Annotated in this window: 97 protein-coding genes, 1 tRNA gene, 3 pseudogenes and 1 other annotated feature; of the genes and pseudogenes, 71 read left to right on the top strand and 30 right to left on the bottom strand. The window is 41.0% G+C overall.

What is annotated here, in order from left to right:
- A partial coding sequence (locus QR40_RS27670) for a transposase (protein ID WP_044297709.1) occupies positions 1-1164 on the top strand: 1164 nt, incomplete at its 5' end.
- A gap of 291 nt (positions 1165-1455) precedes the next feature.
- On the opposite strand, the pseudogene QR40_RS33410 reads toward QR40_RS27670, so the two are convergent.
- Positions 1456-1587: pseudogene (locus QR40_RS33410) on the bottom strand (DUF6783 domain-containing protein); the annotation flags it as partial.
- On the opposite strand from QR40_RS33410, the pseudogene QR40_RS33405 reads away from it, so the two are divergent.
- Positions 1564-1683, top strand: a pseudogene (locus QR40_RS33405) (DUF6783 domain-containing protein); the annotation flags it as partial. The pseudogenes QR40_RS33410 and QR40_RS33405 overlap by 24 nt on opposite strands.
- Here the strand turns inward: QR40_RS33405 and trhA are convergent.
- Positions 1680-2372, bottom strand: coding sequence for a PAQR family membrane homeostasis protein TrhA (gene trhA / locus QR40_RS27665; protein WP_044297700.1), 693 nt, complete (start codon positions 2370-2372; stop codon positions 1680-1682). The pseudogene QR40_RS33405 and the gene trhA sit on opposite strands and share 4 nt — an antisense overlap.
- A gap of 310 nt (positions 2373-2682) precedes the next feature.
- On the opposite strand from trhA, the gene QR40_RS27660 reads away from it, so the two are divergent.
- The 5 genes from QR40_RS27660 to QR40_RS27640 all read left to right on the top strand — a co-directional run bounded on the left by QR40_RS27660 (position 2683) and on the right by QR40_RS27640 (position 8147).
- Positions 2683-4032 (top strand): 5-bromo-4-chloroindolyl phosphate hydrolysis family protein, encoded by a 1350-nt coding sequence (locus QR40_RS27660; protein WP_044289610.1) that lies wholly within the window; start codon positions 2683-2685, stop codon positions 4030-4032.
- A gap of 109 nt (positions 4033-4141) precedes the next feature.
- Positions 4142-5314, top strand: coding sequence for a toxic anion resistance protein (locus QR40_RS27655; protein ID WP_027295609.1), 1173 nt, complete (start codon positions 4142-4144; stop codon positions 5312-5314).
- Positions 5315-5612: 298 nt separating this feature from the next.
- The gene (locus tag QR40_RS27650) at positions 5613-7208 is read left to right on the top strand and encodes a DEAD/DEAH box helicase (RefSeq protein ID WP_027295610.1); all 1596 of its coding nucleotides are present in this window, start codon (positions 5613-5615) and stop codon (positions 7206-7208) included.
- Positions 7209-7314: 106 nt separating this feature from the next.
- Positions 7315-7914, top strand: a complete 600-nt coding sequence (locus QR40_RS27645; protein WP_044297699.1) for an ECF transporter S component — start codon at positions 7315-7317, stop codon at positions 7912-7914.
- Positions 7914-8147: a hypothetical protein gene (locus tag QR40_RS27640; RefSeq protein ID WP_044297698.1), complete on the top strand. Its 234-nt coding sequence runs from the start codon at positions 7914-7916 to the stop codon at positions 8145-8147. Before QR40_RS27645 ends, QR40_RS27640 begins: the two co-directional genes overlap by 1 nt.
- On the opposite strand, the gene QR40_RS27635 is transcribed toward QR40_RS27640, so the two are convergent.
- Entirely contained in the window at positions 8116-8658 is a 543-nt protein-coding gene (locus QR40_RS27635; RefSeq protein WP_027295613.1) for an NADH peroxidase, read from the bottom strand. The genes QR40_RS27640 and QR40_RS27635 overlap by 32 nt on opposite strands.
- A 601-nt stretch (positions 8659-9259) precedes the next feature.
- Between QR40_RS27635 and QR40_RS27630 the strand changes: the two genes are divergently transcribed.
- Entirely contained in the window at positions 9260-9937 is a 678-nt protein-coding gene (locus QR40_RS27630; protein WP_044297697.1) for a histidine phosphatase family protein, read from the top strand.
- Positions 9938-10059: 122 nt separating this feature from the next.
- Here the strand turns inward: QR40_RS27630 and QR40_RS27625 are convergent, their stop codons facing one another.
- From QR40_RS27625 to QR40_RS27610, 4 genes are all read right to left on the bottom strand, one after another.
- Entirely contained in the window at positions 10060-10602 is a 543-nt protein-coding gene (locus QR40_RS27625) for an NADH peroxidase (protein WP_027295615.1), read from the bottom strand.
- 176 nt (positions 10603-10778) lie between these two features.
- Positions 10779-11135: a hypothetical protein gene (locus QR40_RS27620; protein ID WP_044297696.1), complete on the bottom strand. Its 357-nt coding sequence runs from the start codon at positions 11133-11135 to the stop codon at positions 10779-10781.
- Positions 11136-11373: 238 nt separating this feature from the next.
- Positions 11374-11916: an NADH peroxidase gene (locus QR40_RS27615; protein WP_027295617.1), complete on the bottom strand. Its 543-nt coding sequence runs from the start codon at positions 11914-11916 to the stop codon at positions 11374-11376.
- Between the two features lie 163 nt (positions 11917-12079).
- Entirely contained in the window at positions 12080-12469 is a 390-nt protein-coding gene (locus tag QR40_RS27610) for a Fur family transcriptional regulator (protein WP_027295618.1), read from the bottom strand.
- 299 nt (positions 12470-12768) lie between these two features.
- On the opposite strand from QR40_RS27610, the gene trxB reads away from it, so the two are divergent.
- From trxB to QR40_RS27595, 3 genes are all read left to right on the top strand, one after another.
- Positions 12769-13689, top strand: coding sequence for a thioredoxin-disulfide reductase (gene trxB, locus QR40_RS27605; RefSeq protein ID WP_044297695.1), 921 nt, complete (start codon positions 12769-12771; stop codon positions 13687-13689).
- Between the two features lie 163 nt (positions 13690-13852).
- Positions 13853-15412, top strand: coding sequence for a C40 family peptidase (locus tag QR40_RS30405; protein ID WP_027295620.1), 1560 nt, complete (start codon positions 13853-13855; stop codon positions 15410-15412).
- 611 nt (positions 15413-16023) lie between these two features.
- Positions 16024-16227 carry a hypothetical protein gene (locus QR40_RS27595; protein ID WP_138004082.1) on the top strand — a complete coding sequence of 68 codons (204 nt, stop codon included), beginning with the start codon at positions 16024-16026 and terminating at the stop codon, positions 16225-16227.
- A gap of 114 nt (positions 16228-16341) precedes the next feature.
- Here QR40_RS27595 and QR40_RS27590 read toward each other — a convergent pair whose 3' ends face one another.
- The 10 genes from QR40_RS27590 to QR40_RS27545 form a co-directional block, all read right to left on the bottom strand.
- Entirely contained in the window at positions 16342-18036 is a 1695-nt protein-coding gene (locus tag QR40_RS27590; RefSeq protein ID WP_044297693.1) for an NlpC/P60 family protein, read from the bottom strand.
- 222 nt (positions 18037-18258) lie between these two features.
- Entirely contained in the window at positions 18259-18876 is a 618-nt protein-coding gene (locus QR40_RS27585; protein WP_027295623.1) for a V-type ATP synthase subunit D, read from the bottom strand.
- On the bottom strand, positions 18876-20267 hold the full coding sequence (locus tag QR40_RS27580; RefSeq protein ID WP_027295624.1) for a V-type ATP synthase subunit B: 1392 nt from the start codon (positions 20265-20267) through the stop codon (positions 18876-18878). The genes QR40_RS27585 and QR40_RS27580 overlap by 1 nt, the downstream gene beginning before the upstream one ends.
- Before the next feature lie 12 nt (positions 20268-20279).
- A complete protein-coding gene (locus QR40_RS27575; protein WP_044297692.1) occupies positions 20280-22046 on the bottom strand; it encodes a V-type ATP synthase subunit A in 1767 nt (588 codons plus the stop codon).
- Positions 22039-22635, bottom strand: coding sequence for a V-type ATP synthase subunit E (locus QR40_RS27570; protein WP_052377932.1), 597 nt, complete (start codon positions 22633-22635; stop codon positions 22039-22041). The genes QR40_RS27575 and QR40_RS27570 overlap by 8 nt, the downstream gene beginning before the upstream one ends.
- A gap of 5 nt (positions 22636-22640) precedes the next feature.
- Positions 22641-22949 carry a V-type ATP synthase subunit F gene (locus QR40_RS27565; RefSeq protein WP_027295627.1) on the bottom strand — a complete coding sequence of 103 codons (309 nt, stop codon included), beginning with the start codon at positions 22947-22949 and terminating at the stop codon, positions 22641-22643.
- Between the two features lie 4 nt (positions 22950-22953).
- Positions 22954-23397, bottom strand: a complete 444-nt coding sequence (locus QR40_RS27560; protein WP_027295628.1) for an ATP synthase subunit C — start codon at positions 23395-23397, stop codon at positions 22954-22956.
- An 88-nt stretch (positions 23398-23485) separates the two neighbouring features.
- A complete protein-coding gene (locus QR40_RS27555; protein WP_027295629.1) occupies positions 23486-25423 on the bottom strand; it encodes a V-type ATP synthase subunit I in 1938 nt (645 codons plus the stop codon).
- Positions 25424-25443: 20 nt separating this feature from the next.
- Positions 25444-26478, bottom strand: coding sequence for a V0D/AC39 family V-type ATPase subunit (locus QR40_RS27550; RefSeq protein ID WP_027295630.1), 1035 nt, complete (start codon positions 26476-26478; stop codon positions 25444-25446).
- A gap of 4 nt (positions 26479-26482) precedes the next feature.
- Positions 26483-26794 carry a hypothetical protein gene (locus tag QR40_RS27545; protein ID WP_027295631.1) on the bottom strand — a complete coding sequence of 104 codons (312 nt, stop codon included), beginning with the start codon at positions 26792-26794 and terminating at the stop codon, positions 26483-26485.
- A 267-nt stretch (positions 26795-27061) separates the two neighbouring features.
- Here QR40_RS27545 and trmB point away from each other — a divergent pair, with 267 nt between their 5' ends.
- The gene (gene trmB / locus QR40_RS27540; protein ID WP_044297691.1) at positions 27062-27727 is read left to right on the top strand and encodes a tRNA (guanosine(46)-N7)-methyltransferase TrmB; all 666 of its coding nucleotides are present in this window, start codon (positions 27062-27064) and stop codon (positions 27725-27727) included.
- Between the two features lie 46 nt (positions 27728-27773).
- Complete coding sequence (locus QR40_RS31985; RefSeq protein ID WP_156043000.1) at positions 27774-27917, top strand: hypothetical protein; 144 nt, start codon at positions 27774-27776, stop codon at positions 27915-27917.
- A 27-nt stretch (positions 27918-27944) separates the two neighbouring features.
- On the opposite strand, the gene QR40_RS27535 is transcribed toward QR40_RS31985, so the two are convergent.
- Entirely contained in the window at positions 27945-29378 is a 1434-nt protein-coding gene (locus tag QR40_RS27535; protein ID WP_052377933.1) for an AI-2E family transporter, read from the bottom strand.
- Positions 29379-29608: 230 nt separating this feature from the next.
- Here QR40_RS27535 and QR40_RS27530 point away from each other — a divergent pair.
- Positions 29609-29681: transfer RNA gene (locus tag QR40_RS27530), tRNA-Lys, on the top strand.
- A gap of 162 nt (positions 29682-29843) precedes the next feature.
- Here QR40_RS27530 and QR40_RS33900 read toward each other — a convergent pair.
- The 3 genes from QR40_RS33900 to QR40_RS27520 form a co-directional block, all read right to left on the bottom strand.
- On the bottom strand, positions 29844-30041 hold the full coding sequence (locus QR40_RS33900; protein WP_081999077.1) for a tyrosine-type recombinase/integrase: 198 nt from the start codon (positions 30039-30041) through the stop codon (positions 29844-29846).
- Positions 30042-30125: 84 nt separating this feature from the next.
- Positions 30126-30518: an 8-oxo-dGTP diphosphatase MutT gene (gene mutT, locus QR40_RS27525; RefSeq protein WP_044297690.1), complete on the bottom strand. Its 393-nt coding sequence runs from the start codon at positions 30516-30518 to the stop codon at positions 30126-30128.
- 24 nt (positions 30519-30542) lie between these two features.
- Positions 30543-31541, bottom strand: a complete 999-nt coding sequence (locus QR40_RS27520) for a bile acid:sodium symporter family protein (RefSeq protein ID WP_044297689.1) — start codon at positions 31539-31541, stop codon at positions 30543-30545.
- A gap of 75 nt (positions 31542-31616) precedes the next feature.
- Positions 31617-31859: a binding site (T-box leader), on the bottom strand.
- A gap of 186 nt (positions 31860-32045) precedes the next feature.
- On the opposite strand from QR40_RS27520, the gene QR40_RS27515 reads away from it, so the two are divergent.
- The 5 genes from QR40_RS27515 to QR40_RS30400 all read left to right on the top strand — a co-directional run bounded on the left by QR40_RS27515 (position 32046) and on the right by QR40_RS30400 (position 36366).
- Complete coding sequence (locus tag QR40_RS27515; RefSeq protein ID WP_027295635.1) at positions 32046-32312, top strand: thioredoxin family protein; 267 nt, start codon at positions 32046-32048, stop codon at positions 32310-32312.
- Positions 32309-32953 carry an endonuclease III gene (gene nth, locus QR40_RS27510; RefSeq protein WP_330373911.1) on the top strand — a complete coding sequence of 215 codons (645 nt, stop codon included), beginning with the start codon at positions 32309-32311 and terminating at the stop codon, positions 32951-32953. Before QR40_RS27515 ends, nth begins: the two co-directional genes overlap by 4 nt.
- A gap of 157 nt (positions 32954-33110) precedes the next feature.
- Complete coding sequence (locus QR40_RS27505; RefSeq protein WP_044297687.1) at positions 33111-33353, top strand: RDAC family protein; 243 nt, start codon at positions 33111-33113, stop codon at positions 33351-33353.
- Between the two features lie 83 nt (positions 33354-33436).
- The gene (locus QR40_RS27500) at positions 33437-34714 is read left to right on the top strand and encodes a response regulator (RefSeq protein WP_027295638.1); all 1278 of its coding nucleotides are present in this window, start codon (positions 33437-33439) and stop codon (positions 34712-34714) included.
- 482 nt (positions 34715-35196) lie between these two features.
- A complete protein-coding gene (locus QR40_RS30400) occupies positions 35197-36366 on the top strand; it encodes a GH25 family lysozyme (protein ID WP_052431089.1) in 1170 nt (389 codons plus the stop codon).
- 197 nt (positions 36367-36563) lie between these two features.
- Here QR40_RS30400 and QR40_RS27490 read toward each other — a convergent pair whose 3' ends face one another.
- Positions 36564-37205 carry a GDSL-type esterase/lipase family protein gene (locus QR40_RS27490; protein ID WP_027295639.1) on the bottom strand — a complete coding sequence of 214 codons (642 nt, stop codon included), beginning with the start codon at positions 37203-37205 and terminating at the stop codon, positions 36564-36566.
- 416 nt (positions 37206-37621) lie between these two features.
- Entirely contained in the window at positions 37622-38539 is a 918-nt protein-coding gene (locus QR40_RS27485) for a dihydrodipicolinate synthase family protein (RefSeq protein WP_027295640.1), read from the bottom strand.
- Positions 38540-38770: 231 nt separating this feature from the next.
- Between QR40_RS27485 and QR40_RS27480 the strand changes: the two genes are divergently transcribed.
- The 4 genes from QR40_RS27480 (at position 38771) to QR40_RS27465 (ending at position 42954) form a co-directional block, all read left to right on the top strand.
- Positions 38771-39463, top strand: coding sequence for an N-acetylmannosamine-6-phosphate 2-epimerase (locus tag QR40_RS27480; RefSeq protein ID WP_027295641.1), 693 nt, complete (start codon positions 38771-38773; stop codon positions 39461-39463).
- 61 nt (positions 39464-39524) lie between these two features.
- Entirely contained in the window at positions 39525-40964 is a 1440-nt protein-coding gene (locus tag QR40_RS27475) for an ABC transporter substrate-binding protein (protein ID WP_044297686.1), read from the top strand.
- 255 nt (positions 40965-41219) lie between these two features.
- Positions 41220-42110 carry a carbohydrate ABC transporter permease gene (locus tag QR40_RS27470; RefSeq protein WP_027295643.1) on the top strand — a complete coding sequence of 297 codons (891 nt, stop codon included), beginning with the start codon at positions 41220-41222 and terminating at the stop codon, positions 42108-42110.
- A 16-nt stretch (positions 42111-42126) separates the two neighbouring features.
- Positions 42127-42954, top strand: coding sequence for a carbohydrate ABC transporter permease (locus QR40_RS27465; protein ID WP_027295644.1), 828 nt, complete (start codon positions 42127-42129; stop codon positions 42952-42954).
- A gap of 99 nt (positions 42955-43053) precedes the next feature.
- Here the strand turns inward: QR40_RS27465 and QR40_RS33895 are convergent.
- Positions 43054-43203: pseudogene (locus tag QR40_RS33895) on the bottom strand (DUF6783 domain-containing protein).
- A gap of 54 nt (positions 43204-43257) precedes the next feature.
- Here QR40_RS33895 and QR40_RS27460 point away from each other — a divergent pair.
- The 24 genes from QR40_RS27460 to QR40_RS27345 all read left to right on the top strand — a co-directional run bounded on the left by QR40_RS27460 (position 43258) and on the right by QR40_RS27345 (position 66869).
- Complete coding sequence (locus QR40_RS27460) at positions 43258-43710, top strand: NanQ anomerase/TabA/YiaL family protein (protein WP_044297685.1); 453 nt, start codon at positions 43258-43260, stop codon at positions 43708-43710.
- A 31-nt stretch (positions 43711-43741) separates the two neighbouring features.
- A complete protein-coding gene (locus tag QR40_RS27455) occupies positions 43742-44626 on the top strand; it encodes an ROK family protein (RefSeq protein ID WP_044297684.1) in 885 nt (294 codons plus the stop codon).
- A gap of 25 nt (positions 44627-44651) precedes the next feature.
- Entirely contained in the window at positions 44652-45512 is an 861-nt protein-coding gene (locus QR40_RS27450; RefSeq protein ID WP_027295647.1) for a MurR/RpiR family transcriptional regulator, read from the top strand.
- Positions 45513-45688: 176 nt separating this feature from the next.
- Positions 45689-47074: an MATE family efflux transporter gene (locus tag QR40_RS27445; RefSeq protein ID WP_044297683.1), complete on the top strand. Its 1386-nt coding sequence runs from the start codon at positions 45689-45691 to the stop codon at positions 47072-47074.
- A 106-nt stretch (positions 47075-47180) separates the two neighbouring features.
- The gene (locus QR40_RS27440; RefSeq protein WP_044297682.1) at positions 47181-48059 is read left to right on the top strand and encodes a DUF4282 domain-containing protein; all 879 of its coding nucleotides are present in this window, start codon (positions 47181-47183) and stop codon (positions 48057-48059) included.
- A 269-nt stretch (positions 48060-48328) separates the two neighbouring features.
- On the top strand, positions 48329-48757 hold the full coding sequence (locus tag QR40_RS27435; RefSeq protein WP_027295649.1) for a hypothetical protein: 429 nt from the start codon (positions 48329-48331) through the stop codon (positions 48755-48757).
- A gap of 99 nt (positions 48758-48856) precedes the next feature.
- On the top strand, positions 48857-49216 hold the full coding sequence (locus tag QR40_RS27430; RefSeq protein WP_027295650.1) for a YccF domain-containing protein: 360 nt from the start codon (positions 48857-48859) through the stop codon (positions 49214-49216).
- A 148-nt stretch (positions 49217-49364) separates the two neighbouring features.
- Positions 49365-49880 (top strand): flavodoxin family protein BilS, encoded by a 516-nt coding sequence (bilS, locus tag QR40_RS27425; RefSeq protein ID WP_044297681.1) that lies wholly within the window; start codon positions 49365-49367, stop codon positions 49878-49880.
- A gap of 2 nt (positions 49881-49882) precedes the next feature.
- A complete protein-coding gene (gene yaaA, locus QR40_RS27420; protein WP_044297680.1) occupies positions 49883-50698 on the top strand; it encodes a peroxide stress protein YaaA in 816 nt (271 codons plus the stop codon).
- A complete protein-coding gene (locus tag QR40_RS27415) occupies positions 50692-51459 on the top strand; it encodes an inositol monophosphatase family protein (protein ID WP_044297679.1) in 768 nt (255 codons plus the stop codon). The genes yaaA and QR40_RS27415 overlap by 7 nt, the downstream gene beginning before the upstream one ends.
- Positions 51460-51520: 61 nt before the next feature.
- Positions 51521-52543, top strand: a complete 1023-nt coding sequence (locus QR40_RS27410; RefSeq protein WP_044297678.1) for a DUF2804 domain-containing protein — start codon at positions 51521-51523, stop codon at positions 52541-52543.
- A gap of 90 nt (positions 52544-52633) precedes the next feature.
- Positions 52634-53086: a YaiI/YqxD family protein gene (locus QR40_RS27405; protein WP_044297707.1), complete on the top strand. Its 453-nt coding sequence runs from the start codon at positions 52634-52636 to the stop codon at positions 53084-53086.
- Positions 53087-53368: 282 nt separating this feature from the next.
- Positions 53369-53749, top strand: coding sequence for a CidA/LrgA family protein (locus tag QR40_RS27400; protein WP_044297677.1), 381 nt, complete (start codon positions 53369-53371; stop codon positions 53747-53749).
- Entirely contained in the window at positions 53730-54422 is a 693-nt protein-coding gene (locus QR40_RS27395; RefSeq protein WP_027295657.1) for an LrgB family protein, read from the top strand. The genes QR40_RS27400 and QR40_RS27395 overlap by 20 nt, the downstream gene beginning before the upstream one ends.
- A 52-nt stretch (positions 54423-54474) precedes the next feature.
- Entirely contained in the window at positions 54475-55314 is an 840-nt protein-coding gene (locus QR40_RS30625) for an NUDIX hydrolase (protein WP_063837593.1), read from the top strand.
- Positions 55315-55533: 219 nt separating this feature from the next.
- Positions 55534-57087: a discoidin domain-containing protein gene (locus QR40_RS27385; RefSeq protein WP_044297676.1), complete on the top strand. Its 1554-nt coding sequence runs from the start codon at positions 55534-55536 to the stop codon at positions 57085-57087.
- 105 nt (positions 57088-57192) lie between these two features.
- On the top strand, positions 57193-58566 hold the full coding sequence (locus QR40_RS27380) for an ABC transporter substrate-binding protein (RefSeq protein ID WP_044297675.1): 1374 nt from the start codon (positions 57193-57195) through the stop codon (positions 58564-58566).
- Between the two features lie 37 nt (positions 58567-58603).
- Entirely contained in the window at positions 58604-59509 is a 906-nt protein-coding gene (locus QR40_RS27375; RefSeq protein WP_330373910.1) for a carbohydrate ABC transporter permease, read from the top strand.
- A complete protein-coding gene (locus tag QR40_RS27370) occupies positions 59509-60330 on the top strand; it encodes a carbohydrate ABC transporter permease (protein WP_242858595.1) in 822 nt (273 codons plus the stop codon). Before QR40_RS27375 ends, QR40_RS27370 begins: the two co-directional genes overlap by 1 nt.
- A gap of 125 nt (positions 60331-60455) precedes the next feature.
- Positions 60456-62222: a histidine kinase gene (locus QR40_RS27365; protein ID WP_044297674.1), complete on the top strand. Its 1767-nt coding sequence runs from the start codon at positions 60456-60458 to the stop codon at positions 62220-62222.
- On the top strand, positions 62194-63696 hold the full coding sequence (locus QR40_RS27360; RefSeq protein WP_044297673.1) for a response regulator: 1503 nt from the start codon (positions 62194-62196) through the stop codon (positions 63694-63696). Before QR40_RS27365 ends, QR40_RS27360 begins: the two co-directional genes overlap by 29 nt.
- Positions 63696-65654, top strand: a complete 1959-nt coding sequence (locus tag QR40_RS27355; protein ID WP_044297672.1) for a beta-N-acetylhexosaminidase — start codon at positions 63696-63698, stop codon at positions 65652-65654. Before QR40_RS27360 ends, QR40_RS27355 begins: the two co-directional genes overlap by 1 nt.
- Positions 65655-65895: 241 nt before the next feature.
- Positions 65896-66321, top strand: a complete 426-nt coding sequence (locus QR40_RS27350) for an Hsp20/alpha crystallin family protein (protein WP_027295665.1) — start codon at positions 65896-65898, stop codon at positions 66319-66321.
- A 122-nt stretch (positions 66322-66443) separates the two neighbouring features.
- Positions 66444-66869: an Hsp20/alpha crystallin family protein gene (locus QR40_RS27345; protein ID WP_027295666.1), complete on the top strand. Its 426-nt coding sequence runs from the start codon at positions 66444-66446 to the stop codon at positions 66867-66869.
- A gap of 43 nt (positions 66870-66912) precedes the next feature.
- Here the strand turns inward: QR40_RS27345 and QR40_RS27340 are convergent, their stop codons facing one another.
- Positions 66913-67827 carry a LysR family transcriptional regulator gene (locus QR40_RS27340; protein ID WP_044297671.1) on the bottom strand — a complete coding sequence of 305 codons (915 nt, stop codon included), beginning with the start codon at positions 67825-67827 and terminating at the stop codon, positions 66913-66915.
- Positions 67828-67973: 146 nt separating this feature from the next.
- On the opposite strand from QR40_RS27340, the gene QR40_RS27335 reads away from it, so the two are divergent.
- The 3 genes from QR40_RS27335 (at position 67974) to QR40_RS27325 (ending at position 71999) form a co-directional block, all read left to right on the top strand.
- Positions 67974-69278 (top strand): NCS2 family permease, encoded by a 1305-nt coding sequence (locus QR40_RS27335; RefSeq protein ID WP_044289613.1) that lies wholly within the window; start codon positions 67974-67976, stop codon positions 69276-69278.
- A gap of 9 nt (positions 69279-69287) precedes the next feature.
- Positions 69288-71039, top strand: a complete 1752-nt coding sequence (locus QR40_RS27330) for an adenine deaminase C-terminal domain-containing protein (RefSeq protein WP_044297670.1) — start codon at positions 69288-69290, stop codon at positions 71037-71039.
- Positions 71040-71375: 336 nt separating this feature from the next.
- Positions 71376-71999 carry a manganese efflux pump gene (locus QR40_RS27325; protein ID WP_044297669.1) on the top strand — a complete coding sequence of 208 codons (624 nt, stop codon included), beginning with the start codon at positions 71376-71378 and terminating at the stop codon, positions 71997-71999.
- Here the strand turns inward: QR40_RS27325 and QR40_RS33395 are convergent.
- The 3 genes from QR40_RS33395 to QR40_RS27315 form a co-directional block, all read right to left on the bottom strand.
- Positions 71979-72107: a DUF6783 domain-containing protein gene (locus tag QR40_RS33395; RefSeq protein ID WP_334291806.1), complete on the bottom strand. Its 129-nt coding sequence runs from the start codon at positions 72105-72107 to the stop codon at positions 71979-71981. The genes QR40_RS27325 and QR40_RS33395 overlap by 21 nt on opposite strands.
- A gap of 203 nt (positions 72108-72310) precedes the next feature.
- Positions 72311-73036, bottom strand: a complete 726-nt coding sequence (locus QR40_RS27320) for a glycerophosphodiester phosphodiesterase (RefSeq protein WP_044297668.1) — start codon at positions 73034-73036, stop codon at positions 72311-72313.
- Between the two features lie 89 nt (positions 73037-73125).
- On the bottom strand, positions 73126-74223 hold the full coding sequence (locus tag QR40_RS27315) for a VanZ family protein (RefSeq protein ID WP_052431088.1): 1098 nt from the start codon (positions 74221-74223) through the stop codon (positions 73126-73128).
- Positions 74224-74530: 307 nt separating this feature from the next.
- Here QR40_RS27315 and QR40_RS27310 point away from each other — a divergent pair, with 307 nt between their 5' ends.
- The 8 genes from QR40_RS27310 (at position 74531) to QR40_RS31160 (ending at position 90179) form a co-directional block, all read left to right on the top strand.
- Positions 74531-80116: a PA14 domain-containing protein gene (locus tag QR40_RS27310; RefSeq protein WP_081999075.1), complete on the top strand. Its 5586-nt coding sequence runs from the start codon at positions 74531-74533 to the stop codon at positions 80114-80116.
- 212 nt (positions 80117-80328) lie between these two features.
- On the top strand, positions 80329-81534 hold the full coding sequence (locus tag QR40_RS27305; protein WP_027295673.1) for a response regulator transcription factor: 1206 nt from the start codon (positions 80329-80331) through the stop codon (positions 81532-81534).
- Between the two features lie 169 nt (positions 81535-81703).
- Positions 81704-82801: an ABC transporter substrate-binding protein gene (locus tag QR40_RS27300; RefSeq protein WP_027295674.1), complete on the top strand. Its 1098-nt coding sequence runs from the start codon at positions 81704-81706 to the stop codon at positions 82799-82801.
- Between the two features lie 99 nt (positions 82802-82900).
- Positions 82901-84430 carry a sugar ABC transporter ATP-binding protein gene (locus tag QR40_RS27295; protein WP_027295675.1) on the top strand — a complete coding sequence of 510 codons (1530 nt, stop codon included), beginning with the start codon at positions 82901-82903 and terminating at the stop codon, positions 84428-84430.
- Entirely contained in the window at positions 84414-85445 is a 1032-nt protein-coding gene (locus tag QR40_RS27290; protein ID WP_027295676.1) for an ABC transporter permease, read from the top strand. Before QR40_RS27295 ends, QR40_RS27290 begins: the two co-directional genes overlap by 17 nt.
- Positions 85446-85450: 5 nt before the next feature.
- The gene (gene yjfF, locus QR40_RS27285; RefSeq protein ID WP_027295677.1) at positions 85451-86422 is read left to right on the top strand and encodes a galactofuranose ABC transporter, permease protein YjfF; all 972 of its coding nucleotides are present in this window, start codon (positions 85451-85453) and stop codon (positions 86420-86422) included.
- Positions 86423-86515: 93 nt separating this feature from the next.
- Positions 86516-88321, top strand: a complete 1806-nt coding sequence (locus QR40_RS27280) for a sensor histidine kinase (protein WP_044297666.1) — start codon at positions 86516-86518, stop codon at positions 88319-88321.
- Positions 88311-90179 carry a substrate-binding domain-containing protein gene (locus QR40_RS31160; RefSeq protein ID WP_081999074.1) on the top strand — a complete coding sequence of 623 codons (1869 nt, stop codon included), beginning with the start codon at positions 88311-88313 and terminating at the stop codon, positions 90177-90179. Before QR40_RS27280 ends, QR40_RS31160 begins: the two co-directional genes overlap by 11 nt.
- A gap of 40 nt (positions 90180-90219) precedes the next feature.
- Here the strand turns inward: QR40_RS31160 and QR40_RS27270 are convergent, their stop codons facing one another.
- Positions 90220-91416 carry a GGDEF domain-containing protein gene (locus QR40_RS27270; RefSeq protein ID WP_052431087.1) on the bottom strand — a complete coding sequence of 399 codons (1197 nt, stop codon included), beginning with the start codon at positions 91414-91416 and terminating at the stop codon, positions 90220-90222.
- A 209-nt stretch (positions 91417-91625) separates the two neighbouring features.
- Here QR40_RS27270 and QR40_RS27265 point away from each other — a divergent pair, with 209 nt between their 5' ends.
- Complete coding sequence (locus QR40_RS27265) at positions 91626-92336, top strand: MBL fold metallo-hydrolase (protein ID WP_044297664.1); 711 nt, start codon at positions 91626-91628, stop codon at positions 92334-92336.
- Here the strand turns inward: QR40_RS27265 and QR40_RS27260 are convergent.
- Positions 92331-93191 (bottom strand): AraC family transcriptional regulator, encoded by an 861-nt coding sequence (locus QR40_RS27260; protein WP_044297663.1) that lies wholly within the window; start codon positions 93189-93191, stop codon positions 92331-92333. The two genes, QR40_RS27265 and QR40_RS27260, sit on opposite strands and share 6 nt — an antisense overlap.
- Positions 93192-93393: 202 nt before the next feature.
- On the opposite strand from QR40_RS27260, the gene QR40_RS27255 reads away from it, so the two are divergent.
- From QR40_RS27255 to QR40_RS27195, 12 genes are all read left to right on the top strand, one after another.
- Positions 93394-94665 carry a uroporphyrinogen decarboxylase/cobalamine-independent methonine synthase family protein gene (locus QR40_RS27255; protein WP_044297662.1) on the top strand — a complete coding sequence of 424 codons (1272 nt, stop codon included), beginning with the start codon at positions 93394-93396 and terminating at the stop codon, positions 94663-94665.
- A 285-nt stretch (positions 94666-94950) separates the two neighbouring features.
- A complete protein-coding gene (locus QR40_RS30390) occupies positions 94951-96798 on the top strand; it encodes a cache domain-containing sensor histidine kinase (protein WP_052431086.1) in 1848 nt (615 codons plus the stop codon).
- Positions 96783-98369: a response regulator transcription factor gene (locus tag QR40_RS27245; RefSeq protein ID WP_044297661.1), complete on the top strand. Its 1587-nt coding sequence runs from the start codon at positions 96783-96785 to the stop codon at positions 98367-98369. Before QR40_RS30390 ends, QR40_RS27245 begins: the two co-directional genes overlap by 16 nt.
- A gap of 246 nt (positions 98370-98615) precedes the next feature.
- Entirely contained in the window at positions 98616-100034 is a 1419-nt protein-coding gene (locus QR40_RS27235) for an ABC transporter substrate-binding protein (RefSeq protein ID WP_052431085.1), read from the top strand.
- 140 nt (positions 100035-100174) lie between these two features.
- Positions 100175-101083, top strand: coding sequence for a carbohydrate ABC transporter permease (locus QR40_RS27230; protein WP_044297658.1), 909 nt, complete (start codon positions 100175-100177; stop codon positions 101081-101083).
- A gap of 12 nt (positions 101084-101095) precedes the next feature.
- Entirely contained in the window at positions 101096-101926 is an 831-nt protein-coding gene (locus tag QR40_RS27225) for a carbohydrate ABC transporter permease (protein WP_044297657.1), read from the top strand.
- Between the two features lie 11 nt (positions 101927-101937).
- Positions 101938-103176: a uroporphyrinogen decarboxylase/cobalamine-independent methonine synthase family protein gene (locus QR40_RS27220; protein ID WP_044297656.1), complete on the top strand. Its 1239-nt coding sequence runs from the start codon at positions 101938-101940 to the stop codon at positions 103174-103176.
- Between the two features lie 14 nt (positions 103177-103190).
- Positions 103191-104246, top strand: a complete 1056-nt coding sequence (locus QR40_RS27215; RefSeq protein ID WP_044297655.1) for a hypothetical protein — start codon at positions 103191-103193, stop codon at positions 104244-104246.
- A gap of 525 nt (positions 104247-104771) precedes the next feature.
- Positions 104772-105548 (top strand): hypothetical protein, encoded by a 777-nt coding sequence (locus tag QR40_RS27210; protein ID WP_044297654.1) that lies wholly within the window; start codon positions 104772-104774, stop codon positions 105546-105548.
- A gap of 57 nt (positions 105549-105605) precedes the next feature.
- On the top strand, positions 105606-105803 hold the full coding sequence (locus QR40_RS27205) for a CA_C0660 family putative sactipeptide bacteriocin (protein ID WP_044297653.1): 198 nt from the start codon (positions 105606-105608) through the stop codon (positions 105801-105803).
- A 282-nt stretch (positions 105804-106085) separates the two neighbouring features.
- Positions 106086-106646 carry a hypothetical protein gene (locus QR40_RS30385; protein ID WP_052431084.1) on the top strand — a complete coding sequence of 187 codons (561 nt, stop codon included), beginning with the start codon at positions 106086-106088 and terminating at the stop codon, positions 106644-106646.
- A gap of 188 nt (positions 106647-106834) precedes the next feature.
- A partial coding sequence (locus tag QR40_RS27195) for an IS1182 family transposase (RefSeq protein WP_044297652.1) occupies positions 106835-108062 on the top strand: 1228 nt, incomplete at its 3' end.

Raw genomic sequence — 108062 nt, 5'->3', positions numbered from 1 at the left:
GAGGTTATTAATCCCAGCTCATTGACGAAATTTCGTAAATTGCGATTAAAAGATATGGCACTTTTAGATATGCTGATTGCGAAAACAGTCCAGATTGCATTAGAGCAGGAAATCATAAAATCAAAAACCATTATTGTTGATGCCACACATACAAAATCAAGATACAATCAAATGACTCCGCGGCAGGCACTACAGGAAAGGTCAAAAAAACTACGGCGTACCGTTTATGAAGTGGAAGAAACAATGAAAAACCAGTTTCCTGCTAAAAATACAGAAGATTCTTTGGAAAAAGAACTGGCGTATTGCAATCAGCTTATTTCCACTATAAAAGAGAATAAAACGATATGCAGCTATCCCAAAGTGCAGGAAAAATTGAAATTATTAGAAGAAGCTGTCCGTGATGACCTTGAACAAATGGATACCTCAAAAGATGGGGATGCAAAAATTGGACATAAGACAGCAGACACCTCCTTCTTTGGATATAAAACACATATCGCCATGACGGAAGAAAGAATTATTACAGCTGCCACAATAACCAGCGGAGAGAAAACGGATGGAAAGGAATTGGCAGCCCTGGTACAGAAAAGCAGGGAAGCAGGAATGGAGATTAAAACAGTTATTGGTGACAAGGCATATGCAAGCAAAAAAAATATAGATGCTGCAAGAGAAGAAGATTATGAACTGGTCGCTAGATTATGCAGTAATGTTACACAAGGAAATCGTAAAAAGGAAGATAAATTTGAATTTAACAAAGATGCTTTAATGTATCAATGTAAAGCAGGGCATATGGCAATCCATAAATATCTGAATAAACAAAAAGCTGAGGGCAGGAATGCGCGGATAACCTATACTTTTGATATAAAAAAATGTAAAAAATGCCTTTATAGAGAAGGATGCTACAAAGAGGGAGCGAAAAAAAAGACATATACAGAGACGGTCATCAGTGATACCCATAGCGAACAGGCACAATTTCAGGAAACGGAATATTTTAAAGAAAAAGTAAAAGAGCGTTATAAGATAGAAGCAAAAAACAGCGAGTTAAAACATAGACATGGTTATGACGTTGCGTCATCATCAGGTCTTATTGGCATGGAAATGCAGGGAGCGATGGCAATATTTGCAGTGAACCTCAAACGAATCATGAAAGTGATGGGGGAAAAATAAAGGAATCCCTAGTTCAGAAAAAGGAATCATCCATAGAAAATGCACAAAAATCCACCAGAAAAATTTGAGTCTGGTGGATTTTGTGTTTTATTAATAAGGAAGGATTTAAAAACATATGTTTTTCAGTGCCCTCGGTATTCTCAGCATGATAGGACCCCGGGGTTGTGGCATGCCGGACGCGATTGGCGTAAAGCAACTGATCTTGAGAACGGAATTTGTTTTTCATTCTGTAACCAGAAAAAGGAACAAACTCACATCTTTCTGTACACTACCTATCATTTACAAAGCGTCTTAATCAGCGAAAACCAAATTCAAGAATCCGTTCGCTCTAGAGCGTGTTTGAAAATTCATTCCTGCCATCTGCACGCCCCACTTTGCGGCATATTTGCCCCGAATTCAGGTTACGTAGCCCGCTACGCGCCCTTCATCCGGGACAAATCTCCCACAAACTGTGACGCACAGCTGCCAGAAAGCAATTTTAAAACACGCTCTAGAGCAGCCGGCTGTATAGTCAGTTAAATTGCCATTCCTGCAACGTAAACGTACATGAGAATAAAATGACAGATGCTTCCGCCCATAACAAAGAGGTGGAAGATTTCATGTGATCCGAAGTTTTTGTGTTTCGAATCAAAAATCGGGAGTTTAAGAGCGTATATGATTCCGCCTGCCGTATAGATAATCCCGCCAGCCAGCAGCCATCCAAAGCCTGCGGCCGGAAGCGCTTTAACAATCTGGGTAAATGCCAGAACACATACCCATCCCATACCGATATAGAGTATAGATGAAAACCATTTCGGACAGGTAATCCAGCACATTTTAATGATAATCCCCACAATCGCAATTCCCCATACGATGGTACATAAAAGGTTGCCTGTGGGACCGTTTAAAACTATCATGCAAATTGGTGTATAAGTACCTGCGATTAGTACAAAAATCATACAGTGATCCAGTTTTCGCAGTATGCGGTTAGTACGGGTAGTCAGATCCAGGGAATGATATGTGGCACTGGCTGCATACAGCATAATCATACTGATAATAAATATAGATAATGATACGATATGTGTCCGGTCCGGCTGCATGACCGCAGTCTTAATTAACAGTGGCATAGCAGCAAATATTGCCATTACCATACCAATAAAATGGGTGATAGCACTTCCGGGATCTTTTAACCGGAATTTTCTCTGGGTTATGGTTGCTGTTTGATTCATAATAATACCTCCTCAAGATTATATGCCATCAATATACTATTTTTTGGAAATGATATTACGACATGTAGTAATGAAAACTATGTTGTGTTATCACTATATTATACCCATAAAAAGAAAAAAGCAACCCTGTTTTGGTAAAATTCTTAAAAAATTAAGGATTTTCTAATATATATGTCAAAAATATCTGCTATGCTTCTAAAATCAAGTACTTATAGAGGAAATAGATTGTTTTTTTATGGATTATCATTTATAATTTATCTTAAGCAAATCAGGAAAAATAATGTTTTTATTGATAAGGCAGGAGGATATCATGGGTAACCAGGACTGGTCGAATCTGGGCGACCAAATAAAGAATACAGTGCAGTCTGCGATTGATTCGCAGAATTTTAGGCAATTGAACGATTCAATTAGAAATTCAGTAAACAGTGCGATAGATAATGTGAATCAAAGTCTGAATCAGGCAAATCAGAGGTTCAACCGCGGCAATATGGGAAACATCGGAAATTTTGGACATCCTTATTCAGAGCCGCAAAATCCCTGGGATTCCAGGAAGAACAGGAACCGGGAAAGAAATAAGAATTCATTTCGGGATGTACCGCAAAAAGGAGTTAAAAATGAGTTGATTTCCCGGAACAGCGGGATGAAAGGGGCGGGCTATTCCCTGACTATTGTAGGGTATATTTTTGCCGGAAGCCTTGGACTTGCGACCTTTATTGTGGCTTTGGTAAGTATGCTTACCGGAGGCATAGAAGGCGGGGCAGCAATTGCAATCGGCGTAATTTTTCCATTCCTGATTGCCAGCATTATTATGGCATGGCGGGGGAGTAAGATTCTCGGCAGATTAAAGCGGTTTAAGCTCTATGTGCGCCAGCTGCGGGGCAGAGAATACTGTTCCATTAAAGAACTTGCAGACGCTGTTGGAAAACCATTGAATTACACAGTAAAGGACCTGAGGGAAATGATCCGTAAAAACATGTTCTGCCAGGGACATATTGATGCCCAGGAGAGCTGCCTCATGATTACAGATCAGATCTATAACCAATATTTAGAGGCACAGCATCAGATGGAAATCCGCCAGCGGGAAGAGCGGAGCAGAATTCAGAATGCTGAGACAATCAAAAAAGAACAGAAAGCAAAAATGGAAGATGGTTCTGTACCGGAAGATGTGAAAAAAGTAGTAGAAGAGGGTCAGAGTTATCTGGATAAAATAAAAAAGAGCAATGATGCAATTCCGGGTATAGAGGTATCTGAAAAGATTTCCAGACTGGAAGTAATTACAAGTAAAATATTCGAGCGTGTGGAGCAGCATCCGGAGCATATCCCGGATCTGCGTAAATTCATGGAGTATTATCTGCCGACTACCGTTAAGCTGTTAGATGCGTATGAAGAGTTAGAGAGACAGCCGGTACAGGGCGAAAATATTATGACTTCCAAGCGGGAAATAGAAGATACGCTGGATACAATTAATATGGCATTTGAAAAGCTTTTAGATGGATTCTTCCAGGATACTTCCTGGGACATCTCTTCCGATATATCCGTGCTCCAGACAATGTTTGCACAGGAAGGTCTGACAGGACAGGATTTTAAGAAAGCCATGGAGAGTACCGCAAAGAAAGAACTGGATCCGGAAAAAAATGATGAAATCAAATTAAAATTTTAATACAAGTGAGCTGCCATGCACAAGAACCCGGCAATTCTCCAGGGAGTGTTTGAAGCTTACGCGGATACGAAATCAAATGCTAAATTTTACATGAAAAGAGGATTAAGATATGAGTGATGAATTCAAAGACTTTGCATCGGCACCGGCACCTACTTTAACGCTGGATCCATTTCAATCAGAAAAAAATGATACTCAGCTTCAGGCGGCACAGACAGTAGGAACAGTGGTTGAAGAGCCGAAAAAACCGGAATTTGACGAGAGCATGCTTTCAGCAGATGAGAGAAAGATGGTTAACAGCTTTGCGGAACAGATCAATCTGACAGATTCTAATGCTATTTTGCAGTACGGTGCGGGAGCACAGAAGAAAATGGCTGATTTCTCTGAAGCAGCGCTTGACAATGTTAAGACAAAAGATCTTGGTGAAGTAGGTGAGATGCTTTCCGGAGTTGTAACCGAGTTAAAAAGCTTTGAAGTGGAAGAACAGGAAAAGGGATTTCTTGGATTTTTCAAGAAGAGCAGCAATAAGATTACGGCAATGAAAGCAAAATATGATAAAGCAGAAGTGAATATCAACCGTATCTGTGAGGCACTGGAAAGTCATCAGGTACAGCTGTTAAAAGATATTGCAGTACTGGACAAGATGTATGGACTTAATCAGTCTTATTTTAAAGAATTATCCATGTATATTCTGGCAGGCAAGAAGAAACTGGCCAAGATCCGTGCAGAGGACCTTCCCGCATTGGTACAAAAAGCAAATAATTCCGGACTTCCGGAAGATGCTCAGGCAGCCAAAGATCTGGATTCACTGTGTAACCGTTTTGAGAAGAAACTGCATGATCTGGAATTAACCAGGATGATTTCTCTCCAGACAGCTCCCCAGATCCGTCTTGTACAGGGCAATGATACTCTGATGGTAGAGAAAATACAGTCAACGATCGTAAATACAATACCACTGTGGAAGAGCCAGATGGTACTGGCTTTAGGCGTTGCACATTCAGCAGATGCAGCAAAGGCACAGAGAGAAGTCACAGACATGACCAATGAACTGCTGAAGAAAAATGCACAGACACTCAAGATGGCTACTGTGGAAACGGCGAAAGAGTCAGAACGCGGCATTGTAGATATTGAGACATTGAAGACCACCAATGAGTCTCTGATATCTACTTTGGACGAAGTAATGCGTATCCAGTCAGAAGGACACCAGAAACGTATGGAAGCAGAAGCCGAAATGCAGAGATTAGAAGGGGAACTCAAGGGCAAGCTCTTGCAGCTTCAGGGTTAAATCGTAGAAGAAAACCGCTTTTACACTCCTTATTTGGGCAGTATCTCAACAAATCTTGTGATATACAATGGGATAAATATGGTTCCACCCTTGACAAGGGAACCGAAACTATGGTACGATAAGGTTCGTAATATCGTGTCAGTATAGCAACAATGTAAAATATTGAGGTTAAAGCCCTGTACATAAGAGTCATGTTACAGGGCTTTTTTATGCGATTTCATGGCACGAAGCGACGTGTGGGAAGTGCAGATATAAAGGCAGCCTGAGGAACAGGCAAATAGAAAGGAAACATTAATACATGGAAACAGTTAGATTTGATGAACTTGGTCTTAGTGACCAGATACTAAAGGCAGTAACAGAAATGGGGTTCGAAGCAGCGAGTCCGATCCAGGCAAAAGCAATTCCGGTACTTATGGCAGGAAAAGATGCGATAGGCCAGGCACAGACAGGAACTGGAAAGACAGCAGCATTTGGAATACCACTTCTGGAAAAGATTGACCCGAAGAGCAAGAAACTTCAGGGAATTATCTTATGCCCTACAAGAGAATTGGCAATTCAGGTGGCGGAAGAAATACGTAAATTGTCAAAATTCATGCATGGGATTAAAGTACTTCCGGTTTATGGCGGACAGGATATTGTGAAACAGATACGTTCCCTGAAAAGCGGCGTACAACTGATCATAGGTACTCCTGGGCGAGTAATGGACCATATGAGAAGGAAAACGATTAAATTTGATCAGGTGCATACCATTGTCCTGGATGAAGCAGATGAAATGTTAAATATGGGATTCAGAGAAGATATTGAGACCGTATTAAAAGAAATACCGGATGAAAGACAGACCGTTCTTTTCTCTGCAACAATGCCAAAACCGATTATGGATATCACCAACCAATACCAGAAAAAAGATGCGGAACTGGTTAAGGTAGTAAAAAAAGAACTTACCGTTAAAAATATAGATCAATATTATTATGAAGTAAAACAGAAAAGCAAGGAAGAAGTATTGTCCAGACTTCTGGATATGTATAATCCAAAGCGTTCCCTTGTATTCTGTAATACAAAAAGAAAAGTAGATGAGCTTACAACGGCACTGCAGGGAAGAGGATATTTTGCAGAGGGTCTTCACGGAGATCTGAAACAGTCTCAGCGTGATCGTGTCATGAACGGCTTCCGTAACGGAAAAACAGAGATTCTGATCGCAACAGATGTTGCAGCCAGAGGAATCGATGTAGATGACGTAGAGGCGGTATTTAATTATGATATCCCTCAGGATGATGAATTCTATGTACACCGTATTGGCAGAACAGGCCGTGCAGGAAGAGTCGGAAAAGCTTTCTCATTTGTTGTAGGTAAAGAAGTATATAAGCTGAAAGACATTCAGAGATATTGTAAAACAAAGATCTATGCACAGCCGATTCCGTCACTGGATGACGTAACAGCTATAAAAGTAGAAAAAATACTGGAAAATGTAAATCAGATTATTGCTAATGAAGATTTAAGAGATATGATCGATATGCTGGAAAACCATCTGAATGAAGAAGATTATACAGCAATGGATATTGCAGCTGCATTCCTGAAGATTTCCATGGGAAATGAAGAAGCCATGGAAGAAGAAAAAAGTATGGGTATGGACTTTGGCAATACGGGTGCAGAAGAAGGCATGGTACGTCTTTTCATTAATATCGGTAAAAAACAGGGTGTACGCCCTGGGGATATTCTTGGTGCGATTGCCGGGGAATCAGGTATGCCGGGTAAATTAGTTGGCAGTATCGACATGTACGATAAGTATACTTTTGTAGAAGTACCTACAGACCGTGCAAAAGAGGTATTGAGTGCAATGGATCATGCAAAGATTAAAGGCAAAATGGTAAATGTGGAGCCGGCAAATCAAAAATAAACTGATATGTAAACTGGCATGGATAAAAAATATGAAACTGGCTGTTTTAACATAACCAGTATAGTGCTATGATATTCCCAAATTCAAAATGAGGAGAGGGAATATCATGCAGCATAAAAATCAAACTATTATGAAGCTGGCACAGACAGCGCTGTTAGCGGCACTGTGCTTCGTATCATTTACTTTTTTCCAAATTAAAATACCGATGCCGGGAGGCGATGCAACATCCATTCATATTGGAAATGCTTTCTGTGTACTGGCGGCATTGCTGTTAGGCGGAGGATACGGTGGTCTTGCAGGAGCTGTAGGCATGACGATTGCGGATCTCATGGATCCTATATATATTGTAGGAGCTCCCAAGACATTTGTTTTAAAACTTTGTATTGGGCTGATTGTAGGCCTTGTGGCACACCGTATAGCAAAAATTGGAGAAACCAGTAATAAAAAATATATTTTAAAGTGGAGCACTATCGCTTCCGTATGCGGATTAGGATTTAATGTAATCTTTGACCCGCTGGCCGGATACTTCTACAAACAGATCATACTGGGACAGCCTCAGGAAATGGCATCTGTTTTGGCAAAATGGAGTACGGCGACTACATTTGTAAATGCAGTTGTATCCACTTTATTGGTAGCAGTGTTATATAGCGCTTTACGTCCGGCACTGGGTAAAGCGGGATTGCTAGTTCAACCAGCAAAGGTTTAATGCTTAAAGGTATAATGCTTAAGGGTATAATGCTTAAGGGTATAATGCTTAAGGGTATAATGCTTAAGGGTATAATGCTTAAAGGTATAATACTTAAGGGTATAATACTTAAGGGTATAATGTTTAAAGGCATTATTTTAAAGAATAGAAAAGAAGCAGGTATCCACATCGGGATGCCTGCTTCTTTAGGAGAAGGATTAATTAACCAAAATATCTTTCTAATAAACCTTTGAAAGCTTTACCGTGGCGGGCTTCGTCTTTTGCCATTTCATGTACAGTATCATGAATAGCATCCAAATCCGCAGCTTTTGCACGTTTTGCAAGATCAAACTTACCTGCAGTAGCTCCATTTTCTGCCGCTACTCTCATTTCCAGATTTTTCTTTGTGCTGTCAGTTACAACTTCTCCAAGAAGTTCTGCGAACTTGGAAGCATGTTCAGCTTCTTCATAAGCAGCCTTTTCCCAGTATAATCCAATTTCAGGATAGCCTTCTCTGTGAGCAACCCTGGACATTGCCAGATACATACCAACTTCAGAACATTCTCCTTCAAAGTTTGCTCTTAAATCTGCTAAAATATCTTCAGAAACACCTTTTGCAATTCCAACAACGTGTTCTGCAGCCCAGCTCATATCGCCTTCCTGTTTTGTGAATTTACTTGCCGGCGCTTTACAGATAGGACATATCTCCGGTGCAGAATCTCCTTCATGAACATAACCACAAACATTACATACAAATTTAGCCATTTTTAAAATCTCCTTTTCATCTTTATATTTAGTTTAGGAAATAAAATTCCTTTTGTTATTAATAATAGTAATTATTACTGATATTAATATACTACAAATGATAGAATTTGTCAACAGGTTATTCTATATTTTTAAAATTATTTTCATCCGATAAATCTTATTCGTGATACAAGAGGTTTGAATTCACATTAAATGCGCCATCCAACAAACGGGAATATGTAACAGTGTAACGGTATTTACTAGTGAAATAGGAATCAATAAGTTTAGAGTGTATTTTGGTCAATATTTTTGGTATACTAGAACTACAGCGAACTGTTTATAAACGGATTAATATTCCAAACAATCTTATGAGTCATTACTTAAAATAGAGACTCCCTGCAAGTTTCCCACTCTCTTCTTTCCGAGCTTCCGTTTACTGCCACAAAGCTGGTTGGTTTTCTCATCTCAGCATGGTGAACTTACCAGATCACAGACTTAACTGGATGTAGGCATTATAAACATAAATATACTGTAGTAGAATGAAGAAACCGGCTTCAGTGATAAGATCAAGCAGCTTAATGCTAATAGCGTCATAAAAGAAAGATGAAAGGCTGGTAATATATTGAACGGAAAAGTAATATTTTACGTGACCAGACATGGGCAAACTTTGTTTAACCTTCTTGATAAAGTGCAGGGCTGGTCAGATACTCCACTAACCCAGCAAGGCATTCAAACCGCAAACCTTCTTGGGAATGCTATGAAAAAAATTAAATTTGAGTCTGTCTATACGAGCGATAGCGGACGTGCATGTGAAACAGCCACGCTAATCCTTAACCAGAATGAACATATTCAGCCACAGGTTAATCATGACAAACGTCTAAGGGAGTGGGGATTTGGAAGTTTGGAGGGGGAATCTAATAACTGGTTTATGGATACGATCCTGAATGGGCTGCCGCCTGATATTGGGTTTGAGCACCTTACAGACTACTTACCGCAGATTTCTGAAATTATCGTAAAAACTGACACTATAGGTTTTGCAGAACCATTTGGAACAATTGAAAACAGAATTAGTTCTATTTTTAAAGATATAGCAGAAAAAGTATCTGCTACTGGTGGTGGGCAAGTGTTAATTGTTACACATGCGTTTATAATAAAAACGATAGTATATCTTTACGCAAGACATCGTATTTCTGAAGTAGCCAAAGTAGAAAACGCTAGTATAACAAAAATAATATATCAAGACGGAAATTTTTGTGTAGAGGATATCAATAGTACTAGTTATACAGGCAGTACTACCTAACACTTGGAAGAGCAACAAAAAGCCATTGAAACCTCCTTCAAAGAAAGTTTCAATGGCTTTTATTACTTCACCAATAGGGCATGCCTGCCAGTTGATGCTATTAATCTTAACACAAGGGAATATTAGCCGAAGTATCTCTCTAATAAACCTTTAAATGCTTTACCGTGGCGAGCTTCATCTCTGGCCATTTCATGTACAGTGTCATGGATAGCATCCAGATCAGCTGCTTTTGCACGTTTTGCAAGATCAAATTTACCTGCTGTAGCGCCGTTTTCAGCAGCAACTCTCATTTCCAGGTTTTTCTTTGTACTGTCGGTTAAGACTTCACCAAGTAATTCTGCAAATTTTGCAGCGTGCTCTGCTTCTTCATGAGCAGCTTTTTCCCAGTATAAACCGATTTCAGGATAACCTTCTCTGTGAGCAACTCTGGACATAGCCAGGTACATACCAACTTCTGAACATTCTCCTTCAAAGTTTGCTCTTAAGTCTGCCAAGATGTCTTCAGAAACACCTTTTGCAATACCAACAACATGTTCAGCAGCCCAACTCATGCCTTCTTCCTGTTTTGTGAATTTGCTTGCAGGTGCTTTACAGATTGGACATACCTCCGGTGCAGAATCTCCTTCATGAACATAACCACATACATTACATACAAATTTAGCCATTTTATCAATCTCCTTTTTATTTTATGGGGTTTTCTTATAACCCTTATTTAATATTAGTAATTGTTACTGATATTAATATACTCCTTAACAGGTCATTTGTCAATAGGTATTTGGAAAAAATTTCAAATTATTGTGACTGTGATTATCTTAATAGTGGTTATGGTATTTCGATAGAATTATTTTCTTGGAAAAGTAATTCTGCGGGACCCCGGAATTTTATTCTGCTCCATAGAATCCAGAATTTCATCTATAAAATCTTCGTCGTCGTCCTCATCAAAATCATCATCCTCTTCGTCCTCGTCATCATCCTCGTAAAATGAATCAATTTCGCAATATGTAAATTGAGTCACATCTGCTTTATCGTCCTGATAAAGGGCAGAAATGATTTTTTCAGCCAATGGAAGGGATATTTTTATTCCAAAATCTTCTTCCGGTCCACAAAACTCTAAAATTTCTTCATCCATAAGATATTCTGCTTTGTTAACATCCATGACACTTAATAATTGATCCATATTTTTGTACAGTACTTTCATAGGTTGTTTTCTCCTTTTAAAATAGATATGTTTTAGCGCTTACCAATATTATGCATTATTTTGCGGGAATTGTCATCTGTTATTATAAAAAATTAATGATAATAATGTAAATTTTATGAAACATGAGCTGACTTCAAATATTGTGTGTCAAAAAAGCTCGAAAAATAAAAAAAGTATGTATCCTTAGTAACAAGAATACATACTTTTATATTTAGAGTATAGTGAAATGTTATCGTGATTAACCGAAATATCTTTCTAATAAACCTTTGAAAGCTTTACCGTGACGAGCTTCGTCTTTTGCCATTTCATGAACAGTGTCATGAATTGCATCCAGATCAGCAGCTTTTGCACGTTTTGCAAGATCAAATTTACCTGCTGTAGCGCCGTTTTCAGCAGCAACTCTCATTTCCAGGTTTTTCTTTGTGCTGTCAGTTACAACTTCACCAAGTAATTCAGCGAATTTTGCAGCATGCTCTGCTTCTTCATAAGCAGCTTTTTCCCAGTATAAACCGATTTCAGGATAGCCCTCTCTGTGAGCAACTCTGGACATAGCCAGGTACATACCAACTTCAGAACATTCTCCTTCAAAGTTTGCTCTTAAGTCTGCTAAGATGTCTTCAGAAACGCCCTGTGCGATACCAACAACATGTTCAGCAGCCCAGCTCATGCCTTCTTCCTGTTTTGTAAACTTACTAGCAGGTGCTTTACAGATTGGACAGACTTCCGGTGCAGAATCTCCTTCATGAACATAACCACATACATTACATACAAATTTAGCCATTTTTCAATCTCCTTATCTTATATAAATATTTTTTGTACCGACCCGGCAGTAGAATACCGGATCGATGAATAATTAGTTTGTATTTTGAATTTTAGAAATCAGTAACGATTACTGATATTAATTTATCATAACTCTTACATGAAGTCAAGCTTTTTTTGTGAAATTATGATTTTTTGATGCAATCCGGACAAACTCCCATAAAATGTGTAATATAGCCGTCTATTTTACCGGAAAAATCCTTTTGTGCGACATTGACGATTTCATCAATATTATCCATTTCTAAATCGAGCACACTGTGGCATTTCGTGCAGACAAAATGATTGTGTGGGTTTGTATTATAGTCAAAGCGGTCTGCGCCGTCTCCTGTTACAATTTTTGTGATTTCTCCCAAATCGGATAACAGGGCAAGGTTACGATAAACTGTTCCCAGACTGATCTTTGGAAATTGCTCCCTGATGTTCATATATACAGTGTCGGCAGTGGGGTGGTCTTTTCTGGTTGCTAAGAACTCTATAATAGATTCCCGTTGTTTACTGTATTTTAGAGTAGCCATGATTCACCTCCTTATAATAATGATAACGGTTACTGATTTTATTGTATATGATTATTTAACATTTGTCAAATGTTTTATTGATCAGTTTATATCAAATTATGCCTGATTTGCCTTGTTTTTTACTGATTTGAGTATAAATGAATCAGAAGGAGAGTGAACCGGTATTATTTGATTTTTGTATCAGATAAAAAGAGACCGTTTAAGTGAAAATAAGTAAAGGGTGACATATTTTATAGAACTGCGGTATAATACTAATATTAAGGTAAATACTGTAAATACAAAATAAGGAGTAGCAAACAATGGAAAAAAAATTTGATACAATTATAATCGGCTCCGGACCGGCAGGGCTGGCTGCGGCAATTTATGCAGAAAGAGCAAAATTAGAATGTCTTATTATTGAAAAAAATTATGTAAGCGGCGGTCAGGTAATCAATACTTATGAAGTTGATAATTATCCGGGCCTGCCAGGGATCAATGGCTTTGATATGGCCACAAAGTTCAGAGAGCACGCAGACGCTTTGGGAGCAGAATTTGTTACTGCAGAAGTAAGTGACATTATAATAGAAGAAACGGATCGGAAAGTTGTTACGGATCAGGGTGAATTCATTGGAAAAACGGTCATTTTAGCTGCTGGGGCGAGACACCGTAAATTAGGAGTTCCGGGAGAAGAAGAACTGGCTGGCATGGGGGTATCCTATTGTGCTACCTGTGATGGTGCTTTTTTTAAAAACAAAACAGTTGCCGTTGTAGGCGGCGGTGATGTTGCCGTAGAGGATGCAATTTTTCTGGCAAGAGTATGTGAGAAAGTATTCCTTATTCATAGAAGGGATGAGCTGCGTGCAGCAAAGATTTTGCAGGAGAAGTTGTTTGCATGTGGTAATGTAGAAGTCATTTGGGACTCTGTTGTTAACAGCATTAACGGAGAAGAAAATGTAGAGTCTGTAACAGTAACTAATATTAAAAATGAAAAAGAAGAGAAAGTTGCTGTGGATGGTGTGTTTATAGCAGTAGGAATTCTGCCTAATTCTGAGGTGTTTCAGAATATCGTGGAAACAGATGAGCATGGATATATTGTAGCTAATGAAGATTGTGTTACAAATAAGAAAGGAATTTTTGCAGCAGGAGATATTCGTACAAAAATGTTACGTCAAATTATTACAGCAGCCGCGGATGGTGCAAATGCCGTAACTTCCGTACAAAACTACCTTATATACGCATAAACAGAGCATCTGGCCTTCCATTATATTATTACAGATTTAAAAAATATATTATCGGCATTGACAAATCATGTAATATTTGTTATGATAGCAATGTAATAATTTTAATAATTTCGTAATAAATAATAATTGAAAGATAAGATATATTGGAGGTCGAGGATAAGTAATGAAGAAAAGGATGATGAAGATTGCAGCCTGTCTAATGGCAGCATCTATAACTTTTGGAAGTACTGGGATATTAACAATGGCTGCTGGTGCAGATGTACCTTTAGCAGGATTACAGGCTAAAGTTGAAGAAAATAAAGATGCAGGCCAGTCAACTGAGAATACTACCCCAGCCGAGCCAAGTAAATATGATGGACTTGCTATTGCGCAGGTAAATGATGATGCATATGTTAACATCAGAGATGCAGCGAGTACGGAAGATGGAAAAGTACTTGGTAAACTTTATAATAATTCAGCAGCTGAAATTCTCGGCCAGGAAGGTGACTGGTATTTAATTAAATCAGGCTCTGTAACAGGATATGTAAGCAAAGATTTTTTTGCAACAGGAGCAAAAGCAGAAGAACTTGCCAAAGAGGTAGGGGAAGAAGTTGCTACTGTTAACACAACAACATTAATGGTACGCCAGGATCCAAATACAGATTCTGATGTTGTTACACTTGTTGGTGATGCAGAAAAACTTCAGGTAGAAGAAGATCTGGGTGACTGGGTAAAAGTTTCGGTAGATTCTGATGTTGTAGGATATGTAGCAAAAGACTATGTAGAGTGCGATACAAAATTTGTGGAAGCAGAATCAAAGGAAGAAGAAGAAGCGAGAATAGCAGCAGAAGAAGCGGCTTATCTGGCGGCAGTAGAAGAAGCAAGAAAAGCTGACGAAGCAGCAGCAGCACAGGCAGCAGCTGAACAGGCAGAAAAAGATAAAGCCTGGTTAGAGTACTTAGATTCTCAGGAACAGGCAGCAGCAAATCAGGCAGCGCAGGAAGCAGCAGACGCACAGTCCGCAGCAGATGCATTAGCAGCACAGCAGGCAGCAGCAGAGCAGGAAGCAGCGGATGCAGCAGCGAAAGCTCAGGAAGCAGCTGATCAGGCGGCAGCAGAGCAGGCAGCAGCAAACGCACAGGCACAGGCAGAGGCGGCAGCACAGGCAGCAGCAGATGCACAGGCACAGGCGGATGCACAGGCAAAAGCGGCAGCAGATGCACAGGCAGCAGCGGATGCAGCAGCACAGCAGCAACAGCAGCAGCCTCAGACAGACGGAAGTCAGTCTGGTGGAAATACAGCAGATAATCAGGAACAGCAGTTTGGTGATACAACAGGCGGATCTACAGAGACACCGGATGCAGGACAGTCTTCAAACGCATCTGGGCTTAGACAAAGCGTTGTAAGTTTTGCATTACAGTTCGTTGGAAATCCATATGTATGGGGCGGTACAAGCTTAACAAACGGAGCTGACTGTTCAGGATTTACACAGTCTGTTCTGGCGAACTTCGGTATTAGTATTCCTCGAGTTGCAGCTTCTCAGGCAGGCAGCGGCAGAGCAGTAGATCTTGGAAGTATTCAGCCAGGCGACCTGTTATTCTACAATGGCGATGGTGGAATTGGACATGTATCTATGTACATTGGTAACAATCAGGTAGTTCATGCCAGCAGTTCTACAACAGGAATTATCGTATCTGATATGGGTTACAGACAGCCATGCAGTGCAAGAAGTTACTTAGATTAATTTGAATTAGGACCTTCACTCGAAAGAGTGGAGGTTTTTTTGATATGCGGCTGTTTATTCATGAATTTGTTTTATAAGATAAAACCGGTTTGCCTTGAGCATATTCCTGAGAGCAGACGAGGGGAGAGTGGAATGATTTAATATTTGCTACAATATGGCAAGGGAAAAAATTTAATACAATTCAAAAAATTCCTCACAATTCAAAGGTTATACAAGATGCACAAATTTTGTCGAAACTTGGTGAGAAGTGTAAAATCCGTGTGTATAACTGTGTCGAGTTATCCACATCGAAAATGTCGGAAATAGTGGCAAAATGGAGTTATACACTAAGTTATGCACATTATCCACATAAAAGATCGAATTTTCACAGGTTTACATAGTATTTTTTAGGAACAAATGTTTTGTAAAATGTGATAATTCGTATTTTTATGTGGAAAAAGAGCTGATTGGGTATTGACTTTTTTATCGTCTTAATATGGTTTTGAAAAAATGAAGATGATTGCCATTTTCAGATAATATGGATAATTGTGTATTAATTATTTTGGAGGGCGGGTATCTGGGTAAAGGAGTATATGGGACGGAGTTTAAGAGAGGAAACAAGATGTGTTGAGATGTATAAGAATAGGTTGCTTAGAAAGTGGGGGATTCAGGAAATAGACGATTTAAGAAGTAAAATAGTTAAGCTGGATGAAATGCAGAATGCAGGTAAATACCGCTGGCATATTATGATTTATAACGCTCTGATTGCCTGTTCTAAGGCAATTTATGAGCAAGGCATAAAAGTCATCACCAATACTCAAAATGAGGGCATATGAGGCGATTAAAGTGTAGAGAAATGGAATAGCGTTTCTTTGGATGAAATAAAAGAAGAACCAACTGTTATTAACAGTTGGTTCCGGAATATTTCGTATTTAATGATCTGTCGTTGGCTATGCCCAGTAGCGCATTGCCGAAACCGGTGTTGTATAGTCAAAGTCTGATATTATAATGCCGGTTGTTGCGTTGCTGGCATGAATGATCTGCCCATTACCAATGTAGATTCCTACATGCCCTACCGGGCTGTAATAGAATACCAGATCTCCCGGAAGCAGATGTCTCTTATCCGGTATCACAGATTTTCCTTTGTTATAGATACCACCCCAGGGTGAATAACCATTTGCCTGGTCTTCCGCAACTCTTGGAATGGATATGCCGAAGTGCTTCATTACGCTCATGGTGAATCCGGAACAGTCCGCCCCATTTGTCAGACTGGTGCCGCCCCATACATATGGGTTGCCGCGGAATTTCTTGGCATAAGCTGCGATTTGTTCGCCTTTTGTAGCATCTGCAGGAATATCCGGATCAATATATGCGCCGTCTGCATCGAATGTATAAGCTACACCGTTTACCATAATTGTAGCGGATGCAACCATAGAACCGTCAGTATTGAAATAATATGTATGGGTCCCGATATCCAATAAGCCGGTTTGCATCACTCCGTTTAAGTCAAAATAGAATCTCTTATTGTCAATTGTCTGCCAGCCTTTTACTGCGGCAAAATCACTGCCAAAGTAATAGCGTTTACTATCGACGGTTACCCAGCCTGTCACCTTATTATATTTTTTATCGTTATAATAAGTTTTTCCATTTTCATAAAAGAGACCTTTGGTGCGGGTTTGTCCATCACGGTATCCGCTTGCTGACACATGATACTTACCTACCCATTGACTGGAAGCCATGCTGCCATCACTCTGAAGATAACATTTCTTTCTGGTTGGTCCGTATGTCATCCATTTATTTTTGGCCATAACGCCATTTTTATCAAAGCAATACCACTTGTCGTCTAATTTCTGCCAGCCTGTCACTTTCTTGGCAGTTGAAGGGCTGAAATAATACCGTTCCCCTTTAATGGTTGCCCATCCGGTTACCATAGCGCCCTTTTTACCGGCGTACATTGTTTTTTTACTTAACCAGCGATTCTTTTTTACAATACCGGATTTAGAGGAGTAGTAGCGCTTGCGACCTACTTTATACCATCCCGTTTGCATTTTACCGGTTGATTTATTGAAATAGTATGAAGACCGGCCGATCTTTGTAAATCCGGTTTCCATCGCTCCTGTATCAGGATCCAGGTAATATTTCCCGTTTGGAAGAGTGAGCCAGCCTTTGGCTTTCACACCCTGATCGTTATAATAATACCAGGTCTTTTCGCTCTTGGACTGATACCAGCCATTTTTCTTCTTTTTTGAATAGGAACTTGTACCGGAATCTCCGCTGGAGGATAGTACTTTATTTCCATAGGCGTCAAATTCTACGCCGTTTACTCTGGTATTACGTGCCATAGACCCGTCAGCCGTTACATAAAAATTACCAATCCACGTATTTTTGGCCATTTTACCATTGGCTCTTAAATAGTACCATTGGCGGTCTGTGTAAACCCATCCGGTTTTCATGATACCCTGTTTATCAAAATAGTACCAATTTCCTTTTATCTTCTTAAAGCCAGTTGCATAGCCAAGTGTAGAATTCGTTGTGTACTGTCGTCCCTGATCCGTCACTTTCCAGGCCGCCTGAACATCAGGGGCAGGTATAGACGTAGCTAATATTCCTACCAGGGAAAGCACTACAAGAATTTTTTTCTTCATCCTATACTCCTTTGATATTTTCATTCTCTTTTAAATATTGCGAGTGTGTGTATATACGTTACAAATATATTACACTTCATTTAAAATAGTAGCCCATCTGGAAGGAAATGTCAATATTTATTCATGAAAAAGCAAAAGAAAAGTCCATATCTATGTATGTTGCACAGATATGGACGCCTGATTTTGTATGCTATGACGAAGTAATATTTGTCATATTTAGTATTATTTGGAATGCATACGTTTTATGACTTTCAGTCTTGTGAATTCTTCACGTTCTTTTTCTTCCAATGCATTTTGAATACTCTTTGTGAGTTCGGTGTAAGTAGGGATTGTAATGTTTTTCAAAGCATTGGCACGTTTTTGTGTCTTCTTGATATTGGTTGCAAGCCGGTATGCAGAATTCTCGATCATGGAAAGTCTGATCGTCAGTTCCTTTACTTTCTCGAAGGAAACCTTTGCTTCATCCAGTGACCGTTTCGTCGTATAATAGGCGTATGTTGGTTCATTTACGATGGGATCTGCCTCCACAAGAGGAATTTCAGTTCCCATAACGCTTCGCGTTTTTATACGAATGGAATTCTCAACCGGTACGGAGAAAGAAATCTCCTGTACATAGTTGATACCGTGCTCGATATTAGCTCTTTGGAGAGCAGCATAGGCGGTACGGAATGTTTCATCAATCTGTGATTGAATATCCTGCGCCTGGTCAATCAGCCCCATAATCTCTTTGATCAGGATATTTCTCTTCTTATCCATTAGATCGAAGCCCTGTTTTGCAAGAGCCAGAGAGTTCTTAGCTAATATTAAGTTACCCTTCGTAGGAAATGTATTTGGATTCATTAAATCACCTCTGACTCGGCAGGTTTGTAGTATTTATCAAGAACCTTTGTATCGATACGGTCAAGTTCTTCTCTAGGAAGCATTCCAAGAAGTTCCCAGCCTTTTTCCAGGGTATCGATAATGGAACGGTTTTCGTTTTCGCCCTGTCCAACGAATTCCTGTTCAAAAGATTTACCAAACTTTAAATAAATTTTATCGAGAGGAGACAGTTCGTCTTCACCGATAACGCTTGCCAGAGCTCTGGCATCTCCAACCTTAGCATAGCAGGAGAAGAGCTGGTTGGCTACGTCCTGATGATCCTCCCTTGTATATCCGGCTCCGATACCATCCTTCATCAGACGGGACAGAGAAGGAAGGACGTTGATAGGCGGATAAATTGCCTGGCCATGTAACTCACGGTCCAATACGATCTGTCCTTCGGTAATGTAACCGGTGAGGTCAGGGATCGGATGAGTAATATCATCATTTGGCATGGTCAGAATCGGGATCTGGGTTACAGAACCGCTGATGCCCTGTACAATTCCGGCTCTTTCATAAATCGTTGCCAGCTCACTGTATAAGTAGCCAGGGAAGCCTTTTCTGCTTGGGATTTCACCTTTCGATGAAGAAACCTCACGCATTGCTTCTGCAAAAGAGGTCATATCCGTTAAGATAACCAGGATATGCATGCCTTTTTCAAAAGCCAGATATTCAGCTGCAGTAAGAGCAACCTTCGGTGTGATCAGACGTTCAACGACCGGGTCGTTAGCCAGGTTTAAGTACATAACAACGTGATCGGAAACACCGCTTTCCTCGAAGGTTTTGCGGAAGAATTCTGCTACGTCATATTTAACACCCATAGCGGCAAAAACGATAGCGAATTTTTCATCTGAGTTATCACCGAGAGAAGCCTGTTTTACGATCTGTGCCGCCAGTCTGTCATGGGGAAGACCGTTTCCTGAGAAAATAGGAAGCTTCTGTCCACGGATCAGTGTGGTCAGTCCATCAATTGCAGAAACGCCGGTACGGATATAGTTACGCGGATATTCACGGGTTACCGGGTTTAACGGAAGACCGTTAACATTTAATTTAACTTCGGGTGTAATTTCTCCGAGGTCATCGATCGGCTGACCGATACCATTGAAAGTACGTCCCAGGATATCCGGAGATAGTGCGATCTCCATTGGATGTCCGGTTAATTTTGTATGGGTATTTTTCAGGGACATATTCTCATTTCCCTCAAATACCTGAATGATTGCTTTATCTTCATACAGCTCTACGATACGGCCCAGTTTCTTTTCGGTTCCTTCTACTGTAATCTCAACGATTTCTTCGAAAGAAGCATTCTGGACTCCTTCTAATACAATAAGGGGGCCGTTGATCTGACTAAGTCCTAAATATTCAATTGACATGATTTAACCCTCCTATGCATTTTTAGCTAAAACTTCATTATAAAATTCGTCGATTTCTCTCTTGTAGTCGTCGAATTTCTCCAGATGATCGTTTGGAACATCATATTTAATAGAAACAATTTTGTCAAAAATGTTGCTTTCTTTTAAGATGGACATTGGCATTCCCATAGTAACCAGGGCTTTTGCTTTTTTATTCAGGTAAAGAATAATTCCCATCATTTTGAACTGTTTGGTCATCGGAACGCAGGTATCATCTTTGTGGAAAGCATTCTGCTGTAAGAAACCGAGACGAATTACCCTTGCGATTTCCAATGTAAGCTTCTGGTCATCCGGGAGTACGTCACCACCAATCAGTTTAACGATTTCCATTAAACTGCTTTCCTGGTTTAAGATTGCCATAATCTGATTACGGTTATCTACAAAGTTTGGATCTACGTTGTCTTTGTACCATGGACCAAGGTCTGTCAGATATTCACTGTAGCTGGTCAGCCATTGAATAGCGGGGAAATGTCTTGCATAGGCAAGGGATTTATCAAGTCCCCAGAAACATCTTACGAAACGTTTGGTATTTTGTGTAACTGGTTCGGAGAAATCACCACCCTGAGGAGATACAGCTCCGATGATAGATACGCTTCCTTCTGTTCCATTTAAATTCTGCATAAGTCCGGCTCTTTCATAGAAAGCAGATAATCTGGATGCCAGATATGCCGGGAAACCTTCCTCAGCAGGCATTTCTTCCAGACGTCCTGATAATTCACGAAGAGCTTCTGCCCAACGGGAAGTTGAATCGGCCATGATCGCAACGTCATAACCCATATCACGATAATATTCAGCCAGTGTAATACCGGTGTAGATAGAAGCTTCACGGGCAGCAACAGGCATGTTGGATGTATTTGCAATCAGAGTCGTTCTGTCCATCAAAGGATTGCCGCTTCTGGGGTCAACCAGTTCCGAGAATTCTTCCAGAACCTGTGTCATCTCATTTCCACGTTCACCGCAGCCGATATAGATGATAATGTCGGCATTGGACCATTTTGCGATCTGATGCTGTGTCATGGTCTTACCGGTTCCGAATCCGCCGGGAACAGCAGCCGTACCACCTTTTGCAATCGGAAACATAGAATCAATAATACGTTGTCCGGTAATTAAAGGTTTGCTTGCAGCATAACGTTTTTCGGTTGGTCTTGGAACACGAATCGGCCATTTCTGTGCTAAGGATAATTTTCTTTCCGTACCATCCGGTAACTGAATGGTAACGATTGGATCAGTAATGGTATATTGTCCGTCTTTCACAACATCTAAAATAGTACCCTTCATATTTGGAGGAACCATTGATTTATGTGTGATAGCAGGAGTTTCCGGTACTTCAGCGATAATGGTACCGCCGCTTACGGTGTCGCCCGGTTTTACTGTGATATGTACGTCCCACAGTTTGGAAGTATCCAGAGAATCAACACTTACACCACGGTTAATATATTTACCCGAGTTTTTAGCGATCTCACTAAGAGGACGTTCAATACCATCAAAAATATTATTCAGAATACCAGGTCCCAGTGTTACGGAGATTGCATCGCCGGTGGCGATTACTTCTTCACCCGGTTTCATACCGGTTGTTTCTTCGTAAACCTGCACGGTAGTGGTATCGGTTGTTAAGCTGATGACCTCACCAACTAATTTTTCCTTACCAACATAAACCATCTCAGCCATTTTGAAGCCGGTGTTGCCTTTTAAATAGACAACAGGTCCGTTGATACCATATATAATGCCTGTTCTAGTCATGGGTCATACCTCCGTCAAATGTAAATTCTGCCTTTGCCTCTTCTAATTTTGTTGCAAAGGAATTATCAATTAATATATGCCGGTCGGCAAGAACTGCCCTTGTACCGCCCATAAACGAATATTCAGATAAGGAAACCTGCTCATTCGTTGAGGCGCCCAGACTTAATTGCTTGGAAGAGTCGGCAGGGTCAATATAAATGATAACGCTTCCGTCTCCAGCGAGTTCTTTTATTTCATGAATCTGATTGACTAATAATTTATCATAGGCAGGAGAAGACATATAATCCTCCAGCATTGCCTTGACTTCTACAAAAAGCTTTTCTTTTAATTCATTATGCTTTTTGGTTATTTCTCGTTTTATTTGAAGCTGTTCCTTTGAAAGAGCCATATTGTTTGCTCGTTTTAAGCTTTCTGTCTCAGTTTTTATCTGAAGGGCAGCCTGCCGTTTTTTAGCAGTCACATGCTCAGTTTTGATTTTTTCAAGAGCAGTTTTATGTTCTGATATAATCTGAGTTGCCTGTTCTCTGGCATTTTCTAAGGAAGATTCTTCGAAATGTTTTAACTTTTCTTCGGTTGTCAAAATCTTCACCCTCTTTACAATTTTATTCCAATGGCTTCATTTACGTAAGAAGTGATAAAGTCCGGCTTACGTCCCGTACCATGCCTATCCGGTATTTCAATGATAAGTGGAAGTCTTCGGTTTAGCTTTACATCGTCAATAATTTCCGGGAATTCCCGGCCGAATTTCTCTGTAAGCAGGATGATGCCAATTTCTTTATTGGCAACCGTGCGTTCCAGGGCTTCCCTTACTTCGGGTTTCTCATGAACAACGCATCCTTCCACTCCTGCTAGTCTCATACCGGTATAAGTATCTACATTATCACTGATTAAATACATCTTCATAGAATTATAATTTACCTAAGATCATGAAGGAGATGATCAGACCATAGAGGCAGACACCTTCTGCAAGACCTACGAAGATAAGTGATTTACCAAGAATACTCTGGTCTTCACTGATTGCACCAAGGGCAGCACTAGCAGCACTAGCAACGGCAATACCACCACCGATACAGGATAATCCGGTAACTAATGCAGCAGCAAGATAACCAAGACCTGCGGATAATCCGGGAATAGCTTCACCGGTAGCTTCTGCAGCCATTGCTGTAGATCCGTCGCCGCCAAATGCTATAATAGCACCGAGAACCATAGTTCCAAAGAAGAAGAAGCAATTGATACCTAAAGAAGTTTTATACCTTCCTTTATTTCTCTCGCCGATTAAAAATGCTCCGAAAGGTACGATGATGCTAAGAACCAATGCAATTACTAATACGATTGATGTTAATGTTGTCATTATATTATCCTCCTAAATAAAAAAATGTTTTTATATTCAAAAAAGTGCCTTTGGCAATTTTTGATTTAGATTTGTTTGGCGTCTTATCTTAGGCGGCCTTATCTTTTTTTGAAAATGGTTTGAATTCACGTCCGGTACCTTTGTAGAAACGGCTGAACATTTCATAATATTCAAGACGCAGTACCTGGATACCTACGATCAAACCTTCCATACCACATACGATCAGGTTACCGAGTATGATAACCAGCCAGTTCGGCGATCCGCCGTTTTCTGCACCGGCAAGCATAAGTACAACTTCCATCATAGCTCCGTGGCTGACTGCAAATGCGCCGATACGGACGAAGGAAAGTGTATTTGAGAAGTAGCTTAAAAGCACTTCAAACATTTCAAATATGGTCTGAACAATAAACATACCTTTTTCTTTTGGCAAAAAGTCAGTCTTTTTCTCAACCAGTTTGGAGAGAGGCTCTTTTAAAGCAATCAGAATTAGCGGAATGACAAACATAACGACTAATACGATACCTGCCGGTAAGGTGTTTCCTGTCATGAAAAGCACGATCACTGCAACGATTGCACCGTAGAATACCAGTCCTGCAAGACCGTTTGTATCAAACCAGGTGTTTTCAGCATCTTTTGCTTTAATACCATTAATAATATGAAAGATCATTGTTACAATAATCAGGAACATACCAAATGCAATTGCTACGATAAATACGGTATTTAAATTTCCGATAAATGGTATCGTTGACATATGGTTTACCGGACGGAGCCATATGGGCTCTAAAACATCTTCAAATCCGAATAAACTTCCAAACAGGAACCCGAATACCGTGGAAAAAAATCCGGCACAGCTGATGATCGCTGCCAGATCCAGTTTTTTAAATCGGTACAATAAAAATCCACCGATCAAAAGTAATAATCCCTGACCTACATCGCCGAACATGGCGCCAAAGATAAAGGCATAGGTAAGGCCTACGAATATTGTAGGGTCAATTTCGTTGTAAGCCGGCAGCCCATACATTCGGACGAACATTTCAAATGGCCGGAACAACTTAGGATTCTTTAATTTGGTGGGAGGAGAATTAACAATATTGTTATTGTCATCCTCTACAATACAGTATAGATTTTCATCCTCTGAGATATCCTGCTGGAAGGATCTTGCATCTTCTTCCGACATCCATCCGCATAAAATATAGAATATCTGTTTTGATTCCTTGGTGCAGGCTGCAAGCTTGCGGACATCAAAGTTTGTGGACAGTGCCTGTAACTTAGCCTGAGCCAGAAGCAGCAGTTCTTTGTGCTCTGTAAGGGCCCGGGTAATTTCTTCATTGCATTTCGCAATTTCTTTACTGTAATTATCAATATCTGCCTTAAGGTCATCATATGCCTCTTTTGGCGTTCCGGCATAATCATCAGGAAGATAAATACGTTCGAAATGCATGGAAGAGTAAACCGCATCTATTTTGGATGCCTGGGCGGCAGGTACAAAGTAGACGCCCCATACGTAATCTTCATCCGTATGGCATTTGTAAAATACCGTATCAAAATCGTCGTAGACATATCGTTCTAATTTCGTATAGTAGTCATGGGCAATTTTACCAAATCGGTACTTAATAAATTTGAATTCCAATACGGCATGTATGTTATATTGAAATTCTAAGAATGGCTCGATTTTCTGAATGGAGGCTCTTAAGGACTCCCTTTTGGCATCCAGTTCATTTCGTTTCGTGCGGATATCGCCAATTTTGGTATCCAGTTCATTCACAACATCCAATGCTTTTTCAAGGGTGATATGTTTGGTAGTCGTAAAATGCGGATCTTTCACAAGCTCAGCATATTCATTTGCTTTTATGAGCCATTCACGATATGGATTGATTTCCATAAATGGCCTTAAATGTTCAACCGTTTTTAAATCAGATAAGGCGTTCTCCAAATGAATTTCGTATTTGGACAAGTATTCGTTTACCACACGGTCGATATCAGCCTTGGGTCCCGTAATACTCAAAAATTTCATTTTGACAATCACAAGTTACACCTCCTCTGCTTTTAAAGAATATAGTCTAGTGTCTCGTTTGGATCAATACCATAACGGACACACTCTAAAGCGGTTGTAAGTTTGTCAATTTCATGCTCTTTCTCATAGAGATAGGAGATGATGGTTGCTACTGAATATGGATCTTTTTCAGCGTTTCCCCTCTGAACTTTCATACGTATTTTGTTGTACATCGGTTCAATTGTTCTTACGCCATAGCCTTCATAATGCTTTCCATAATAAGTCTTCTTAAGGGCTGTATCGAATTCATCCATTGTGGGTGCTTCGACAAGATCATGGATATCTGCCTTTTTCAGTTTATACTGAACAGGGATCAGTAATGCATAGATCTGAGGACCTGACATATTATAATATTTCTTAGAACGGAAAATCCATTCTATATTAAGTAAGTCCATCTTGGTGCCATAGGCGGCAGTTACACTTTTCAATGCATCTTTTTTCAGAAGTTTGTCTTTTTCTTTCCAGAACTTCTTAAAATAGAACAAATCCAATGCCATGCCATAATCCCAAAGAGTTGGATTTGAAACATTGGACAGCCTGTTCAGACAATCATAGAACATGCTTCCTTTTAAATTTGAAACCAGCTCTTCCAATGTGGTACAATTTGATAATTTGGTGATGTCAATGTCAGAGTGCTTTTCGAAGAAATCTTTAAAAATCGTTAAATCCAGTTCCATGTCACGGCGGTCAAATACCATTCTCAGACAACTCTTCAATATAGCGACTTCATATCGCTTGAAGTACATATCCAGGAACTTACGCTGATACACGGTGGCAAACCGGTAGATTTTCTGGAAATCCACATATACGGCATTCTGCAGTATTTTTTCAATGTCGTTACGATGCAGAGACGCTTCATCCGCGTGCGCAAACAAATCGTGATAACCGGGATGCTTCTTTATAAAGCTAAGGGCATCGGTGACAGTTGCCATAGAAGCCAGTTCACGGTAATTTTCCTCTGTAAACAGACGACTTCTGATTGCACGTATTTTGGTGGTGGTCCCGCTGTAAGCTAACAGGTTTCCCATATGATTACCCCTCTACTAGTTTTTTTAATACCCCGGCAGCTAATTTTTTGTGGTTTACATTATAATCAGCTTCCAGATTCGTTACCAAACGCTGAGTCTCAGTTTTTAGCTTGGCAAGGTCTTTTTCCATTTCCTTTTGAAGATCTGCTTGCAGCTGCTTGAGCTTTTGTTCGGTATCTGCATCTACTTCGGCATCATATTTTTGTAATTCGTCATGTAGCTCATCGTCCAGTTCTTTTTTCTGAGCGTTTGCTTCATCGATAATCCTGACAGATGCTGCCTCGATTTCAGATAATCGGTTCACAACCATATCCATAATTCATGCCCTCCTATCTATTCAATATTCATTATATAATCATACACCATTTTCAAAAAAAATCTATAATAAATTTACCAAAATTAAAAAAAATATAATTTATTTTTTGTATATTATTAAGTTTTGTGTTACAATCATTCTTGGCTATACAGTAAAAGTGCTTCTTAGAAGGCTTGACAACTGTGAAATGTTTACAAAAGACAATTTTAAAAACATCAGAAAAAAATAATAAAGTAAGGAGAAGCATGAATTTCATGCAGAGAAATTATGAGATTGAGAAATATTCCAAGAGCAGATGAAATTATAGCAGAGAGCAGTTATGTAATCCAAGATGCTAAAACGGTGAGAGGCGCATGGAAACAAGCATTTGGCAACGATCACCCGATTCATATAGAAGTTGGAATGGGGAAAGGCAGATTTATAACCCAGATGGCATTCGATCATCCTGAAATAAATTATGTGGGAATCGAAAGGTATTCCAGTGTTCTTCTCCGGGCGTTGGAAAAAAGAGAAACTATGACTGAACTTCAGAATTTATTTTTCCTGTGTATTGATGCCAGAGAACTGCCTGAAATCTTTGCAGAAAATGAAGTGGAACGCATCTATTTGAATTTTTCTGACCCGTGGCCTAAGGACCGGCATGCTAAAAGGAGACTCCCCTCCAGAGAGTTTTTGAACCGTTATGACAAGATTCTGGTGCCGGACGGGACCGTTGAATTTAAGACGGACAACAGAGGACTTTTTGATTTTGCCTTAGAAGAAGTAGAACCTGCGGGGTGGATCCTCAAAGCATGTACTTTCGATCTTCATCACGATGGGGTTTTGTCAGAGGGGAATGTAATGACAGAATATGAAGAAAAATTCTCGGCCCTTGGCAATCCAATTCATAAAATGATTGTGTGCAGAGAGAAAAATGATCCTGCACAGGATTAAAGAGTAAGAATATACTATAGTAAATGCTTGTTATGGATGTGAAAGCATGATAAAGAATAAAAGCCTGAAACAAAAAGTGGGAATGTTCTTCAATGATAAAACAACAATGGACCGCCAGCTTCTGGCACTTAAGAAATCCGTTGATGAAGTGAACAAAAAATTAAAAGGTGAAGATAAGAAGAAAGGGTAATCTGCCGTTTGGCGGATTACCCTTTTTCTATTCAATATTAAAATTATGACTGTCCTTAAAATTCCTTTTTTCAAGCCGGTACTGTAGAAAACGGTTCAGAAGATATCTTAAAACGGCTATGACAGGAACGCCCAGGAACATACCCAGAACACCGGCAATACTTCCGCCTATGGTAATGGCGAATATAATCCACAGCGGCTTCAAACCGGTTGAATCTCCAAGAATCTTGGGTCCCAGGATTAAACCGTCAAACTGCTGCAGTACCAATATCAGTATTGCAAAGATCAGGGCTTTAATCGGGCTGACCAATAACATGATTAAAACTCCTGGTACCGCACCGATAAATGGACCGAAATAAGGGATCATGTTTGTTACGCCTACGATGGCACTGATCAGTACGGCATATGGAAGTTGGCAAAGGCTCATAATTACAAAGCAGAGCAGCCCGATAATCAGGGAGTCAATCGCTTTTCCGATAATAAAACTGCTGAACAGCTGGTTGCAGGTTTTTAACGTATCAATAGTTGAACTGATATGCTTTACCGGAACAAATGCATAAATAATTCCTTTTATGGAATTCAGCAGCGGTTTCTTGTCAGAAAGCATATAAATCGATACGATAATGGCAATTACTACATTTAAAATCCATTGTAAAATTGAAACGGATACGGTATATAGTGCCGGAACAAGGTTTGTGGCAAAATCTTTTAAATAGGTTATAAAGTTCGGTATGGCATCATTAATTGCTTTTCGGATTACTTCCACATCCAGATTTGGGAAATGTTCCTCCAGGTTATCAAAGAAGTGGTAGACGTTATCCACCGTTGTAGGAACGTAATTTACCAATTCTGTAATACTTTCTACGATCTGCGGTACTACAAAAAGCAGTGTGACAATAATCAGTCCCAGAAGCAGAATGTATGTAGTAGCAATGGATAACCCCAGGCATACGGACTTTTTGTTGATTCTGCAAATTCTGTGATAAAACTCATATACCTTTTTCACTGCCGGATTCAATATGAATGCGATTAATGCACCAATGAAAAATGGCATCAGAATGTTTGTGACATCCTTTAAAAATTTTAATGTACCATCCAGCGAAACAAAAATCTTGACGATAATGGCACCAAAAAAAATAACGGCTATAGCATAAACACATATGGTAAAATAGCGGTTGCTGGCATGAAACTTTCTGTTTGGATATTCCGGATCATAAGGTTCATGTGGAAGGTTATAATTATTTTCATTTTTACTTGAGGTACTATTTTTCATTTCTGATTCATCCTGATTATCACTGTCATTTTTCTGTGATCCATCAGCTATAAAATTATCCAAACCAGAATCTTCCTGATCGGATGAAGCAGCAATATCATCGGTTTTCTTTCTGTGCTTCCTTCTTAATAGTGTATGCTTGTTGTATTCTTGTGAAGCTTCATGCTTTGTTGACTTTTCATTGTCCATATATACCTGTGCACCTCAAATTCCCTTAATAATTTCTATAAAAAAATGTCGCTTTACGCGTATTTTTCCCTAGTCTATATCCATTATAAATGGTTTGTGAAAATCAATCAAGGGAATACAAAAAAATATTTCTTATATTTTTATAAAAAAATACTTGCAATTCTCGAAATTATATAATATAATATCCCTTGCGTTGAGGAATTACCTTAACACAAACAAAATAAAGACAAGCGCTTTTAGCTCAGCTGGTAGAGCACCTGACTCTTAATCAGGGTGTCCAGGGTTCGAGCCCCTGAAGGCGCATGAAACACTAGCTTTTTGGACGTATGGGCCTTGGGGCTGGTGTTTTTTGTTGGTTTAATGTCGAATATAGTAGAATCTAGGACTCTAAGAAATATAAAAAATGTATCCCGTTTTTTTCGCAGCCAGGTGAAGCCGGCTGGAAAAAGTGGGATACATTTTGTTTTAATAGGTAGTTTTGAAAAATACGGAATCTAATTTATAGATATCTGCATTTAGGATCATATACTGGTTAGCAAGATGTAGATAATTACGGGTTACATTATAGTCGTAATGTCCAAGGAGCAACCGCAGCATTTCTAAATTGCCACCGCCCATTATATAAGAAGTTGCAAAGGTATGCCGGAGTAGATGCGGATGCAGGCGCTCACTCTAAAATAAGGGTCTGTAAATGTAATTTTGAAACTTATTACATTTACAGACCCTTATTTGACAGGTATAAAACCATTAAAGAGTAAGCATTACCCTCAGTCCATCAATAACAGGTTTATTAGCCGGCAGCCATTCCACTGTATCCAGATGATCTTTGTCCAGCCATTTTGCACCATTATGCTCCAGCAGTGTAATGGTGCCTTTTTTTATACTGCAAACGTAGCAGTGCATGGTCAGGTGGAAATCAGGATAGTCGTATTCCGTTGACATAAACAGCTGTTCAGGGATTATTTCGACGGCTAGTTCTTCCTGAAGTTCCCGGATGAGAGCTTCCTCGTTGGTTTCTCCGGATTCAATTTTCCCGCCGGGAAATTCCCAAAGATTTATAAACTGCCCGTACCCCCTGCGGGTAGTAAGGATTTTGTGATCTTTCATTATAATTGCAGTTACGATTTCAACCTGTTTCATAAGTACCTCCAAAAAATTATTATTCTATGCAATACGCTCTCCCTCGCCATCTTCTGCTACTGTGTTACTTGGAATTCCCTTTTTTTCATCCAGTTTTGCGAAAAATCCTGCGAGTATCGTACCGGAAATGGAGTGCCATACGCAGGATACAGCGCTGATTAAAGCAGCCTGAGGAAGTGCTGCGAAATGAAGGGTTGCCAGGTTCGTGGCAAGACCGGCATTTTGCATACCTACTTCTATGGAAATAGTCCGCTTTTTAGCCACCGGCATTTTAAACAGGCGTCCAACGCTGTATCCAAGAAGATAACCAATACTGTTATGCAGCAATACGGCTATAAAGATGACAATTCCTGACTGGAAGAAGTTAGATCCCTGAAGAGATACAACACCGCCCACGACAAAGGCAAGTCCGGTGACGGATACACCGGGCATCAGCTCCTGAGCGTCTTTAAATGCTTTTTTCTTCCCGAAGAAATAGTTCAGGGCAAATCCCAGTGCAACCGGTATTAATACGGACTGGCAGATGGACTGAAACATACCAATAGCATCCACATTAATTTCCTGTCCGGCTAACAGAAGAACCAGGATTGGAGTTAAAATAGGTGAAAGTAAGGTGGAGGCGGTGGTCATGCCAACGGAATAAGGAACGTCACCGTGGCAGAGAAATGACATAATATTAGAAGAAACACCTCCGGGGCAGCATCCGACAAGAATAAGGCCGATCGCAATTCCATCCGGAAGACGTAACAGTTTTCCAACGCCAAAAGCCAACAGGGGCATGACAGTGTATTGGGCAAGTGCGCCAATAAATATATCCTGTGGGCGTTTTGCCAGAATTTTAAAATCATTTGCAGTCAGGGTAAGACCCATACCAAACATTATGATTCCGATAATAATCGTCTGGTTAGTGCCCCGGACCCAGGTAAAGAGCTGCGGTACAAAAAATGTGACTACTGCAACTGCGATTATAAATAATGATGTGTTTTTTGATAGAAATTTGCTTGTTTTTTTTAATACGTTCATAAATGTTTCCTCCCTGTTATTGGTTATGTGATAAGAAAGAGTTTCAGGACAATAAAAAAACTTCCTCCCGTATAAAAAAGGGACGAAGTCAATTCCGCGATACCACCCATATTCCATCTGTAAGATACAGACAGCTCTCATAACGTACATATTATACGTTCTCCGATAACGGGGACTAACCGGTACAGCTTACTTGCACAGGCTTTGGGCTGTAATTCTCCAAGATGATTTTCATTTGAATTCTGAACATCAGCTCACACCAGACGCTGACTCTCTGGGAACAGAAAACAATCTACTTTTTCTTTTCATAGAATCTAAACATTTTCTTATCTAAAAAAAGAATAGCGCCATACCATGTAAAAGTCAAGTACTTTTTTGCGTTATTAGTTTAAAGTAATGAAATAATGGAAAATGAAACTTTGGAAGACTTTTTCATCAAGTGATGATGGCGAAAAAAGTCGCTTTATGGTATAGTGAAAGAAAACAGATGAAAAGGAGACTGCCATGCAGAAAGTATTGATGATGATTTTAAAAGACTGCCCGCATTGCCATAAGGCACTGGCACTTATGGAGGAACTGAAAATGGAACATCCGGAGTATGGTAAGGCAGAGGTACGAATCGCAGATGAATCGGTAGAAACAGAGCTTGCAGATTCTCTTGATTACTGGTATGTACCCACTTTTTATGTGGGGGATAAAAAGGTTCATGAAGGTGTACCAACCAAAGAAAAGGTCGAAAATGTATATAGAGAAGCGTTGATGGGATTATGATGAAAAAATTACAGGTAAAGAAAATATTAGATAAACTGGATGAGCTGTATGGAGTGGATAAAGATGGATTTCTCCACAGGGAGCCCTGGCAGCTGCTTTTGGCGATTATGATGAGCGCTCAGAGTACGGATGCCCAGGTAGATCTGGTACTTCCTGCACTTTATGACAAATATCAGAAGGTAGAAGAGATGGCGGAAGCTGACATTGAGGAACTGGAAGGCATGATTAAAACCATCGGACTCTACCACAGTAAGGCAAAAAATATGAAAAAATGCTGTCAGCAGCTGGTAGCTGAGTACAATGGTCAGGTTCCGGACAACCGAGAGGATTTAATGAAACTAGCGGGAGTCGGAAGAAAGACAGCCAATCTTTTTATGTCAGACGCATATGGAGTTCCCGAGATTACGGTAGATACCCATGTTAACCGGATATCTAACAAACTGGGATGGGCGCACCATTCTGATCCTTTGAAAGTGGAATTGGAATTACAGGAGGTGCTTCCTGAGGATCATTGGATACGCATAAACATTCAGCTCATCCGGCATGGGCGAGCGGTTTGTAAAGCCAGAAAACCTATGTGTGGGGATTGCGCTTTGTCAAATTGGTGTGAATTCCAACTGGCGGCGGTAAAAGAAGTATAACAGATCAGGGATAACAGATAGGAATTAACAGATAGGAAATAACAGATAGGAAATAACAGATAAGGACAAGAGATAAGATACAAAAGATAAGATACAAAAGATAAGAGACAAAAGATAAGAGACAAGAGATGAGAGACAATAGATAAGAGGTGCGAACATGAAAATAATATCTTTTCAGGATATCATTGACTGTAACCAAATGCTGAGAGAAAAGGAACTGGCATTTCAACTACATATAAGGGATGCCTGCGGCAAGCAGTCGTTCTGGATAGAACCCGTTGGAAATGATGGTAGTGAAATAAAGTACGAGGATTTGTATCATGTATTGGATGCTTTTTTTGAACAAAGAGGATGCAAGATTTCATTTAGTGAAGATAAGCTTAATTTTTGGGTGGATTGAAAGAATGTTTTTGCATTTTTATGTCATCTTTGGTATTATGGATGAGGTAAATTGTTAGTTGTTATGAGATAGGAGTATAAAAAATGATTAAAATGGCTTTGATAGATGATGAACAATCTGTTCTTGAATGGCTTGAGAAGTCATTTCCCTGGGAGCAGTGTGGCGTCAATATTGTAGGCACAGCAGAAAATGGAAAACAAGGCCTGGATATCATCCAAAAAGAAATACCGGATATCGTGATTACCAGCATAGACATGCCCATTATGGACGGCCTGGAAATGATGGAAAAAGCGGTTGGTATGGGAATAGACACCAAGTTTATTGTTTTAAGCGGATATAATGAATTTGAAAATGCTCAGGAGGCAATACGTTATGGAGTGAAGGAATACCTGCCAAAGCCTGTAACAGAGGAGCAGATATTGGAAGCGGTAAAAAGGGTATCCTGCCGTATAGAAGAGAGTAAACGGCGTATAGAATGGGTAAAGGAAATGCGCCAGGAGCCTCATCAGGATCAGGATATGTTGATTATCAGACTTTTCCAGCAGCTGATTATGCAGATCCCTGTCCAGGATGAAGTAATTCAGGATTACCGCAGACTAACGGGGCACGGAGAGCGAACGAAATACCAGGTAATATTAATACGGGCAGAGGATCAGGAAGTTGTTTCAGATTCCATCGTAAGTATGATTGAGGAGTGTTTTCGGAAATATCATTTCGAAGCAGCTACGGTGAATTATCTGCCAGGTGAAATCATGCTGGTGATCAGCTACCTTGCAGATAATCTGTTGTATATTATATTGAACGAAAATATGAAAAAGGTAACAAAGATGGTTTCGGACCGGATGGAGGAGGAATTTCATTTATCTTGTACCATCGGTATCAGTGAAATACAAAAAGGTCTCGAAAGCGTATATGGTTGTGCAAATCAGGCAAAGAATGCTTTGGTTTTTACAACCTTAGAAGAAAATCACAATATTGTATCCATCAGCAACCTGATGTTTGAGGATGAGGAATACCATTCACCGATAAAAAGGGAGCGACAGCTTCTGAATGCTTTGAAAGCCGGGGATGCAGACGAAGCGGAGAAAGTACTGGATATGATTTATGAGGAGTTTTCGGAACAGAAGAAAAATTCGCTGTCCATAAATAAAAAGATTTGTACCGAATTGATTGTTGTTTGTATTAAGAGCCTGTATCCTATGGGAATGTGTCTTAATGAGCTTTTCCAGACAGAAGATGATCCGATCTATCTGATACATGATCAGAAAAGCATTACAGATGTGAAAAAAATCGTGTACCGGGCGGTTCGCCAGATGGCAGAGTGTATCGGAGAGAAAAAATGTGAAGTTCCTGAAAAGTAATATCGGTAAATTGATATCGTAAAATAACAGCACCATAGAAGAAGCACTGTATCTTTCAAGAAAATAATGAAGATACGGTGTTTTTATTTATGCCTTTATTTTTACTGGGGCTTTTTACACTGTTCTAACCATCAGATTCTACATCGTGAAGTCTTCGGTCAGCAAACGATTTCGCAGCAGGAGATGTAAGAGCTGAACGGGACTGATTGGGATTTAATAACCCGCAAAGATTTTATTATATTTTCAAACGGGTTACAGGGATGCCCCCCGGTGAGTTCTGCTGAGTTTTGTAAAAATTCACTATAGACAGAAAGGTAAATACGCGTTATTATATCCATAACAATAAAAACCTACAACTGTAATATTTCGATGTGTATGAGAGACGGGTGCTAATATACCGCAAACCGGGGCATGCAGATGGCCGGAATGAATTTTCTAACACGCACATGGACTGGACATGCAGTTGTGACAGGAGGATCTTTATGAAAAAAGTGCAGAGATATCTTATGAAATTTCTGTTTGTGTCAGCGATGGCACTTATGCTGCCTTTCACTGCAGAGGCAGCGGTCTCCAATATCAAAGGAATCGATGTATCGTGGTATAATGGGACAATTAACTGGGAAAGTGTGAAGCAGCAGGGATATTCGTTCGCCATGCTGAAGACCGGGGACGGCGCCCAGACAGGAACTTATGAAGAGGATCTGGATGATCAGTTTGAAGCCAACTACTATGGAGCGGGAAATGCAGGAATTAAGCGCGGTGTTTATCATTTTTGCTGTACCACTACTGTGGCGGGAGCGAAAAGAGAAGCAGAGTACTGTCTGAAGATTTTAAAAGGAAGGAAGCTGGAGTATCCGGTAGTCTATGATATTGAACAAAGCGGTACGTTCAAAAAGGGGAAAAAGAATACCACTGCGATCGCAAAGGCATTTTGTGATAAAATTAAAAAGGCAGGTTACACGCCTATGATCTATTCCTCCGACTATCGTTTAACAAATGAATTTGACTGGTCCAAACTTTCGGGAATCAGAATATGGGTAGGAAGCTATGGGATTAAAAAGCCATCTTTTTCCGGGTCCTATGATATGTGGCAGTATACAGACAAAGGAAAGGTACCGGGAGCTAATACAGATAAAGGTTACTGTGATCTGAACTATTCTTTCATGGAAGCGGAGCGGATTAGCCTGAACACTTCTAAGATAACTCTGGGTGCAAAAGAAACCTATTCGCTGAAGACTTCTGTAAAACCCAGCAGATGTACGGATTCCAAAAGGTATACCACATCCAATAAAAGAGTGGCAACGGTGAACTCTTCCGGTAAAATTACGGCAAAGAAGCCCGGTAGAGCAACGATTACGGTAACTACCGGCAGCGGTAAGACAGACACATGTGTTGTTGAAGTAAAAAAAGCACCGGCAAAGGTAAAATTAAGAAGAAAGTCCGTAAAACTGAGAAAAGGGAAAACTTATCAGATTAAACCGATCATATCGTCTAATTCCCAAAGCAATCGGATTACATATATATCTTCTCGCAAAGCGGTGGCAACGGTAGACAGCAGAGGAAAGGTAAAATCAAGAAAAAAAGGTGTTACTTATATAACCGTACGGACTTACAATAAGAAAAGTGTCCAACTTACAGTAAAGGTAATATAATGTCACATTATGAATAAAATATGAATAAAATGTTTTCAGAGTTTTCATAGAACGTTCAATAGTTCATCATTGAAAGTACACATTTAGAAGTTATGATATAAGCATAACAAACAAAGAATTGTTATATAAACTTTTTCATAACTCCTTCCTTTTTAGCCCTGCAGTCGTGAAGCAGGGCTTTTTAATGTCCAAAATTTCTACAGCAGGTCCGGGATCATGGAAGCAAGCTTTTTAGCCAGAAGTATATGGCTGTTCTGATCCAGATGCATATGGTCCTTCGGATGCATACGGATTCCCGGTATGGTTGCTGCATCCAGAAAATATACGTCAAGCCGTTTGGCAATATCCTCATAGTAGGAAGCCAGGGCTCTGGACTTTTCTACACAGCCTTTTCCCATTTCGTCAGCAATAAACGTAGTTTCATAACCAGGTTCAATATAGGCGGGTGCAATGATTAATATATTAGGCTTATTCTTCCAGGCATCGGTAACGGAGAGGGCTTTTTTCGTAAGGCGCTCCATGCCTTTTGCGATATTTTCTGCGTTTGAGCTGAAACGTTCCTTGGTATCATTTGTTCCCAGCATCAGAATCAGAAGATCCACAGGCTCGTGGGTCATGAGACTTTGAAAAATTGATGTTAAACCGTTCAATCCCTCAAACAGAGGATCTTCGAAGACCGTTGTTCTTCCGCTCAGTCCTTCTTCACAAATCAGATAATCATCGCCAAGATATCTGCCCAAAAGGCAGGTCCATCGCTCATCTTCGGAAAAGCGTCCGTTTGTCTCGGTACAATAACCATGTGTGTTGGAATCTCCGAAGCATACAATATGTTTTTTCACTTTATAACCTCCTCTTTAAGTTTGTAAGCAAGGAAAACAGCTTACAGAATTATTCTTTTTTTGAACAGACAGAAGGATAATTCTTAACATCCTTTCCGAAGATTCTTCTTCATAAATGCTGGCTCATCCATTCTCTGTCTATTGGTTAATGAGTTACTTTTATTTCGCTAATAAATGGCTTATGGCTCTTTCCGTACACTACCCACCATTTACAAAGCGTCCCTTTCTTAGCTAAACCCAAATATAAGATGAAATTGTTCGCTCTAGTGTAGCATGGGGTGTTCCCTGTTACAAGAGAATAATCGGGACAAAAGAGCCATAATGCAGAGAAGTTTTACTTCAATGTATATGGCTCTTTTTAATGCGTCACTGCAAATGACCGGGGAGTCTGCTGCTGAAACCCTGTAATGAGAATATTACCAGCCCTTTGTTTCTTCTACGGCTGCGCGGATATCTTCATACAGCTTTCTGATCTCAGGATCCTTTTCGTCTACCGGAAGGAATGGCAGGCGTGGGTCACCTATGTTCACACCATCCATACGGATAATTGTTTTACAAGCTCCATACATGGAGGGGAAGGAGCACAGGCGGTAAATGAACATGGTTACTATGACCTGCAGCTTCTGGGCAGCAGCAATATCGCCGCGGCGGATGAGTTCATCTAATTTTAAATATAATTCCGGCATAGCGCCATAGGTTCCACCGATAGCAGCATCGGCACCCATCAGTCTTCCGGCTAAAAACTGCTCATCCGGTCCGTTAAACACAATAAAGTCCTCACCGCCAGCCTGTTTGAACCTTAAAATGTCGTGGCAGGGGTCAGAGGAACATTTTACACCGGCAACCCGTTCGTTTTCAAGCATACGGTGGAATAAACCCATAGAGAGGTTAAATCCGGTGAGCTGAGGAATGTTATAAATAAAGAAAGGAAGGTCAGCAGCTTCTGTAATTGCGGTCCAATGGCGGTAGACACTTTCTTCACTCACATGGTAATAGACACTTGGTACGGCTGAAGTTCCGGCAGCTCCTGCCTGTTCAGCATGTTGTGCAAGCTCTGCGGAATGCCGGGTATCTGCACAGCCAACATGAACAATAATGGTCATCTCATCTCCGGCTTCCTGGGTTACGGCTTCCACGACTTTTTTTCTTTCGCCGCTGTCTAACAGAAAGCCCTCACCGGTGCTGCCGCATACGTACAGGCTCTTTACACCCTTATTAATATAGTAGCGGGTCAGTTTTTTAGCAGCATCCAGATCAATATCTCCGGAAGCTGTAAAAGGAGTGTTTAAAGCTACAGTTACATTTTTGAAACGTGATACATCGTATTTTGACATGATTTTCCCTTTCTTTGTCGAATATTGTTGAATTATGATAGCAGTTACTTCTTTTATATGGAAATTATATCATTGTTGAACAAAAAAAACAATGAAAAAAGAAAAAATTTTTTTTCTAAAAAAGATATTGAAAAATTTACCCGCATGTGATATAGTCTATTTATCAGACAGAACAACAAAGTTTAGAATTAAGATCTGCTCATTTGAGAGCAGAGGGAAAGGAGGATATGGATGACCAAAAAGGAGATAATGGATCAGATCCATGGAAGGCTAATCGTATCCTGTCAGGCATTAAAGGAAGAACCTCTGTATAGTTCATATATCATGTCTCGCATGGCATATGCGGCTATGCTGGGAGGTGCATCCGGAATCCGGGCAAACACAGTGGAAGACATTACAGAGATTAAGAAGCTGGTGGATCTTCCCGTTATAGGAATTATCAAAAAAGATTATGAAGGGTGTGAAATCTACATAACACCAACCATGCAAGAAGTAGATGCGCTGGTAGCATGCGGGGTGGAGATCATTGCTGCAGATGCCACCGTAAGGCTGCGCCCGGAGGGGGTGACGCTGGATGAATTCTTCAAAGAGGTTCGGTTAAAGTATCCGGAACAGTTATTTATGGCGGATTGCTCCAGCATCGAAGAAGGAATGCATGCGGCAGAAATCGGATTCGATTTCATAGGGACAACAATGAGCGGTTATACACCATATACGGAAGGAACTCAGCTTCCAAATTATGAAATGATGGAAATACTCGCAAGAGAGAGCGGAAAGCCTGTTATCGCAGAGGGAGGAATCTGGTGCCCGGAAGAATTAAAAAGGGCGTTAGAGACCGGAGCATTCGCAGCAGTTGTTGGAACAGCAATCACAAGGCCGATGGATATTACGAAGCGGTATGTGGAAGCAATTAACCAGAAATAATTAACAAGGCCGTTAATTATCATAAACTAAAACCAATCTATTTAAGGAGGAAAAGAAAGATATGAAAAGGAAAGCAATAGCACTTTTACTGGCTTGTACTATGGCACTTTCACTTGCAGCTTGCGGAGGAGGATCAACCAGTTCAGGAACAACGGAACCTAAGACGGAAGCAAAGACAGATGCGGCTACAGAAGCAAAATCAGAAGCGGCATCGACTGAGACAAAGACAGATGAGACACAGGCAGCGGCAGATGCGGAAACAAAAGAAGCTTCCGCCGGCGGTACAACAGAGATTACCTGGTGGGCATTCCCTACATTTACACAGGAAAATGCAGGTGATGCATTTGGATCTTACGAACAGAAAATCATCGATGCTTTTGAGACAGCGAATCCGGATATCAAAGTTAAATTAGAGACAATTGATTTTACATCAGGACCGGAAAAGATTGTTACAGCAATTGAAGGCGGTACAATCTGTGATGTGTTATTTGATGCTCCGGGACGTATCATCGATTATGGTAAGAGCGGCAAGCTTGCAGAATTAAATGATATGTTTACCGATGATTTCGTAAAAGATGTTGGAAATGACCAGCTGCTTCAGGCATGTAAAGCCGGCGACACAGCTTACATGTATCCAATCAGCTCCGCACCTTTCTATATGGCATTTAACAAACAGATGGCAGAAGATGCAGGGGTTGCTGATTTAATCAAAGATGGCTGGACAACCGATGATTTCACAACCGTTATTACTGCATTGCATGATAAAGGATATAATCCGGGATCAGTATTCTGCAGCGGCCAGGGCGGCGATCAGGGTACCCGTGCATTTGTTTCAAACCTCTACAGCAGCGCTATCACAGATGATGCTATTACAAAATATACAATTAACGATGCAAATGGTGTAAAAGCTCTTGAATATATCAAAAAAGCAGTTGATGACGGCACATTAATGAATGGTTCCGCTTACAACGGCGGTGATGATATTCAGAACTTTGCAAATGGACAGACTTCTTTTACTCTGTTATGGTCTCCAGCACAGCCGGAAACACAGAAAGAGTTATTAGAATCCAGTAAGGTTGAGTATATTGAGGCTCCATTCCCATCAGATGATGGAGTTCCTGCATTAGAGTATCTGGTAAATGGTTTCTGCGTATTCAATAACGGTGATGATGCAAAGGTTGAAGCTTCTAAGAAATTTATCCAATTTGTTTGTGATGACAGTGAATGGGGACCAAAAAATGTAATCAGAACAGGTTCTTTCCCGGTTCGCCAGTCCTTTGGAGATTTGTATAATAATGAAAGAATGACAACTCTGGCAGGCTGGACAAAATATTATTCACCATATTATAACACCATCGATGGATTTGCTGAAATGAGAACTTTATGGTTCCCAATGCTTCAGGCAGTAATGAACGGAGATAAAGATCCTCAGGCAGCTGCAGATGAATTTGTGCAGCAGGCTGATGCATCTATTACAAATGCTGCAACAACAGCGAAATAAAAATCAGCAGGGACGCTGCAATGGGATTTTAGCAGTCAACATTGCAGCGCTTTGTCTGTAAAGACAGTTATTTCTATATACACTTATGGGATTTGAAGGGAAAGTGTGAAAGAAAAGCACTTTCACACTACTGATTTGGGAATAGCACAGGCAGGCTTGCGCTATTCATGGTGTCAAGTGTGAAAGAAAATCGCTTTCACACTACTTATTAAGGCAGTATCGCAGACAGGCCTGCGATATGCAGGAGGTATAAACATGAAAAAAGTAAATAAGCTAAGAATGAGAGAAACAATAGTATCTTATTGTTTTCTGGCTCCGGCATTATTATTTTTTATTATATTTGTATTAATACCTATGATAATGGGGGTATTTACCAGTTTCTTTCGTTATACAATGAAGGAATTTACTTTTATCGGATTAAATAACTATATCACAATGTTTCAGGATACAACATTCCAGAAATCACTGGTCAACACACTTATCATTGTAATCGGATCCGTTCCGATTGTTGTAGCTTTTGCATTATTTGTTTCTTCACAGACTTACGAGAGAAAGGCATTTGCAAGATCATTTTTCAGATGTGTATTTTTCCTTCCGGTTGTAACTGGTACGGTTGCCGTAACGGTTGTCTGGAGATGGATATATGATCCGCTTTCCGGTATTTTAAATTACACCTTAAAGGCTGGTCATGTGATAAGTCAGAATATTATGTGGCTGGGAGATAAAAAATATGCCCTTGCGGCAATCATTATCATCTTGTTGACAACTGCGGTTGGACAGCCAATTATTTTATATATTGCTGCAATGGGTAATATTGACAAATCATTGGTGGAAGCAGCTGAGGTTGACGGCGCTAACAAGTTCCAGGTGTTCTGGAAAATTAAATGGCCAAGTCTTCTTCCAACAACACTATACATAGTAGTAATCACAACGATTAACTCTTTCCAGTGCTTCTCGCTTATCCAGTTATTAACTTCCGGCGGGCCAAACTTCGCTACCACAACCATTATGTATTATCTGTATGAAAAAGCATTTAAGCTGTCCGAGTATGGATATGCAAACGCAATGGGTGTATTTTTAACGGTAGTTATCGGTATTATCAGCCTGCTTCAGTTTAAATTCCTGGGCAGCGATGTAGAATATTAGGAGGGAGGACAAAAAGATGAAGAAAAAATCTACACCATTTACAATAGTATCAACTGTCGTTCTAAGCATATTGACCGTCATCTTTGTTTTTCCTTTTTACTGGATTATGACAGGGGCATTCAAGTCCCAGGGAGACGCAGTTAAGATTCCGCCCCAGTGGTGGCCGACCAATCCTACAATTGAGCAGTTCCAGCGTTTACTTGTGCAAAATCCGGCGGCAAGATGGCTGTTAAACAGTGTTTTGATTGCGCTTATTACCATGCTGGCTGTCTGCCTCACCTCTGCACTTGCTGGATATGTTTTGGCTAAAAAACGTTTCTATGGACAGAAGATTTTATTTACGGTTTTTATAGGTGCAATGGCACTTCCTAAGCAGGTTATTCTGGTTCCTCTGGTAAATATGATCAGCTGGATGGGAATTCATGACACCATGGCTGCCGTTATTCTTCCGCTGATTGGATGGCCCTTCGGTGTATTCCTGATGAAGCAGTTTAGTGAAAATATTCCCACAGAGTTACTGGAATCAGCAAAAATTGACGGGTGTAACGAACTTCGTACTTTTAGCAGCATTGCGTTTCCAATTGTAAAACCGGGATTTGCAGCGCTGGCGATATTTACCTTCATTAATACATGGAATGATTATTTTATGCAGTTAGTTATGCTGTCTTCCAGAAAGAATTTGACAATCCCCCTTGGTGTTGCAACCATGCAGGCAGAGCTTTCCACAAACTATGGATTGATTATGGCTGGTGCAGCCCTGGCAGCAATTCCTATCGTTGTAATATTCCTGATCTTCCAGAAATATTTTACACAGGGAATTACCATGGGAGCAGTTAAGGGATAAGGTGCAAAATTTAAGGGAAGCTATCAAAAACACGAATATGATGAAGTATCATAGTGTTGCAGGATGGTTTCCCTTTCCTTGCGTTGAATTGCAGTCTGTTTATATCAAACACGCCTTAGAGTGTGTTTTAAAATTCATTCCTGCCATCTGCACGCCCCACTTTGCGGCATATTTGCCCCGAATTCAGGTTGCGTAGCCCGCTACGCGCCCTTCATCCGGGACAAATCTACCACAAACTGTGACACACATCTGTCAGAAAGCAATTTTCAAACACGCTCTAGAGCAAAAGAAAGGACTTATAAAATGATCTATGATAATTTAGAGAATATACAGCGATACCGCGGGATATCGCAATACCTGGACCGGGCCATTGACTTTATAACGATGAATGATCTTCAATTATTACCCCTTGGAAAGACAGTAATTATGGGGGAGAAAGTATTTGCTAATGTGATGGAAGCCCAGGCCCAGGAGGAATCAAAAGGTAAATTTGAGATTCATAAAAAATATATGGATATTCAGATTGATATAGAAGGAACGGAAATGATTCAGATTGGTTTAGGGGAGTCTGAAATATTGGATTGCTATAATGAAAAAACAGATTTCGGCACAGTTTCCTGCGCCAGGTCTGCTTCTTGCGTTATGGGGCCGGGGCGTTTTATCGTTTGTATGGGCGAGGAGCCGCATAAGCCGGGAATCTTGCAGGATGAAAAGCCATATCTAAAAAAATGTGTAATTAAGGCTGCAGTTAGCTAAATGCATTATATTTGAAAAGTGAGGAATCTGTATGAAAATAGCAGTGCTGGATATAGGGGGGACATCCATAAAATCAGGTGAATTTATGGATGGACGATTATGTAATATAAAGGAAACGGATACCAATGCCCAAAATGGCGGGGCTTATGTAATGGAAAGGGCAGTGGAAATACTCAAGGGATACAAAGGATTTGACAGGATTGGGATCAGTACTGCAGGACAGGTGGATTCTTCCAGAGGCTGTATCCGTTATGCCAATTCTAATATTCCGGGTTATACGGGAATGGAAGTGAAACGGATTATGGAAGAAAATTTCCATGTCCCTGCAGCAGTTGAAAATGATGTAAACGCTGCTGCACTGGGCGAGGCAAATTTTGGAGCCGGACGGGAGTTTGCAGATTTTCTGTGCCTGACTTATGGCACCGGTGTAGGCGGGGCTATTGTTATTGACCACAAGGTTTATAAGGGCAGCAGATTTTCGGCAGGAGAGTTTGGAGGCATGGTGATTCATCCCGGGGACAGGGATATATCAAAGGATATATTCAGCGGCTGTTATGAGCGGTATGCTTCCACAACAGCGCTGGTAAAAAATGCAATGCTGCTGGATGAGAGTCTTAGTAATGGAAAAAGGATATTCGAACGGCGAAAAGAGGAAAGTGTGGCAGAGATTATTGATGCCTGGATAAAAGAAATTGTACTGGGACTGGTTTCACTTACACACATATTTAATCCTTCCTGCATAATTTTAGGCGGAGGGGTAATGAAACAAAAATACATACTGGATAAAATCTGTAACATTCTGTATAATAATGTCATGGAGAGCTATCGTGACGTAAATATTAGACAGGCACAGTTAGGGAATACAGCCGGATTATTAGGGGCTGTACAGATAGCCTTGGATTTAAAGGGAGATTGAGAATAAATACCAAGGAGGTGAATAGGTGGATAACACAAACATCGTTTTAGAGATTCAGTCATCTTATAATCAATTTACAAAAGCGGAGAAAAAGGTGGCGGATTACGTAATTAAGAATCAAAGTAAGGTATTGTATATGTCGATAACAGATCTGGCAGATGCCTGTAAGGTGGGTGATACCAGTGTATATCGGTTCTGCAGAACAATGAAACTGCAGGGATACCAGGAATTCAAAATGCGGTTGTCACTCAGCCAGGGTGCTACTTCCAGCAGCAGTACCAAGACAGTACTGGAAAGCAGGAGGTTTGATGACAGCCTGGGAGAGATGGCAGAAAAGGTTCTGCAATTACATTTAGCTGCAATTAAAGAGACTTATATGCTGCTGAGCAGAGATAATTTTGACAAAATACTGGATATGTTCGAGCAGGCAAAGAGGGTTTTCTTCTTTGGGATAGGAGACAGTCTGCTGACTGCGGAAGAAGCAAGGAATAAATTTTTAAGAATTACCAACAAGGTAATCTGCATTACGGATCCTCATATGCAGGCCATGGCAGCGTCTATGACAACTGAAGAGGATCTGATCGTAATCATATCGTATTCCGGAGCAACAAAGGACAACATTCATGTGGCAAAGGTAGCAAAAGAGGCGGGTGCAAAGATTGCGTGTATCACGCATTTTCAGAAGTCACCGCTGACATCATATTCGGATGCAATCTTATTATGCGGTTCCAGTGAAGGTCCGTTAGAAGGCGGTTCCATGACAGCAAAGCTGAGCCAGCTGTATTTAATAGACTTGTTATATCAGGAGTTTTATGAGAGAAATTATGAAAGCTGCAAGTTCAATAATGAAGGGACCTCCCGGGCAGTGGTAGAAAAATTATTTTAGAAAGCGATTAGCTGTCTGTGAAAGTTTGCTTGCAAAATGATATATTTTATGATATGATTTTTTGAGTTTCAATTAAACAGAATGCTTTCAAAGCTATATGTTTGCCTGTTTCTGAATTAAACAGGAAAATATATAGCTTTTTCTTTGTGATTTATTTGAGGAGGTAAGATGTAATTATGGCAGTTAATCAAGATAAAATGAAAACCCGGGCTATTTTTCCGCTGCTGATGTCTATGGCAGTACCTATGATGCTTTCTATGCTTATGCAGTCACTGTATAATATTGTGGACAGTATCTTTGTGGCGAGGCTTGGACCGGAGGCTCTGACGGCAGTTTCTCTGGTATATCCGCTGCAGAACATTGTAGTTTCCGTGGCGGTGGGTATTGGTGTTGGAATCAGTTCCGCAATATCCATTAGTATAGGAGGCAAAGATTTTGAAAAGGCGAATAAGACAGCTTCCATCGGAATGCTGCTTACTGTGATTCATGCAGTACTGTTTTTAGTGGTCGGAATCGTGGTTACAAAGCCATTTTTAAGTATGTTTACTGAGAATGCTGTCATTTTGCAATATGGATGTGAGTATTCTTATATCGTGCTTTGCCTTGCATTTGGCTGTCTGCTTCAGATTAGTATGGAAAAAATATTTCAGGCAGTGGGAGATATGGTCACTACTATGGCACTCTTGGCCAGCGGATGCATTATTAATATCATATTAGATCCTATTATGATTTTCGGACTCCTGGGTTTTCCGGCACTGGGAGTAAAAGGGGCGGCTATTGCAACGGTAATTGGACAGATCAGTGCATTTCTTCTGTATGTGCTGGTTTACAGAAAGAAAGATATTGGAATTAAGATTTCCCTTAAATATGTAAGCTTTGATAAGGGTATTATAAAACAGATCTATTCGGTGGGGATACCGTCAACAATTATGATGGCGCTGCCGTCGCTGCTGGTCAGTATATTAAATGGGATCTTATCCAGGTTTTCAGATCTGCATGTGGCGGTTCTGGGTATTTATTTTAAACTACAGACCTTCATTTATATGCCTGCGAATGGCGTTGTCCAGGGGATGCGTCCAATCATCGGCTTTAACTATGGTGCAGGCGAGAAGAAGCGTATGAAGCAGACCGTTCATTTAAGCCTCCTGGTGGTCTTTTGCGTTATGTTGATTGGAACAATCGGTGCGCTGGTGTTCCCAAGGCAGATTCTGATGTTGTTTGATGCCACAGATGACATGATGAAGATTGGTACAGAAGCGCTGCGCGTGATAAGTCTGGGATTTCTGGTATCATCTATAGGAATTGTGAATTCCGGGACTTTTGAGGCATTGGGAAGAGGGAAGGAGTCCCTGATCGTATCACTGCTCAGACAATTTGTAGTGACGGTTCCTCTGGGATACCTTTTGTCAAGATCTATGGGAGCTCTTGGAATCTGGATTGCTTTTCCGGTTGCTGAGGTATTGGCGGCTGTCGTAGCGCATATATTATTAAAAAAGATTTATCGGAAAATCTCTTGCAGCAGCGAGGGTAAAAATAAAGATCCGGACTTGATTTGTTTATAATATTTTAACAGAATGTTTAAATTTGCAGGCGGCGTAAAGGTATACAATAAGAAATAAGTGAGCTATAATAGAAGAAATATAGTATTAGATGACAGGAGGATTTGAAATGGATCATTATATGTCGATTTTAAAACAGTTTGGGGTCATTATGACAGTCGCTGGTGTAATTATTGGTATTATTATGTCGTTTGTAGTATTCTTTGCCTTCATGTCAAAGAAAAACGTAAACCGTTTTCATGGTTTCTTTGGCTGGCTTTATGATTATCTGCAATTTAAAAATTTTATTATTGAAGGGCTGTTAAAGTTCTTTTATGTACTTGGGGCGTGCGTCTGCACCACGGTGGGGGTATTTAATATTCTCTGCCTGCAAATGGTACTTGGGTTTGCAGTACTGATATTTGGTAATCTGATACTTCGTATTTTCTATGAATTTGCATTAATGATCGTGGTTATTTGCAGAAATGTAAGTGAAATTAATAAGAAAATGGGCGGCGGTGTCGACCATAGGACTCAGTTTAAAGAGTGTGAAATTCCTCCGATGCCGAAAAAAGAAGATTTTGTTATGAGAGATCCGCAAAAAGATGCTATGCGTGAAACGGCTGCTACCCAGAGCCAGCCAGTATATCAAAATACCGGAATCATGCAGCCGCAGGCGGTTATGAGTACAGCGGCTCCGGCAGCAAACACGGCGGCACCGGCAGTAAATACAGTACCGGCAGCAAACACGGCGGCACCGGCGGTAAATACAGTACCGGCAGCAAACACGGCGGCACCGGCGGTAAACACAGTACCGGCAGCAAACACGGCGGCTCTGGCGCCAAAAGAGGTTCTGTCCACAAGTAGTACCGCTGAAACGGCAGAATCAGAGAAGTTATCCACGGAAAAATCTGATATTGTGGATAACTCTAAGAAATTATGTCCGTCATGTGGAAATGAAGGCGGGGAACTAGATGCGTTTTGCAGCAGGTGCGGCAGAAAGTACTAAATGTCAGAAAAATTTAAGAAGCGTATTCTTGACATAAAAATTACCATATGATATATTGAATTTACATAAAAGGGAGTAGCCTAACCGAAAGGTGATTCGAAATCGTCAATACGATATTTTATATCCGTATCGAATGAAATGTGCAAGACTTTTATTGTAGCGAAGATTGCTGCGATAAGAGTCTTTTTATTTTGCTCTCTGAAACCGGCAGTCTTTGCAGTAACCTGACACCAGTTAAGGCCGCTAAAGGCCGAGAGAGGAGAAAGAGTATGGACAATGCAGAAAGAAATAACAGGGAAATTGAAGAAGCAATAATGGCGGGAAGAGCAGCATTACAAAGTTTGAACCGTGTAGACCAGTCATTAGCCAGTGCTAAAGGATTCGGAATATGGGATATGCTGGGAGGCGGTTTTATCAGCGGAATGCTCAAGCATTCCAAGATTGACAGTGCCAATGAAGAGATGGAAAATACCAAAATGCTTCTGCGAAAATTTCAAAAAGAGTTGCGGGATGTAAGTATGCATCCTGAGGTGCATATTGATATTGGCAGTTTCGCAGTATTTGCTGACTTCTTTTTGGACAATATAGTATCAGACTGGTACGTACAGTCCAAAATCAATCAGAGCAAAGAACAGGTTGAGGAGGCTATAGAGCGTGTAGAAAATGCACTTTATAGCTTGGAAAGAATGAAGCAGTAAAGAATGAAGCGGCAAAGAATGAAGCAGTAAATAATGAAGCAGTAAATAATGAAGCAGTAAAGAAGACAATCGTAAATAAATGACTCAGGAGGATTGGATATGGGATGTTTAGGAAATATTTTATGGTTTATTTTTGGAGGATTTATATCAGGTATCAGCTGGCTTTTGATTGGCTGCCTGTGGTGTATTACCATCGTAGGTATTCCGGTTGGAACCCAGTGTTTTAAATTTGCAGGCTTGTGTTTCTTTCCATTTGGAAAAGAGGTTGTATATGGCGGAGGTGTTGGCTCTTTATTGTTAAATGTATTGTGGCTGATACTATCCGGCATACCCCTTGCAATTGAATCGGCAGTTATCGGTGCAGTTTTATGCATTACCATTGTAGGAATTCCATTTGGATTACAGCAGTTTAAGATTGCAAAACTGGCATTGATGCCATTTGGTGCGAGAGTAGTTTAAAAAGAGATCGGCAGAGCTAATTGACGGGCCTGCCGGTTTTTTTGTGCTGTAAGTTCCTGTCATTCTGTATATTGGGTATAAGATATAGTAGAAAAACGGCTACAAAGAGTTTATAATAGATGTATTGAATAAAAAGGAGGCATTTTAGATGAAAGTTTCAATTTTATATGATTCACAAACTGGTAATACAAAAATGTTAGCAGATACGATATATAATTCGGTCAGAAATCTTGTGGATGTGATGTTCTGTGGAAATGCCGTGGATGCCAAAAGCGATGAGATTACAGATTCGGAGATAATATTCCTTGGATTCTGGACAGATAAAGGACAATGCTCAGATAAATTAAAAGGTGTATTGCCAATGCTGGGCGGAAAAAAGATTGCGCTGTTTGGAACGGCCGGATTTGAAGGGTCAGAGGAATATTTCCAGAAGATCTTATCCGGTGTGAAGGCCGCCCTTCCCCAGGACTGTCAGGTGGAAGGAAATTATATGTGTACGGGCCAGATGCCGGTGTCTGTACGAAAGCGTTATGAAGGAATGCAGGAAAAGGGCATGCCTCAGGCAGATGCTTTGATTCGAAATTTTGATCAGGCTTTGGGACATCCGGATGAAGAGGATCTGATTGGCGTTAAAAAGTTTGCATTAAGTATGATCAGGAGCTGAGTATGAAGATTATAATATCTCCTGCAAAGAAAATGGTGCAGGATGAAAATTCTATAGAATTTACTGATTTTCCGGCTTTTTCAAAACAGGCGGAGACATTACATAGTATATTAAAGAGGCTTTCTTATGAAGAGCTGAAGGGGATATTGAAGTGCAATGATAAAATTGCAGAGTTAAATTTCAGGCGGTACCGGAATATGAAACGGTTAGATGTACGCCGTGGACTTACCGGTATGACACCGGCTCTTTTGACATATGAAGGAATTCAGTATCAATATATGGCACCCCGGGTGTTTTCAGATCGCCAATGGGAATATGTTCAGGAAAATCTGCGTATTCTTTCCGGATTCTATGGGATACTAAAGCCCCTGGATGCAGTATATCCTTACCGGCTGGAGATGCAGGCTGCTTTGGCGGCAGGTGATGGGAAGAATCTTTATCAGTTCTGGGGCAAACGCATTTATCGGGAGCTGGTTAAGGATGATAAGGTAATACTGAACCTGGCATCCAAAGAATACAGCAAAGCAGTAGAACCATTTCTGGAGCCCGATGTTCGGTTTGTTACCTGTGTATTTGGAGAAGCGGTGGAAAGTGATCAGAACCGCAGAATTCGGGTGAAAGGGACCCAGGCAAAAATGGCAAGAGGGGAAATGGTCCGCTGGCTTGCAGAAAAACAGGTGGGGGAAATATCCAAAATCAAAGAATTTAAAGGTTTGGACTATTATTTTTCCCAACAGGATTCCAGCGATAATATATTGGTATTTTTAAAAGACGTAAATAAGGACAGGCAGGAGAAGAAAGAGGAGACAGGATGCTGACAGAAATCAGGGAGATTGTAAAAGAAGCAGGGCAGATACTGAGAAATGCCCATGCCGGAAGCAAAAATATATCTGAAAAAAGTGGTTATGCGAATTTTGTGACTGCATTTGATTGCCAGATACAGGAATTTTTAGTAGAAAGATTAAAAGCGGTTTTTCCGGAAGCCGGTTTTATCGGAGAAGAAAATCATATGCAGGAACCTTTGGGGGAAGGGTATTATTTTATCATTGATCCCATTGACGGAACTACAAATTTTATTCATGATTATCATCACAGTTGTATTTCAGTTGGAGTTGCATATCAGGGGAAGGGTTTTGCCGGAGTTGTATATAATCCTTATCTGGATGAGATGTATTGGGCTAAGAAGGGCGAAGGGGCATATTGCAATGAAGGGCGCCTGACGGTAAAGGATGTCTCTCTTGAGGAGAGTATTGTGGCTTTCGGATGTGCCAGGTATAATTCAGAAGAAACGGACCGTTCCTTTGATTTTGCCAAGAAATTGTATCTGCAGAGCCATGGAATACGTAATGGCGGGTCTTCTACCCTGGACATATGCCGGATTGCTTCCGGGAGGAATGGACTTTATTTTGAAATGCTGTTACAGCCATGGGATTACGCTGCGGCATCTGTTATACTGGAAGAGGCAGGCGGAGTCATTACTACAATGGATGGAACTCCGATTACCTTAGATGCACCCTGCTCCATTCTGGCAGGAAGTCCTGTAGTATGGGAGGAAAGCATGGGTTTATGGAATAAATAGCTGGTAAAAAATTTATTTTCTAACGCTGCCATTTTGTTATGCCAGCGGGAAAGGAGCGCGTATGAGAAATCATGAAGTTACTGCAAGCCAACCACTTCTACAGAAAGATGGCAGTCTTACGGAGCCAGGGTGGTCCAGACATCAGGTTCAGATTTATGACAGAAGCAAAATTAAGGCTCCGAAATTCAGAATTAAGGAATGGGATTATTATTTGGTTCTGAATCAGGATTTCGCTGCGGCATTTACTATTTCGGATGATGGTTATATTGGACTTGAATCGGCGTCGATTCTGGATTTCACCAGACCATGGGAACATACCGAAACGATCTTAAAGCCGTTTACCATGGGAAGAATTCACCTGCCTTCTAATTCTATGGAAGGAAATACCAGTTACCATGACAAAAAGATGCATATGCGTTTCGAGGTACAGAATGGAAAGCGGAGAATCCGATGTAAGTGGCCCCGCTTTTTTGAAGGGAAAGAATTTTCCTGTGATATTATATTGGAGGAGACACAACAGGATTCTATGGTAATTGCCACTCCATGGAAGGAAAAGAAAACAGCTTTTTATTATAATCAGAAAATAAATTGTATGAGAGCAAAAGGCAGGATGCGGCTGGGGGATCGGGAATTTATCTTTTCCCCGGATACGGATTTCGGAACACTGGACTGGGGAAGGGGCGTCTGGACGTATGATAATAACTGGTATTGGGGATCCGGAAATGGTGTTGTTAACGGGAAGCCATTCGGATTTAATATCGGTTATGGATTCGGAGATACCAGTGCGGCATCAGAGAATATCCTTTTTTACAATGGAACCGGGCATAAACTGGATGACGTTGTCTTTCATATTCCATCTGACAGTTATATGAAAAACTGGACGTTTACATCCAGTGACGGGCGGTTTGAAATGGAATTTGAGCCGGTTATAGACCGGGCTGCCAAGATGGATGTAATTGTGGTGGGTACAGATCAGCATCAGGTATTTGGAAAAATGAAAGGGCGGGCTGTCCTGGATGATGGAACAGTGCTTGAGATAAAAGATTTTATGTGTTTCGCTGAATATGTCCACAACCGGTATTAAACGCGTATGAATAATCGTCCGGACAGAGGTATTTTGATACACGTAACAAGGATAATAAAAGGGAGTAAGTGACCATCAATGGGGAAAGATATGAAGATATTAGTGGATGCTGATGCATGCCCGGTAGTGAAAATTGTAGAGAAAGTGGCGCAGGCGAAGGACATTTCCCTGATTTTGATTTGTGATACTTCACATGTAATGAGTTCGGATTATGCGCAGGTAATTATAGTTGACAAAGGGGCAGATTCAGCAGATTTTGCCCTGATTGGAAAGTCTGCCAGAGGGGACATTGTGGTAACACAGGATTACGGCGTTGCGGCAATGGCCCTTGGCAAAGGGGTGTATGTGATGCACCAGAGTGGTAAAGAATATACCAATGAGAATATAGACCAGATGTTGTTTGAACGGCATATGTCTAAGAAGGCCCGGAGGAGTTCATCCAAATTCCATGGGAAAGGCCCAAGGAAGAGGACGGAGGAAGACGATATTCGTTTTGAAGAGGCTTTTCGGAGGCTTGTGGAGAGAGTTATTGCAAAAGAATGAAGCTTTGGCATGGATACTAATGAATGCTGTGAGGGAAAGATCCTTTGTATAGTTGCATAAAATTATCCGGGGTATTAGATAAATTACATACAGCATAACACTTGACAAAGATTGTATACAATTATACAATAATTTGGTATCTGATAATGTAGTCATGTGCGGCGTTTTCTAAGCAGCCATTGGAATTGCTGGCTTTTTAGAAATTGCTGTACCAGCCGGCGTATGAAAGTGCGCAAATCATTGTTTGAAAGAACATGGTATCACGTATGAAAAGGAGAGATTATGCAATTACTGGGTCAATTTGGGATTATTTTGATTGTTACCTTTTTAGGGGAAATGATGCATCACTTTATTCCCCTTCCGATACCGGCGAGTATTTATGGTTTGGTATTGATGCTTTTTTGCCTGTCAACGAAAATAATTAAACTTCACAGGGTGATCAATGCAGCACATTTTCTGCTGGATATTATGCCGCCCATGTTTATTCCAGCCGCGGTAGGCCTGATTGTGGTCTGGGGGGATCTGCAGAAGATTTTACTTCCAATCGTCGTTATTACATTTGTGACAACGATTATTGTTATGGTGGTAACAGGAAAGTCATCTCAGAAGATTATTCAAAAACAGCGAAAGGACAGGGAAAACAGTGAAAGAATTTCTATGTGAATCCGTTTATTTTGGCGTTGCAGTATGTATTTTAGGATATGTATTAGGGATATTGATACGGAAAAAATTTAAGAAGGCAGTTTTTAATCCGTTGCTGATATCGATTATATTTGTTATTTTGGTGATTAAACTCCTGGGTGTGGATTATGACAGTTTTAATGAATCTGCTAAATATCTCAGTTATCTGCTGACTCCTGCGACGGTCTGTCTGGCGATACCGCTATATCAGCAGTTGGAGCTTTTGAAAAAGAATATGGTGGCGGTCACTTTTGGAATCGTGTCCGGGGTACTATCCAGTTTAGTCAGTGTGCTGGCGCTGGCATATTTGTTTGGACTTGAACATCAATATTATGTTACACTATTACCAAAGTCTATCACGACTGCAATTGGAGTGGGAGTGTCGGATGAATTAGGCGGAGTTACGACGATTACGGTGGCAGTTATTATTGTAACCGGCGTACTTGGAAATATTGTTGGGGAGCTGGTGTGCAAGTTATTCCGCATCTACGAACCAATAGCGGTAGGGCTGGCACTGGGCACCTCTTCACACGCAATCGGAACATCAAAAGCGCTGGAACTTGGAGAGGTAGAAGGAGCAATGAGCAGTTTGTCAATTGCGGTTTCCGGTATATTAACCGTAGTGGGAGCCTCGATTTTTGCTAACTTTCTGTAAAGTAAGATTCTCAGCTGATACGCCTTTAATAATACAGGGATAGGGGGCAGTTATGCGTAATTATAATACGATTATTATTTTGAATCCTGAAAAGGACCGGGTACTATTTTGTAAAAGAATGAATGATCCGTATGAGGGTCTGTTTAATTTTGTAGGAGGAAAAATAGAACCGGGAGAAACCTCAGAGGATGCGGCCTACCGTGAGCTGGAGGAAGAGACCGGTATCGGCAGGGAGGATGTAAAGTTGTATTACTTTATGGACTTTTGCTGGCACCTGCAGGATATGAGAATGGAAGTATATGCTGGGGTGTTAAAACATGATGTCACACTCAAGCCGGAAAAGCATCCGCTGCATTGGCTGGGATTTGAAGAGAATTTCTTCAACATGAAAAAGTTTGCCGGGGAAGGCAATATCGGCCATATGCTGGAAATCCTGAAAATGTCTAAGGAGATATTCGGACCGGTGCCTATGACGGTGGAAGAGTTAATAAATAAGGGCTGTATCTGTATGCAGAATATAGATGAGGGATTCCGGGATTATAACTGGGTGTATTTAGAAGGATCCAAAGATGATCTGTATCAGTATCTTCAGGATAAAATCATAGAAAATGGTATGGAGAATTCTTATCTGGACTTTTATTATGGCAGTTTAAAACAGGATGAAAGAGATCGTATTCAGACAGTGTTAAAACCCGAGGAAATAGAATATCTGGAGAAATTGTGCTTAAAGGAGGATCAGATCTATTTTACCATGACACAGGAGTTGTTTGAGCTGGCATTTCGGCTTTCCGAATCTGAGGCGCTCTTTAGCAGTTTTTATTTTGCAAAGGAGCCATGTACTGTCTGGAGTAATTACGGTCACAAATTTGTGGTATTTACAAGTAAGAAATGATATGAGAACATAAGTGCCCTGGCCGCAGTTTTGCGTCAGGGCACTTATGCTGTCTATTGTTCTGTTTTGACAGTATTCAGGTGGAAACGCTGAACACAAGTATTCTGTGAAAAGGGCTTTTTAATTTTGTACATATAAGATTTGAATATTGTACATGTACAATTTTGAAGGATTCCTATAAGGTAATAATTGTAGTAAAAAAAGAATGGGAGGAAAAAGATGAAATCAAAACAATTTATTTATGGTACTTTGACATTTGCAATGGTTTTCTGTTCTGCGGGGTTTTTGGCAATGGCAAAGGAAAACGGGAAAAGCAATGATTACCAGCAGGAAGTGGATGCAGGAGAAATGAGTGTTACGGCAAACAGTGAGCACAGAGGGGCTGAAATTGCAAAAGCATTTGACCGGGACAGGAACACTTTTTGGGACGCCGCATGGGAAGCGGGGGACAAGGGGTTAAACGAAAAGCCCATTGTAGTTGTCGTGGATTTTGCTGTGCCTAAAATGATTTCCAGGCTCGTTTATACACCCAGGCAGGATAACAATCCAAATGGGCAGATTCTGGAATACTCCATATATGGGACATCACAGGATGGAGATACGGTTACCATTGTGGAACAGGGATCATGGGAAAATAATTCCAGGGATAAGGAAGTAGTACTTGGTGGGGAAGCTCCGCTGTCCTCTGTTCAGATTCAGATTAAAAAGGGCAGTTTAGGAAGTGGCGTTTCAGAGACAGCAGCAACCGCAGCGGAGTTTACCTTTTATGAAACCGTTAAAAAGGCTGGTATCAGCCAGCAGACTATGGCGTTGACAGAAGGAGAGAGTAAAACACTTCAGTTAACGGAATATACCGGACAGAGAATTACATGGAAGAGCAGCAATCCCGGGGCAGTAACGGTTGGAGAAGACGGTACGGTAACGGGGATAAAAGAAGGGACCGGAACGATAACTGGTTATATGGAAGCTGGAGAATCAGCATCCTGTGAAGTGAGTGTATCGTCAGCAACAGCACCTGAAATTCTCGGAAAGGTTCTTATATTTGAAGATAACTTCAGTGGTGATGCGTTGGATCTTACAAAATGGAATAACTGGTGTGTAGACTTAAAAGAGTCGGGATTATTCCGTTACGGAAATTCACCGGAGATTGCGGTTCATCCTGATAATGCATATGTAAGGGAAGGAACCTTACGGCTGCTGGGAAGTAAAGAAGATACGTTTTTTGACGGACAGACAAGCCATTATCGTTCTGCGATGGTGCAGACAAGAGATAAATTTGAAGAAAAATATGGATATGTAGAGGCAATGGTTAAAATTCCGGATGTACCGGGAAGCAATCCGGCAGTGTGGACAATGCCTCAGGCAGATGAAGTAAATGGCGGCTGGCTCTGGGGAGATGAAAAGAATTTTGGTGCCGAGATTGATATTCTGGAAAGGCCGCATCCGAAAGGAGCACCGGAATATGCAGGACTTGCTGAAAAATACTGGATTACCATGCATTATGACAACTATACATATGATCCACATGAGAAATACCATACACAGCCAACTATAAAGAATCCATATAAGTGGCATAAGTTTGGGATGGAATGGACACCTGAGTACATTCATTTTATGCTGGACGGAGAGGTAGTGGCAACACAGGAAAATAATGTGCCAAATACTCCGGAAATCTTTATTTTAAGCTATGGACTTGGGGGCTGGATTGGTACTATTGCAGATGAGTTTCTTCCGGCTGAAATGGAAGTGGATTATGTCAGATGGTATAAATAGTAAAAAGTTTAAAAAAAGGACATGCAGCATTTTAAAATATGGCATGTACGAAAACCTAAAATTGTATTATTTTATAAATATAAATCAGAGAGAGGAGTATTATAAATGAAAAAGAAAAAAGCAGCAGCAGTTCTGTTATCGGCAGCAATGGTTCTTTCACTTGCAGCATGCGGTACGGGCAATAATAATTCGGATAAGGCGGCTACATCAGGCAAAGAGGTTACCGAGGCTCAGGCAGATTCAGAAACGAAGGGGGCCGATGAAAGTAAGACGGGTGAAACACAGAAGATCACCGCACTTGTACAGCAGTCCAGGAATTTCCCGGGTCTGCAGAATATGATTAAAAAGTTAGAGAAGGAAGAGAATATTAAAGTGGATGTTCAGGTGGTTCCGGATGATGAGTCACTGAACATGATTAAAATGAAACTGAATTCCGGTGAGTGTCCGGACTTAATCGATTACAATGTGCCTGCTATTTATGACATCGTGGATCCGGCTGCTAATTTTGCAGATATGTCCGGTGAAGAATGGGTAAGCAAATTAAAGATACCGGAAAATGTAACAGCAGATGATGGTAAAATTTATGGATTTCCGTTCCTGTCCGTACCAGGGGTACATGGATTTACTTATAACGAAGATGTATTTCAGAAGTGCGGCGTGACTGTTCCAAATACCTGGGAGGAATTCCTGGATGTATGCCAGAAGATCAAGGACAGCGGAGTAACACCTATTTTTATGCCAAAGGACACTTGGGTTCCCCAGGTTCTTATGACCGATAATTTTGCGAAGACCCTTGGTGATGAGAAAGTGAAAGAGTTCAGCGAAAAGATAATGAAAAATGAAGCAAAATGGACGGATGTTCCTGAGTTTGCAGAAGTAATTGATAAATACTTAAGCCTTTATGAAAAAGGATTTATTAACGATAATTTTGCTTCCGCTACTTATGACGATGCTATTCTTGCGGTTGCCGAAGGCAAAGCAGCCATGCATTTTAACGGTGATTTCTTTGCAGCCTCAGTGCTGGAGGCTAATCCGGAAGCTAAGATAGGAATGTTCGCAATGTCTATGAAAGACGGCGTGGATGTAATGACAGAGAATATGTCATCTGCTGGTTTTGTAGTTTATAAAAATTCTAAGAATATGGATACCGTTAAGAAGGTGCTGAATCTCTGGTCAACTCCTGAATATGCCGATTTGTATTTCGAAGAAAGACCGGCATTCCCGGCTTTCCAGGATGTAAATGGCGGAGAAGTACCGGAATACCTGAAAGCTGTTAATGAAAAATATATTGAAGCCGGAAAGGTTATCCCGGAGTTTAACTACTCAGTGATGGATTTAAATCCGTTGTTTGAAAGTACTTTATATGTATATTACGTGGATGCTCCTGCAAAAGGTAATATGGATGGAAAACAGATCATGGAGAAATTCCAGGGCGACTTTGAACAGTATATGATTGATCAGGGTGCAGAAGGATTCTAAGATACAGAAAATAGAGGAGCTGCAATAGCAGCTCCTTTTGATTGAGAAAGAGGTGGTTGCTATTAATAAGAAACAGTTATCAAAAATTTATCCCATGTGGCTGGGAGCACCGGCCGCACTGGTTTATACCATATTTTTTATTGTACCGATTATTACTGCATTTTTTTACTCCTTTACGGATTGGAACATGGACCGGATGGACAATGCCAAATTTATCGGACTGCGAAACGTGATAAATTTATTCCAGGATGAAGTATTTCTGCGTTCCCTTTGGAATACAATGCTCTTTGCACTGAGCACGACTGTATTTAAAACAGTGGTTGGGCTGCTGCTGGCACTGCTGGTGGTGCAGAAGTTCAAAGGCAACAGTATTTTCAGAACCTTGTTCTATCTGCCTTGCGTTCTCAGCTGTATGATTGTCGGGCTTTTGTTTACGGGAGTACTTAAGCAGGACGGACTGATCAATAACTTTCTGACGGCAATCGGTCAGGCGGATCTTACCAGAGACTGGCTTGGAAGCTATGGTACTGCAATGCTCTGGATTATTATTATTGAAGTCTGGATGTGGGCGGGATTTACCATGTTCCTGTTTATCTCGGGGCTGCAGGCAATTCCGGGTGAGTATTATGAAAGCGCTCAGATAGACGGAGCAACAAAATGGCAGCAGTTTAAAAGGATTACGCTTCCTCTGCTGGCACCGTCTTTTACGGTTGTGGTAACCTTGAACATCACGGGGGGACTGAAAGTATTTGATCTGGTTTACTCCCTTACCGGAGGGGGACCCGGATTCGATACCCAGGTGCTGAGCACCTATACTTTCCGGGCGTTTGGAATGGGATTGCTTGGCAAATCCAGCGCAAGTGCCTTAATCCTTTCATTTTTCATAGTGGGAATTACGTTTGCATTGAATAAATACTTAAGATCCAGGGAGGTGGATACCTAGTGAGAAAGAAAAAGATAGGAAAAATGGTGACAATTCTGATTTTGCTTCTCATTTCCAGCGTGTATATTATACCGATTGTTATGATGGTATTCGGTTCCTTTAAAACACAGGGAGAAGCGCTTCAAATGAATCTCAGCCTGCCAAAACAGCTGCAGTTTGAAAATTATAAGCATGTAATTGAAACCGGAGGGATTTTACGTGGGTATGCCAACAGTCTGATCATTACAGTTACGGCGGTGGCAGTGATTATTATCTTTGGCGCAATGACCGGGATTATTATCTCCAGGCGGGATGATAATAAGGGAAGAGGCCTGTATTACTATTTTGTATTCGGGCTTACCGCTACAATGCAGATGGTTACTACATATGCATTAGTGTTGAAGTTACATTTATATGGAACCTACTTCAGTGTTATTCTGGTTCTGGCTGCAGTGAACCTTCCTTTTGCCGTAATGACATTTTCAAGTTATGTAAAAGGAATTCCAAGAGAAATAGATGAAGCTGCCGTCATGGACGGATGCCATGCTTTTCAACTGATTTTTAAAATACTGCTTCCGATTATGAAACCGATAACCATTACAAACCTGATTATTGCAGCTATTGGAATATGGAATAACTTCCAGGTGCCGCTGTACCTGATGAGCAGTTCAGAACGGACAACCATACCGATGATGATTTTTAATTTCTACGGACTTTATTCCAGAGACTGGAATTATGTATTTGCAGCACTTGTGATAACAGTATTGCCCATTGTTATTTTATATCTCTGTCTGCAGAAATATATTGTGGAAGGCATGACATCGGGAGCCGTCAAAGGATAATAGGTATTTGATGAGGTTGATGACAGATTCTGGTACTTCAAAATTTATTACAGATAAGGTATGATAAAATTGAGTATGCAAAATTACGCGTCAGAGCATGTTTGAATGAATTTTGGGAGAAAAATATGAAAAAGTTAAAATACCAGACTAAATTTTTTCTGTATCATACCGTGATAATGATGTTGATCATATTAGGACTTGTGGGATATTTTTACAGAATGGTTGTAGGCGAGATGAAGGAGAAGGAAGAACAGGACTTCCGGATTATAACAGAAAAGACGGCAACGCAGCTGGACATTTTGTTTTACGATATGGACAGGGCGGCGCTTCAGATTGCGGCAAATCCGGATATTGTCAGGGTCTTTCAATCCTTGCCTGCAAAACCGGACGAGAATTATTTTACAAGCCATCCGATTACCACAGGAGAAGTGAAGAAGCTTCTGGAATCCTATAATTTTAAAAACGACGGGCATTCCAGAATCTGCCTTTATAACCGGTACGATGATTGGGTCTGCACGTCCAACCGGGCGATTACGGAGAGTGGAGTCAGACAGTTTTTTTCCGGAGAAGCATTTGAGGATGTACAGGAATATTTTCAGGAAGCGGACAGGTTTGTATTTTACAGGGAACCGGGGACGGATGTCCTGGCATCAGGAGAGGCACAGCGGACGGATTATCTGGCTGTCGTGAGGGAAATAAAGGATTACTACTCCAACAGTTCCAGATGCGGTTTTGTAGAAGTGCAGGAATCAACAGAGAAACTGGATGAGATTTTGGCAGATTTTGGTCCGGGCATTCAGGCGGAGATTTTGAACCAGGAAGGTCAAAGCATTTACCGGGCAGCAGGGGACATGGATTTGGATGGGAAGGATATCTACAGAATGGAAGTTCCACTGGAAAATGCTCCATACACTGTGAAGCTATATAAAAATCCCATAGAATTTAACAATGCGATGAATCAATTTTACCTGGTTCTGGCTGCAACAGTGGGAATTGTAATGCTGGCAGCCATCATGCTGGAACAGATCTTAGTAAAACATCTGTCGAAACCGCTGGTGAATCTGAATCATTCTCTGAAATCTATTACCATGGACAATCTCCATGTGGCAATTGCGGATGAAGATTCTACAGATATCGTGCTTCGCCTTGAGGATTCTTTTAACTCTATGCTGAAAAAATTAAATGACAGTATGCAGAAACAGATAACAGCCAAGACAAATGAAGTGAAATCCCATTTCTTTGCGCTTCAGTCCCAAATGAATCCGCATTTTTTACATAATATGCTAGCGATTATTTCTATTGAATCCCAGATGGACGGCAATGAAAAAGTACCGGATATCTGCCGCAGGCTGGGAGAAATACTCCGGTATAATACTCAGATGGGGGATGGTTTCAGTACGATAGAGAAGGAATGTGCAATCGCAGAAGATTACATGCTGCTTATGAAAGTGAGATACGAAGAACTGTTTGAGTTCCAGATACAGGCAGAGGAAGATGCAGGATATATCTGTATTCCTAAGCTGATTGTACAGCCCCTTTGTGAAAATTGTTTCCAGCATGGGCTTAAAAATGTGAATCCGGTCTGGAAGATTTCCATACATGCCTGGACAGAAGAGGATAAATGGTATATTACCGTGAAAGATAACGGAAGCGGATTTACCGAAGAGTTCCTGGAAAAGTTCCGAAGGCAGAAAGAAGAACTGGACCGGAGTGATGTAAAATACATATTGGAAAATATAGGTATTGGAGGATTGTGCCTGCCGAATATCTATACCAGGATGAAAATTATCTATGGTGAATCTTTTGTTTTTCAGTTGTATAACAGAGAAAAAGGTGCTGTGGTACTATTGGGGGGAGAAATAAATGATAAAAGTACTTATTGCGGAAGATGAGATTCCTCTTTTAAGGGGAATTAAGAATATGATAGAAAAACTAAATCCTGAATTTTCAGTGGTTATGTGTGCCCACAATGGAAAAGAAGCAATTAAGTATTTAACCGATAATCAGGTGGATGCAATTTTTACAGATATCAATATGCCACTGGCAGACGGTATTGAAGTGATGGATTATGCTAATCAAAAATACCCCGGGGCAGAAAAAGTCGTTATCAGCGGATACAGTGATTTTAGTTATGCACAGCAGGCAATCCGCTGCGGGGTTACGGAATACCTGTTAAAGCCTATCGTAAAAGAAGAATTAGAGAAAACTCTTAGCAATATCTCACAGAGATATTTAAGTATGCTTCAGGAAAAGCAGAAAGCGAGACTGGCTGAGGCGGTTTATACCGGGAAACCCGCGAACCCTGGGGAAAAGCTTCAGATGGTTTACTTTTGTGCGGGTCCCCTGATCCGGGACGGTATGGAGGAGAATATCGCAGAATGTGATTTCTGGCGGGGAATTGATATAGAGTCAGCTGCGGCAGACCTGCTTCCGGAAGCGACCTGTGTATATTCTTTTGAAAAGAACCAGGTTAATGAAAAAATACTGCTGATTGTTCCGGAGAATGAAGCAGATTTAAAAGTATTTTCTAAGAAGCTGCTGGAAGAGATAAAGGGAAGAGGAATCCAGATTACTGCAGCCTTCCATGAGGGTTTGATTGAAACCCATGAAATCTCCATGATCAGCCACCAGCTGCGCAGGAAGCTTCAGGAGAATATTCTTTTTGGCGAAAGTTCAGTGGTTGAGGACGATGCAGACACCACCGGAACGGCATACCCTGCCGGAGATGATACCTTTTATTCCCTGGGTAAAGAGATGTCTGACACCAGAAAGGAAGTATTTCTGAAAGAAGCAGAGGCATTTTTTAATGCAAGGAAAATCCGCCAAAAAGAATGCCAGCAGATAATAAGCAGGATTTTGCAGAGCATGGAGGATCAGACAGTACCGTCATATAGAAGCGAGGAAGACCGGGAAGAAACCATATGGAATCTGATCCTGTATTCGTCGGATGCCAGGCAGTTATTTCTTAATTTAAGGCAGATGCTGGATGAAAAGAAGCTATACAGAAAAGCGGAGTCTTCAGAAAATCTCATGAAAAAAGTAGAGTGCTACATCATAGAAAATATGGCGGAGCCTATAACCGCGGCCGTACTGGCGTCTGAATTCGGGCTTGTGGCACCGTATCTAAGCACTTTATTTAAAGAATACAGCGGTTATACACTGTCTCAGTATATTCAGAAAATACGTCTGGACCGGGCAAAAAATCTGCTGGAGATGGATGAGGAAATTCTGGCAAAGGATGTGGCGGATATGGTGGGATATCCCAATCCGCTGTATTTTTCCAAGGTATTTAAAAAGAAAATAGGTGTTTACCCATCGGAATACCGAAAAAATAAAATGGAGAGTAAGGGAGAAGGCAGCAGGTAATGAAATTTTATTTATCAGGAATTGACGGAAACAGAAAAGAAATGGCAGAAATGTTCTTAACGTATCAGGGGTATGAATGTGTCGAAAAAGATATGGACATTATAATTGAATTTACAGAGGGAGATGTGCTGAAAGCCGAGTTTGACGGAAAGAAGCTGAACTTGTATGGTAAGGAAGATGTACATTTTTACCGTGCTCTGCATCTGTTTCTCCAGAGAATCAAATATGGAAATACAGAGCCATTTGTAAAGGAAGAGAAAATTTGTTTTAAAGAAACTGGTATTATGATCGACTGTTCCAGAAACGGAACAGTAAATAAGCCAATGCTGAAAGAGTTTATACGGCTCTGTGCGGCATCCGGAATGAATCAGCTTTACCTTTATATGGAGGATGTATATGAAGTTCCAGGTGATCCATATTTTGGAGCCTATCGCGGCAAATATACTTATGGGGATCTGAAAGAGCTGGATGAATACGGGAATAAGGCCGGAGTGGAATTGATTCCTGCAATTCAGACTTTGGCACATCTCCATACATACCTTCGCTGGCCGAAGACTAAAAAACTGCGGGACACAGAAGATATCCTTATGGTGGGAACGAAGGATACAGAGGAATTCGTAAGGAAAATGATACAAAGCGCATCTGGACCTTTTACGTCAAAGAAAATACACGTGGGCATGGATGAAGCAGATCTTTTAGGGCTGGGGCAGTACCTGCGCAATAATGGATTTGAGGAACGGTACGAGATTATGACAAAGCATCTTCAGATGGTGTCACAGATCTGCTTGGAAGATGGACTGGAAATGATGCTGTGGAGTGATATGTTTTTCCGCCTGAAGTCCCCGGACGGAGAATATTATGATTTGCCGGAGGATACGGATTTTGATCTTTTGAAGCCGCTGCCAAAGGATCTGACGCTGGTATACTGGGACTATTACCATCATGATAAAGGAATGTATGACAAGAATATCAGGCTTCATCGTAAGCTGACGGATAAGATACGGTTTGCAGGGGGCGGCTGGACCTGGAATGGAATTGCACCAAATTACAGTAAAGCGGAGAAAACACTGCGTGAAGGCCTGGCATCCTGCAGAGATCAGAGCATTGACAAGGTAATGTGTACCTTCTGGTTTGACAATGGTACAGAGACACCTGTACGGACTGCATTCTATTCCGCATTGTATTTTGCAGAGCTTTGTTATAGCGAAGAAATGGATACAGAACAGCTTGACCGCTGGCTTATGCAGCTGACGGGATATACTTCTGATGCCTATCATCTGCTGGATGCCTTCGACAATACCCCTGGCGTAAAGAAAGACAATGAAAATGCAGATAACCCGTCCAAATACCTGCTGTATCAGGATGTGCTTACCGGTTTGTTTGACGGCCAGATTGCAGGTCTGGGAGTGGATATGGGTCAATATTACAAGAAACTGGCTGAACGGCTGGAAGATCTTCTGAATGGAAAAAGCAAAGGTTATATGGATATAGAAAATAAATACTCTATGGATATAGAAAATAAAGTTTCAATGGATGCAGTTTTCCGCTATTATAATACGCTTGCTGAAATTCTGTCACAAAAAGCGATGTCAGGGATAGAAATTCGAAAAGCATACCGCGGCGGTGACAGAGAGACGCTTGTTTTGCTGGCAGACAGGATACAAAGACTCTTGCCGATGGTATCACGCCTAAAAGCGATGAGAGAGGAATTATGGTTTTCGGAATGCAGGCCCTTTGGTTTTGAAGTATTGGATATTCGTATCGGGGGTGTCATGGTGCGCCTGGAAAGTGCAGAAAAAAGGCTGCGTAATTATCTGGAGGGCAAGGCAGACATTCTGGAGGAACTGGAGGAACCTATGATTGTGTATCAGGATGACCCGGCAGATGACAGCCATAAGATGTGTATGGGGGGATTTTGGCAGGGCATGGTTTCCGCGGGGAATATTGCAGGGATTTGAGTGTTTTCAGTAAGGTGTAAGGCCAGCGTAAGGAGTGGAATCCTGACGCTGGCTTTTTTAGTGCGTTATCTGACGCGATTCAGGGGGATAGTAGAAGAATTATAAAAAAATAATAAAATTAGCACTCGGTGGTTGACAGTGCTAATTTTTTATGTTATAACACATATATAACAAATAAAACAGTTACAACAAACCAAATACAACAACCATTTTTAAATAAGAAACCAAGGAGGTATGACTTATGTTACTTAGAAACAGAGCTTATGATTTATTTGATGAGATGTTTAAGGACGCATTTTTTAATCCGTCTTATGGAGACAGCAGAACTACCCAAGTAATGAAGACAGATATCCAGGAGAAGGAAAATCACTATCTGGTGGATATTGAACTGCCGGGCTATGCGAAAGAAGATATTAAAGCAGAATTGAAAGACGGCAATCTGACAATTACGGCGTCCAGGAATGAAAATAAGGAAGAAAAAGACGAGGCGGGAAAATATATCAGAAGAGAACGTTACAGCGGTTCCTGCAAGCGGACCTTCTATGTGGGGGATCAGGTAAGACAGGAAGATATTCAGGCTGGATTCCAGGATGGTATTTTGAGGCTCAGCATTCCAAAGGAGCCGGTTTTAAAAGATGATCAGCCAAAGCTGATTTCAATTCAGTAATCTGTCGGAGGGGATGTTTCCCTCTGTTACAGTTTATCATATAGAAACAAATAGAAACAAATAGAAACAAGTAGTATTGCGGCTGAGGCCGCCAGTCAGTTATTTTCAAGGAGGTATGACTTATGTTACTTTCAAACAGAGCTTTTGATTTATTTGATGAATTGTTCCGTGACCCGTTCTTTAGCAAACCATTTTCAGACAACACGTCCCAGATTATGAAGACTGATGTTCAGGAAAAAGATAATCACTATCTGGTTGATATGGAGCTGCCGGGATATGCGAAAGAAGATGTAAGGGCAGAGCTGAAGGATGGATATCTGACAATTATCGCGAACAAGAATGAAAACAAAGATGAAAAGGATAAGGATGGTAATTATATCCGAAGAGAACGCTTTACGGGAACCTGCAAACGATCCTTTTATGTGGGAGAAAGCGTTCGCCAGGAAGATATTCAGGCAGGATTTCAGGATGGTATTCTGCGTCTGATGATTCCCAAAGAAGCTGCGCAGAAAATTGAGGAGCAGCCGAAACTCATTACGATACAATAAAAAGTAAATACTTAGATGTGATACGGGATGTCCTGCTGAATATTCAGCGGGACATCATTTTTTTAACCATTTTTATAAAATCCAGGGCATAAAGAGGCATATAGGAGCCCTTGCGGTATGCAATGCTAAGAGTGGTACATATCCGAGGTTTACCTACAGAAAAGCAGACTGGAGCAGACTGGAAATGCATATTTTTAATATAGCTCTCCGGTGCAAAACATACGCCCAGATCCTGCAGTACCAGAAGAACTGCCGCCTGGGTATTTCTGGTATGAAGTGAAACGGTGGGGCTGATTTTGTGCTTTCGGAATAGATCAAGAGCAATTCTGCCAGTAGTCTGTTCCGGGAAATGAAGGATGAAATTATCGCTTGCAAAAAGAGCAAGCTCTATATATGGATAGGGACTGTCCGGTCCGTTAACGCCCAGAGAGGCAAACGGGTGACGGGGGGATACCACAAGGACAATTTCTTCCTCGCCAAGGGATTCATAAGTGAGCTTGGGATGGGGAGATGATTCATTAAATATGGCAAAATCGATCTGGTCATCCAGCAGCAGTTTCTCCTGTATAGCGTAAGTTTCTTCCAGGCAATTAATACGGATATGGGGATATTTTTGATAAAAAGCAGGAAGGATTGCAGGAATCATGCAGGAACTGCGCATCAGGGGAAAGGCAATATTCAGTTCGCCTTCATTGCATTGTGTAATATCTTTTAATTCTTTTTCCCAATCCTGATTTAAAGCCATCATTTTTTTTGCATATGCGAGATAGCGCTTTCCCGCATGGGTGGGAATATAGCGGTTATCAACCCTGCCGAAAAGTTTACAGCCTAACTGGCGTTCCAGTTTCTGCAGGTGTTTGCTTAGTGTGGGCTGGGAAATATACAGTTCCAGTGCAGCCTTTGTGATATTCTGGTGTTTTGCAATGCATAATATATAGTCAAATTCTTTGATATTCATGGGATACCTCGTTTTTGAAAGACATAGGCAGTTATTCACTTTTGGAATAATGATTATGGTAAATAGGAATTGGACATGCTTTTATCCTTATCATACAATAGATGTAGAAAAGAAGCAAATAAAAGCACAATAAAGGAGAGAAGAAAATGAAACAGTGGTTGGAGAAACAGTTTCAGTTGTCAAAGTACCACACGAATATGAAAACAGAGTTGATTGCAGGTGTTACAACTTTTGTCACAATGGCGTATGTCTTGGCGACGGTTCCGAATATGTTAAGCTCTGCGGGACTGGATAAGCATGTGATGCTCACTGCAATGGTATTGTTAATTATTTTGACAAGTGTGGCAATGGCAATTTTTACAAACCGTCCGTTTGCCCTGGCACCGGGACTTGGCAGTGTGGGAATTGTTACGGCAATGATCCAGAACGACGGAATTTCCCCGGAGATCACAGCAGGTGTTATTTTTCTGAGCGGTGTATTGTTTATATTAGTTACATTTTTGGGACTTAGAGAAGCAGTTGTGAAAGTAATACCTATGAGTCTTAAACATGCGGTAAGTGCCGGAATAGGTCTGTTTATTGCACTTTTAGGTGCAAAAAGCTGTGGGTTAATCATTGCAAATGAAAGCAAGAAAAGTCTTGCATTTGGGGATCTTGCATCTCCGGAAGTCATTGTAACTGTAATTGGATTTATTATTCTTCTGGTGATGAAGGTACGAAATATTGCAGGAGGAATGATTCTGACCATATTAATTACTACAATTGTGGGAATCCCGTTCGGGGTCACAAAGCTGCCGGGAAGTATCATATCGATGCCTGCAAATATCGGAAGCCAGTTTTTAAACATTGATATTGCCGGAGCATTAAACTTTGCTTATATTCCATTTTTAATTGCACTTTTTGTTCCGGACTTCTTCTCTACTTTTGGAACAGTACTGGGTGTTGGGGCAAAAGCCGGATATCTGGATAAGGATGGAAACCTGCCTGGAATAGACCGTTGTTTTAAAGTGGATGCAATCGCAACCAGTTTTGGAGCACTATTTGGTATGCCAAGCATGACAACCTATCTGGAATCTTCTGCAGGAGTAGAGGCGGGTGGAAAAACCGGACTTACGGTAGTAGCAACTGCAGCCTGTTTCGCCCTTGCACTATTCTTTGCGCCGGTTGCATTAATGATACCGTCAGCAGCAACCGCACCGGTATTAATATATATTGGAATCGGAATGTTAAGTGCTATGAAAAATATTAAATACGAAGAAATTACAGAAAGTATACCTGCATTTGTCTGTGTGACATTTACTATTTTTGCCAATAACATTGCAAATGGTATCTGCGCTGCAATTCCTACGTATTTTATTATGAAAATTGCATCAGGCAAGATCAGGGAAATATCCAAGGTAATGTATATTCTGGTAATTGTCTGCCTTTTATATTTTTATACCATTGTATAGGGGACATATATGGAAAATGTGGATTTAGTAATTCGTAATGCGAAAGTTTTTAACAGTTATCTGAAGTGTTTCCGGAAAGCAGATGTGTATGTTCTGGATGGAAAAATTTATTATGTTGATGTAAAAGATAATGAGAATACCATCCCATTAATTACTGCAAAAGAAGAGCTGGACGCTTCCGGCTATTATATGATTCCAGGATTGATTGACATCCATATGCATATCGAAAGTTCCATGATGACGCCTCAGACGTTTGCCGGATATGCAGGAAAGTGCGGTGTCACTACCGTGGTTTCAGAACCCCATGAAATGGCTAACATAAAGGGGTTATCGGGTATTTATGAAATGATCGCGGATGGGGAAAATGCACCGATTGATATCTTCTATGGAATACCAAGCAGTGTACCATCTACGAATGAGGAGCTGGAGACTACAGGAGGTATAATTGACTGCCGGGCAATGAAAGAATTGTATGAGAAAAAAGAGGTAGTCTGCGTCGGTGAAATTATGAACTACAGGCAGATCATTCGGGAAAATGATCTGGAAATTACAAAATTTTTAAACTACCTTCATGAAGTTGATCCGAATTTTGTTATAGAAGGCCATTGTCCATCACTTACGGGATTAGACCTGGCAAAATTTCTTTATCTTGGCATTGACGGAGATCATACGGAGCATACGCTGGAAGAAATACGCCAGAGATTCGAAAATGGAATGTTTGTGGAATTGCAGGAGAAGATGTTAAGGCCGGAGATTCTGGATTATATCAGGGAAAACAGGCTATATGAACATTGCGGATTTGTAACAGATGATACTATGGCGGACAAGCTGTATGAAGAAGGGCAGCTGAATAAGGTGATTGAGGAAGCAATCCGTATGGGCTTTCCCACAGAAGAAGCAATCTACTGCGGTACATATACCAATGCAAGACGCATGAATCTGAGAGACAGAGGGGTGATAGCACCTGGAAAAACAGCAGATTTTGCCCTGATTACCGGATTTAACAGTTTAGAACCAGATTATGTATATAAAGATGGACAGCTAATTGCATCCAAGGATCAGGAAAATGAAAATCATCCCGGAAAAGAACTGACTTCAGAGAACCGCCATTTTTTCCCGGAGGATTATTATCACAGCGTTCATATACCAGTACTTAGACCGGAAGATTTTTGGATTTGTGCGAAACAGGAATCCGGAAATGTGTCTGTCAGAGTAATTGAAGTTTCAAACGGAAGAACGCAGACCAGTGAAAAAATAGTATCCATGCCTGTCAAAGATTATAAAATCTGTTGGGAAGGAACCGGATGCCTCCTGGCAATGGTAGTGGATCGGTACGGTAAAAATCAAAATATCGGTTATGGCTTTGTTACAGGGGATTGTCTGAAAGAGGGAGCAGCGGCAACAACCTATTTCCATGATCATCATAACTTATTTGTAGTTGGAGAAAATGTTGGGGATATGCAGGCTGCTGTGGAGAGAATCCAGTCGCTGCAGGGAGGGATTCTGACCGTTTATCAGGGAGAAATCAAAGCAGAGCTGCCGCTGCCGGTGGCGGGAATTCTATCGGATCAGCCAATTGAAGAAATCGGACCGGCTCTTAAGAAAGTACGCAACAGCCTGTTTCAGCTGGGTTATCGCCACTATAATCCGGTAATGTCCCTCTGCACATTGGGACTTCCCGTGAGCCCGGCACTGAAACTGACAGACAGAGGGCTGGTGGATGTTATAAAGGGAGAGATTGTCGATCTGGTGTGCAGTTAAAAAACAGGGATCAAAGAGTAGAAAGTGAATAGAGAAGTAAAAAAGTACTCACAGTGAAGGTCTGGTGGATCTTTTCCGTGAGTATTTTTATATGTTCTAAGAGCATGGGAGACTGGGGACAGGACGAGCTGAGCTGGCTAAATATTAATGCGAAATAAAATAACTTTAAATAATTAGTTACATATTAATAATACATAAAAATTGATCTGCTGGAAAATAAAGTTTTGCCAAGAGTATCAAGTATGGAAGAGCATTGAAAACCGGAAGGGGCACGGAATAATAAAAAATGCATATGATTCTATATAACGAATATTATATGGGTGGTGACTTTGTTTTATGCATTTTTTATCTGCATTTTTATTTGCAATTTCCGCTAATCTGGATAATCTGACGATTGGCGTTGCATATGGTATAAAGCGTATTAAGATTGAGCCGGAAAGTAATCTGGTAATAGCGTGTATCACTGCGATTGGTACATTTTTGTCCATGTCTCTGGGATCGCTGTTTACAGAAATAATAAGCACAGAGACAGCGAATCTGATTGGATCATCTATTCTGGTTTTTGTGGGTGGGCTGTTTATTGCTGAATTTATCTGGAAAGAGTTGATTTTGAAACGGGTTAAAGCTGAGGCAGAAGAAAAAAGGGAAAAGGATAAGACGTGGCTGAAAAAGAGCATGGAAGAAGGGGATAAGGACGGATCCGGCAATATTGATATGCGCGAGGCAGTTACATTGGCATTTGCGCTGACAGTAAATAATATAGGGCTTGGAATCGCAGGGAGCATTACCGGACTGTCCGTATTCTGGACGTCAGTGTTTACCCTTTTAATCAGCTATATTTTTATATCTGCAGGGCAGCGTTTTGGCAGGGGATGCTTGTCGAGATTATTTGGTAAATATGCAACGGTTGTCTCTGGTCTGATTATTTTTGGTATGGGTTTATATGAAATGTTTGTCTAGAGCGTGTTTGAAAATTGGTTTCTGGCAGCTGTGCGTGACACTTTGTGGGAATTTGACCCGTATGAAGGACGTGTAGCGGGCTACGTAACCTGAATTTGGGGCAAATATGCCGCAAAGTGGGGCATGCAGATGGGGAAAGTGTACGGAAAGATGGGGAGTGCGGTAAGCCGGCGAAGCCTCAATGCTGTACTAGTACAGCATTGCACAAATAACTGTGAATATAGCATCCGCCTCTTTCCGAACACAACCTCCATCTAAAAAGCGTCCCTTCCCTGACAAAATCTAAACTAATATCCTGCTTTTCATTTTTTCTAAATATCTGAAAGCTCCCGGGCAATGTCCGGTAAATCTGTTATGATCGCTTCAACTCCCAGTTTTATTAATTTTTCCATGTGCTCTTTTGTATTGACTGTCCACACGTGCAGAGGAAGATTGTATTTCTTACAGTCCTGCAGAAAATCAGGATACTGGAGAAGATAGATTGCAGGGTGCAAAGCATTAACCCCTATACTGTTTCCGTAGGCAGGAACATTTATCCAGCCGTCTTCATAGAGAAGTCCGGTTCTTATAGATGAATCCAGTTCTTTTAAATATTTTAAGGTATAGTGATTAAAGGAGGAGTAAATAATCCGCTCTTCCATCTGCATCTCCCGGGCAAGATTTAATGCTTTTTTCTCTATTCCGGGATAAAAACAGATGCTGGTTTTAAGTTCAACATTAACGGTTAGGCCTGTGGGCTGAATCAATTCATAAACTTCTTTTAAGGTGGGAATACATGCATTTGTAAATTCAGGATGAGTCCTGTTAAAACGCAATTGTTTTAATTCCTTAAGGGTATAGTCTTTAATCCAACCAGTTTTACCGGTGACACGATCAATCTTTTCATCATGAGCAACGACGATTTCCCCGTCTTTTGTCAGTTGTATATCCAGTTCAATACCATCTGCATTCTGGTGTATTGCAAGTTCAAATGCTTCCAGTGTATTTTCAGGCGCATAGCCGGAAGCGCCTCGATGCGCCCAAATCTTTGTTTTCATAATACAACCTCACTAATATATTTTAGTTTTCTATACTTCTGTGTATGAATGCTTTGGTTCATTATAGTACTCTTTGGGATGAGATACAATTATATTTTGTGGGCTGTTAATAAATAATGCCTCCTGTACTTCGGCTGAACAGTGTCCCGCCCGATGGTGCTGATGCAGGTAGTCTTGCTTATCTGTTCATATACTAATGTTCTGGGGCGTCCGGTACAGAAGCAGAACAGATGATAACTAGCCCAGATCATTAGAACCGGAACGAAAATCAGGTAAAGTGATCCAAAGCGCAATATGCACTGCTGCAGTGTAAGTGCTTTTTCACCATCGCTGGAAGTAACCCTGATTCGCAGCAGCCATTTTCCCGGAGTGTAACCATTTGTGAGGTAGGTACACACCACAAAGTAAAATACAGGCAGCATGAAGCAGGAAGCAAACTGGATCAGGAATAAGAACGGAGGGATAAATGTTGTCAGGATTACGGTCGGAACACCAATACAAGCCAGGATAACCCAGTCCAGGGTAAATGCAGCAAGCCTTCTGCAAAAAGAGACGTGTAACCCCTTTTCGTATGCAATTTTATCCAAACGTTCTCTGCTTGGCAGTAATTTCATAAAGATAGCTGATGAAATATAACCAAGCATTCCACCGCTGGTGTTCAGCATCAGGTCATCTACATCGAACAGACGGTATCCGCGGGGATATATTCCGTATAATCCGCTTAACTGCGTAAGTTCAAAGAACAGGCTCAGAGAAAAGCTGACCAATAATACTTTTTTCCAGCTGCATCGGAAATAATACCGCAGGTAGGTACCGAGAGGCAAAAACAGCAGGATGTTAAAGATGACCTGCAAGAAGCAGTTTTGTGTCAGTGCACTTATCCAGGTTCCCGGTGAAGAGATTTGAAAAGTTGTTTCTCTTAAGAAGTCTCTTACAAACTGGAATGGAACCAGCTGAGTCTGAGGTCCTGTGTAGCCTGCCACCTCACTAACAGAGGGGAGCGGAAGTATTACAAGGAAATACATGCATAGCAGGTACAAAACAAAGGAATACGTGATAACGGATCGAAATAGCGGTATGGAACCGTATCTGCGGTATTGATAAATCATGTATGGAAATGTAAATATAACAGCCAGCAGCGGAAAAACTGCGATGGCTTCTTTAATTGGGATCAGGTATATATTCATAATATAGCACCACCTTTCATGGCTTAATGATATCAAAATGAATCATTGTCTGCCATAATTGCAGCTTACATTTTAGGAATATAGCTTACAATTTTGTAAGTCAGAGATTTTTTGCCTTTACCATCAGACATTATTAATAGAAAGAATAGGTACTTAAAATAAAGAAATGATAAAAAAGTGAAAAATACAAACAAAATATTGTAAAGAGAAACCGGAGTTTGTATGCTATGATTTTCTATAAATATTAAAATTCCGGAAGGGTCTGGATGCATCTGGGTTCCCTGGGAAAAAAGAACGGAGGATTGTTATGAAGAGGAAGAAGAGGTTTGCCAGAGGAGTTAGTTTTATGCTGTCTATGGCATTGGTGTTAAACACAATTGTGATGCCCGTATCAGCAGCGGGACAAAACGCAGCAGCGCAGGTGACTGCCGGCGGACAGGTGCAGGAGACGAATGATAAGCAGCAGGGATATGGAGAAGCAGACCGAAATGAGCGCAGCGTTGTGATAAGGGCAGAAGAGAAGAAAGAAAACCGTGTAACAGAAGACGGGATAGATCAAAAAGCGGAGACAGCACCAGGATCTGAAACAGATTCGGAAGCAGTGACAGATTCGGAAACAGTGACAGATTCGGAAGCAGTGACAAATTCGAAAGCAGTGACAGATTCGGAAGCGGTGACAGATTCGGATGTAGAGACAGCTTCGGATGCAGAGATAGCTCCAGGATCTGAAATAGATTGGGAAACAGAGATAGATTCAGCTACGGAGATAACTTCAGATACAGAGCCAGAATCAACCGACGGACAGGCAGCCACATCTGAAAGAAAAAAGGATACGGAAGCGGTAATACAATCAGAGGACGGGTCTGCTTTCGTACAGGAGCCTGAATACGTGTCTGATGTAAATACGGTAAAAGCGCTGGAGGACTTGGAACCGGGGCTGTTTGGCGAGATTTTTAATACCGAGGGATACCGTGGGGGTCCAATTGAACTTTTTAATTTTGAAAATAAAACAGGAGAACAGATTTTTCCTACCTTAAACGGACAGAACTTAAGGCCCATTTTTGACAAATATAATGGGAATAAGGGAGATGAGCAATTTGCTACGGCAAGATTCACCGGAAAGCTGAACGTAGAAAAAGCCGGGGATTATAAGTTCTACGGCTGGGGAGATGACGGATTCCGTATATGGATCGACGGAAAACTGGTCATCGATTTCTGGGTACAGGAATGGGAAAAGGAACAGACAAGTAATGCAGTTGCCTTAAGTAGCGGACTGCATGATATCAAGATTGAATACTTACAGGGATGGGGCGGCGCCGTATTGAAGCTTTCATGGGAGTCTGTAAATGCGGGTATAGCCAAGGAAGTGATTCCTGAAAAAGCTTATTATCATGCAAAAGCTCCCGCTGATGCGGGCTTAACAGCCCAGATCTATAAGGTAAGCGGAACACCTTCCAGTATTACGTCCTTTGGATTTGCAGGGGAACCGGTAAATCAGGTTTTACCAAACCTGGATGGGCGGGAAGGTTTAAAAGATGCAATTGAGCTAAGTAATGGAAGCAGTGAATATGCAACGGCTATTATCCACGGATATATTACGCCTCAGGAGAGCGGTGACTATGAATTTGTAATGAGCGGAGATGATGCTTTTCGCTTCTGGATGAAGGATGAAATGATGGTTAATTCCTGGAAACTTCATTCCGACCAGACCAAGGTCAGTCAGCCAGTACATATGGAAAAAGGATTTCTTTACAAAATCCGTATTAATTATGCCCAGGCAGATGGAGATGCCAATTTGAATTTATCCTGGAAAAAGGATGGCGGACAGGCACAGGTTGTTCCGGCTGAGTGTTTTCGGCAGGCTGCAAAGGCGATCCAGGGAGAAACTGCAGCAGAAGACCAGCATGGACTTCTGGCTGAGGTGTATGGTGATATCTTCCTGGAAGAAAAAAAAGGTGAAGTAATTGCACCCGTACTTGACAAGACACTTTCCATTAAAAAAATATTATCCCAGTATAACGGATCGGAAGAATATGGTTCTTTTCGTTTTACCGGACAGGTAAACGCAGAAGAAGCAGGTGATTATACCTTTTATCTGATAGGAGATGATGGTTTCCGCCTTTGGGTAAATGATGAGCTGGCAATTGATTTCTGGGAATCCAAATGGGATAAGCAGCAGGAAAGCCAGCCAATCCATCTAAATGAAGGCAGAAATGATATTCGCATTGAATACTTCCAGGGTTATGGCGGAGCTTATATTATGCTGGAATGGCTGAAACCCGGAGCAGAGGAAAAAGAAGTTATTCCAACGGCAAACCTTTATCCGTCAAGTACAAAAAAAGGATTAATCGGAGAAATCTATCAGGAAAAAGGCGGTAATCAGGAAAAACTGGCTGAGGTAATGGCAAATGAGGTATCATCAGAGCAGTTTTCGGTAAATTCCCTGGTCAGCTATTACGAGGGAAATGAGAACGCGCCGGCAAATGTAGAATTAAACGGTAAAATTAAACCAGATGTATCCGGAACCTATGAATTGGCATTTGGATCTTCCGGTAACTATCAGGTGTATCTGAATGATGAAAAAATTATTTCTCAAAATGCGGGAAATGTGTATAAAGAAACCCAAAGCCAAAAAGTAGAACTGGAAAAGGGAATCTATTATAATCTTACGATTATAGCAGAGAATCTGAATCTTAAGGAAGATATGAATTTATCCTGGACACGGGATGGGGTAAAATCGGTGATTGGAGAAGATCAGTTGTATGCCCCGGAAGCAATGTGGTATGAAAGCGTTATGGCGAGAGAAAAATTATATGTGGGTCTCACAGAGGCAGTGAATCTTCGCAAAAATACGAAGGTAGGATCTGGTGAGGGTCAGATTGCGAAAGAGTATATGGATAAGTTCTCTGCAGTTGTAGATGAAGTAGCAGCAGATGCAAAAGACTTTGATATCATCGCATCTGTTCTGAAAGAAGATTCCAATAAGATCACCGATGCGGTGGCAGAATTTAAATTAAATGTAATTCGTGCACAAAAAGGGGAAGCATTAACCCAGTTCAATAATGCACTCTATCAGGGACAGGATCCATTTATCAGCTATCATGACGGATATTATTACTTTGTTTCGTCCAGTAACGATCCATCCCACAATAAAATGTATGTATCAAAATCAAAATCGCTGCTGGATCAGGGAGAAAAAGTAAGGATTTTTGATTTTAATGATTCAAAATCCAGGATCTTTGCTCCGGAAATGTTCTTCATTGACGGTAAATGGTATATTTATTACTGTGCAGATGCAAAAGAATATAACTGGAGGCATATGGCATGTGTTATGGAATCTGTTACTGATGATCCCCAGGGAGACTGGATTGACAGAGGCGTATTGTATACGGGAATGGAAATAAATAACCCCAATGAGTTTGCACAGGGAAATGATTTTACCGTTTTCCAGTACCGCGGACAGTTATATGCCTGCTGGGGAAGCATGGAAAGCGGCGTAGAGTCACCAGCCATTGCCAGAATGGAATCACCCATTAAGATTACGGAGGAAAGAAGTTTTCTGCCTGGCTTCGGAGGTGAAGGCCCCAGAGCAGTTGTGAATGGGGAGCATCTGTTTATGACTGTTTCCCAGGGAAGCTTTAAGACAGCAGGATATCACATGGGTATGTATGTATTTGATACGACAAAGGAGGATGTGTTAAATCCGGATAACTGGACCTATAAAGAAGGCATATTCGAGGGATCGAAAGATGTCTATGGACCAGCCAGAGCTTCATTCTTTCAGTCAGCTGATGGGACAGAGGACTGGATGGCATTCCATTCAAAAGTGTATCCGTCAAATAATAATGCATGGAGACAGGTCAGTATTAAGAAATTCACATGGAATGAAGATGGATCACCGAACTTTGGCAGGCCGGTATCGCCATATGAATTTACAGCACTGCCATCCGGCGATCCGGGTCTGGGACTTGCATATCAGGCAGAAGACGGAGATTTGTCAGGCGGTGCCCAAAAAGGATATAAAGGGAAAGGATTCCAGGGAACCGGATATGGTAAATTCACAGACACGAATGGAGAAAAAATAACGTTTAAGGTAAACGTACAGGAAGATGGCGACTATTTTATCAGAGCTCGTTATGCGAACGGGGTAAAGGCCCCGATCAGTAGTACGGACAACCGTGGAGAATGGGAAGCAAATATACCGGATATTACACCAAAGGCGGGCACCTTGAATCTCTATGTAAATAATGCAGGTCAAAAAAGTGTCACGGTTCCCTTTGACAAAACAGAAACAGACTGGCAGCACTGGATGACTGTCTGCAGCCGCGTTACCCTGAAAAAAGGTGATAACACCATATCTTACGTAAAAGATGCAGAAAACAGTGGAAATGTATATATTGATTATATAACTGTGCAGGAAGCTCATGAACAGCCGGCACCTCAGACTGTTAAGACAGGGGCTGAGCTGGATGCTTTGATCGCTGATGTGGAGGGGATTTTGGAAGCGGAATATTCTATTGAGACCTGGAGAATCTTTTATGGAGCGCTGTTAAGTGCAAAAGCCGTTAATAAAGATGCAGTGCAGGCTGTTTCAAACCGTTATTTATCATTAGAAGCGGCAGCAAAGGATTTGTCTGCTTATGTTCGTTTTTATGTTGATAAAAACGTAAGCGTAAGCGGAGATGTAAAAGATGATATGTTCCGAATTAGTTCCGAGGTTACGGTACAGGCAATCGATATTCCGGGTGAAACTTTTAGTAATTGGGAAGTATCCGGTCTGGAACTGACGGCTGACCAGAAAGAATCCAGAGAATTTACATTTACGGTTCCAAGAGGCAGGGGAAGTATCGTTCCGGTCTATGAGGAAAATGCGTATTATAAGGTTACAACAGGAGCAAATGTAACAATTGAAAATGCTTCTTCAAACGGTACCTGTCAGGCAGGAACTACGGTTAAGGCAACGGTGGGCATACCTCAGGGCAAAGAGTTCACCGGTTGGGAAGTCAAAGGAATCACGTTAACAGAGGCAGAAAAAAGAGCACTGTCCATTACTTTCGTCATGCCTGAGAATGAAGTTGTATTAAATGCAGGATTTAAAAATATAGTAGTTCCGGAAAAACCGAAATACCAGTTGAAGGCAGGAGCCGGGATTACCATAATAAATGCAGCAAAAGACCAGATGTATCCGGCAGGAACCAGAATTCAGGCATCGGTGTCTGTTCCTTCCGGCAAGGTATTTGCACAGTGGAAGACAGCCGGAATTACACTGACGGCAGAACAGCAAAAGTCACAGACGATTACATTCCTGATGCCGGCACAAAGTGTAAGTCTGGAAGCAATCTTTGATATCCAGAAAAAGAAACAGACGATTACAGCTAAAGATTTTAAGAAAACAAATGGAGATAAGAGCTTCTATATTAAGGCAAAGGCATCCGGAAAAGGTAAGTTATCTTATAAGTCCGATCATACGAAGGTTGTAAAAGTGGACAGTAAGGGTAAAGTGACAATCAAGGGTACCGGTAAGGCACAGATTACCATAACGGCAGCAGGCAATGCCAATTATGATTCTGCAGTCAGAAGAATTACCGTTTCGGTTGCCCCAAAGAAAACTACTGATGTGAAAGCAATATCAAAGAAATCTAAAACTTTGAAACTATCATGGAAGCGTACAAGTGGTGCAAGCGGATACCTGATCACATACTCAGCGGATAAAAAATTCAAAAAGGGAGTCAAAAAGATTGTAATCAGTTCCGGGAAAATAACATCCAGAACCCTTAAGAATCTCAAGGCTAAGAAGGTCTGCTACGTAAAAATCAGGGCATTTAAAACGTCAGGCAAATCAAAGGTCTATGGAAAATACAGCAGGACTGTATCCGTGTTGGTTAAGAAATAAATATTAAGATAAAAACGATAACAATAATGAATATAAAATACCACGCTTTTTTCCGGCGTGGTATTTTTATAAATTAGTGCTAAAATTTTGCATAGTCAAAGGATGATTTTTCCATTATAATGTATTTTATCATCGGGGGATTATCGTCTCATTTGATGAAGAGGGGGAAATGAATTTATAAACACGTTCTAAATTATGGGAGGAAGAAAAAGATGAATTGCAAAGCTATGGTAGCAGATGATGAGTACATAATCCGGAGGGGGATTATCAGTTTTTTACGGAAATATGAAGAAATTGAAGTCGTAGCAGAAGCAGAAGATGGAGAAATGGCATTGGAAATTGCCCAGGAAGAGGACATTGATATTTTCTTTGTAGATATTAACATGCCTTTTTTAAGCGGGCTGCAGTTTATTGAAAAATTAAAGAATTTACAGCCCCAGGCAATCATTGTTGTTATCACAGGATATGATGATTTTGAATTTGCAAGGACGGCTCTCCGGCTCGGAGTCTTTGAGTACATTTTAAAACCATTGATGGAAGAACCTTTTGACAATATGATTCAGGAGGTATTAAAGGAAGTACAGCAGCAAAATAAGGAAGATAAATATCTGAAGTGGGCAAAGATGACTTTACAGCAGAACAAAATACATCTGGTGGATGCCTTTTTAAAGAACTGGCTGGAAGGGAGACTTGCAGAGGAAGAAATCGAGGAACGAATGCAGTATCTGGACATTTGTATTCCAAAACAATATGCAGTTACCATTATTCATCTGGAACAGGCGGTGGATAAAGATCTGGGTGAAAACTGGGATGATGACCTGTTATCCTATGCTGTTCAGAATATTAGTAATGAAATTTTTAATGACCTGAAAAATGTCTCTTCCTGCCAGGTAGAAAATGGTGATCTGGTGGTGATCTCAAAAGATATGGGAGCAGAAGAGCTTAGGCGCAAGCAGTTAAAATGTATGGAAAGCATCGAGGGATGTCTTCCATTAAAAGTAGTTTCGGTTCAGGAGACAGGAGAAGGATATGAGAATCTGGTTGCGGTATACAACCGGGCAGCAGAGCAGATGGAATCAGTAAAGGGCGGATCCAGCGTAATTAAAATTGTGAAACAATACATAGAAGATAATTATAACAGAGAAGAATTGACGCTGCAGGATGTGGCGGATTATACGTATCTTTCGCCTCAGCATTTAAGCAGGATTTTTCGAAAAGAGATGGGAATCACCTTTATTGATTATCTTACAAAAGTGCGTATCCGAAAAGCAATCGACCTGCTTTTTGAAGAAGATCTGAAAATGTATGAAATAGCGGAGAAGGTAGGATATACCACTCAGCATTATTTCAGCAATGTATTTAAAAAGATTACCGGAGTAAGTCCGGCTGAGTACCGTAAGAGTGCACAAAAAAGATAAGGAATGAAAATTACACAGGGATATTTATTTAGCATCCATGAGTTGATTGGCAAATGGATGCTAAAATTTTGCAATTTTATAAAGGAAAATTGCAAAGACCTGAAGACATAAATAGAATATAATAAGTTCATAGCAAGGGAAGAACCCAAAGAAAACGGAGGATATTAAAATGAAAAAAAAGCTTGTTAGTGTATTATTATGTGTCAGTATGGTAGCTGCTATGGCAGCCGGATGTGGTTCCAGCAGTACAGGAACAACAGAAGCAAAGACAACGGAGGCAAAGACAACAGAGGCAGCGAAGACAGAAGCTCCTGCAACAGAAGCACAGGAAACGGTAAAGGGTTCTGAAGTTGCAGGTGATGAAGCAAAAGATGACAGTGCAGGCGGTGATAAACTGGTAGTTGGATTTGCCCAGATCGGACAGGAATCCGGATGGCGTGATGCTGAGACAGCTTCGATTCAATTCTATGCAGGACAAAACGTGGATACAATTGACCTGAAATTTGCAGATGCTCAGCAGAAACAGGAGAACCAGATTAAAGCAATTAAGTCTTTTATTGAAATGGGTGTAGATGTTATCGGACTTGCTCCGGTAGTAGAAACCGGATGGGACGCAGTATTTACAGAGGCTCAGGAAGCTGGAATCCCAATTGTACTGGTGGATAGAAAAGCAGATGTAGATGAAAGCTTATATTCAACTTTCATCGGATCAGATTTCATCGAAGAAGGTAAAAATGCAGCAATTGAAATGGGCAAATTATTAGAAGAAAAAGGAAAAATTGTTGAGTTAGAGGGAACCGTAGGTGCTTCCGCAGCAAATGACCGTAAAACAGGATTTGATGAAGAAATCAAAGCAAATCATCCGGATATTGAAATTCTGGAGTCCCAGACAGGTGACTTCACAAGAGCAAAAGGGAAAGAAGTTATGGAATCTTTCTTAAAGACTTATGGCGAAGAAATCAAAGGTGTATATGCACATAACGATGATATGATGCTTGGCGCAATCGAAGCAATTAAAGAAGCTGGATTTAAACCGGGTGAAGACATTAAGACAGTGTCAGTAGATGGCGTTAAAGGCATTTTTGAAGCTATGGCAGCAGGAGAAGCAAACGTTACTGTAGAATGTAATCCATTACTTGGTGAACAGTTCTTCAATACATGCCAGAAATTAAAAGATGGTGAAACAGTTGAAAAATGGGTTAAATCTGAAGAAGGTATCTATCGTCAGGATACGGCGGCAGCAGATTTACCAAATCGCCAATACTAAAATAGATTTTTATGATCTTATTAAAATCCGCTCCAGTACGACTGAGAGCGGATTTTGGATAAGGGGGCAGATAAACAGCAGGAATGGAGGAAATGTGATATGGGTAAAGAGGATATCTTACTTCAAATGAATCATATATCAAAGAGCTTTGGCAAAGCTGTAATCGCGCTGAGTGATGTGCAGCTGGAATTAAGAAAAGGGGAAGTACTGGCACTTTTGGGAGAAAACGGTGCAGGTAAATCCACATTGATTAAGGTATTGACAGGAGTAGAGGAAAGAGACAGCGGAACGGTTCTGATGGAAGGAAAAGAAATCTATCCGAAATCCCCGTTAGAGGCGCAGGCAGACGGAATCAGTACGGTATACCAGGAGGTAAACCTCTGTCCGAATTTGTCTGTAGCAGAGAATATTTACATAGGCAGGGAAATAAGAAAAGGCGGCAGAATAGACTGGAAAACAATTAACCAGAAGTCTAAGGAATTAATGAAGAGATTCGATCTGGATATTGATGTAACTAAGAATCTGGATAATTATTCTGTGGCAATTCAGCAGATGATTGCAATCGCCCGTGCCTGCGATGTATCAGCAAAAGTACTGATACTGGATGAACCGACTTCCAGTTTGTCTGCAATGGAAGTAGAAAAATTGTTTGAAACAATGAGAAAGCTCCGGAAAGAGGGTATGGGAATAATTTTCGTAACACACTTTCTGGATCAGGTATATGAGATAACAGACCGTATAACGGTTCTAAGAAATGGGGAATACGTAGGAACTTATGAAACAAAGAACCTGCCAAGGGTAGAACTGGTAGGAAAGATGATTGGCAAAGACTATGCAAAATTAAATCAGACAATGGCTATTTATGAAGAAGAAAATAAATCAGATGAATTATTAATAGATATGGCAGATGTCACGGGGGCAGGAACCATCCAGGGATTTAGTCTGAAGATTAATAAAGGCGAGGTATTGGGACTCTCCGGGCTGTTGGGCAGCGGAAGGTCAGAAACAGCCCGTTTAATATTCGGAGTAGATAATCTGGAAAAAGGAACTCTTGAAATTAAAGGAGAAAAGACAAAATTAAAGGGTACACTGGATGCAATCCGGAGAGGCATTGCATTCTGTCCGGAGAACCGTAAAACGGAAGGTATTGTAGGAGAACTTACCATCCGTGAAAATATCTGCCTGGCACTGCAGGCGAAGCGGGGGATGTTTCACTTTATCTCCAGACAGGAGTCAGAGAAGATAGCAGATGAGTATATTAAGAAACTGGAAATCAAGACCCCGTCGTCAGAACAGCTGATTAAGAATTTAAGCGGCGGTAACCAGCAGAAGGTAATTCTGGCAAGATGGCTGGCAACTGAGCCGGAACTTCTCATGCTGGATGAGCCGACAAGGGGAATTGATATTGGAACGAAAGCCGAAATACAAAAAATAGTAGTAGACCTGGCAAAACAGGGAATGGCGGTTATCTTTATTTCTTCGGAAATTGATGAGATGACCAGGTGCTGCGGCAGAATGGTTATTTTAAGGGACATGCGAAAAGTAACAGAACTCCGGGGCAGCCAGATTTCAGAAGAGGCAATCATGCGTTATATAGCTGGAGGTGATAATCATGAAAAAACTAAATAAAATTTCTAAAAATCAGGCATTTTGGCCCTTTGTGATATTACTGGCTATTATCCTGTTTAACGGAATCATATCTGGTGGAAGTTTCTTTCAGATGAAAATAGTTGATGGGCATCTTTATGGAAGAATTATTGATATTATAAGAAATGGCAGTAAGCTGATGATCTTATCCATTGGTATGACAATGGTACTTGCTACAGGGGGAACCGATATCTCGGTTGGTTCTGTTATGGCAATAAGCGGGGCAATTGCCTGCAGTATCGTAAGCGGAAGCATTCTTCCGGGAGTGGGTGGAAATGTGGCAATCGCCATTATACTGGCACTTTTGGCAGGTCTGTTATGCGGGCTTTGGAATGGATTCCTGGTTGCAAAGATTCAGATTCAACCGATTGTAGCAACAATGATCTTAATGGTTGCGGGGCGCGGAATAGCCCAATTAGTAACCGGTGGTAAGATTGTAACAGTTAGCTCAGACGCATATTACTTTATTAATGGTGGATATATTCTTGGAATTCCATTTCCGGTATATCTGGTAGTTATTTTATTAATCATCGTGTTGCTTTTTACCAAAAAAACGGCATTTGGACTTTTTCTGGAATCAACCGGATGTAATTCTGTATCCAGTAAATTTGCCGGAATCAATGTAGATGCGATTAAACTGGTTGTTTATACCTGCTGTGGTATCTTTGCAGCTTTAGCGGGTCTCATTGAAAGTGCCAGCATCAAAGGCGCGGACTGTAACAATGCAGGTCTTATGATTGAAATGGATGCAATTCTTGCAGTTGCCATTGGCGGGACTTCACTAAGCGGGGGACGTTTTTCAATACCGGCAAGTATCGCAGGTGCCCTGATCATTCAGAGTATTACAACAACTGTTTATGCCATAGGAATTGCACCGGAAATTACCCAGGTAGTAAAAGCTATTTTAGTTGTTATCATCTGTCTTTCACAGTCAAAAGAATTTAAAGAGACATTTACAAGAAAATTCTCTAAGAGAAAGGTGGCGAAGCAGGCATGAGAGAGATGGCAAAAAAGAGATTAAAAATTAATAACGTTTCGCTGGTAATCACATTTGTGCTGTTTATTGCACTATTTATATTCGGATCTGTTTCGTATGACCGGTTTTTATCCTTATCTACATTTTTTAATTTATTTAATGATAATGCCTATCTGATTATAGCATCTATTGGTGTTACCTTTGTATTACTGACAGGCGGAATTGATATATCCATAGCGTCCACGATTGCATTTACCTGTGTACTATCCGCATTCTTGCTGCAGAAGGGTGCACCGGCATTTGTAGTGATTCCTTTAGTATTACTGATCGGCGCAGCAATTGGATTTGGGATGGGATACATTATCCACTACTTTAAACTGCAGCCATTTATCGTAACGCTTGCAGGACAGTTTTTGATGAGAGGACTTTGTGCGGTAATCAGTACGGAATCCATTTCTATCTCCAATGATTTTTATAAAAAAATGGCGCTGAGCAAATTGGTAATTGGGAAAGGTAAGATTTATTCTTATGTATTTATTGCCCTGGTAGTAATTCTTGCAGCTTACTACATATTAAAATTTACCAAGTTCGGAAGAAGTATTTATGCTTTAGGTGGGAATGAACAGTCAGCGATTCTGATGGGACTTCCAGTAGCAAGAACAAAGATTGCGGTTTATGCAATCAGCAGCTTCTGTGCAGCACTTGCAGGTGTAGTTTTCAGCTTCTATACATTAGCAGGCTATTCGCTCCAGAATATGGGGCTGGAACTGGATGCCATATCCTCAGCCGTAATCGGCGGCACCCTGCTGACCGGAGGTGTCGGTACTGTAATCGGTACGACCATAGGAGTTCTGATTCAGGGAATTATCCAGACCATTGTAACGTACGAAAATCTGAATACATGGTGGACAAAAGTAACGATTGCAGCGTTGTTATGCGTATTCATTGTTATTCAGAGAATCATATCCATACGGGCAGAAAAATTAAAAGGAAAATAGGATTTTAAATTAGAATAATTAGAATCCGATTGCGAAATTACCCGGTCAAAGCTATAATAAAAAGACAGGAATTGACGAAGAGGGGTGAGCGAAATGAACAAGCTTAAGAACAAATTCATGAATATTACAATCCGTAGTAAAATGGTCTGGTCTTATATTGTCGCTTCGCTGATCCCTTTTTGTGTGTTCGGAATGATTGGGATCAGTGTATTTACCGGACAGGCAAAAAAAAGTGTCTCCCAGCATGCAGATCAGATGATGAGCCAGGTCAAAACATCCATTGACGTATATGTCAACAGCATTGATAAAATTGCAAATTTTATTATCTGTGGGATGGAAAATACCGACTTTGGGTCTATGAAATCCGAAGAGGATGTCTTCTGGAAACAGGCAAAGCTAAATTTAGAAAATATACTGGACAATCTGGCTGTTTCCAATAAAGAAATTGCAGGAATTTTTGTAGCCACGGAGAACGATTTATGTACGAATACCGGGATGATGCGTATCTCCAGAGATTCCTTTAAAAATGAGGACTGGTACCGCCAGGCGGCAGCGCATCCCGATGAAATGCAGATCATCAGCAACATTGCAGGAAGAAATATTGCCACGGATAAGAGTTATAGCATAGATGATGTGTTTTCCATAGCAAAAGCAATTAAAAATGCAAATACCGGTGAAATAATGGGAGTTTTACTCCTGGATATAAAGCATGATATTATTTCCCAGTCCATACAAAATGTAACCATAGGAGATAATGGGTTTGTATTTGTACTGGACAAGGATGACCGCATGGTCTATACCCTTCCGAATAAAGTGACATACCGTATCGACCCTGCATGGCTGACTCCGGAACAGGTTCCGGTGGATGCCAGAATAAACGGGGAAAATTATCAGATACGCTATGAAGAGTCCGAATATACAGGCTGGAAGATTGTAGGTGTATTCTCTCTGGACGAAATTATGGGAAGTACGAATTCCATGTTCTATATTTTAACCGGAGGCCTTGCAATGACCCTTATATTTGTTCTGGTTATTTCTATGAAAATATCCCAGACCATAACAAATCCCATTGTAGAATTAAAGCTGCTTATGCAGGAAGCTGCGTCGGGTAATTTGTCGGTCCGGTTCGACGGGAATTATAAAGATGAGGTAAGTGAACTGGGATATGGGTTTAACCATATGCTTGTCCAGATCGAAAGCCTGGTGGATATGGTCTATTTGGAGCAGAAAAATAAGAGAATGGCGGAACTGAAAGTGCTTCAGGAGCAGATTAAGCCTCATTTTCTCTATAATACGCTGGATACCATCAGCTGGATGGCGAGAGAATATCAGGCGGATGATATTGTCAGGCTGGTAGACGCCCTTACCAATATGTTCCGTATTGGGCTGAGCAAAGGCAGGGACTACATTAAAGTGGAACAGGAGATTAAGTACGTTTCCAATTACCTGTATATACAGAAAATCAGGTATGGACCGAAGCTGAACTATGAGCTTATGGTAGACGACACCCTGAATCAGTGTGTAGTTCCAAAACTGATGCTGCAGCCCCTGGTGGAAAATGCCATTTACCATGGTATAAAAACCAAGCGCGGAGAAGGCCATCTGATTATACGATGTGAAAGTGTTGCGGAGAGCTGGATGGAATTTACGGTAGAAGATGATGGTGCAGGAATGACCCAGGAAAAAGCAGAGCAGATCAATGCATTGCTAAATGAACATTCCCGGCTGGAAGAAAACCAAAGCTTTGGCCTGTTCTATATCAAAGAGCGGTTACGTATCCGATACGGGGATAAATTCTGTGTCAGGGTTACCAGTGAACTGGGTGCAGGATCAAAAGTAACCATCCTGATACCACAGAGTATAGATCTGCTGGAGGGAGGAGACAGGGATGAAAAGTAGGATAATAGCATCTGCATCAATCTGTGGGCTGCTCCTTGTTATGTTCCTGGGGCTGCATTTTTACAATCAGGGTATGGATGGTGGGGAATACCGGGAAATAGAATATGTGATCGGCGTTTCCCAGGCTAATATGCGTGAGTCCTGGAGACTTGCGCTGACCAGTGAAATTGAAGAAGAAGCTAAAAAACATAAGAATATCCGGTTAATTATGACAGATGCCACATCGGATGTTACCAAGCAGGTAAAGGATGTGGAAAAACTTATAGATTTTGGGATTGACCTTTTGATCATCTCCCCCTGTGATACGGAAATTATGACCTCCATTATCAGAGGGGTGTACCATAAGGAAATCCCCGTTATTGTAATGGACAGAGGGGTAGAAGGATTTGATTATTCACTGTTTATCGGACCGGATAATGAGCAGATTGGCAGGAGGGCAGGGGAAGGCGTTCTGAGGCTGCTGGAAGATGAAGAGGGTAAGGTTCTGGAAATCTGCCAAAGTGAAGATTCTTTGCCAAGCCAGAACAGAAGTAAGGGATTTGATTCCATTATATCCAAATATCCGAAAATCGAAAAAAGTGTCTGCAGGATAGAATCAGGATCCAAGGACGATGCGGAAGATACGGTGCTTGCCATGGGTGAGCACCTGAAAGATTATGACGTAATATTTGCCCATAACGATTATATGGCGTTAGGTGCGTATCTGGCAATGGATAAAATAGGAGCAGATGCAAAGATCGTAGGTATTGATGGATTCCTGGGAGAAAATGAAGGGATCGATCTGATCACACAGGGGAAAATTGAAGAAACTATCACCTGTCCCACCGGAGGGAAAGAAGCCATTCAATATGCCCTTGATATATTAAAACAGGTAAGCGGGGTTCCCAAACAGGTGATTTTAAGAAGCCATGTGGTTACAAAAGATAATGTAGAGTCCTATATAGCCGGGCTGAACGAAACTTATAAAAAGCCTGATAAAATTATTGATGTAGGATATGCCCAGGTTGGAATGGAGAGCGCATGGCGGAAAGCAAATACAGAATCCATAAAAGAAGCGGCAAAAGACTTCGGTATGAATCTGATCTTTGAAGATGCGGATCAATCGCAGCAAATGCAGATTGATGCCATAAGGAAATTTATAAAAATGAATGTGGATGTGATTGTGGTATCACCTGTAGTTGACAGCGGCTGGGATGAGATTCTGAAGGAAACAAAGGCTGCGGGTATTCCGGTATTAGCATCTGACCGAAAAATAGCAGTTCAAAATGATGACTGGGTTATGACATACATAGGCTCTGATTTTCTGGAGGAGGGCAGAAGGGCAATGCGCTGGATACGGGATAATGTACCGGCTGTTAAGGATTGCATGAAGATTATGGAACTGCAGGGGAATGAAGGAGCCTCACCAACGGAGGAACGAAAGCAGGGGTTTGAAGAGATTCTGAAAGAAAATGGAAAATATAAAATAGTGTATTCTGAATATGGTGATTTTACCATTGAAGGCGGAAGAGATATTATTAAAAATTATCTGGCATCCCATGAATGGGATATTGATATCATTTATGCCCAGAACGATGATATGGCGATTGGAGCTATCGAAGAGCTTGAGAAAAACGGGATTGCGCCCGGTGTAGATGTAAAAATTGTATCGGTAGATGGAACCAGAGAGGCCTTTGAGGCGATGATAGACGGTAAATTAAATTGTGCAGTGGAATGTAATCCGCTCCTTGGACCGCAGCTTATGAAAGCGATCCAGGATCTTGTAGCAGGTAAGGAATTGCCCCTGCGGATCATCACGGAGGAGAAATGGTATGATCAGAGTATGGCGAAAGAATATTTAAGAAGCAGAAAATACTAACTTCAGTAAGAAACCGCTGTACCTGACCGGTTTTTTACAGTTACAGCATTGGTGGCTGCTGATATTCAAAAACGCAATTACGGCCATGTTTCTTTGCTTCGTAAAGGGCCTGGTCAGCGCGGAAAATAAAATGTTCCATATCGGTCTCCCTCATCGGTGTTTCCTGATAAAGCCCAATACTAATGGTTATAGGTCTTTTTGGAACCACAGGGGTATGGTACATTCCCTGCTCTGCGGCACTTCGGATGACTTCGGCTTTTACGTTTGCATCCCGGGAAGAATCCCCAAAGAGAAAGATCAGGAATTCTTCCCCACCGTATCGGATTAGACAGGCATCTTCATCCTGTATATTCCTGGCAAACAGCTGGGAGATAGCGGCCAGGCAGTTGTCTCCTGCCTGGTGGCCGTATGTATCATTATACTGTTTGAAGAAATCAATATCAATCATCATACAGGCGGCACAATGGTGAGCCTCCTGATTATTACGGAAGATATTTTTTACAGTGTCTTCCAGGTAACGCCGGTTATATAATCCCGTAAGTTTGTCTGTCAGAACTTCCTGGTGAAGCTGGGCATTAATATCGTTGATCAAATTATATTGTTCGTTTATAATGATCTGGTCATATTCCTTCCTGACCCGATTTCGATAGAAAATAGTTGAGATGGCTATTGCCAATACAGTGGTAAACAAACTGTTCATCAGATTATTAAAGGTCTGGTCAGCACCATGGGGATCCGGAAAATAAGGAAGCAGGTAATTTAGTAGAAGAAAGTTTCCCCCCATAATCAGAATGTTATGCCAGGGTTTGGTCAGAGTCAGTACGGCTACCGTGAGCATGACATAGGTAAAGACGGTAAGTCCATTTCCTCCGAGCTGGTCATTTAATGTGACGGCTGTACTCCAAAGACAGAGAAATCCCATATAAAAATAATTTATGCGAAAATAAAAACGATGGTTTGGGGATTGCTTTTTCACGAAATTAATATTTATAACCATAACTATTAAGGTAATCAATGCCAGGATAACATACATGCTGAAGTAAGCTGTTCTCCTGGGCTTATAAAAAGGCCCTCCCGGACGAAGGGAGATAGAGAGCATCATAATGATCTGAAACGCGATGATAAGGCCCTGGAAGGCGATATGTGACCTTTTAATATTTTGTAACAGGCGCTTTTCAATCGGTTCCTCGTAGGACTTTTCCAATGGAAAGCCCAGATATTTTTTCAATTCTATCATATAAATCCTTCCCCTTATAAAAAACTATTTATATTTATTATATATAAAATGGAAAGTGATTACAAGCAGCCCTTGCATATAACTTATTAAGATTTTTTAAACAATTCAACAAAGTATTCGCAAAATATAACATGTATGATATTATGTTGGAAAAGAAATGAATATTTGTACTGCAAATGATGGTAAAAGACAAAATGGAGGAGTCGTAAATGCAGATAAAATGGTTGGGACAGGCAGGATATGAATTAAAAGAGGGGAATTGTACAATTTTAATTGATCCATATTTTTCGGATTTGGTAGAAAAACAGGAAGGATTAAAAAGGCTGGTTCCGGCACCGGCTGCCGGAAGGGATGTAAAAGCAGATGTGTTATTGTATACACATGACCATATTGACCATCTGGATTCTGATTTGGTTAAGGCGATGGAAAAGGGTTCAACAGTTTATGCCGGACCACGTAGCGGTTATGATATTTTAAAAGAATGTGGTGTTCCCGAAAAAAACATTCACTGCATTAACCGTGGGGAACATTTTGAATATGGTGTTTTTGATCTGGAAGCAGTGTTTGCAGAGCATACGCCGGATAGCCAGGGATATGTGCTTCATTATCACGGGCGTGATTATTACTTTACCGGTGACAGCCTATTGACGCCGGAAGTCGGATATTACTATGATAAAAAAGAGCTCATTAAAGCAGATGTTATCTTTGTATGTATCAATGGAAAGCTGGGCAACATGTCTGTGGAGGAAGCCGTTACGCTGACAAAGCGGGTACAGGCTGAAACAGGGGTGCCGAATCATTATGGCATGTTCGCTGAAAATACGGAAGATCCCATGAAGTATGTGAATGGGTTGAAGGACAGCGGCTGCCGCACCGTTGTTATGGAAAAGGGAAGGGCGTATAATCTTGAAAAGTTATAGTTCCCCATCCCGAAACTGTGTGGGCGTCATGCCTTCCTGTTTTTTAAATGTAATACAGAAACTGTTCTCACTTTGGAATCCACAGGCGAAACCGATTTCTTTAATGGACTTTCCAGTGGTGCGCAGATAAAATTTAGCCGAGTTGATTCTCATTGCTGTTAAGTAGCTATGGGGAGTCAGCCCGGTTTCTTTTTTGAATTCCCGGATAAAATAGTAGGGGCTTAAGGAAACCTTTCCGGCGAGTTTATCTACGGAGATTGCTTCCTGATAGTGCTGCCGGATATATGCGGTAGCCAGTTCCACCGGAGATATGCCCGATGCCGGGCGGTGAACTGCCGTCGTAGCTTCTTCAGAGATGAGTATGGAGGTCAGCATATCTGTAATATATTTGGACATCTGGATTTCTTTACAGGCAACCTCACAGGAAAAGCTTTGTAAGATAGCATTAACCGGTAACAGAGTTTCAGAAAATACTTCCTGGGATAGCCGGAAAATATGGGGATACTTATTTTGTATCAAATTAAAATAGTGCCGTGCTGTTATTCCGTCAAAATGAATCCAGTAAAACTCCCAGGAATTTTGGGCACCATATGCATGGGGTTTATAACAGTCAATCATAGTCAGTTCTCCGGCATTCATAACATGGGTCTCACCATCAATTTCCACATAGCCGCTGCCCCGTATCACCAGGATAGCGAGGAAACTGTCGAAACTGTTTCTGCGGATCTGATAGGTGTGGTCACAGTAGAAATGTCCGATACATAATGGATATAAGAACCCATTTGCAGCAGTGGACGATGGAGTATGAAAATAGATCTGTGATGCCGGAAGCACACCGGTTGAGATGGTTGTCATAGGAATCCTCCGTGAGTGGGCTTTGTTGATAGGGGACGCTTTGGTACCAGTATAAAAGACACCCTTGATAAAGTCAAATACAGTTTCATTTTCACCGCAATTTTTTTATATAAAAGGGCAATTCCATATAATGCTAATATGTGATAATTAAGATATGATGAATGCAGATGAAACAATTAGAAAATTACAGGGGGTTATACATATGGATTATAGAATATCCGATAAGGACAGGTCAATTTTAAGGGAACTGGCGAAAAAACAGCGGGAATATGCCAATCAGGAAAGGAATTTACAGCGGATTGAAAAATGGTACAGACATAATGCACTTCAGGGAGACTGTCCTATGATTCATTTGGAAATGTGGACATTTGCCCAGGAAATCCTTCCCCAGAGGCTGAAATGCGAAGGGGCTTTTGCCAAAGAGATTGAGACCGGAATCTACTGCAATTTTTTGAATCAGGAGCTGTTTGATGATGACAGAGTGACACCGGATTATTTCGGAATGAATTACGATACCTATTTTGAGCTGTTCGGCATTAATGTTCAGGTTGACCATACCCAGGCAGAAGACGGGCAGGAAAGCCTGGGGCATCACTTTGTATCTGCAGTGGAAGACCTGGAAGATGATTATGAAAAACTAAAGCCGTCCAGGTTTGGTGTGGATCTGGAGAATTCAGAAAAGAAACGGAGGGCGGTAGAGGATGCCATTGGTGATATTCTTCCGGTAAGAATGAAAATGGACTGCTTATACAGTGTACCAACCCAGATGCTGGTTCATTTTATGAGTATGGAAAATATGATGTTTAATATTTACGATTATCCGGAGCTGTTTAAAGAAATGATGAACCGGATTGCAGATGACACTATTTCCTATTTTCGTTTTCTGGAGGAAAAGAAAGTAATTCTGCCGACAACAGGATTTGAAGGGGTTGGACAGGGAAGCTTTAGCTTTACAAAAGAGCTGCCAGGTACAGAGGAATTCGCAAAGCGTCCGTTTACGACAAGGGATGTATGGGGATTCATGGATTCCCAGGAAACGGTAGGGATTTCACCGGAAATGTATGAAGAGTTCATTTTTCCCTGCTATCAGAAAATATCACAGCAGTATGGAATGCTTTCTTATGGCTGTTGCGAGCCGGTAGATCCCATCTGGGATAACTGTATCAGTAAACTGAAGAACCTGCGTAAGGTATCTATTTCTCCATGGTGTAATGAAGAGTTTATGGGAGAACGCCTGCGGGGAAGCAATATTATCTTCCACCGTAAGCCAAGCCCGAATTTCCTGGGAGTGGGTGCGAATCTGGATGAAGAAGCATTCCGTCAGCATATTAAAAAGAGCCTTCTGGCTGCCAGAGGATGCGAAATGGAGATAACCCAGAGGGACGTATATACTATAAATCACGATGAAAAGAAGGCAAGAAGGTATGTGGAGATTATCCGCCAGGAGATAGCGGATCATTGGCAGCGCCGCTAAATGTGCCTGTTTTAATTATAATATTCGTCCTGTGGGACACACAAAGACTATCCTGTTTAGCTAAACAGGGTAGTTTTTTTGATCCATATAGTGCGGCACTTTTATAGCATTCCTGTTATCCTGGCATTTATATTGCTAACGGAAAGCTTGCTTGATGGTTCGTCATAATTTTGTGCAATCTGCTGAAAATTAAATATATTGTATTCTAATGACAGATATTATATGATGATAATAAATATTGTATCATAATAAAAAACACAAATTTGTACTTTGGGGGAAGGACATATGAGGTATTTGAAAAGGTTACATAGTTTATTCAGCCGTAATCTCCAGGTAAAAATAGCGCTTATCTACCTGGTGCTGGTTCTGATACCGGTAGTCGTATTTGGAATTATCAATACGCGCATTGTAACAAAAGAAATGGAAGAACTGTTGACGGTAAATACAACGGAGGTTATTAAAAAGCAACTGGATGCACTTGATAATTTATTTACCAGAACAAATGAAATTGCTGTGCAGCTGATGCTGAATCCTGAGATAAAATCCAGATTGTCCGACTTTGACGGAACCATGGATAAGGAGGGGGTCAGCCGGTACAACTATATTAATAATGAGCTTAATAAAATTATGATCCAGAGATCGGAATATTCCAATATCACGATTATTCCTTCCAAAGCAAAAAATTTTAAAGAAAAGGATAAACAGCCGCTGATCTCGGTCCGCTATGCGGGAAATCCGGGGCTGGTGTCCCAGACAAACTGGTTTCGCAAGGCATCCTATACGTTTGATGTGCCTGCATTTATTCAGCAGGATCAGCTCAATCAGGATGGCAGCAGGACAGCGGATAAAAATCCCGATGCTGTTATGGTATATGCTTTTAAAAATTTAAGCACTAATAAAAAGCTTGGAACGGTATGCATTACCGTTTCCCATACCCAGATTAAAAAAATTGTATCCTCCTTTGATAAATCTATGCAGTATTCCCAAATTGTCTCCGATCAGGACGGAAATATTATTGTGGATAATTCATTTGATTCCCAGGTAAAAGAGTATCTGAAGCGCAGAAGTGTGATTGAACAGGGACTCAGTACCACGAGCCTGGCATCAAAATCCGTCGAGATAGATGGTCGGAACTATCTGATTGTGGGAGGACAGTCGGAGGTATCTAGGTTCTCAATCCAGTATGCGATACCGGGAGAGCTGATATTCCAGAATATATACCGTATCAAAAATATTAATATAGGCATCTGTTTCCTTTGCTTTTTATTTTCACTGCTTGTAATCTTTATAATTTTCAAAAAGATTTTAATTCCCATAAAAGAACTTCAGAAAAAGATGGTTCAGGTTGAAAACGGGGAATTAAATGTCTGGGCCAGGGTTAAAGGGGACAACGAGGTAGAAAGGCTGGCGGGAAATTTCAATCATATGGTTCAGAGTATCGCAAAACAGAATAAGCAGATCATAGATGGGGAGAAGAAGAAGAGGGAGTATGAAATCATGGCGCTGCAGGCGCAGATCAACCCTCATTTTTTATACAATACGCTGGATTCCATTAAGTGGATTGCCATGACCCAGGGGAACCATACCATTGAGAAGATGTCCAAATCATTGATTTTCTTACTGCGGAAAACAATTTCCAATAAAGAAGAGTTTGTGACCTTGGGAGCCGAATTAATGGTAGTATCCCATTATGTGGAAATACAAAAGCTGCGTTACTATAACACTTTTGATTACGAGGTGGATTTGCCGAAAGAGCTGGAGGATGTATGTATTCCCAAGCTTCTGCTCCAGCCTCTTGTGGAAAATGCATTGTTCCACGGTATATATAATTGCGGAAGAAGAGGGCTTGTGCGGGTAACCGTATCACGGGAAGGCGGCGTAGTCTTTGCAGAAGTATGGGATAACGGAAGAGGAATGGATAAGGAGACCGTTAAAAATGCATATCGAAAGCCAAAGGATGAATCCTTTTCCGGTATCGGCGTCCATAACGTGGATGAGAGAATAAAGCTGTATTATGGTGAGGATTACGGCCTGGATTTTGTAAGTGAGATTGGAAAGTATACCCGTGCAATTATTAAGATGCCATACAGGGTGGCGGAGAAGGGGGAAGAAACAGCATGTTTAAAGTACTAATTGCAGATGATGATATGATCGGAAGAGTAGGTATTAAAATGATTGGAAAATGGGAGAAATATGAGATGGAAATCGTGGGGGAAGCATCTGACGGTAAACAGGCGCTGGAACTATTTAAACAATACCGCCCCCAGCTGGTCATAACAGATATACGCATGCCCGATGTGGACGGCATGGAGCTGCTGAAGGGCATACGGCAGACAGACACCCGTGCAAGGGTTTTAATGCTTACCAATTATGATGACAAAGAATATATCAAAGAGGCAGTGAGGCTTGGTGCCAATGACTTCATTACGAAAAATGAAATAGACGAAGAAAACTTTGAAAAAATCCTGGAGCGGGAGCAGGAGGAGCTGAAAAAAGTATTTCAGGACAGAAGCGGTACCGGACAGGATGAAGAAATCCTCAAAATGCGTCAGTTTGTAAAAGAACTGCTGGGCATGATTACGGAAGAGTCTTATATAGAAAATGAGTTCTCCAGGATTTTCTTAAAGAATAGGGGACATGCCTTTCGATCCGGTGTTTTCCATATTACCTGTAAGCGGTATGAAAAGGATGGGAAAAGAAAGCATACGACACTGCAGATGGGAAAACTTTCACAGATTGTATCCGGTGTAGTGGCAGCCTATCCCCATAGTATTATATCCGAGAATAAAGGGGTGTCACTGACGGTATTTTTCTTTGATGAGGGAAATTATATGCAGGATGCCCGGTTCCGGGAATTGATCCGTTCTGTTAAAAATGCTTTGACACTTTATACTGCAGAGGAAATCCATATTGGTGTCAGCAAGCTGATTGATCAGCCAAAGGATCTGAAAGACCTTAAGTTTCAGGCTGATAGAGCGGTAATGGCGGCTTCCTTTTTCAGTGATAATAAAGTAGTATTCTTTACGGATATGGATGAGTTAGAGCTAAACCAGACCCTGCGTAAAAGGCACATTGGAATGTTAAAGAAAATATATATGAGCGAGCTGAACTGCCTGGAAGATGTAAAAAACATATGCAGGATGATACTGGATGACATTGAAAGGGAACGGAATATCGGGCTTAAATGGATGTTCTGCAATGAATTTGCATCCTGGTATAACCGAATGACAGGGATGATGCATTTAAATGAAAAGCTGCATATCAGAGAATATCTGGACTCCCAATTATTACTAAATGCATTTGACTTACCGGAATTATACTGCTATGTCTCGAAGTATATTGAAAAAATAGCGCAATTGAAGCAGGAAGACCAGAGAACGGGAAACTCCGTGATTGATGAGGCACTGCATTATATTAAAGTAAACTATGCATCGCCAATTTCGCTGTCCGATGTATCAGACTATGTGCATTTAAGCAAAAATTATTTCAGTTCCCTGTTCTCAGAATCAGCCGGAATGACATTTGTGGACTATCTGACGAATTACCGCATTCAAAAGGCGGCGGAAATACTGTGCGTGACAGATTACCAGATTCAGGATGTGGCAGAACTGACGGGGTTTGCCTCTGAAAGATATTTCAGCCAGACATTTAAAAGCGTAATGGGAATATCCCCCAGTGATTACCGGAATCTGGAGCGTTCCTGAAAACTATTTTCGCACTAAGTGTATCGCACTGCTGTCAGAAAGCTAATTTAAAACAGGCTCTGGAGTATTCTGGCTTTTATCGTAAGATTTCTTACATATCGTATTATTTTGGAACTCCGGTTTCATCATCGTATAATATTAGAGTAATTTCAAATAATCCTGCGTTTCGAAAAAAGGGACAACGGTCTATAATGATCACATCAGCAAAAAGAAATGAAACAGCACCACAAAGAAGGAGGAAAAAGGATGAAGAAGAAACTGATTAGTGTTCTGTTGTCAGCAGCTATGGTGATGTCGGTCATGAGCGGATGCGGAGGAAGCGGACAGGAAACAAAAGGTGCACAGACGAATGGCGGGGAAACAAAGGCGGCGGAAACAGCGGAACAGAGTACTCCGGCGCAGACAACTGCGAAAGAAACAGAAAGTGCCGTGGAGGAAACACAAGATGCCACAAAGGAGACAGAGAGTGGGACAAATGCGTCAGCTAAAACGGAATATACCGGTGATCCGGTTACGCTTCGTGTCCTGATGTCATCAGGCTGGACGGAGGATGCGATGAAGTCCATTGAACCGGTACTGAATGAAAGCGGAATCTCTTTAGAGGTGGAAGCATACGACTGGAATACATATGAAGGCAAACAAAGGCTTGCGGGAACCTCTAAGGGCGGCGAATACGACCTGATCTTATTACCAGGCAATGCCGTGAATATATTTGCAAAAGCCGGGGCGCTGGTGGAACTCAATGACGTGGTAAGCAAGGTGGCTGATAATGAAGATGATTACTATGATTCTGTAAAAAGGTTCTCAAAGGTTGACGATAACTGGTATGTGGTTCCCTATTCTGCAGAAGGAATGGTATATTACTACCGCACAGATCTGATGACTGAGGATCAACTGCCAAAGACAATAGATGAAATGTATGAGCTTGGAAAGTCAATGACGAAAGATGATATGTATGGACTGGCTATCCCGGCAGGTCCCGGTGAGGCAGCATGTTCCTTCTGGAGCTACTTCCTTTGGTCTTACGGAGGCACGTATTTTGATGAAAATTGGAATCCAATGCTGAATACCAAAGAGGCGGTAAGTGCAGCAGAAATGTTTGCAAAAATCTGCAAAGACTGTTCCCCTCCGGGAATCACAACCTGGCAGAATGAAGAAACAGTTGCGGCTTTCCAGAGCGGACAGCTGGCAGCCATGATTAACTGGCCCGGATACTGGAACCAGATCAACGATGAATCCCAGAGCAAGGTTGCAGGAAATATTGGAGTTGCTCCTGTACCGGCAGGCCCTGTTACGGATTGCCCAAGGTTTGGAACCTGGGGTGTGGGAGTTACGGCTAATTGTAAAAATGTAGATGCTGCAAAGGTTGTGGTGGAAGAATTTACGAAGAAAGACACCCTGAGGGATTGCCTGCAATATACTTCATCCGCCCTTCGTTCGTTAAATGAAGAAGAGGGATCTGCAAAGATTAATCCCACGATTCCGGCTTCCATTGCACATCTGGATACTGCAGATGAGAGACCACCGATACCTGAGTTAAACCTTTATGTTCCGGCTGTTGGAGCTGCAATTAACAGTATTGTGGCAGGTAATCCGGCACAGGAAACGTTAGATGCCCTGAATGATGAGGTACGCAAGATCATGGAAGATGGAGGCTATTATTAAGCCTGCATGAGGATACTGCGTGGCAGGGCTTGCAGATCGTAAGTTTTAAGGGTCGTTGCAACTGGACTGAAGTACTCAACTGCTTCAGGGAGGTACGGGTGCAATGGCCCTTTTAGTTTGGCTTATAAGGAGGTAACACAATGGCTGGTAAAAGAAGACACAACACAGGAGTCACCCGGTCACACCGGTATGTTCCATATCTGTTTTTAGGACCTACCATATTATTGTTTTTAACGATTTTTATTGTTCCTATTGTATTTGTGGTAGGAAGCAGTTTCACAAACTGGAACCTGCTGAATCCGGCGGCGGGTATTAAATTTAATGGATTTAATAATTATATCACCCTGTTTCAGGACGGAAATATATGGAATGCGTTATATATTACTTTCATTTTTACCGTTGTATCGGTGCCTATAAGTATGGCAATGGGACTGGCACTGGCACTGGTGGTTGAAAATATGTCACATGGAAAAAAAGCAGTGGAAACGGTATTGCTCCTGCCTATGATGGTAGCACCGGTTTCTATCTGCCTTGCATTTAAGTTTATGTTTGAACCCACATTCGGAATTGTGAATAAGGTGCTGGCACTGGTGGGAATACAGGGCCCCGGATGGTTTGCCAGTACGTCAACGGCTATGCTTTCTGTAATTATCGTGGAAGTCTGGAAAGCAGTTCCCTTCGTATATATAATGATGTATGCCAATTTAAAGACACTGCCGGTTGAACCATTTGAAGCAGCCAGAGTAGACGGCGGGAATTCGTGGCAGATCTTCTGGTATCTGACCCTTCCCACATTAAAGCCATCTCTGCTGGTATTGTTAATAATCCGCCTTATGGATGCCATCAGAACCTTTGATATTATATATGTACTGACAAAAGGAGGCCCGGCTAATACTACGAAAACGCTTCAGTATATCTGCTATGAGCTGTCATTCCAGGGCTTTGCAGTGGGAAAAGGTTCGGCGCTTGCAATTATGATTGTGGCAATTATTCTAATTACCGGAGTGAGCCTGATCCATTCCATGAATAAGATTAATGAAGAAATATAGGAGGGAGATCAGATGAAAAGAGCGAAAAAAAATCCTTTTAAAATAGCCGGAATGATATATCTGGTATTTATTCTGGCATTTATCCTTATCCCATTGTTTGTTATGATCTTTGATTCCTTTAAAATGACCGGAGATCTGCTGACACCGAATATTAATCTGGATGCACAGCTGACCGTCAACAATTATCTGTCCGTATTTCAGAAGGCCGGATTTGGAAAAGCTATTTTAAACAGTTTATTCATCGCGTCCTGTGTCACAGCCCTTACAGTAATATGTGGTGCTACCGCTTCTTACAGTTTTACACGCTTTCATGTATTCGGAAGCAAGCAGTTGTCCAACTCGATTTTAATTGCCCGTATGATACCATCGGTCGTATTGGCAATTCCCCTTTATATTGTCAGCCAGAAACTTCAGATGACGGACAGTTATACCATGATTATACTGGCAATTACCACCTTTGCCCTTCCATTTCAGATATGGATGCTGATTGGTTTTTTTGCCCAGATTCCCAAGTCCCTGGATGAGGCGGCGAGGATTGACGGCTGCAATTATTTTCAGACATTTTTACAGATTGTGGTGCCTTCAGCCGCACCGGGGCTGGCTGCCACTGCCATTATGACGTTTTTCTTTTCCTGGAACGAGTTGTTTTTTGCACTGGTATTATGCGGATCAAGGACGAAGATTGCACCCATGGCAATTATGGAATTTATGGGATACCGGAATTTTGACTGGGGAGCAATCCTGGCTTCCGGAGTAGTATTAATGTTCCCGACGCTGCTGGTAGGCATTGTATTTAAGCGCTATATGACAAGCGGACTGACGGCGGGAGCAATAAAGGGTTAGGGAGAGGGAAGATGAAAGAGCTCATAACGGAAAGGGAAAAAGCTTATTTAAGAGAACTGGCAAAAAAGCAGCTGGAATATGCATCTTTGCCTGAGATGAAAGAAAAGGAAGAATTGTGGTATGCCCACAATGTCCTTCAGGGGAAACGCCCAATGGTTGTTATGGAAGAAGAAACCTTCCTGGGGGAGATTATACCTCCATTAAAGTGCTCCAGTGAAATGGGGAAATGGATGGAGGGGAAATTACTGCAGACCATAGCTGCCTATGAAGTGACCGGGGATGATAAGGTTGTGCCTGATTATTTCACGGTGTATGAAGAAATAGAAGTCCGCCCGTATAATCTGGATCTGAAAAGAAGATATGCTAGTGACGGCATTGGTTATCATATTGAACCGGCATTTGAAAATGTAGAGGATGGGCTCTTGATGCTGGAGGAATCTGTCTTTACTTTTCATGGGGATTCAACAAAGGATAAGGCAGATGCTGCCCGGGAAGTCCTGGATGGAATTCTCCCGGTGAGAATCAAAAATAACATTAATTTCTGGGAATTTGGATTGACTCAAAAGGTCGTAAACCTCATGGGAATGGAAAATATGTTTTGTTCTATGTTGTCGGAACCGGAGGAATTTCATAAGCTAATGGATTTTGTACTGCAGGATCTGATCCGTTTTTTAAGATGGCAGGAAAAGAATGGGCTGCTGTTCTTAAATAACGGAAACGATTATATGGGAAGCGGAAGTTATTGCTTTAATCAGGAACTGACCGGTAACAACAGGCTGGTCATCAGTACGGATACCTGGGGACATTTAAACAGTCAGGAAAGCGTAGGCCTTTCTCCTGAGATGTTCCGGGAGTTTATACTTCCATATTACTGCAGGATGGCAAAGGAATTCGGTCTGATTTATTATGGCTGCTGTGAGCCGGTGGACGTGTTCTGGGATGATGGCATCAGCAGAATTCCAAATCTTAGAAAGGTATCCATATCTCCCTGGTGCAATGAGGCAGTCATGAGTGAGCGGCTGGCACATTCTTCGATTATTTATTCCAGAAAGCCTTCACCGAATTATTTAGCCGTGGAAGGGGAATTTGATAAAGATGCTTTTCGAAAATATATCAAACAAACCCTGGAAACAGCCAGAGGATGTAAAATAGAATTTATATTCCGGGATATTTACAGGCTCCATGGAAATATAACCAAAATCAAAGAAGCAGTGGGAATCGTAAAGGAACTTACTGCAGATATCTACTGACAGGGGGAAAAGAAATGCAGGATTGGGAAAAAATTCAGAAAAGATATGAACAATTTTGGAGCAGAGAAAACCATGACAGGCCGCTTGTGTGCATAACCGGTCTGAAAAATCCTAAGAGTGTGTATAAAGATAAGAAGGAGCGGACATTGATGGAGCGCTGGTGCGACATCGACTATATGCTTGCCAGGACGAACCATGATATCGGGAATACCTATTACGGCGCAGAGGCTTATCCCATGGCATTTCCGGATCTGGGACCGGACCAGTTTGCAGCTTTCTACGGAACGCCCCTTACTTTTGGAGAAACTACAAGCTGGGCAGCCCATTTCCTGGAAGAAGCCGACACGGCGGAAATTGGGAAATTAAAAATAGACAGGCAAAATTTCTATTATAAGAAACTGAGGGAAATGACCGAGGCAATGACAGAGGATGCCAGGGGGCGGTATTTTGTAGGAATACCGGATCTCCATCCGGGGGCAGACGCGCTGGTGTCCATGAGGGGACCGCAGCAGCTCTGTATTGATACCCTGGAAGACCCGGATTTTATAACAAGTAAGATCATGGAATTGTATCACGGATTTTGCAGCATTTACGATGAAATGTATCAGATCACCACAAAATATCAGACAGGCAGCAGCAACTGGATGGGAATCTGGCATCCTAAGCGGTGGTATGTAACCAGCTGTGATTTCTGCTGTATGATATCACCGGAAATGTTTGAAGAGCTGATCATCCCGGAGCTTATGAAGGAACTTCAGTTTTTAGATCAGTCCATATTCCATCTTGACGGCTGTGGAGCGCTGAAGCATCTGGACCGTCTGCTGCAGATAAAGGAACTGGACGGAATCCAGTGGGTATATGGAGCAGGAGCACCCACAGCATCCCATTGGATCGAGACCATCAACAAGATTCAGGATGCAGGGAAATTAGTACATATAGAAGTGCTTCCCGGGGAACTGCAATTCATGCTGGAGCATGTGAAGCCGGAAGGAGTTTTATTGAAAGTAAATGCTTCTTCTGAAGCGGAAGCAAGAGCGCTGGAGGAACTGGTAACCAGGAGCGGCAGATAAAAGAATTTATATTTTTCGGATGGGCCTTCGTATATGCTGGCATAATAACAGCATATGCGGAGGTCTTTTTTACGTTTAATCATAATCCAATGGTAATACTTTTCCGTTTTATACAGTTTGCATTTTAGACAAAAAAACTGGTTTTTTTTACAAATTAAAATCCAGATGATTTTCAATATGGTATTATCTGAGCATATCGAACAACTTAATGGAAACGGGGTGATCAAAATAAGATTAGACAGAGTCAATGCCTCCAATCGAACACATCTATACTATTTAATTGATCATGGGGTATCCCAAAAAGAACGTTTCAGTGGACTGGCGCATGTAACATGATTACTGTGTAACAGAATATGGAGAAACAAAGATTGACTTTAGTTTCACTACAAATCTGACGCTGATGACCAGGGAAATTGCAGAGTACCTGGTGCAGATTCCCAATATGAATATTGTTGTGAGTATAGATGGGCAGAAAATATACAGAACAAGAGCCGGGTTTTTGCAAACGGCAAGCCATCTTTTGATGTGGCATACAGAGGACTGAAGCTGCTTTGTGATGCGATTAAAAAGTATGACAGTAAAACGCAGTTGCTGTTCAGTTCGGTTTTCATGCCGCCCTTTACAAAGGAAAGATTTGATGAAATCAATGATTTCTTTGAGTCTTTAGATTTTCTTCCAGCAGGAACTACCGTGTCCGCTACTTATCCCGCGCCCGGATCTATCCCAGAAAGCGTGTTTGAAGAATTGAGGGAGCAAAATTATGACAGTTCAAAGGATATCAGCTGGGTTGATTGGGCAGTGAATAAAATTGAGGACAGCAATGATTTACCACAGACACCTAATTTATATACGGTATTTTTGCAGCAGATACTGGTAGCAATACACCAGCGCCGTCTGGTAAGTGAACCCATGGACAGATACCCATATAATGCATGCTGTATTCCAATACAGAGACGATTGTATGTATGTACCGATGGAACATATAAGATTTGTGAAAAGATTGGAGAGTCTCCAAGCATCGGATCCGTAGACACAGGCTTAGATTTTGAGGCAATATCAAAATATTATCTGAGTCAGTATGAGAGCCGTTCAATCAATGACTGTTCTAAATGCTGGGCTGTTACATTGTGTGATATCTGTTATGCTGAATGCTATAATGAGAACGGCATAGACCTGGAGAAAAAAAGAAAATTATGTAAGGATACACGTGATTCGGCATTAAATAAACTCTGTGTGTATCACGATGTCATGGAACGGTATCCCGATATAATCAAACTGATTTCCACGTTAGAAAGGCATTAACATTACTTTTGAATGAGAGTAGGCAGAGAAAAACATAGATGAAAAGGAGAACACAATATGAAAATTATCAATCCATTGAATAGAACCCCGGAAACAGAAGAAACCATGGTTATGGCATGCCATTGTGTATGTAGCTCAGGAAGCGCTACTGCAAAGGCTGCAGGATCTACTCATTCCAGTGGCTGTGGATGTAACTGCATCAGTGGCAACATTGCAAACAGAAGCGCCAATGGTACTGCAGCAAGCAATTATTAATTTAACCCGTTTCACAAGTACAGTTCATAGAATCTAATTATACAATTATAGCCGAACGTTAATTACGGCTTAGCATAAAATACTCTGCCTACCTTCAGATACTGGGCATTATGGGTTAAGGGCCATAATGCCCAGAATTTAATCTATGTTCTCCATTCCATATATTATATAACATTTTAGATAGCTGTGTAAATTATAAATTCCAGTATCCGTACCTATTTACATAGTGGCTGGAATAGAAGTTTTGGTGTAAAACAAATAAGCAAATACAGGAGGCCATTAATGAAAAAATTATTGAGTGTGTTATTACTTGTTATCATTGTATTTTGTACCGGTTGTTCCGGTAATCCGAAAACGGATAATCAAAAAGAGAATCATATAACAGAGAATACCCAGGTGGAAAAGACAGAAACTCTGATGTCAGAAAAGAGTACTGCTAAAGCAGACAAATCTGCTTCAGACGATAAAGGATACATGCCAGATCCTTCTGGCGATAATTCTCAAGCGAATACTGACTATGGAAAAACAGCAGCTGAATTTCTTGCCTCTGCTCCGGTAGACGGAAAGGTTACAAATCTCACTAACTCAAGTTTTTCAACAGAACCGGCATTTGCCACTGGAAATTCAGACGGCGGAGGCATTACCAATGTTGTATATGATCCTCAAAACGTCAGTTTTAAAACTGCATACGTAAAATTGGATGGCAGTTCCTATTCAATAGATGACGGACAACAAAGTGATCTAAAGGATGGTTCCAGTGTATTGGTATATGGAGAATCACAAGATGACGGAGCCTTTAAAGCCACAGAGATTATAATTGTGAAGTACGGCAATCCGGAATAACAGTAAAACAAAATCAGAACGCAACGGTGATGTCAGTATCCGATGTCACCACTTTGTAGAAGTATGACAGATGTTCATCATAATTATAGGGAATTTACTCCAAACAGCCAGCTAGGAGGGCACTGAAAAAGTAGATATTACCGTCTGTTTTTGATATAATGTATGTATCAAATAAAGGCGGTGTTTTTATGGTAGATCAACAACAAAAATTAGTATTAAGTTCCTACATGAAAATATATGAATTGGTGGTTCCCAGGAATAATCTTCTCCGACAGATAAAAGAACTCGTAAACTTCGGATTTATTTATGAAGAGTTAATTGATAAATATTGTCTTGATAACGGACGTAATGCAGTTCCACCTATCCGCATGTTTAAATATCTGCTGTTAAAAGCAATTTATGATCTATCGGATGTTGATGTCGTAGAGCGTTCCAGGTATGATATGTCTTTTAAATACTTTCTGGATATGGTGCCGGAGGAGGAGGTTATTAATCCCAGCTCATTGACGAAATTTCGTAAATTGCGATTAAAAGATATGGCACTTTTAGATATGCTGATTGCGAAAACAGTCCAGATTGCATTAGAGCAGGAAATCATAAAATCAAAAACCATTATTGTTGATGCCACACATACAAAATCAAGATACAATCAAATGACTCCGCGGCAGGCACTACAGGAAAGGTCAAAAAAACTACGGCGTACCGTTTATGAAGTGGAAGAAACAATGAAAAACCAGTTTCCTGCTAAAAATACAGAAGATTCTTTGGAAAAAGAACTGGCGTATTGCAATCAGCTTATTTCCACTATAAAAGAGAATAAAACGATATGCAGCTATCCCAAAGTGCAGGAAAAATTGAAATTATTAGAAGAAGCTGTCCGTGATGACCTTGAACAAATGGATACCTCAAAAGATGGGGATGCAAAAATTGGACATAAGACAGCAGACACCTCCTTCTTTGGATATAAAACACATATCGCCATGACGGAAGAAAGAATTATTACAGCTGCCACAATAACCAGCGGAGAGAAAACGGATGGAAAGGAATTGGCAGCCCTGGTACAGAAAAGCAGGGAAGCAGGAATGGAGATTAAAACAGTTATTGGTGACAAGGCATATGCAAGCAAAAAAAATATAGATGCTGCAAGAGAAGAAGATTATGAACTGGTCGCTAGATTATGCAGTAATGTTACACAAGGAAATCGTAAAAAGGAAGATAAATTTGAATTTAACAAAGATGCTTTAATGTATCAATGTAAAGCAGGGCATATGGCAATCCATAAATATCTGAATAAACAAAAAGCTGAGGGCAGGAATGCGCGGATAACCTATACTTTTGATATAAAAAAATGTAAAAAATGCCTTTATAGAGAAGGATGCTACAAAGAGGGAGCGAAAAAAAAGACATATACAGAGA

The sequence above is a fragment of the Robinsoniella peoriensis genome, assembly GCF_000797495.1.
GTDB lineage: Bacteria > Bacillota > Clostridia > Lachnospirales > Lachnospiraceae > Robinsoniella > Robinsoniella peoriensis.
Note: the sequence above shows the minus strand (reverse complement) of the source record. Positions and strands in the feature narration are given on the sequence as shown.

Bases quoted from the DNA above. Each gene is read 5' to 3' on its own strand.
- trhA (WP_044297700.1), bottom strand. From the start codon at position 2,372: ATGAATCAAACAGCAACCATAACCCAGAGAAAATTCCGGTTAAAAGAT.
- QR40_RS27660 (WP_044289610.1), top strand. From the start codon at position 2,683: ATGGGTAACCAGGACTGGTCGAATCTGGGCGACCAAATAAAGAATACA.
- QR40_RS27655 (WP_027295609.1), top strand. From the start codon at position 4,142: ATGAGTGATGAATTCAAAGACTTTGCATCGGCACCGGCACCTACTTTA.
- QR40_RS27650 (WP_027295610.1), top strand. From the start codon at position 5,613: ATGGAAACAGTTAGATTTGATGAACTTGGTCTTAGTGACCAGATACTA.
- QR40_RS27645 (WP_044297699.1), top strand. From the start codon at position 7,315: ATGCAGCATAAAAATCAAACTATTATGAAGCTGGCACAGACAGCGCTG.
- QR40_RS27640 (WP_044297698.1), top strand. From the start codon at position 7,914: ATGCTTAAAGGTATAATGCTTAAGGGTATAATGCTTAAGGGTATAATG.
- QR40_RS27635 (WP_027295613.1), bottom strand. From the start codon at position 8,658: ATGGCTAAATTTGTATGTAATGTTTGTGGTTATGTTCATGAAGGAGAT.
- QR40_RS27625 (WP_027295615.1), bottom strand. From the start codon at position 10,602: ATGGCTAAATTTGTATGTAATGTATGTGGTTATGTTCATGAAGGAGAT.
- QR40_RS27620 (WP_044297696.1), bottom strand. From the start codon at position 11,135: ATGAAAGTACTGTACAAAAATATGGATCAATTATTAAGTGTCATGGAT.
- QR40_RS27615 (WP_027295617.1), bottom strand. From the start codon at position 11,916: ATGGCTAAATTTGTATGTAATGTATGTGGTTATGTTCATGAAGGAGAT.
- QR40_RS27610 (WP_027295618.1), bottom strand. From the start codon at position 12,469: ATGGCTACTCTAAAATACAGTAAACAACGGGAATCTATTATAGAGTTC.
- trxB (WP_044297695.1), top strand. From the start codon at position 12,769: ATGGAAAAAAAATTTGATACAATTATAATCGGCTCCGGACCGGCAGGG.
- QR40_RS30405 (WP_027295620.1), top strand. From the start codon at position 13,853: ATGAAGAAAAGGATGATGAAGATTGCAGCCTGTCTAATGGCAGCATCT.
- QR40_RS27595 (WP_138004082.1), top strand. From the start codon at position 16,024: ATGTATAAGAATAGGTTGCTTAGAAAGTGGGGGATTCAGGAAATAGAC.
- QR40_RS27590 (WP_044297693.1), bottom strand. From the start codon at position 18,036: ATGAAGAAAAAAATTCTTGTAGTGCTTTCCCTGGTAGGAATATTAGCT.
- QR40_RS27585 (WP_027295623.1), bottom strand. From the start codon at position 18,876: ATGAATCCAAATACATTTCCTACGAAGGGTAACTTAATATTAGCTAAG.
- QR40_RS27580 (WP_027295624.1), bottom strand. From the start codon at position 20,267: ATGTCAATTGAATATTTAGGACTTAGTCAGATCAACGGCCCCCTTATT.
- QR40_RS27575 (WP_044297692.1), bottom strand. From the start codon at position 22,046: ATGACTAGAACAGGCATTATATATGGTATCAACGGACCTGTTGTCTAT.
- QR40_RS27565 (WP_027295627.1), bottom strand. From the start codon at position 22,949: ATGAAGATGTATTTAATCAGTGATAATGTAGATACTTATACCGGTATG.
- QR40_RS27560 (WP_027295628.1), bottom strand. From the start codon at position 23,397: ATGACAACATTAACATCAATCGTATTAGTAATTGCATTGGTTCTTAGC.
- QR40_RS27550 (WP_027295630.1), bottom strand. From the start codon at position 26,478: ATGGGAAACCTGTTAGCTTACAGCGGGACCACCACCAAAATACGTGCA.
- QR40_RS27545 (WP_027295631.1), bottom strand. From the start codon at position 26,794: ATGGATATGGTTGTGAACCGATTATCTGAAATCGAGGCAGCATCTGTC.
- trmB (WP_044297691.1), top strand. From the start codon at position 27,062: ATGAGATTGAGAAATATTCCAAGAGCAGATGAAATTATAGCAGAGAGC.
- QR40_RS31985 (WP_156043000.1), top strand. From the start codon at position 27,774: ATGATAAAGAATAAAAGCCTGAAACAAAAAGTGGGAATGTTCTTCAAT.
- QR40_RS27535 (WP_052377933.1), bottom strand. From the start codon at position 29,378: ATGGACAATGAAAAGTCAACAAAGCATGAAGCTTCACAAGAATACAAC.
- mutT (WP_044297690.1), bottom strand. From the start codon at position 30,518: ATGAAACAGGTTGAAATCGTAACTGCAATTATAATGAAAGATCACAAA.
- QR40_RS27520 (WP_044297689.1), bottom strand. From the start codon at position 31,541: ATGAACGTATTAAAAAAAACAAGCAAATTTCTATCAAAAAACACATCA.
- QR40_RS27515 (WP_027295635.1), top strand. From the start codon at position 32,046: ATGCAGAAAGTATTGATGATGATTTTAAAAGACTGCCCGCATTGCCAT.
- nth (WP_330373911.1), top strand. From the start codon at position 32,309: ATGATGAAAAAATTACAGGTAAAGAAAATATTAGATAAACTGGATGAG.
- QR40_RS27505 (WP_044297687.1), top strand. From the start codon at position 33,111: ATGAAAATAATATCTTTTCAGGATATCATTGACTGTAACCAAATGCTG.
- QR40_RS27500 (WP_027295638.1), top strand. From the start codon at position 33,437: ATGATTAAAATGGCTTTGATAGATGATGAACAATCTGTTCTTGAATGG.
- QR40_RS30400 (WP_052431089.1), top strand. From the start codon at position 35,197: ATGAAAAAAGTGCAGAGATATCTTATGAAATTTCTGTTTGTGTCAGCG.
- QR40_RS27485 (WP_027295640.1), bottom strand. From the start codon at position 38,539: ATGTCAAAATACGATGTATCACGTTTCAAAAATGTAACTGTAGCTTTA.
- QR40_RS27480 (WP_027295641.1), top strand. From the start codon at position 38,771: ATGACCAAAAAGGAGATAATGGATCAGATCCATGGAAGGCTAATCGTA.
- QR40_RS27475 (WP_044297686.1), top strand. From the start codon at position 39,525: ATGAAAAGGAAAGCAATAGCACTTTTACTGGCTTGTACTATGGCACTT.
- QR40_RS27470 (WP_027295643.1), top strand. From the start codon at position 41,220: ATGAAAAAAGTAAATAAGCTAAGAATGAGAGAAACAATAGTATCTTAT.
- QR40_RS27465 (WP_027295644.1), top strand. From the start codon at position 42,127: ATGAAGAAAAAATCTACACCATTTACAATAGTATCAACTGTCGTTCTA.
- QR40_RS27460 (WP_044297685.1), top strand. From the start codon at position 43,258: ATGATCTATGATAATTTAGAGAATATACAGCGATACCGCGGGATATCG.
- QR40_RS27455 (WP_044297684.1), top strand. From the start codon at position 43,742: ATGAAAATAGCAGTGCTGGATATAGGGGGGACATCCATAAAATCAGGT.
- QR40_RS27445 (WP_044297683.1), top strand. From the start codon at position 45,689: ATGGCAGTTAATCAAGATAAAATGAAAACCCGGGCTATTTTTCCGCTG.
- QR40_RS27440 (WP_044297682.1), top strand. From the start codon at position 47,181: ATGGATCATTATATGTCGATTTTAAAACAGTTTGGGGTCATTATGACA.
- QR40_RS27435 (WP_027295649.1), top strand. From the start codon at position 48,329: ATGGACAATGCAGAAAGAAATAACAGGGAAATTGAAGAAGCAATAATG.
- QR40_RS27430 (WP_027295650.1), top strand. From the start codon at position 48,857: ATGGGATGTTTAGGAAATATTTTATGGTTTATTTTTGGAGGATTTATA.
- bilS (WP_044297681.1), top strand. From the start codon at position 49,365: ATGAAAGTTTCAATTTTATATGATTCACAAACTGGTAATACAAAAATG.
- yaaA (WP_044297680.1), top strand. From the start codon at position 49,883: ATGAAGATTATAATATCTCCTGCAAAGAAAATGGTGCAGGATGAAAAT.
- QR40_RS27415 (WP_044297679.1), top strand. From the start codon at position 50,692: ATGCTGACAGAAATCAGGGAGATTGTAAAAGAAGCAGGGCAGATACTG.
- QR40_RS27410 (WP_044297678.1), top strand. From the start codon at position 51,521: ATGAGAAATCATGAAGTTACTGCAAGCCAACCACTTCTACAGAAAGAT.
- QR40_RS27405 (WP_044297707.1), top strand. From the start codon at position 52,634: ATGAAGATATTAGTGGATGCTGATGCATGCCCGGTAGTGAAAATTGTA.
- QR40_RS27400 (WP_044297677.1), top strand. From the start codon at position 53,369: ATGCAATTACTGGGTCAATTTGGGATTATTTTGATTGTTACCTTTTTA.
- QR40_RS30625 (WP_063837593.1), top strand. From the start codon at position 54,475: ATGCGTAATTATAATACGATTATTATTTTGAATCCTGAAAAGGACCGG.
- QR40_RS27385 (WP_044297676.1), top strand. From the start codon at position 55,534: ATGAAATCAAAACAATTTATTTATGGTACTTTGACATTTGCAATGGTT.
- QR40_RS27380 (WP_044297675.1), top strand. From the start codon at position 57,193: ATGAAAAAGAAAAAAGCAGCAGCAGTTCTGTTATCGGCAGCAATGGTT.
- QR40_RS27365 (WP_044297674.1), top strand. From the start codon at position 60,456: ATGAAAAAGTTAAAATACCAGACTAAATTTTTTCTGTATCATACCGTG.
- QR40_RS27360 (WP_044297673.1), top strand. From the start codon at position 62,194: ATGATAAAAGTACTTATTGCGGAAGATGAGATTCCTCTTTTAAGGGGA.
- QR40_RS27355 (WP_044297672.1), top strand. From the start codon at position 63,696: ATGAAATTTTATTTATCAGGAATTGACGGAAACAGAAAAGAAATGGCA.
- QR40_RS27350 (WP_027295665.1), top strand. From the start codon at position 65,896: ATGTTACTTAGAAACAGAGCTTATGATTTATTTGATGAGATGTTTAAG.
- QR40_RS27345 (WP_027295666.1), top strand. From the start codon at position 66,444: ATGTTACTTTCAAACAGAGCTTTTGATTTATTTGATGAATTGTTCCGT.
- QR40_RS27340 (WP_044297671.1), bottom strand. From the start codon at position 67,827: ATGAATATCAAAGAATTTGACTATATATTATGCATTGCAAAACACCAG.
- QR40_RS27335 (WP_044289613.1), top strand. From the start codon at position 67,974: ATGAAACAGTGGTTGGAGAAACAGTTTCAGTTGTCAAAGTACCACACG.
- QR40_RS27330 (WP_044297670.1), top strand. From the start codon at position 69,288: ATGGAAAATGTGGATTTAGTAATTCGTAATGCGAAAGTTTTTAACAGT.
- QR40_RS27325 (WP_044297669.1), top strand. From the start codon at position 71,376: ATGCATTTTTTATCTGCATTTTTATTTGCAATTTCCGCTAATCTGGAT.
- QR40_RS27320 (WP_044297668.1), bottom strand. From the start codon at position 73,036: ATGAAAACAAAGATTTGGGCGCATCGAGGCGCTTCCGGCTATGCGCCT.
- QR40_RS27315 (WP_052431088.1), bottom strand. From the start codon at position 74,223: ATGAATATATACCTGATCCCAATTAAAGAAGCCATCGCAGTTTTTCCG.
- QR40_RS27310 (WP_081999075.1), top strand. From the start codon at position 74,531: ATGAAGAGGAAGAAGAGGTTTGCCAGAGGAGTTAGTTTTATGCTGTCT.
- QR40_RS27305 (WP_027295673.1), top strand. From the start codon at position 80,329: ATGAATTGCAAAGCTATGGTAGCAGATGATGAGTACATAATCCGGAGG.
- QR40_RS27300 (WP_027295674.1), top strand. From the start codon at position 81,704: ATGAAAAAAAAGCTTGTTAGTGTATTATTATGTGTCAGTATGGTAGCT.
- QR40_RS27295 (WP_027295675.1), top strand. From the start codon at position 82,901: ATGGGTAAAGAGGATATCTTACTTCAAATGAATCATATATCAAAGAGC.
- QR40_RS27290 (WP_027295676.1), top strand. From the start codon at position 84,414: ATGAAAAAACTAAATAAAATTTCTAAAAATCAGGCATTTTGGCCCTTT.
- yjfF (WP_027295677.1), top strand. From the start codon at position 85,451: ATGGCAAAAAAGAGATTAAAAATTAATAACGTTTCGCTGGTAATCACA.
- QR40_RS27280 (WP_044297666.1), top strand. From the start codon at position 86,516: ATGAACAAGCTTAAGAACAAATTCATGAATATTACAATCCGTAGTAAA.
- QR40_RS31160 (WP_081999074.1), top strand. From the start codon at position 88,311: ATGAAAAGTAGGATAATAGCATCTGCATCAATCTGTGGGCTGCTCCTT.
- QR40_RS27270 (WP_052431087.1), bottom strand. From the start codon at position 91,416: ATGATAGAATTGAAAAAATATCTGGGCTTTCCATTGGAAAAGTCCTAC.
- QR40_RS27265 (WP_044297664.1), top strand. From the start codon at position 91,626: ATGCAGATAAAATGGTTGGGACAGGCAGGATATGAATTAAAAGAGGGG.
- QR40_RS27260 (WP_044297663.1), bottom strand. From the start codon at position 93,191: ATGACAACCATCTCAACCGGTGTGCTTCCGGCATCACAGATCTATTTT.
- QR40_RS27255 (WP_044297662.1), top strand. From the start codon at position 93,394: ATGGATTATAGAATATCCGATAAGGACAGGTCAATTTTAAGGGAACTG.
- QR40_RS30390 (WP_052431086.1), top strand. From the start codon at position 94,951: ATGAGGTATTTGAAAAGGTTACATAGTTTATTCAGCCGTAATCTCCAG.
- QR40_RS27245 (WP_044297661.1), top strand. From the start codon at position 96,783: ATGTTTAAAGTACTAATTGCAGATGATGATATGATCGGAAGAGTAGGT.
- QR40_RS27235 (WP_052431085.1), top strand. From the start codon at position 98,616: ATGAAGAAGAAACTGATTAGTGTTCTGTTGTCAGCAGCTATGGTGATG.
- QR40_RS27230 (WP_044297658.1), top strand. From the start codon at position 100,175: ATGGCTGGTAAAAGAAGACACAACACAGGAGTCACCCGGTCACACCGG.
- QR40_RS27225 (WP_044297657.1), top strand. From the start codon at position 101,096: ATGAAAAGAGCGAAAAAAAATCCTTTTAAAATAGCCGGAATGATATAT.
- QR40_RS27220 (WP_044297656.1), top strand. From the start codon at position 101,938: ATGAAAGAGCTCATAACGGAAAGGGAAAAAGCTTATTTAAGAGAACTG.
- QR40_RS27215 (WP_044297655.1), top strand. From the start codon at position 103,191: ATGCAGGATTGGGAAAAAATTCAGAAAAGATATGAACAATTTTGGAGC.
- QR40_RS27205 (WP_044297653.1), top strand. From the start codon at position 105,606: ATGAAAATTATCAATCCATTGAATAGAACCCCGGAAACAGAAGAAACC.
- QR40_RS30385 (WP_052431084.1), top strand. From the start codon at position 106,086: ATGAAAAAATTATTGAGTGTGTTATTACTTGTTATCATTGTATTTTGT.